Here is a 113225-nt window from a genome sequence, read left to right as displayed (position 1 = left end):
CCAAGCTGGAGACCTTTGGCGATGCGCTGTTTATCGTCACCTATTCGCCGATACGCAAGGACGGCAAGCTGGAGTTCATCGAAACCCATATCTTTGCCGGCAAGGGCTACATCATCACCGCTCGCAACGGCCACTCAGCGTCTTACGCCTACGTCCGACAGCGTTGTGAGGCACGTCCTCTCTTGCTAAAGCATGGGGAAGATTTCGTCCTCTACGCCATCCTTGATTTTGTGATTGAAAACTACCAGCCGGTAGGTGAAGCCATTCACGCCGAAATCGACGAGCTGGAACGTAACGTGTTGTGCAGCTCACTGAACGAGCGGGATATCCAGAACCTGCACAGCTTGCGCCGCGACGTGTTGCGCCTGCGTCGCTATGCAGCCCCCATGGTGGAAATCAGCGAAGAGCTGCAGCGACTCGACTTCCCCTTCATCGACAAGAACATGAGTCCGTATTTCCGCGATGTGCAGATTCATGTCACGCGGCAAATGGAAGACCTGGCGACCCTGGCCGACATCGCCAGCCAGACCATCGAAGTCGGCGTGCTGCTCGAAGCGTCGCGCCAGAGCGTGGTGCAGCGCAAGTTTGCCGCTTGGGCGGCCATCCTGGCGTTTCCCACAGCCGTGGCCGGCATCTATGGGATGAACTTCGAAAATATGCCGGAGTTGGCCTGGCACTATGGGTATTTCCTGGTGCTTGGATTCATCGGGGTAGGCTGCACCGCATTGTGGGCGAGCTTCAAGCGGTCGGGGTGGTTGTAGGAGGGGAGCAGCTGCAAGCTTCAAGCTTCAAGCTCATAACTTGCAGCTCTTAACTTGCAGCTTGTAGCTGCTTCTGAGCCACAAAACGCATCATCCACTCCGCCACGGTGGTGCCGTGATGCTCATGGGCCAGGCTCGCCACGCCCTGGCTGTAGATCTGCTCGCCGAGGTGTTGCTGGCGGATCTCCAGCAAGGCCCGGGAATAATCGTGGATGAACTCCGGGTGGCCCTGGAAGCACAGCACCTGGTCGTTGATGTGGTAGGCGGCGAAGGGGCAGAAATCGCTGGAGGCGATGACGGTCGCATTTTCGGGCAGTTCGGTGACTTGGTCCTGATGGCTGATCAGCAAGGTCAATTCTTCCATCACCGGGCTCATCCACGGCGCCTTGGCGGCGAGTTTGTAGCGATGGGTGCCAACGCCCCAGCCTTGGGTGGCGCGTTCGGTCTTGCCGCCCAGCAACAGCGCCAGCAATTGATGACCGAAGCACACACCGAGCAATTTGTCGCCGCGCTGGTAGCGCTCCAGCAGGTAGGTCTTCAGGGTTTGAATCCAAGGATCAGTGCCAAAGGAGTCCGCCTTGCTGCCGGTCACCAGGTAAGCGTCGAACGCCTCGTCATCGCTGGGGTAATGCCCCTCCATCACGTTGTACACGATGAATTCGGCCGCGATGGGCTGCTGTGAAAACAGGCGCTGGAACATCTGCCCGTAACCCTGATATTGGTCGACCAGTTCCGGACGCAGGATATCGGTTTCCAGAATGCAGATGCGTAACGACATAAAAAATACCTGACACGTGATGGGAATATTGCACACCCCAGAGCCTGCCCTGAAACACGGTCCCAAGGCAAGCCCCTTCCCTGGTCTGTCAGAACAGTTCGTGCCGGGCGGCTTTCTCCAACAACAAGGCTGGCGGTGAGAAGCGTTCGCCGTATTGCTCGGCCAGGTATTGGGCACGACCGACAAAGTCTTGCAGGCCGTATTGGTTGATGAACTGCAACGCACCGCCAGTCCAGGTCGCGAAACCAATACCGAAGACCGAGCCGATGTTGGCGTCGGCCGTCGAGGTCAGCACGCCCTCCTCCACACAGCGCACGGTTTCCAGGGCCTGGATGAACAGCAGGCGATCACGGATATCCTGCGGGGAAATCTGTCCGTCACCTTTCTCGAAGCGGCTCTTTAGCTGCGGCCAAAGATACTTTTGTCCATTGGCCGGGTATTCGTAGAAGCCGGCGCCAGCGGCCTTGCCCGGACGCTTGTATTCGTTGAGCAGCAAGTCAATCACGGCGAATGCAGGGTGCTCAATCGGCGTTTTCCCTTCTGCATGCAAGTCCTTGGCGGTTTGCGCGCGGATATGGCTCATCAAGCCGAGGGAAACTTCGTCAGAGATCGCCAGAGGCCCGACCGGCATCCCGGCCTTGCGCGCTTCGGTCTCGATCATCGGCGCGCTCACACCCTCGCCGAGCATGGCGATGCCTTCACTGGTAAAGGTGCCGAATACCCGCGACGTGAAGAAACCGCGACTGTCGTTGACCACAATCGGCGTCTTGTTGATCTGCAGGACAAAATCGAAACCCCGGGCCAGGGTCGCGTCACTGGTATGAGCGCCCCTGATGATCTCCACCAGGGGCATTTTTTCCACTGGGCTGAAGAAGTGCAGGCCGATGAACTTCGTCGGGTCCGGCACGGCCATGGCCAGGCCGGTGATAGGCAAGGTCGAGGTGTTGGAAGCGATCACCGCATCATCTCCCGCCACTGCCTGGGCGGCGGCCGACACGCTGGCTTTCAGGGCACGATCCTCAAATACCGCTTCGATGATCAGGTCGCAACCGGCCAGGTCCGCGTTGCTCTCGGTAGGGTGAATCCGCGCCAGTGTGGCTTCGCGCTGCTCGGCAGTGAGTTGTCCGCGGGCGACCTTTTTATCCAGCAACGCCGCCGAACGGGCCTTGCCCTTCTCGGCTGCCGCCAGATCGACATCTTTCAGCACCACCGCAATGCCGGCCGCGGCGCTAACGTAAGCAATACCTGCCCCCATCATGCCCGCACCGAGCACGCCGACTTTTTTCGTCAGATAAGGCGCCAAACCTTGTGGGCGAGAGCCGCCGGCCTTGATCTCGTTGAGCTGGAACCAGAAGCTGCCGATCAGGTTCTTCGCCACCTGGCCGGTGGTCAGTTCGGTGAAGTAGCGGGTTTCGATCAGGTGGGCAGTATCGAAATCCACCTGGGCGCCCTCCACCGCGGCGCAGAGGATCTTCTCCGGTGCCGGCAGGCAGCCCTGGGTCTTGTTGCGCAGGATCGAGGGGGCGATTGCCAACATTTGCGCGACCTTCGGGTCGGAAGGCGTGCCGCCCGGCAGCCGATAGCCCTTTGCGTCCCAGGGTTGCACGATGCTGGGGTTGGCGAGAATCCAGGCCCGGGCCTTGGCCAGCAGTTCGTCACGATCCTTCGCCAGCTCATCGATCAAACCCGCCTGCAGCGCTTGTTGCGCACTGACCTTCTTGCCCTCGAGCAGGTAGGGCAAAGCCTTTTCCAAGCCGAGCAGGCGCACCATCCGCACCACCCCGCCGCCGCCCGGCAACAGGCCGAGGGTGACCTCCGGCAAGCCGAGCTGCACCGATGGCAGGTCCAGCGCCACACGATGATGGCAGGCCAGGCAGATCTCCCAACCACCGCCAAGGGCCGCGCCATTGATGGCCGCCACCACGGGCTTGCCCAGGGTTTCCAAGGCACGCAGTTGCGCCTTGAGCAGCAAGACCATGTCATAAAAAGCCTTGGCCTCGGGCTTGCCGACCTTGACCAGCTCGTTGAGGTCACCACCGGCAAAAAACGTGTGCTTGGCCGAGGTGATGATCACACCGGCAATCGAGTCCTTTTCAACCTTCAAACGGGCGACGCAAGCGGCCATGGCCTCGCGGTAGCGCGCATTCATGGTGTTGGCGCTCTGGCCCGGCATGTCCAGGGTCAGGACGACGATCCGGTCCTGGCCGGTTTCGTAACGGATGGCATCGGTCATGAAAGGTGTTCCTTGAAGTCGGGCTCAGAGGCGTTCGATGACGGTGGCAATGCCCATGCCGCCGCCGACACAGAGGGTCGCCAGGCCATAGCGCAGGCGACGTGCCTCCAATTCGTCGAGCAGCGTGCCGAGGATTGCGCAACCGGTGGCCCCCAAGGGATGCCCCAGGGCGATGGAGCCCCCATTGACGTTGACCCTGGCGGGATCGATGGCCATGTCGCGGATGAACTTGAGCACCACCGAGGCGAAGGCTTCGTTGACTTCGAACAGGTCGATGTCCTCCACCCGCAGCCCCGCCTTGGCCAGCGCCTTGCGCGTAGCTGGTGCCGGCCCGGTGAGCATGATGGTCGGGTCGGTGCTGGTGACCGCCGTGGCGACGATTCGCGCCCGGGGCTGCAGGCCCATGGCGCGCCCCTTGGCTTCTGAACCGATCAACATCAGCGCCGCACCGTCGACGATGCCGGAACTGTTGCCCGGCGTGTGAACATGATTGATTCGCTCGACATGGCTATACACCCGCAGCGCCGTGCCATCGAAGCCCATCTGGCCCATGGCTTCGAAACTCGGCTTGAGCTTGCCCAAGCCGTCGAGCGTGGAGTCGGCGCGGATGAATTCGTCGTGGTCCAGCAGCACGATGCCATTCTGGTCCCGCACGGCCACCAGGGATTTATCGAACGAACCGTCGGCCCGGGCGCGTGCGGCTTTTTGCTGGGAGTGCAGTGCGTAACCGTCGACGTCCTCGCGGCTGAAGCCTTCCAGGGTGGCGATCAGGTCCGCGCCGATGCCCTGGGGAATGAAGTGGCCGTGCAGGTTGGACTGCGGGTCCAGCGCCCATGCGCCGCCATCGCTGCCCATGGGTACCCGGGACATGGACTCGACGCCGCCGGCCACCACCAGGTCTTCGAACCCGGATCTCACTTTCATGGCCGCCAGGTTCACCGCTTCCAGGCCCGAGGCGCAAAACCGATTGAGTTGCACGCCGGCCACACTGACATCCCAATCGGCCACCAGCGCTGCCGTCTTGGCGATATCGGCGCCCTGCTCGCCGACCGGCGTCACGCAACCGAGCACGATATCGTCGACCTGGCTGGTGTCCAGGTCCATACGCTGCTGCAAGGCCCTGAGCAGGCCGCCCATCAGGTTCACCGGCTTGACGCTGTGCAAGGCACCATCGGCCTTGCCCTTGCCGCGAGGCGTGCGTAATGCGTCGAAAATCAAAGCTTGGGTCATGACCATCCTCGAAACCACGGGCGTAATGCGATGCCTCAACCATAAGCCCAGCGGCGCTGGATTCAATGACCACAGCGCTCAATGACGTTGACGGCCACGCTCAGACGAACGGTAGCGAGCTATCGGGTTAACCGATTCAGGAGGGCGAGCTGTCTAGCAAAAGGGCCGGCAGGAAGGTGGCATTAGGCCTCATGCCTTTTTAATAGCGCCGTGCGACAAGCTGATACGAATTGGATCTAAGCCAAGGCGGCCGCGGCCCCTAATGTAATCCTTGTACAAGTAAGTCGTCGGGTTTTGCCGAGGCGCTTGTCGGAACAGGAAGTGCACCACCAGCCGTCATGGATATGCAGGCTGGTTTTTAGGACATAACAAAAAAGGCGGGTCAGCCATGTTCAAACATTCGAAAGTTCGCCAAGCCGGACTCATTCTCTTTGCCACGACGCTGCTGTTGATTTTGCCGAATATCACCAAGGTGATCGGCTGAATACTGCGCGAGGGCATCTGCATTATCCAATACGTTGTGTCGCCAAAAAATGTGATGGGTCCTCTGTTCGAGCTGCGATGGCTATGCCAACCTTTGCGGCCCCCTCGACATGGAAGGCGAACGATTTGAAAGCTCTCATTGTGTTCGGGGCGTTGCTGCTCAGCACGCCCCTTTATGCCGCGCAACTGGTGCTGGAGTTGGGCGAGAGCACGCGCACCTGGCAAACCGAAGAACTGCTCAAGCACCCGGACGCGCGGACGGTCCAGATCGCTGAGGACGTTTCCTACAAGAAACCCATGAGTTATCGAGCCGTGCCGCTGACGTCACTGTTGACGGGCATCCAGCCGGACGATCATCTGCAAGCCGTTGCCCTGGACGGCTTCGCTGCCGAAATGCCCGCGGCGCCACTCCTCGGCAAAAGCGGAGCCCGGGCCTGGCTGGCGATCGAGGACCCGGCCAAGCCTTGGCCGTCGCTGGGAGAAGGCAAATCCAGTGCCGGGCCTTTTTATCTGGTCTGGACCGATCCCCAGGCGGGTCATATCAGCCCGGAACAATGGCCCTACGCGGTGGCGAGCATCAAGCGCCTCTCGGCCGTGGCCGAACGCTTCCCGGCCCTGCTGCCGGCGCCCAACCTGGCCAAGGACGATCCGGTCAATAAAGGTTTCGCACTGTTCCAGAAAAACTGCCTGGCGTGTCATCGGCTCAATGGTGCCGGCGATGCGCAGTTCGGTCCTGACCTGAACATTCCTTTCAATCCGACCGAATACTTCTCCGGGGACTTCCTCAAGCGCTACATTCGCGACCCGCAAGCGCTGCGTCGCTGGCCCCAGGGCAAGATGCCCGGGTTCTCGGCAGCGGTATTGCCGGATTCGGAGCTGGATTTGTTGGTGGGGTATTTGAAGCATATGGCGGGGCGCAAGCAGCCATTGGCCCCGTGAGATCGCTTTTTTGTTGCGAGGGAGCTTGCTCCCGCTGGGCTGCGTAGCGGCCCCTAAAAGCTTGCGAGCGCTTCGCACTCGAGCGGGAGCAAGCTCCCTCGCCACAAGAGTTCGCTCACCAAGCGGCTACTGCTGTTGCACCGTGATCACCGGCGCCGCTGTCACGACCAACTTGGCGTGCATCTGCTCGCAACCGCCGCCGCGGCGCATGCCTCGAACCGGACAGGCGTCCAGGTAATCCAGGCCCACGGCCAGTTTCAGGTGCCGCTCCGGACGGGCCAATTGGTTGGTCACGTCAAAGCTGTACCAGGCATCGTCCAGCCAGGCTTCGGCCCAGGCATGGCTCGCCAGGTGTTCGCTTTCTTCGCTGAACAGATACCCCGACACATAACGCGCCGGCACGCCCAGGCTACGCGCGCAGGCCAGGAAGGCATGGGTATGGTCCTGGCACACCCCGCTACGACCGGCAAAAGCCTGGGCCGCACTGGTCTCGATTGCCGTGGTGCCAGGGGTATAGATCATGTGCTGGTTCAGCCCATGCATCAGGTCGATCAGCGCCGTACGATCGCGGCGCTGCTGGCATTGCTGCGCGGCGAAGGCTCGAAGGTCTTCGTCCGCCTCGGTCAGCCGGGTGAAACGCAGGAACGGCAGCGCCGACTGGCTTTCATGTTCGGCTTCGCGCGACGGATCGATATCCACCTGCCCGCGGGCGCCGATGATCACCGTTTCGTGGGGCTCATCCAGGGTCAGTACGTGCAGGATGTTGCCGAACGGATCCAGTTGCGCCCGCACTGGCCGTGGCAAATCAAGCTGCCAGCTCAGCACGTGCTGGCGTTCGCTGTCGTGGGGCGTCAGGCGCAGGTACTGGATGCTGGCGCGAACCTGGTCTTCATAGTGGTAGGCCGTTTCGTGGCTGATCGAGAGTCTCATATGATCTCCAGGTAGGAACTGTGAATGGCGTCGCCCAGTTCACGGACCAGTGGGATGAATTCGGTGAGCCAGGCATGCAGGCCCCCGTCGAGGATTTCGGTGATGCCGGTGTAGCGCAGGCGTGCGTCCATTTCCGCCGCCAGCCGTTGTGCCTGCCGGCCGTTGGTGCCCGGCAGGCTGGCGAGGATTTGGTTGATTTCCTCGGTGCAGGCGCGCAGCGAGCGCGGCACGTCGGCGCGCAACAGCAGCAACTCCGCCACATGGCGAGCGCCCGGGGCTTCACGGTAAATCTCGGTATAGGCCTCGAAGGACGACAAGGCCCGCAACAAGGCGCTCCATTGGTAGTACGCGTGGGCCGTGCCATCGCTGACCTCGTCGGCCTGGTCGCCGGCCATTTCGTAACGCGCATCGAGCAAGCGCAGGGTGTTATCGGCCCTTTCGATAAAGGTCCCCAGGCGAATGAACCGGAACGCGTCGTTACGCATGATGGTGCCGTAGGTGGCGCCGCGAAACAGGTGCGAGCGCTCCTTGATCCACTCGCAGAAACGGCTCATGCCGTAGCGATTCAAGCCTTGCTCGGCGATACCGCGGATTTCCAGCCAGGTGGCGTTGATGTTTTCCCACATGTCGGCGGTGATTCGGCCACGTACCGCGTGGGCACTGGCTCGCGCGGCGCCGAGGCAACTGTAGATGCTGGCCGGGTTGGCCGCTTCCAGGGCAAAGAAGTGCAGCAGGCGCTCGGCGTGCAGATCACCGTGTCGCTCCCGGTAATCGTCCAGCGTGCCGGTGATCAGCAAAGGCATGGCCAGCTCGTGCAGGCCGTCGCCACGCCCGTCCTGGGGCATCAACGACAACGAATAGCTGACGTCGAGCATCCGCGCGAGGTTTTCCGCTCGCTCCAGGTAGCGCGACATCCAGTACAAGTCCGAGGCGGTTCTACTCAGCATGGCAGTTCCTCAATCCTCGACCACCCAAGTGTCCTTGGTGCCGCCACCCTGGGATGAATTCACCACCAAGGAGCCTTCGCGCAACGCCACCCGTGTCAGCCCGCCAGGGACCACGCGGGTCTCGCGGCCGGCCAGCACGAACGGACGCAAGTCGATGTGGCGCGGGGCGATGCCATTTTCGACAAAGGTCGGGCAGGTCGAGAGCGACAACGTCGGCTGGGCGATGTAGGCGTGCGGCTTGGCCTTGATCCGCTCGCGAAAGGCATCGATCTGCGCCGTGGTCGCGGCTGGCCCCACCAGCATTCCATAACCGCCGGAACCCTGGGTTTCCTTGACCACCAGGTCGGGAAGGTTCGCCAGTACGTGGGAAAGTTCAGCGGGATTACGGCACTGCCAGGTAGGAACGTTCTTCAGGATCGGCTCTTCGTCCAGGTAAAAACGGATCATGTCGGTGACGAACGGGTACACCGATTTGTCGTCTGCTACACCTGTGCCGATGGCATTGGCCAGCACCACGTTGCCGGAACGGTAGGAGGACAACAGACCCGGTACGCCGAGCATCGAATCCGGGTTGAAGGCCAGGGGATCGAGGAATGCATCGTCGAGGCGCCGGTAGATCACATCCACCGCTTTCGGGCCGTCGGTGGTGCGCATGTACACTTTGTCATCCCGTACGAACAGGTCGGCGCCTTCCACCAACTCCACACCCATTTCCCGAGCGAGGAACGCGTGCTCGAAGAACGCGCTGTTGAAACGCCCCGGCGTCAGCACCACGACGCTGGGGTCGTCCAGTGGGCTGGAGCTTTTCAGGGTGTCGAGCAGCAGGTTCGGATAATGGTCAATGGGAGCGATGCGCTGGGCGGCGAACAGTTCGGGGAACAGGCGCATCATCATCTTGCGGTCTTCGAGCATGTAGCTGACACCGCTGGGCGTACGAAGATTGTCTTCGAGCACGTAGTACGTACCGTCACCGTCGCGCACCAGATCGACACCGCAAATGTGCGCATAGATGTCACGATGCAGGTCCTGCCCCTGCATCGCCAGTTGGTATTGCTCGTTGGCCAGCACCTGCTCGGCGGGAATGATGCCGGCACGGATGATCCGTTGTTCATGGTAGAGGTCGGCCAGGAACATGTTCAGCGCCTTGACCCGCTGGATGCAGCCGCGCTCGACCACCCGCCATTCACTGGCAGGGATGCTGCGCGGGATCGTGTCGAACGGAATCAGGCGCTCGGTCCCCTGCTCGTCGCCGTAGAGCGTGAACGTAATGCCGGCACGATGAAACAACAGGTCGGCTTCGCGTCTGCGTTGCGCCAGCAGCTCGTCTGGCGTGTCGGCCAGCCAGCGGGCGAATGCCTGGTAGTGCGGGCGGACCTGGCCGTTGGCATCGTACATTTCATCAAAACCGCTGCGGATCATGCCGTACTCCTTGTCACCCTGGCAGCAAGCTTCGCAAGCCCCGTGCCATCGGCATAAACGCTTTATGATCAACGGGTTGGATTCTCCACTTACAGGTCGCGCACTTTTATGGTGCGGCAAATCCCCCCAACCCGCTGCCCCCGCTTCATTGCGACGCAGGGGCGTCGCTCTCCTGAGCATAGTCGACTCTTTGACGGTGGTTGGCTGTGCCATCGCCATCGCGAGCAGGCTCGCTCCCACAAGGGATCCGTGGTGAATGCAGATTTTGTGACTGCTTGAGCTCAACTGTGGGAGCGAGCCTGCTCGCGATAGCGGTGGATCAGATGCGCACATGAAAACGGCCGACACAAAGGTCAGCCGTTGCTGTGGCTGCGGTAAGTGATTGTCAGGCCTGCAGGCGCCGGATCTCTTGCTTGACGCCCCACCCTTCGATCACACCACCCAAAGGTTCGACGACGGCCTCGAAGTCTTGCTCGAAGTCGCCAATATCATCGTAAGTGGCGTACATCACCCTGCTCAGTTCCAATGACCAAGCCCCGTCGTCCCGTGCACTGATCTGCGCGTTCAACGATTCGCCCCGAAAATGACCTGCCGCCCTGCGCGCCCGCTCCTCGTCCGGGAAAATGGCGTAGAACTCAATGGGATGGAATCGGGAAAAATCGAAACCGCCTTCTTTCATGCGGCGCAATACGCTGGTGCTGATGTCTTCTTGATAGGCTGTGCTCATGAAACGTCCTCCTAAAACCGATGGATAGACTTTCCGTCTTCCCGTGCGAGAAGCCCTCAGGCTGCAAGCGATACGGCATCAAATGGCCGTCGGGACACAAGCATGTAGCTGACAAGACCGGACCTTGGCGATCCTTTCGCTGATCTCAATTGCAGAGTAGCCGCAAGTGATGGCCACTGCCAAGCGAGACCAGGCAAGGTTTCATGAAATTGGTGTAATGCTGACGATTTCGATACTGTTCTGGGACTTGAGATTCTTGACCGTCGGGTCTTCGGTGCGGTTCTCCAAGTCGTTCATATCCAGCTTGTTGAGCACTGGAAGCAACCTTTCGCGAATCAGTTGGGCAGCCTGCTCCATGGTGGGCTTCTGGTCATAGTCGAACTGCTCGACGGTGGTTTCACCGTGATCGTCAATGAAAGTGATTTCCCACTTTTGCATCAGTGTCTCCTTGATCAATTCAGGACCTGGCTTACCTCTATCTCGACATTGGCGGTGGGACAATCGTTCCGCTGGGTGCTCGGACGGCACACATGAAAAGACCGCCTCGGGGGCGGTCTTTTCATCAGCGAATACTGTTTATTTTTCAGCGCGCTCTTTCAACGCTTTCAATGTATTGAACGGCGCATCCACCACGAACTTGTTGGCCACCATGGACGGTACGCTACCACCCGGCTCGGTATGGACCTGATAGATCACTTCGACCTGGTCCGCGCCCTTGGGGGTGAACGTCCAGAAACCCTCGACCTTGGTCACGCGCACAAAACCCTTCTCCTCAGGCAAGTACTCAGGCAAGCCCTTGAGCTTACGGGTCAGGCTGCCATCGGCGCCCTCCTCGGTCGTGACTTCCAGCACCGAGTCCCGGGGCGTCACCGGCCATGGCGTGTTGAACTGGGTGTAGGTCCAGCTCTGATTGCCTTCGTGCTTGAGCAATTTCTGGCTCTTGCACTCATGAATCCAGGCGCAGGCGCCCGCAACGTCCTCTTGCAAGCTACGCAGCTTGGCCATGGAGGTTTTCATCACTGTTTCGCCGCGATAAGCCTTGTACTCGGAGCCCGCCACTTCACTGAGGGAAACCTTGATGCCGTCCTTCTCCTTGGCAACCTGCCAATCCTCTGCCTGAGCGGTGGCCGTTGCCAGCAACACGGTCAATCCACACAACACAGCCATACGATGCAGCGAACCCATAGTGTTTTCCTTATTGTCCAAGTTCGTTCATTTCGGATCCGTTCATTGACCCATCACGCTGCCGTGACTTGCTCCCACCAACCGATCAGGCGGATCGCCTCTTGACTGCTGTCGCCGCACACCTCGATGTCGGCTTCGAACGCCGAGCACACGGCCGGACGCTCCGGCTGGCCGAAAATCTGGCACAGGTTATCGACTGACAATTGCACACAACGTTCTCCCGCCGGCTTGCCTTGGGGCATGCCAGGGATTGGCGAGCTGATAGAGGGGGCGATGCAACAGGCACCACAGCCTTCACGGCATTTCACGACGACCACATCCTCGCGACAGGTAATGATGAGTAACAGTCCACAGAGTAACGGCTAAAACACTCGTTTTAAATTACCGTCTGCGTGTTTTTTTGCCTCGGACAAGATGACCGAACGGTCAGCGACGAACTGCAGGTTTGTCGAAGGTCTATTGCTTGAATTCGAAATCCAGCGCCGCGCCTTCTACCTCATTGCGCTCCTGATTACGCAGTGGCAGCTGCATTTCATTGCTCAACAACCGGCCATTGAGCTGGAACGGTCCGGGTTTATCTCCGAACATTGACGGCAAGAGCGGTTCACGCTTGGGTAGCGGCACCTTACCCGGTGGCTGCAGTTCCTCGACCATGTCATGGGGCAGGCTCAAGTCCAGCTTGGCCGGTGGCAATGGGGTCCTGGCGACCTCTCGGGCGGATTTGCTCTTGGACGCGATGGGCGCGCGTTTTTTCTTCGCGGCGGTCGCCTTTTTAGGGGAAGGCTTCTTGGCCACTGCGGTTTTTTTTGGCACGTCTTTCGTGGCACTGACCGCCGGTTTTTCCTGCGCCGGAGCCGCCACGGCAACGCCTCCCATTTGGAAGGCACTCAATAGGCCGATCAAAACCCAGGCAACCGGGACAATGGCTTTCATAGACACTACAGCACTGACGGCAGAGATCCCCATGCTCGCCTGATAATGAGGCGCTGACAAGCACATCAAGCTAACCCGCTGATTTCTATAAGAACCCGTTGGCCGTCTCTTGGCACAATTGCGTCGCCAACAACCCCAGCGTCATCAGGGCCCGCTCTGCCTCGCGGTTCCAAGGTGTACCGCAATTCAAGCGAATACAGTGATTGAACTGCTCGGTGTTACTGAAAATGAGCCCTGGCGCGATGCTGATGCCTTGTTGCAACGCCCGCACATGCAATTCCTGGGTATTGACCCGTCCCGGCAGACTGACCCACAGGATGAACCCACCAGTGGGACGGCTCATTTGCGTGCCTTCGGGAAAGTACTGTTGCACCGCCAGCTGGAAAGCGCTGAGGTTCTTGCGGTACTCCTGGCGGATATAGCGCAGGTGTCGGTCATAGCCCCCGTTTTCCAGGTACGCGGCAATGCCCATTTGCGTGACGCTGCATGCCGAGTGCGTGCTGAAGGTCTGGAGCCGCTGTATTTCCTGCTGGAACTTCCCTGCGATCATCCAGCCGATGCGCACGCCTGGCGACAATGTCTTGGAAAAACTCGAACAGTATATGACTCGATCCAGCCGGTCGTAGGCCTTGAGGGCCTTGGTGCGCCCCTGCTCGAACATCAGCTCGCCGTAGATATCGTCCTCGACGATCTGGATATCGAAGTCCGACGCCAGGCGCAGCAATTGCTTTTGCCGTTCTTCGGGCATGGTGCCGCCGAGGGGATTGCTCAGGCGCGTGGTCAGCACCAACGCCTTGATAGACCACTGGTTGGCGGCCAGTTGCAAGGCTTCCAGGCTCATCCCAGTGACCGGATCGCTGGGAATCTCGATGACCTTGAGGCCCAACAGATCCGCCAGTTGCAGCAAGCCGTAGTAGGTCGGCGACTCGGCGGCGATCAAGTCCCCCGGCCGCGTCAGTACCCGCAAGGACATCTGCAATGCATCGACACAACCGTGGGTGACCACGACCTCGGAAGGGTCCACCACGACACCGGCATCGCGCATGCGAATCGCCACTTGGCGCCGCAACGGCTCGAAGCCCGGGCTGAACATGTAGCTGAACGCCCGTGGGCTGTGGAAACGCGTGACCTTGGCCAATTGCTGATGCAAGGCCCGAACCGGCAGATAGTCGACGCTCGGCACGGCCGCGCCCAGGGGGAACACCCCTTCGCGGCGCGACTCGACCAACACCTGCTGGATGATACTGCTGCGCGTGACCAGCCCCGGACGCTCTACCCGGGCAATGTCCGGCGTCGGTGCCGTCAGGGCCGGCGTCTGGTGCACGTAGTAGCCCGATTGCGGCCGCGCGCGAATCAGCCCCTGATCTTCGAGGTTGGCGTAGGCCTGCAGCACCGTGGCGTGGCTGACGTTGAGCTGCGAGCTCATCTTGCGCACCGACGGCACGCGTTCACCGGGCTGATACACACCGCGCCGGATGTCTTCAGCCAGCTGTTGAGCAATACGTTGATAGAGCAGGAGGTTGGTCATGACGCAGCACTCGATTTCACGGGCATTTTATTCTTGTCGGAAACGATACCGGAACAGTTTAGAAGTGTACTGGGACAGTTGCCAGATTACTCGACAGTACAGTGGAGTGACAGCTCTAACTGTACTCATCCTGCATCGACCGAAGGGCCAAAAAAACCCGGCGCCTTTTACAGGGGCCGGGTTTTCCAGTGACGCAGCCCTTAGCGGGCGGCGCCGAGCTGGCCTTTTTCGTCGGAGAACACAATTTCAACGCGACGGTTCTGTGCCCGGCCACGCTCGGAAGCGTTGACGTCTACGGGATACTCATCACCGTAGCCTTCGACCTGGATGCGTTTTTCATCAATCCCCAAGTCCACCAGCACATCCGCCACTGACTGTGCGCGGTCGCGGGACAACTTGAGGTTTTCCTGTTTGCCGCCGGTACTGTCGGTGTACCCCTCGATACGCACCACGCGCTTGGGGTTGAGCTGCAAGAACTGCACGATCTTGAGCACGACCCGGTTGGCCGAGTTTTTCAGTTCCGCTTCGCCGGTGTCGAACAGTACGTCGCCCAAGGTCATCACCAGACCGCGATCGGTCTGGGTGGTCGCCATCGCCATGATCTGTTCTTCGAGCCATTTGCCCTGCTGCTGCACGCTCAACAATTTGGACTCACGCAAGGCCAACTGCAGGCGCTGGCGCTCCAACTCGAGCTTCGCCGCGCGCTCTTCGTTAAGCACCTGGTTACTGTGCTCTCGGGCGATCGCACTGTAGCGCTGGCTCAGGTAGGCGTAATGTTGCACATCCTCGCCGCTGCCCCAGTAGCTGGACAGGCGATCGGCACGGGCCAGGGACTCGCCGGCGCGGATCACGTCCCGAGGCGCGGCACGCAATACGTTGGCGTCTTCCTTGACCTTCTGGAAATCGGTGCTGGCCTGCTCGAGCGCCGCTTCGCTGCGCTGGCCAGCGCAGCCATACAAGCTGGCCAGGCCGGCGAGGACCAGGCCGCCCAATACGTGGGAGTGCTTCATTGGGCATCCTCCCTCAATTGTTTGCGCAAGCGCTTGATGCGGGTGTCGAGCACGTTCAGTTGCTCCTGGCTCTTGAGGGTCAGCACCTTCGCTTCGGCCAGTCTGGCGTCGAGTTCAGCCTGTTCGGCCCGCATGCGCGCCTTCTTGTAGGATTCGTCGGCCATGTTGGATTTAGCGCGGGCGAATTTTTCTTCAGCCAGTTTCAATTCCGGCACTTCGTCGGCTGTGGCGCCAACGGCCCGGGCTTGCTGCAATGCCTGTTCGGTCAGGCGGATCTGTTCATTCGGCGCCGGATCGGCTGCGCAGCCCGCCAGAGCCAGAACGGCCAGGGCAGCGAAAAGAGGTCGAATAGTCACTAATGTTCCCTACTGTTTTGGGGCACTGACAGGTGGCTGCAACTGTGTTTTCCAACGCTCTAGATTGCGCTGCAACACAGCCTCCGTCAGACCGGACGCGGCCAATTCTGTCATCTTTTGCGCCAGCTGTCCGCGTAACCATGGGTCATTGCAGGCGGAGTTATGGGAAACCGCGAGAAACAGTCCGGGTTTGTCCACCGGTTGCGGTGCGGCTTGCAGATCGTTAGCCATCCCCAGTGTCTGCGCCATCGCCAGGCCCGAATAACGCCCCGCCAGGACATATTCCACCTCTCCCAGCAGCAACTTCTGAAAGGCCTGGGTCAGGTTGGACGTGCGCACCAGGGATAATTGCTGCTCGGCAAAAACGCCGAATCCCTGGGTCATTGAGGCTTTTTCCGACAAGGCCCCGGGATGACCGTGAAGATCTTCGGGCTGGTTGACGACCAGCGTCGAGTCCTTGCGGGTCCAGACCAAGTAATCGTTTTCCAGCAAGGGCGGATGAACGTAATCCAACGCTTCAAGCCCGGTGGCGGTCAGCGGAGCGTCGGTGAGCAGGTCCATGCGCCCACTGCGCACTTCGTCCAGCGCCTGGGCGCGCTTGCCGGCATACAGCAGTTCGATTTTGATCCCCAGCTCCGCCGCGACGTGCGCCAGCAGATCGGCACCGGCACCGATCAGGTGCTTGGGATCTTGGGGGTCTTGCCAGAGGTAAGGCGGTGCGTCCGGGCTGCCGGTGGCGATCAGTCGTTCACATTTGCCGGCGGCGAAAGACAGGCCCGGCACGAACGCCAACGTGCACAGCAACGAACAGCCGGTCAAACGACGCAGATCCATGGCGATAAGCTCCTCTGATGCGGAAAATAAAAAGCCCGGCCAAAGGGCCGGGCTCTTTATAAGTGAAGACGCCGGATTAGACCAGCTTCTCCAGCTCAGGAATGGCTTCGAACAAGTCCGCTACCAAACCGTAGTCAGCCACCTGGAAGATCGGCGCTTCTTCATCCTTGTTGATCGCAACGATCACCTTGGAGTCTTTCATGCCGGCCAGGTGCTGGATCGCGCCGGAGATACCGACGGCGATGTACAGCTGTGGCGCAACGATCTTGCCGGTCTGGCCGACCTGCATGTCGTTCGGCACGAAACCGGCGTCGACCGCGGCGCGGGAAGCACCGACGGCGGCGCCCAGCTTGTCGGCCAGGGCGTACAGGTGCTTGAAGTTGTCACCGTTCTGCATGCCGCGACCGCCCGAAACGACGATCTTGGCAGCGGTCAGTTCAGGACGGTCGGACTTGGCCAGTTCTTCGTTGACGAAGCTGGAGATGCCGGCGTCGTGAGCAGCGCCTACGGCTTCAACGGCAGCCGAGCCACCTTCGGCGGCAACCGGGTCGAAACCGGTGGCACGGACGGTGATGACCTTGATCGCAGCGGTCGATTGCACGGTGGCAATGGCGTTGCCGGCGTAGATCGGACGCTTGAAGGTGTCAGCGCTTTCTACCGAGATGATCTCGGAGATCTGGTCGACGTCCAGTGCGGCAGCAACGCGCGGCAGGATGTTTTTGCCGTTGGAGGTGGCGGCAGCCAGGATGTGGCTGTAGCCCTTGCCCAGCTCAGCTACCAGCGGAGCAACGTTTTCCGGCAACTGGTGCGCATAGGCGGCGTTGTCGGCCGACAGCACTTTTGTCACGCCAGCGATTTTCGCAGCGGCTTCGGCAACGGCGCTTGCGCCCTGCCCGGCCACCAGGACGTGCACGTCACCACCGATTTTGGCAGCGGCAGCAACGGTGTTCAGCGTGGCCGGAGCCAGCGCCTTGTTATCGTGTTCGGCGATTACCAAGATAGTCATAGTCAGATTACCTTCGCTTCGTTTTTCAGTTTCTCGACCAGTTCAGCCACCGACTTGACCTTGATGCCCGCGCTGCGTGCAGCCGGCGCTTCGACTTTGACGGTCTTGTTGGTGGAGGCGGTGGAAACGCCCAAAGCATCCGGAGTCAGCACTTCAAGCGGCTTCTTCTTGGCTTTCATGATGTTTGGCAGCGACGCATAACGCGGCTCGTTCAAACGCAGGTCGGTGGTGACGATGGCCGGCAGTTTCAGGGAAACGGTCTGCGCGCCGCCGTCGATCTCGCGGGTCACTGCAACGCTGTCGCCGGACACTTCGACTTTCGAAGCGAAGGTGCCCTGACCGTAGCCGCTCAATGCCGCGAGCATCTGGCCGGTCTGGTTGTTGTCGCTGTCGATGGCCTGCTTGCCGAGGATCACCAGCTGTGGCTGTTCCTTGTCGACAACGGCCTTGAGCAGCTTGGCCACGGCCAGGGAAGTCAGGTCTTCGGCGGATTCGACGAGGATGGCGCGATCGGCACCCAGGGCCAGCGCGGTGCGCAGTTGTTCCTGGGCGGTGGTCGGGCCGATGGAGACGACGACGATTTCCGTTGCCACGCCTTTCTCTTTCAGGCGTACGGCTTCTTCCACGGCGATTTCGCAGAAGGGGTTCATCGACATCTTGACGTTGGCGAGGTCGACGCCGGAGTTGTCCGCCTTGACGCGAACCTTGACGTTATAGTCGACCACTCGTTTGACAGCTACAAGAACCTTCATGGATTCCTCGTTACTCTCCGGTGAAAAAAAGTCGCCTAGGCGAACCTGGCGGTTGATGCTCGTGGGCGCAAGGGCACCTCTAAAAACGCCGGCATGAACCACACATGACCCAGCTCACGGGAGTGAAGACCATTCGTCAGTGATGACCGATGAGTCATTCATTATCGCGGCGTGTAAACTGCGCCTCGGAACCGCGCAATACGTCACTTTGTGCTGCCTTCGCCCTGTCTTTAGAGGTGCTCTTGAAACCAACAGTCAGCCTACGGCGAGCGCAAAACCGCCCGTATCTTGACCGGAACGCCTATTCCGGTCAATACGGCAAAATGGCCAGTCATAAGCCGTACGTCAGTGATTTATCTGGGCTGCGGCAATTTCAAACAAACGTTTGTATTGGACCCTGAGAGTGGTGTAGATATAATGCGCCGCTTAAGAGAGACCCGCGTTTCATCCATTGTCGCTTTCGTCGCTTTTCGCGAAGGAAACAACGGATGCAACGCCAAACCTCCAATTAGAAAAACTGTGAGCCTTGAGTAGGAGATAGCCTGTGGAACGCGAATACATGGAATTCGACGTGGTCATCGTCGGTGCCGGCCCCGCTGGCCTGTCTGCCGCTTGCCGACTGAAACAGAAGGCCGCCGAAGCCGGTAAGGAAATCAGCGTCTGCGTGGTCGAAAAAGGTTCCGAAGTCGGCGCGCACATCCTCTCCGGCGCGGTGTTCGAGCCCCGCGCCTTGAATGAGCTGTTCCCGGACTGGAAAGAACTCGGCGCACCGTTGAACACGCCCGTCGTACGCGATGACATTTATGTCCTGAGAAACGCCGAGGCCGCGAGCAAAATCCCTGACTTCTTTGTGCCCAAGACCATGCACAACGAAGGCAACTATATTATTTCCCTGGGCAATCTGTGCCGCTGGCTGGCCCAGCAAGCCGAGAACCTGGGCGTGGAAATTTACCCAGGCTTCGCCGCCCAGGAAGCGCTGTTCGACGAAAACGGTGTGGTTCGCGGAATCATCACCGGCGACTTGGGTGTCGACCGCGAAGGCAACCCAAAGGAAGGCCTCTACACCCCCGGCATGGAATTGCGTGGCAAATACACGCTGTTCGCCGAAGGCTGCCGTGGTCACATCGGCAAGCAACTGATCAAGCGCTTCAACCTGGACAGCGAGGCCGATGCCCAGCACTACGGCATTGGCTTGAAGGAAATCTGGGAAATCGACCCGGCCAAGCATCAACCTGGCCTGGTGGTGCACACCGCTGGCTGGCCGCTGGACATCATGGGCACCGAGAACACCGGCGGCTCCTTCCTCTATCACCTGGAAAACAACCAGGTGGTGGTCGGCCTGATCGTCGACCTGTCCTATAGCAACACTTTCCTGTCGCCGTTCGACGAGTTCCAGCGCCTCAAGCACCACCCGGTGCTCAAGCAGTACCTGGAAGGCGGCAAGCGCGTCAGCTACGGCGCCCGTGCCATCTGCAAGGGCGGCCTGAACTCGCTGCCGAAAATGGTCTTCAAGGGCGGTGCGCTGATCGGTTGCGACCTCGGCACCCTGAACTTCGCCAAGATCAAGGGCAGCCACACCGCCATGAAATCCGGCATGCTCGCCGCCGAGGCCGTGGCCGATCGCCTGTTCGCCGAGTCCGAAGGCGGTGATGAACTGACCGCCTACGTCGACAGCTTCAAGAACAGTTGGCTGTACGAAGAGCTGTTCGCCAGCCGTAACTTCGGTGCGGCGATCCACAAGTTCGGTGCGATCATGGGTGGCGGTTTCAACTGGCTCGACCAGAACATCTTCGGCGGCAAGATTCCGTTCACCCTGCATGACAACAAGCCCGACTACGCGTGCCTGAAACTGGCGGCCGATTGCAAGAAGATCGACTACCCGAAACCGGACGGCAAGATCAGCTTCGACAAACTCAGCTCGGTGTTCATCTCCGGTACCAACCATGAAGAAGAACAACCCTGCCACCTGAAGCTGACCGACCCGAGCATCCCGATCAGCAAGAACCTGCCGCTGTACGACGAACCGGCCCAGCGCTACTGCCCGGCTGGCGTGTACGAAGTGGTGACCAAGGAAGACGGCGAGAAGCGCTTCCAGATCAACGCCCAGAACTGCGTCCACTGCAAGACCTGCGACATCAAGGACCCTGCGCAGAACATCACCTGGGTATCGCCGGAAGGCGCTGGCGGGCCGACTTACCCGAACATGTAAGCCGCTGCGCTGAACATCAAGGCTCCCGTAATGGGGGCCTTTTTGTTGCCCCCGATTCTGGCAACCACGCCGAACCAATGTGGGAGCGAGCCTGCTCGCGAAAGCGGTGTCTCAGTCGCCATTTGTGTTGGATGATAAACCGCTTTCGCGAGCAGGCTCGCTCCCACAGGGATCCTGAGTGGATCAGGCCGCGCGCTCTTCCCCGGGATTGCGCTCGAAGTAGCGCTTGTATTCGCGACTGAACTGCGACGGGCTCTGATACCCCACTTGATGCGCGACGTGGGCCACGCTCATGCCCTCGCACATCAGCAGGCGCTGGGCCTTGAGCAGGCGCAACCGCTTGAGGTACTGCACCGGCGACAGCAAGGTGCTGCGCTTGAAATGCTCATGGAAGGTCGAAGCGCTCATGTTCGCGCAACTGGCCAAGGTCTCGACGTTCAGTGGTTCGGTGAAATGCGCATGCAGATGGCTCAGGGCTGCGGCAATCCGAGCGAACTGGCCTTGCTGTTCCACCAGCGCCCGCAGCACATCAGCCTGGGGACCGCGCAACGCGACGAACAGCAACTCCCGCAATCGTGCCTGGCCCATGACCTGGCATTCCAGCGGATCGTGCAGGCAGCGCAACAAGCGTTCGACACACCCACGCATGGCGTCATCGAGCACTGCGCAGGTCATGGATTCCGGTGTCTGGGGCGGTAGATTCCGACCTGGCATCAACCCCATGGAAAGCACCAATTCCCCCAACATCGCTCGATCGATCGCAACGGAAACGCCATACAGCGGAGCATTGGGCATGGCGTAGGTTTCGCATTCGAACGGCACCGGCAAGGCCTGGATCAGATAATGCCCGGCGCCATATTCCATTGTGCGTGGCCCCAGGTAGGCCAGTTTGCTGCCTTGGGCGATGATCACCAGGCTCGGTTCGTAGAGCTGCGGGCCACGAGCGACATCCTGGCTGGCACGCAGCGCGTGCACGCCAGGCAGTCTCGTTGGGACGAAACCGTCGCGAGTCGCCAAGGGTTCTATCAGTGAAACCAACGTGGCGTTGGCATCGAGATGGCGGGTCAACAACATGGTCGAAAACTTCACGGAAAATGGGATGAAACCATCATCGCAGGTCTGGCGTCACATGGAATCAAATCCTGGCCAATGCCGGAGGATTAGGCATGACAGGCGGAGGAATCGCCATCGCCGCCTGCCGCCATGACTCCCAGAATGGATTCCCTCACCGTTCACTGCTTAGCGAGGTCCATCATGTACACAGCCATCGGATATGCCGCCCAATCGGCCACCACTCCCCTCGCCCCCATGAAGTTCGAGCGTCGCAGCCCGCGAGCCGACGATGTGGCGATCGATATTCTCTACTGCGGGGTCTGCCACTCCGACATCCACCAGGCCCGCAATGAATGGGGCATTGCCGTCTACCCGCTGATGCCCGGCCACGAAATCATCGGAAAAGTCACCGCCGTCGGTGCGAATGTTACCGCTCACAAAGTCGGCGACTTGGTCGGCGTGGGCTGCATGGTCGACTCCTGCCGCGAGTGCGAAGCGTGTCGGGCTGACTTGGAGCAATACTGTTTCGAAGGCATGACCCAGACGTACGCCAGCCCGGACCGCGTCAGTGGTGGCCACACCATGGGCGGTTATTCCGACAGCATCGTGGTCAGCGAGCACTTTGTGTTGCGCATCCCGCAAACACTCGACCCGGCCAGCGCCGCACCGCTTCTGTGCGCCGGCATCACCACTTACTCGCCCCTCAAACACTACGGTGTGAAGGCTGGCGACAAGGTCGGCGTGCTGGGCATGGGCGGCCTGGGCCATATGGGCATCAAGTTCGCCAAGGCCATGGGCGCAGAAGTGACCTTGTTCACCCGCTCGGCGAGCAAGGCCGAAGAAGCCCGTCGTCAGGGCGCAGACCATGTGATCGTGTCCACCGACGCCGAACAGATGGCGGCTGCCGCCGGACGTTTCAACTTCCTGCTGGACACCATCCCGGTGCAGCACGACCTCAACCCCTACCTCGACACGCTGCATTTCGACGGTGTGCACATCATCGTGGGCCTGGTCGAGCCGGTCGACCCACCGGTACACGCGGCAAAACTGATCATGGGTCGCCGAGTGCTGGCCGGCTCGCTGATCGGCGGTATCGCAGAAACCCAGGAAATGCTGGATTTCTGCGCCGAGCACAACATCAGTTGCGACATTGAAATGCTCGACATCCGCCAGATCAACGAAGCCTACAGCCGCATGATCGCCGGGGATGTGAAGTACCGCTTCGTCATCGACATGGCCACGCTCAAGGCCTGACGCTCGTCAAACCTTGGCGCCCAGTTCCGCCGACAGCCGGGCTGTAACCCCTTTGACCAGGGGAATCAGCTCGGCCATCTTTTCCAGCGGCATGTACGGCACGGTGCTGGCGATGCTGATACCGGCGACGATGCGCTTGCCCGCGTCTCGAATCGGCGCCGCCACACAACGAATCGACGGCTCGTTGTCCTCCAGGTCGAAGGCATAGCCCCCCGCCACGTATTCCACCATCCGTTGCTGGAACTGTTCCCAGGATTGCTCCTGATGCTGGGGCCAGAACTGATTCTTCCCTCCCGCCGGCAGGCTGATTTCATACAGCCGCTTCCATTGTTCCTGCGAATCATCGAGCATCAGCGCCTTGCCGATCCCGGTACGCGCCAACGGCATGCGATGGCCTACGCGCGAACGCATTTCCGGGCCGTTGCGCCCCGGATTCTTCAGCAGGTACAAGACTTCGTCGCCCTCGCGAATCGCCAGGTGAACGGTGTCCCCGGTCAATGCCGACAGCTCGTCCAGGTACGGCCCTGCCAGGCTCACCAGGGGCAGCTCTTCCCGGGCCTGGAAACCCAGCTCGATCAACTTCGGCCCCAGCAGGTAACCCACTTGCGGCACGACGCGCAGGTAACGCTCATCCACCAGGCAACTGGCCAGGCGATGGGTGGTGCTGCGGGTGGTGCCGATCAGCCGAGCGATTTCCTTCAAGTCACGGGCGCCACTGGCGACCGCCTGGACCACGCCCAGGCCACGCAGCAATGTCTGCGTGCCGGTAGGCGCGGCGTCCTTGGTGATTTTTGGATCGTCTTGCTGCATAGCCGGCCTTCAACAGTGAGCGGGAACGGGCGGCATTATGGTCGCCCGCCCCGTCGGACTACAACTCGATACGCTCGACCTTCCCGACCAGCAGGATGTAGGACAGCGCGCCAGCCAATGCCAGGACCGCAATATAGGTAATGGCCGGAGCAAACGAATCGCCGCTGGCGAGGAAGCCAATGACAATCGGCGTGGCGATGGCCGCCAGGTTACCGATGAAGTTGAACACCCCGCCAGTCAACCCGAGCAGTCGTGCCGGCGCCAGGGTGGAAACCAGCGACCAGGTGATCGACGCCAGGCCATTGCCGAAGAACGCCAGGGCCAGGAAGGCGATCACCAGCGGCGTCGACTCGACGAAGTTGGCGCCGATGATCGCAGTCGAGATCAGCAACCCGCCAATGATCGGCAGCTTGCGCGCGAAGCCCACCGTGGCGCCGCGGCGAATCAGCCAATCGGAGAAGAACCCGGAGCACAGCACGCCGACAAACGCCGCGAGGAACGGCAACGACGCCAGCAAGCCAGACTTAATGAAGTCCATGCCGCGATATTTCACCAGGTAGGTCGGAAACCATGTCAGGAAAAACCACAGCGTGGAGTTGAGGCAGAACTGCCCCAAGTAAATGCCCCACAACTTGCGTTGGGTCAGGACGATGCCCAGGTCGGTCCAGCTGAATTTCGCCTTTACCTTGGCAGTCTCGGCCTGGATGTCCACCAGCCCGCCGCCTTCGCGGATCAGTTCGATCTCAGCGGCGTTGGCGCCTTTGAAATCCCGCGGCTCGCGATACACCGCGTACCAGATCACTGCCCAGAGAATGCCCACCGCGCCTGTGGCGACAAACACCATGTGCCAACCGAAGGCGTGTTGCAGCCAAGCCAATACCGGGGTCAGAAAAGCCAGCCCGACGAATTGCCCGGACGTGTAGAAACCGATGGCAGTGGCCCGCTCGCGCTCGGGAAACCAGGTCGTCACCACACGACTGTTGATTGGATAGGCCGGCGCTTCCAGGGCACCGACCGCCATGCGCAGCACGAACAACGCAATGAAGCTGGAGACGAACCCCAGCATCACCGTCGCCACCGACCACAGCAGCAACGCCACGCTGTAGAGGATACGCGGCGGCACCCGGTCCACCAGCCAGCCACCGGGGATCTGCATGGCGGCGTAGGTCCAGCCGAACGCGGAAAAAATCAGCCCGACGTGGATCGGGTCGATGCCCAAGTCAGTGGTCAGCGCGGGGGCGGCAATCGAGAGGTTACTGCGGTCCAGGTAATTGATCACCACGGTGATGAACAGCAGGACCATGATGAAAAAACGCTTGCGGCTGGGCGTCACCAACGACGCCTGCGCGCTCAGGGTGTGCGCTTGCATGTGAGGTGCCTCTTTTTATGTTTGTCGAATACGGCAAGGATTGAGCTAGACCCTGTGGGAGCAAGACCTGTGGGAGCAAGGCTTGCCCGCGATGCAGACGATGCGTTTTCCAGTCAAACCGCGTCATCGTTCATCGCGGGCAAGCCTTGCTCCCACAGAACCCCTTACTCCCACAGGGCCTTGCTCCCACAAGATTCTTTTGCTCCTGCGCAGTGATCAGCCGCAAATCACCACTCGGCAAAACTGCCATCGGCATGGCGCCAGATCGGGTTGCGCCAGCGGTGGCCGATGGCCGCGCGTTCGATGACGTATTCCTCGTTGATCTCGATGCCCAGGCCCGGGCCATTCGGGATCTTCACGAAGCCCTTGTCGTAGTCGAACACCTGCGGATCCTTGATGTAGTCCAGCAGGTCGTTGCTCTCGTTGTAGTGGATGCCCAGGCTCTGCTCCTGGATGAACGCGTTGTAGCAGACCGCGTCCAGTTGCAGGCACGCCGCCAGGGCGATGGGGCCCAGCGGGCAGTGCAGCGCCAGCGCTACGTCATAGGCCTCGGCCATGTTGGCGATCTTGCGGGTTTCGGTGATGCCGCCGGCGTGGGACGCATCCGGCTGGATGATGTCCACGTAGCCTTCGCTGAGTACGCGCTTGAAATCCCAGCGCGAGAACAATCGCTCGCCCAGGGCAATCGGGGTGCTGGTCAGCGGTGCCAGTTCCTTGAGGGCTTCGTAGTTTTCGCTGAGCACCGGTTCTTCGATGAACATCAGTTTGTAAGGGTCGAGTTCCTTCATCAGCACCTTGGCCATCGGCTTGTGCACGCGGCCGTGGAAGTCCACGCCAATGCCGACGTTCGGTCCGACCGCATCGCGCACCGCCGCCACGTTGGCCAGGGCCAGGTCGACTTTTTCGAAGGTGTCGAGAAACTGCAACTCTTCGGTGCCATTCATCTTCACGGCGGTGAAGCCTCGCCCTACGGCCTCTTTCGCCGCGCGGGCGGTGTCCGCCGGGCGGTCGCCGCCGATCCACGAATACACACGGATCTTGTCCCGCACCTGGCCGCCCAACAAATCGCTGACCGACACGCCCAGGGCCTTGCCCTTGATGTCCCACAACGCCTGGTCGATACCGGCCAGGGCGCTCATGTGGATGGCGCCGCCGCGGTAGAAGCCGCCGCGATAGAGCACGGTCCAGATGTCTTCGATGTTGCGTGGGTCCTTGCCGATCAGGTAGTCGGACAATTCCTCGACGGCCGCCGCCACCGTGTGGGCACGCCCCTCCACCACAGGCTCGCCCCAACCGGTCACGCCCTCGTCGGTTTCGACCTTGAGGAAGCACCAGCGCGGCGGAACGATAAACGTGGTCAGCTTGGTGATTTTCATCTTGTTGTCTCTCTTGTCAGATGCAGCGCACGGGCGCTGGAAAAGTCTTCAGTTCAAGGCATTCCATGCGGCCACGTAGGCCTTGGCGCGTACCGCCACTTCATCCGCTGTCAGGCCTGGCTTGAACAGCCCGGAACCGAGGCCGAAACCCTTGACGCCGGCTTCGACGAACACCGCCATGTTGTCCGGCGTAATCCCGCCCACCGGCAACAGCACGGTCCCGGCCGGCAACACCGCGAGCCAGGCCTTGACCACCGCCGGACCCATTTGCTCGGCGGGAAACATCTTCAATACATGAGCGCCCTCGGCCAGCGCGGCAAAGGCTTCGGTGGGCGTGGCGACGCCGGGCGACAGATACAAGCCCGCCGCTTTCGCCGCACGCAGCACCTTCGGGTCGCTGTGGGGCATGACGATCACTTGGCCGCCAGCGGCTTTCACCTGCTCCACCTGTTCCGGCGTGAGCACGGTGCCGGCACCGATCAGGCAATCGGCGGGCAAAGTGCTGCGCAGGATGCGGATACTTTCGTACGGCTCGGGGGAATTGAGCGGCACTTCAATGACACGAAATCCGGCGCTGTACAGGACCTCGCCGATGGCCGCCGCCTCTTCGGGACGCAGGCCACGCAGGATCGCGATCAACCCGTTGTGCGCCAGTGCTTGTGTGAGCATGTCAGACCTCCAGTCAGGTTCAGGGGGCGGTGGAATCGAGCAGCCCGGCCGCCACGGCCAGTTGCCACAAACCGCGTTCGGTGGCCTGTTCGGCCAGGACCACCCGGGCGAAGCCGCAGGCGTCGAGGGCCCGTTGATAACGGACACAGAGTTGGGAGTTGCCGATCAGCACCACCGTCGGCAGGTGCAGGCTGTCGCGGCGACGGCGCTGCACCTCGGCCAGCGCTGCCAGCTCATGGCCGATCAACAGGCCCGAGAGGTAATCCGCCTGGGCACTGGCCGCCAGCTCGCCGGTCAAGCCCAGGCTGCGGGCGCTGAACACGGTAGACAACGGGCCGATCTGGCCGTCCACCGACAGCGCCACTTGCACGCCACGGTCAAACGCCACGCCATCGAAGGTCGTCCCCCGTTGCTGGGTGCGGCCGAGAATGCTGTGGTCACTGAGGACGGCGAAGATCTCGCCGGTCATGAAGGTATCGAAATGCACAATGCAGCCATCGGCCACTTCCACCCATTTCGAATGACTGCCAGGCAGGCCGATCAGCACCGCTTCGTCCGGCAGGCTGTGCAAGGCACCGAGGACCTGGGTTTCTTCGCCGCGCATGACATTGGGCAAACGTGAACGCTGGATCACGCCGGGCACGATGTGCACATCGACTCCGCGAAGGCTGCGAACGGTTTGTAGGGAATGTCCGAGATTGGCGACGTTGGCGGGTGTGTCGCAGTACGGCGCTTCACGCCAGCCTTGGGCGCTGCCCACCATGCCGCAGGCAATCACAGGCAGGCCAGGCTGCGCATCGAGCCAGTCGCCACAAGCCTCGTCGAAGGCCAGTTCAAAACCGTCGATGCACACCCGTCCGGCCACGCTTCGCGGCCCGGACGGCAACTGCATGATCCCCGATGACAGCGAACGCTGCTCGAGCACCTCGCCACCGGCTGCGAGTTTGTAAGCCCGTAAAGAGGTGGTCCCCCAATCGAGCGCGATCAATTGCGCCTGCATCCGCTTCACCTGTTCTGTTTTTTGGCAGTGAGTGGAACGGACTATAAACCTGAGGGCAATAAAATCTCAATATATAAATATCACTCCCATATATTGGGATATCGCAAGCCAACCACAAAGCCAATCGCCATCCGCCCAAGACCCTGCTACGTTTTCTGACCGGACGCCAACCAACTAGGGAAAAAGTGATGGGACAACTGCTGAAAATCCTCGGTCGCACTTCTTCGATCAACGTCAGAAAAGTGCTGTGGACCTGCCAGGAACTGGACATCGCCTACGAGCGCGAAGACTGGGGCATCGGTTTTGCCTCGACCCACGACCCGGCGTTCCTGGCCTTGAATCCCAATGCCCAGGTGCCGGTGATCATTGATGAGAATGGTGTGCTCTGGGAGTCGAACACTATTTGTCGCTACCTGGTGGGCAAGCATGGGCGCAGCGATCTGCTGCCCGTCGAGCCTGCCGCACGGGCGCGCATCGAGCAGTGGATGGACTGGCAGGCCACGGAGCTCAACCCGTCATGGGGGGATGCGTTTTACGGATTGGTGCGCAAACACCCGGATTTCCAGGACCCAAAGCTCATCGCCGCTGGCGTCAAAGGCTGGAACGAGAAGATGGGTTTGCTGGAACAACAGTTGAACCGCACCGGCGCCTACGTGGCCGGTACGGCATTTTCCCTTGCGGATGTGCTTATCGGGCTGTCCGCACACCGGTGGCGCCAGACGCCGATGGAGCGTCCTGACTATCCGGCTGTGGCCGCTTATTGCAAGCGGCTCGAGCAACGCCCTGGATTTGCCGAATACGCCTCCAATGCGTACTCATGAGCATCAATTGCCGTGGGCGAAATCCCGTAGCACCTTGCCGTCCATTCGGTAGCGCACCCACTCTTCCTGTGGTTGCGCGCCGAGGGATTTGTAGAACTCGATGGCCGGCGTGTTCCAGTCCAGCACGCTCCATTCGAAGCGACCGCAATCGTTGTCACAGGCGATTTTCGCCAGATGGCGCAGCAAGGTCTTGCCTGCCCCGCCGCCGCGCTGTTCGGGCGTGATGTACAGGTCTTCGAGGTACAGGCAGTTGCTGCCCAGCCAGGTGGAATAGCTGAAGAAGAACACCGCGAAACCGATGGGCACGCCATCACGCAGGCAGATCAACCCGTGAGCGGTCGCGCCTTCGCTGAACAGGCTGCGCTCGATGTCGGCCACACCGGCGATGACTTCGTGGCGAGCCTTTTCGTAATCGGCCAACTCGGTGATGAAGGCAAGGATTTGAGGCGCATCGCTGGGTTGCGCAGGACGGATCTCGATCGACATGAACAGGCCTTGTAGCCAATTGAAAGCGCCATACTAAGCCGCCAAGCGGCGCTCGTCACATGTTCTGAAAAACAACGCTCATAGCACCGTTCGTCGCCCCCCAGGCACCAACCCCGCGCCAGCACGGCCAAAAATCAGGCAAGCATTCCAAAAAATGGAGGCGACACCATGATCACTTCAAGGCTGACCGCATTCACCTTCGCCGCGCTGCTGTCCTCGGTGGCCTTCGCGGCCTCTACCGACGGCACCGGGCCGACCGACCCCGTGCAAGCGCCCAACTCCCCCGCCACGCAAGGCCTGCCCAAGTTGAATACCGACGGCACTGGCGGCGGTAGCCTGAACAATGGCCAGCCACCGGCCACTGGCACCGATCCGCGCGTGCAGGGTAATGACACGGGGCGCCAGGGTGGCATGAATACGCCGGACTCGACCGCGCCTGATAACGCAGAGACTGGGGTGGGCTCGAAAACCACGACCGGGGGTTCGGGCTCCGAAGGTGGCGCCGCCAGCCAATAGCCTCTGCTCAGACATTTGAGGAGGAACATCCCATGCCTCGTGGAAGCAAAGACAAATACACCGACAAGCAAAAACGCAAGGCCGAGCACATCGAAGAAAGTTATGAGCAAAAAGGTGTGTCGGAGGGCGAGGCCGAAGCTCGGGCCTGGGCGACGGTGAACAAGCAGTCCGGTGGCGGCGAACGCTCCGGTGGCTCAGGCAAGGAAAAACCGGCGGCGGCCAAGAAAACCGACCGCAAGGAATCAGCCCGCCGCGCCGCCAAGACCCGCGAGGGTCACCCACGCACCAGCAAAGCCTCCCATGGGGCCCAGACGGTGGACAGCCTGATGAAGGAAGCCCGGGCGAAGAACATTCCCGGGCGTTCGAAGATGCGCAAGCAGGAGCTGGTCGAAGCGTTGCGCAAGGAGGGATGACTATTGGCGCTAGGGAGGGCGCTATCGCGAGCAGGCTCGCTCCCACATAGGTATGCGCTGTGCCTAGGTCCTGAGCCTGACACTAAAAACCCTGTGGGAGCGGGCTTGCTCGCGAAAGCGGTGGGTCAGCTAAGGAAGTGCTGGATGTGTCGACGCCTTCGCGAGCAGGCTCCCCCCACACTGGTTCTGCGCTGTGCCTAGGTCCTGAGCCTGACACTAAAAACCCTGTGGGAGCGGGCTTGCTCGCGAAAGCGGTGGGTCAGCTAAGGAAGTGCTGGATGTGTCGACGCCTTCGCGAGCAAGCCCGCTCCCACATGGGTCTGTGCTGTGCCGAGGTTTCTGGCCCTGGCACAAAAACCCTGTGGGAGCGAGCCTGCTCGCGAAAGCGGTGGGTCAGCTATGGAGGTGTTGGATGTGTCGACGCCTTCGCGAAAGCCCGCTCCCACACTGGTTCTGCGCTGTGCCTAGGTCCTGAGCCTGACACAAAAAACCCTGTGGGAGCGGGCTTGCTCGCGAAAGCGGTGGGTCAGCTATGAAGTTGTTGGATGTGTCGACGCCTTCGCGAGCAGGCTCGCTCCCACACTGGTTCTGCGCTGTGCCGCGGTCCTGAGCCTGACACTAAAAACCCTGTGGGAGCGGGCTTGCTCGCGAAAGCGGTGGGTCAGCTATGAAGTTGTTGGATGTGTCGACGCCTTCGCGAGCAAGCCCGCTCCCACACTGGTTCTGCGCTGTGCCTAGGTCCTGAGCCTGACACTAAAAACCCTGTGGGAGCGGGCTTGCTCGCGAAAGCGGTGGGTCAGCTATGAAGTTGTTGGATGTGTCGACGCCTTCGCGAGCAAGCCCGCTCCCACATGGGTCTGTGCTGTGCCGAGGTTTCTGGCCCTGGCACAAAAACCCTGTGGGAGCGAGCCTGCTCGCGAGGGCGGTGGATCAGTCGCCAGTAAGCCTGCCGTCTAGCGTTGTTTCAAGCGGTCAATCACCACCGCCAGCAGCAGGATCGAGCCGCGGATGACGTATTGGTAGAAGGTGTCGATGTTCTTCAGGTTCATCGCGTTTTCGATGATCGCCAAAATCAGCACGCCGGCGATGACGTGGCGAATCATGCCGATGCCGCCGCTCAACGACACCCCACCCAGCACGCACGCCGAGATCACGGTCAACTCGAAGCCCTGGCCGATCATCGGTTGGCCCGAGGTCATGCGCGATGCCAGGATCACCCCAGCCAGAGCGCCAATCAAGCCATGCACGGCGAAGATGATGATCTTGGTCCGATCAACGTTCACCCCTGCCAACAATGCCGCTTCCTGATTGCCACCAATGGCCATGGTGTTGCGCCCATAAGTGGTGTAATTCAGCAGCCAGCCGAAAAACAGGAAGCAGACGATGGTGATCAAAATCGGCACCGGCACGCCAAACAACTGGCCGTTACCGAAGACGAAGAACGATTCCTGCGACACCCCCACCGCCTTGCCGTTGGCAAAAATGTAGGCCAGGCCCCGGACGATCTGCATCGTCGCCAGGGTGGTGATCAAGGCGTTGACCCGCAACTTGGCGATGACGATGCCGTTGATCAGGCCGACGATCAGCCCCATCGCCAGCGCCGCGCTGACGCCGAGGAACACGCTGTTGGTGTCGCGCATCACCACCGCCGCGACCACGCCGGCACAGGCAATCACCGAGCCGACCGACAAGTCGAAGTGCCCGGACGCCAGGCAATACAACATGGTGCACGCGGCGATGCCGGTGGTGGAAATGGCCAGGCCCAGGCCGCGCATGTTCAGCGGCGACAGGAAGTTGTCGATCATCAGGGTGCAAAGCACGAAGATGCCGATGGCCGCCAGCAGCATGACCCAGTCATCCAGGAAACGGCGCAGGTCCAGGGGTTTGCGTGCCGTTGGCAGTGCATTGTTTTGAATGGTCATGATTTACCTCTCAGTTCGCCGCGTCGGCAACGCGTTGGCGCGGCAGCGCCAGTTGCAGCAGGTTGGATTCGTTGGCCTGGTCGCGCGACAGTTCGCCACGCATGGCCCCTTCGCAAAGCACCAGGATTCGGTCGGAAATGCCCATCACTTCCATTAAGTCGCTGGACACCACAATCACCGCGATACCGTCGGCCGCCAGGTTGTGGATAATCTGGTAGATCTCCGCCTTGGCGCCGATATCGATGCCCCGGGTCGGTTCGTCCAGCAGCAGGACTTTCATCGGCATCGACAGCCAGCGACCGAGAATCGCCTTCTGCTGATTGCCGCCGGACAGGTACATGATTTTCTGGCTGGCCGCCGGGGTCTTCACCTTCAGCGACTTGATTTGCTTGTCGGCATTGCCCCGTTCCCAATCACCGCGCAACAGGCAGCCGAGGGTCGAGTGGGACGGTCGGGCGCTGATGTTGATGTTCTCGCCCACGCTGCCCAACGGGATGATGCCTTCCTTCTTGCGATCTTCCGGGCACAGCAGCACGCCAGCGGCGATGGCATCCCGCGGCGAACGCAGTTTCAGCTCCTTGCCGTGCAACACGAGGCTGCCCTCGCTCTGGCGCTCCAGGCCACTGAGCAAGCGAAACAGTTCGGTACGACCGGCGCCGACCAACCCGAACAAGCCGAGGATCTCGCCCTTGTGCACCTGGAAACTCACCGGTTCGCGCAAGCCTGGCCCCAGCAGGTCCTTCACTTGCAGCGCCACATCGCCGCGTTCCCGAGGCCGGTAATCATAGATGTCCTGGATATCGCGGCCGACCATGCAGGTGACCAACTGATCGTGGGTCAGCTCGCTCATGTTCTCGAAGGTCCGGACATAACGACCGTCCTTGAACACGGTCACCGCATTACAGATACGGAACACCTCTTCCATGCGGTGGCTGACGTACAGCACCACTTTGCCCTCATCTCGCAAGCGGGCGATGATCGCCATCAAGCGGTCGATTTCCCGGGCCGACAGGCTACTGGTGGGTTCGTCGAAGGCAATGACATGGGCGCCACGGGACAAGGCCTTGGCGATTTCCACCAATTGCCGTTGGCCGAGGGACAGGCGACCGACTTTTTCCTGCGGGTCGATTTCGTCGGCCAGGCCTTTGAGCAGCGCCAGCGCCTGCTGGCGCAATACGCCACGGTTGACCAGGCCGAAACGCGCCGGCAAATGGCCAAGAAACAGGTTTTCCGCGACGGTCATTTCCGGCACCAGGTGCAGCTCCTGGTGAATCACCGCCACCCCGCTGGCGATGCTGTCGGCGGTGCCTTTGAAGGCCATCGTCTGTTCGCCGATCTGCAGGTCGCCACTGCTTGGGATGTAGGCGCCACCGAGGATCTTCAGCAACGTGGACTTGCCCGCGCCGTTCTCGCCCATCAAGGCATGCACCTGCCCCGGATGCGCGACGAAACTGATATTGGCCAGCGCCTGCACGCCGGGAAAGGATTTGCCGATCCCGTTGAACCGCAAGCTGCCGCCGATGTTGTGTTGCCGTGTCGCTGTTTGCGCTTGCATAACCACCTCGAACTTACAGAGATCAAGCGGCCCCGCCACTCATGTGGCCAGGGCCGCTTTTGAATCAACCGACCGTCAGTTCCACAGGCCGATCTTTTCCAGCTCTTGCTTGAAGTTCTCCCGGGTGATCAGCGTCACCTCGTCCATGGCGGTGTACTTCGGCGGTTCCTTGCCGGTGGTGATCCACTCGTACATCATTTCGGCGGTCTTGTAGCCTTCGATGTGCGGGCTTGGCAGCATCGAACCGAAGAAGCCGCTGTTGGGCTTTTTCAGCTCACCGATAGCGTCGGTGCCGTTGATGCCGATACCAATCACATTGGCCGCCTTGAACCCGGCCGCTTCAGTGGCGCGCACGCCGCCCAGCACGGTGTTGTCATTCATGCCACCGATGATCAGGTTTTTCGCGGCGCTTGGCAGTTTCACCAGGGCCGAGTTGGTGGAGTCCATGCTGCCGGGTACGTCGAGGGTTTTCAGGGCGGCGAAGAGGATGTGGTCTTTCGGGATACCGGCCTCCTCAAGGGATTTGACCGAACCGTCGGTGCGCTTCTTGCCAGTGTCCAGTTCGTTGTAGGTGTTGATCACCGCATAGGTTTCTTTCCAATCCCAGCCGCGTTTTTTCGCTTCAGCAGCCATGGCGGCGCCCTGCTTCTGGCCCACTTCGAACGCGGCCATGCCCAGGTACGGCACGTCTTCCATGAACTTGCCGTTGGCGTCGACGAAACGGTCGTCCACGGCAATCACCTTGAGATCGTTAAGCTTGGCCTTGGCCATGATGGCCGGGCCGAGGGACACGTCCGGCGGGCAGATCACGAAGCCCTTGGCGCCGTTGGCGGCCAGGCTGTCGATGGCCGAGAGGGTTTTCTCGCCGTCGGGCACGGCGATCTTGATCAATTCGAAGCCTTTGTCCTTGGCCGCCTTCTCGGCAAACGCCCATTCGGTCTGGAACCAAGGCTCCTCGGCCTGCTTGACCAGGAAACCAATTTTTACCGCATCGGCCGCCAGCAAGTGGCTGCTGAGGCTGACCGCGGTAACCGCCAGGGCGGCGCGACACAGGGAACGGATCCCACGACGATGTTTCATAGTTGACTCCTTGTTTTTTTTATTGAAAGCCAAACGTCCAAGGCCTGCTCCACCGACGGTGGAAATGCGCAGGCTGGGCGGTTACATCAAGTTGCTACACAGCATAGGCCTAAATAGTCATATCGTATGATGATTGGATTACAGGCGAAGTTTCCCATTGCAATCCAAGAACATTCAGTCGTGGTACATGACTGAACGTCCTCCATCGATGGTGATGCATGAGGCATTGATAAACGGTGCTTCGTCACTGGCCAGGAACACGGCCGTCATTGCCACTTCGATCGGTTGCCCGACGCGCCGTGGCGGGTGCAGATCCAGCGCGCGCTGGCGTTCGGCATGTGGATCGGCAAAGCCGTTCCAGTAGTCGACGTTCAGTTGGGTTTCGATATAACCCGGGGCGATGGCGTTGACGCGTACCCCTTTGGGCGCGTATTCGATGCCCAGGGCGCGAGTCAGGCCGAGCAGGCCGTGCTTGGCCACCGGGTAAGGGAAACAGCCGGGAATGATGTGGGACGAATGGACGGAGGCAATGTTGATGATGCTTCCCACGCCCTGCTCGATCATCTGTGGCAGCACCGCCTTGCAGCCGTACCAGGCGCCATCCAGGTCGATGGCGAAGCAGCGGCGCCAGTCCTCTTCGGTCATTTCCAGCGGGTCGCGGAAGACGTTGACGCCGGCGCAGTTGACCAGCACATCGATGCGACCGTGCAGCTCGACGGCGCGACGGGCCATGGCCTGCAAGTCTTGTTGCTTCGACACATCGGCCTGCAACGCTTGCACATCGGCGCCACGCTCACGCCAATGGGCGGCCACCGCCTCGACCTTCTGCGCCTGGATATCACTGATCACCAACCGGGCCTGTTGCGAGGCGAACGCCGCGACGATGGCTTCGCCAATGCCTTGGGCGGCACCGGTCAACAGCACGACCTTGTCCTTCAGGCGTTCGCCCTTCGGTGGCTCCGGCACGGGTGGCAAGACCAAGGGCTCAGCCATGGCTCAAGACTCCGGTGCGCGGGCACGACGAAAACCGGGCATCCACGGATGACCGGCGCGAAGGCGCTTGAAAGCACAGTGGCCGGCGTACGCCGCCGGGGCGTACGGGGAAAGATCGTTGCATCACTTCACCTGTCTTGTTTTTTTAGTGTGAGTGCGTATTGCCGATGGAGCCGACTATAAACCCGGCCGCCAAATAATCTCAATATATATATTTACATCCCATATTTTGGGATTCATCCCGCAAACCTCGTACAGACCACGCCAGGCACATCGACACGCATCGACAGCAGCGCACCGTCCAGCGGATGACCCAAGGGGCTCGCCGCGCTGGTGATGTACAACGTCTTGAGGTCTTCGCCGCCGAACACACAACTGGTCGGGCGGCTGACGGGCAATTCGATCACCCGGTCGACCTGGCCGTCCGGGGTCAGTCGCAACAGGCAACTGCCGTCCCAGCGGGCGTTCCAGATATAGCCCCGGGCATCCATCGCCGAGCCATCCGGGCCGCCACGCGGGTGTGGGCCGAACCAGACCTCGGCCGGCGCCAGGTTGCCTTCTGGATAGATGAAGTGCCGATACACCGTGCCGTCCAGGCTGTCGCCGAAATACACCGTGGTGCCATCGGGGCTCCAGAGCAAGGTGTTGGGGATGCCCAGCCCACGCAACAAGGGCTGGACCCGGCCGTCGCCCCCGACGCGAAACAGGCCGCCAGAGCGGTGCTCGATCGGCAAATCCTCGCCGTCGGCACCGATGTTGTTCTGCATGGTGCCGAGCCAGAGTTGGCCCAGGGGGTCGCAACGGGCTTCGTTGGCGCGATTGCCGGGCTGGGGGTCGGCCATGCACAGCAGCGTCAGGCGCGGCTCCAGGCCTGGCGAATCAAGATCCAGGCGATAGACGCCACTGCTCAGAGTCACCAACGCGTCGCCACTTTGGGTCGGTATGAAGGCAGAGACATGCTCGGGCATCTGCCAGATCTCCACATTGGCGCCAATCAGCCGCAGTGCCTGCTTGCCGGCGATATCGACCCAATACAACGCTTGAGTCGGCGCATCCCAAAAGGGCCCCTCGCCCAACTTCGCCCGATGTTCCGTCACAGCCGTCCACTTCATTGAATCCTCCCGTTCCCGACTTGCCCGGCGGCGTCTGTTCGACCGGCCATGACATTGGGGTAAAAGCGTTTGATCGCCAGGTCAGCGTTATCGATCAGGGTCATGCAGGCCCAGACGCCCCGGGCCGCGTCACGGGCAGCGATGGCGTCGGCGATGTCCTTGTGGATGGGCAAGGTGCGGCGCAACTCATCCGGGTCGGCCGCCGACACCTCGAACGACACCGCCAGCAATGCACCGAGGGCCGGGACCATTTGTTCGATGAATTGATTATGGCTGGCGGCCAGGATGCACTCATGGAAAAACTGATCGGCGCGGTTGTAATCGGCGCCGCTGTCCACTGCCCTTTCCAGGGCATGATAGGCCAGGCGGATCGCCTGCACCTGGTCGGCCGAGGCCCGCTCACAGGCCCAGCGCACCGCCATCGGCTCGATGGTACGGCGCAGGTCCAGCAAGTCATCGACGAAGTTTTCCGGCAGGCCGCTGCGTGACAGCCAGCCCACCACTTGAGGGTCGAACAGGTTCCAGCGGCGCACCGGCAATACCCGCGTGCCGACTTTCGGCCCGACTTCCAGCATGCCTTTGGCCACCAGGGTCTTGATCGCCTCGCGAATCACCGTGCGACTGACGCCCAGTTGCTCGCCCAAGTCCGCTTCGACCTTGATGGTTTGCCCAGGCTTGACCTGGCCGGCGGCGATCCAGCCCCCCAGCCAATCGACGGTCGATGCGTGAAAACTGCTGGACATGAAAACCCCGCGGGCCACTCTTATTGGAGGCCCACGCTAATCATCATACGATTGGGTGTCAATTTGAATTTTGCAAATCCCTGTGGGAGCGAGCTTGCTCGCGAAAGCGGTGGGTCAGCTGAGGAGATGTTGGCTGTGCTGGCGCTATCGCGAGCAAGCTCGCTCCCACAGTAGTTTCTGGGCGTTCACATTATTCGCGTTCACCACAGCGCATGTGGGAGCGAGCCTGCTCGCGATAGCGGTGGGTCAGCTAAGAAGATGTTGGATGTGCCGGCGCCTTCGCGAGCAAGCCCGCTCCCACAGTAGTTTCTGGGCGTTCACATTATTCGCGTTCACCACAGCGCATGTGGGAGCGAGCCTGCTCGCGATAGCGGTGGGTCAACTGAGGAGATGTTGGCTGTGCTGGCGCCTTCGCGAGCAACCCCGCTCCCACAGTAGGTTCTGGGCGTTCACATTATTCGCGTTCACCACAGCGCATGTGGGAGCGAGCCTGCTCGCGATAGCGGTGGGTCAGCTGAGGAGATGTTGGCTGTGCTGGCGCCTTCGCGAGCAACCCCGCTCCCACAGTAGATTCTGGGCGTTCACATTATTCGCGTTCACCACAGCGCATGTGTGCGAGCCTGCTCGCGATAGCGGTGGGTCAGCTAAGAAGATGTTGGATTTGCCGGCGCCTTCGCGAGCAGGCTCGCTCCCACAGTAGATTCTGGGCGTTCACATTATTCGCGTTCACCACAGCGCATGTGGGAGCGAGCCTGCTCGCGATAGCGGTGGGTCAGCTGAGGAGATGTTGGCTGTGCCGGCGCTTTCGCGAGCAAGCTCGCTCCCACAGGTTTGGTGGTGCACACAGATAGTGCAGGCGCTCCAAATTTACTGTGGGAGCTTGCTCGCGATAGCGATCCTTCAGCCGTCGCGGATGTTGGATCAACCCTCACTTCCACAAGCGATCAGGGCTCCAGGCCGATGGGGAAAAATTCGCCGCCGCTCCACACACCCAGCCAGCGCTGCCCATCAATCTCGCGGCCGACCGCCAGTTCCACCAGTTGATAGAACACATTGCGATGGATCAGTGCTTCGAGGTTGCTGCGCACATGCACGTAGGGCGCCGGCTCCTGGGTCTGGGGATCGATCTCCACCCGTAGCGGGTGCTCGGCGCCGGCCTCGGTGGTTTCCTCGACATTGGTGGTGAAGCGCAACAGCTGTCCTTCTCCTTGCCCTTCTACCTCAAGGGTCACGGCCACGAACGGCGCGTCATCGACCTTGATACCGACTTTTTCCACAGGGGTGATCAGGAAATAATCATCGCCGTCGCGGCGGATGATGGTGGAGAACAGCTTGACCATCGGTTTTCGTCCGATGGGCGTACCCAGGTAGTACCAGGTACCGTCCCGGGCGATGCGCATGTCGATGTCGCCGCAGAAGTCGGGGTTCCACAAGTGGACCGGCGGCAGGCCTTTGGTCTTGGGGATCTGCCCCAGCAAGTCATTGGCTTTTTGCGGTCCGCTCATGGTGACTCCTTGTAGTTACTGGTCGCTCATCCCCAACAGGCTGCGGGCATATTCACGCAGAGGCGCGGCGATGAGGTCTTGGGGCTGTTTGTCGTGGAACGTCAGTAAACCGCCACGACTCTTGATCCGTGCAGTATCAATCAAATACTGGGTGCTGGTCTCGATCAACATGATTTGAATCACGCCGGTATCGACACCGAGGCGATCCACGGCTTCTTCATCCAGCCATTCGTCTGAGTTGCCGATGCGGTTATCGGCCTTGGCGAACCGGGTATACAACAGGTAATGGGCACCGGCGGCACGGGCTTCGCCCATGGCCTGATCGAGGCCTTCGGGAACACGGGCACGACGGACCATGGGGAAATATTCGATGAAGCCATTGAAGGCTTCTTCGGCCACGACATTGGGACGTGGATAGGCACTGCCCGGCGGAGCGAAGGCGCCCTGGGCGATGTAGATAAACGAGTCGGGCTGGATTCGCAGGTTGTTCACACGACGGCTGTCGCTATGGTCCAGCAGGCCGGCATCGCTCATGTGATAACGAACGCCCTCCCCCATGTCGCTGACATTCATGCAACCGCCAAGCACCAAAACGGCCAGCAGCAAAACCAGGCTACGCATCCTATCCCTCCAAAAACCGGTGTCGGAAAACCGGCGAATGGTCGTGGGATGCAGCTTTTGCGCCAGCTCATCGAGATGGGGGTCAGATGTATCCAAGCGAGTGGAAAATTGCTATCGCGGGCAAGCCTTGCTCCCACATGGTAAGCGTCTTCCTCGTGGGAGCAAGGCTTGCCTGCGATAGCAATAGATCAGCCGCCAATGATTTTCATGACGGTCGCACCGCCGGAGAACGCCACTTCCTGCTTGTCCCCCAGCGCCTTGACCAACAAGCGCTGAAGCGCCGGCAAGGCCTGATGGCGTGGCTTGTCCAGAAGATCACCGACGAAGTGACGGTTACTCGACGACAGGCAGCCGTGCAGCCAGCCCGTGGAGGACAGCCGCAGTCGCGAACAGGTACGGCAAAAAGGCACGCTTTCGTTGGCGATCACACCGAAGTGCCCCATCCCCGGTATCTCATAACGCACCGCCGTGGCGTCCACTGGCGCGTCGGCTTGCAGGTATTCGTACTGGTCGCCGATCAGGCTGAGCAGTTGCTGGAGGCTGACGAACTGCTGCAGGAAGGCGTTGGAATCGCTGGCCAGGTGGCCCATGCGCATCAACTCGATGAAACGCAACTCATAACCACGCTCCAGGCAGTACTCGAGCAGCGGCATCACCTGGTCGAGGTTTTGCCCGCGCAACGGCACCATGTTGACCTTGATCTTCATCCCGGCGGCCCGGGCCTGCTCCATGCCATCGAGCACGGTCGCCAGGTCGCCGCCACGGGCGATACTGCGAAACGCGGCGGGGTCCAAGGTGTCGAGGGAAACGTTGATGCGACGGATACCGGCATCCACCAGCAACGGCAGTTTTTTCGCGAGCAACTGGCCATTGGTGGTCAGGCTGATGTCCTCCAGCCCCATCTGCCCCACCGCCGTCATGAAACGCTCGAGCTTGGGGCTGACCAGCGGCTCGCCGCCCGTGATGCGCAGCCGCTCGATACCGGCGGCCTCGATCAAATACGCCACGCCGCGCGCCATGGCCTCGGCCGACAGTTCATCCTGCGCAGCCACCAACCGCTTGCCGTCAGGCACGCAGTAGGTACAGGCGTAATTGCAGGCTGAGGTCAGGCTGATCCGCAAATTGCGGAAACGCCTGCCTTGACGGTCAACGATCATGGATCACTCCGGCACAAGAAAAATCGGACTCGCGAAAATTGACCTAGAAATCAAGATTTCGCAAGACCCAAGCCTGAGTATATTACTGGGGCACTGCGCCATGTAAGCGGACATGGCGCAATAAGGCAGCTGAATGTCTTGTTGCCGGTGCGGCTCAGTCAGTTGCTCGGGTGGTCGGGATCGCGCTTGCGCTTGTTACCCATGCGCACGCCAATATCCATCAGGAACTGGAAGAAACCTTCCTGATCCTCCAGCACGTTGCTCCAGAACGGCGAGTGATACAGCGCCACCGCGCCGTGCACCAACGCCCAGGCAGCGCAGTAGTGGAAATAAGGTGGAACGTCCTCGAGCTTGCCTTCGCTGATCCGGCCCTTGATCAGTAGGGTCAGGCGTTCGAAATTGGAGGCGCGGATCTTGTGCAGTTCCTCGACCATCTCCGGCACCTGGTTGCCCTTGACCACTTTCTCTTCCAAACGGTCAAACAAGCGGTAGCGCTGCGGGTCGCGCATGCGGAACTCGAAGTAGGCCCGGGACAGGGCTTCCTTGTCCTTGTCCACATCGGCCGAATGCAGCAGCTCGTTCAGATCGCGCTCGTAGTCGAGCATCAGGCGCAGGTAGATCTCCGCCTTGGATTTGAAGTGTTTATAAATCGTGCCTTTGCCGATACCCACGGCATCCGCAATCATCTCGACGGTGACACTGTCTTCACCTTGGTCGAGGAACAACTTGAGCGCGGTGTCGAGAATTTCCTGCTCGCGGCGGCGAAACTCACGGACCTTACGGGGTTCTTTGTGCATAAGAAAAAGGTCTGAAGGGTCAAAATTCGAAGCCGGGTATTATGCCTAACTTACGCAAAAATGCACGGATCATCCATTCTCGGCCACCGTTCTTCACAAAACCGTGCTCACCCGGCTCGCCGTTTCCCTTGCCAACGGGCCGCACTGGCGAGCTTTGACGACAGTGAGAACTTATCCGAAGCGGGCGTATTCCAAATTTGTTTAAAAACCGGCCCGACCAGACTGGACGGGTTGGCATACTGATCAATACTTGAACTGTCGGCGCGACATCTCCCCCAAGTGACGCGCTGATAAAGGTGCCAACGGACCGCGTGCCTTTGTTTTACTCCTAATGGTCTTAACCCGGATTCACCCCCCAGAACCCGGGTTTTTTTTGCATGAAATTCAGCTGATCGCCGAACGGACGTGAGCCAGCGGAAACAATTGCTTAAAATTTTCCGTCGTCTGCTCGGCAAACCGCTCGTAGGACTCGCCTCGCAACATCGCCAGAAACTCCGCCACTTCCCGCACGTATTGCGGAAGGTTCGGCTTGCCGCGATACGGGATCGGCGCCAGGTAAGGCGAGTCGGTTTCCACCAACAGCCGGTCAGCCGGCACCTTGCTCGCAACGTCGCGCAGGGCATCGGCATTACGGAACGTGACAATCCCGGACAAGGAAATGTAATAGCCCATGTCCAGGGCAGCCTTGGCCATGTCCCAGTCTTCGGTAAAGCAATGCAGCACACCGGCCTGGGGCAGCGCGGCGTCACGCAGCAAGGCCAGGGTATCGGCCCGGGCGCCGCGGGTGTGGATGATCACCGGTTTACCCGTCTGCCGGGCGGCCTCCAGGTGCAACCGGAACGACGCCTGCTGCACATCGGCAGCTTCCGGCTCGTAGTGATAGTCCAGGCCGGTTTCGCCAATGGCGACCACCCGTGGATGATCGAGCTCACGCAACAGCCAGTCGAGCGCCGGCGCGGCACCGGGCTGGACGTCCAATGGGTGGATGCCGACCGAACAATCGACGTCGGCATAACGCTCCGCCAGCGCTTTCACATCGGCGGCGTTGTCGGCACTGACGCCGATGCACAGGAAGTGACCGACGCCACGTTCCCGGGCCGCGTCCAGCGCGGCATCCAGGGAACCGCCATGGGCAGCAAGGTCGAGACGATCGAGGTGACAATGGGAATCTACAAGCATAAAAGGCCAGGCTACATCGTATGGGTGGGACGGTCGGACTTCAGGGAGCCGGCCAAGTGGGTTTCAATCTGATTGCGGGCCGAATTATCACCGTCGCTGAACTGCACGCCCACGCCGGCGGCCCGATTGCCCTGGGCGCCCTTGGGAGTCAGCCAGATCACCTTGCCGGCGACCGGAATTTTCTCCGGCTCATCCATCAGGCTCAAGAGCATGAACACTTCATCGCCCAAACGGTAATTCTTGTTGGTCGGGATGAACAGGCCGCCGTTCTTGATGAAGGGCATGTAGGCGGCATAAAGCACCGACTTGTCCTTGATGGTCAGGGACAGGATGCCGTTGCGTGGCCCGGGACTGACAGGTTCGTTCATGCTGATCTCCGCTGCGATTGAGCTGAGTCTAGGCGGTACCTGTCAACTTCGACCAGGCAAACTCGCCCACTGCACCAACAGCGCCTCGAGCAACAGCACTCGATTGAGGTTCGCCTTGCTCAGCACCTTTTGACGTTGGGCAAGAATCCAGTCCTGGATGTTCAAGATTTTATCCTGGCTGCTTTTTTGCGCCAGGTACTGGATCACCTTGCGCATGTCCGCCAACCCCAGGCCGGCCTCGTCTTCGGTCAACTGGTAACGCAGGATCAGGCTCGACCAGTCGCAGAACCAGTCAAACAGCAGCAGTAGCGGGATGGCGTTCCAGCCCTCGGCCAGTTGCGTGGGGGATTGTTGCTGCTTGAGCAGCTTCTTGACCCCGTCCACCACCAAGGCCCGCTGTTCACGCACGCCCTGGGCCTGGAGGCTGACAGCCGCCAGGGGCGAGCCGGCCGCGAGGGTCAGCAGCTCGATACGCTCTTCGTCGCTGCTGTCAGGCAGGGCCTGGGCCAACCATTGCAAGCTCATCGCCTCGCTCGGCAGCGGGCAGGCCTGTTGTACGCAACGGCTCTTGATGGTCGGCAGCAAGCGACTCGGCTGGTGGCTGACCAGCAACAACACGGTATCGCCGGAAGGCTCTTCGAGGCTCTTGAGCAAGGCGTTGGCAGCGTTGATGTTCATCGACTCGACCGGCTCGATCAGCACCACTTTGCGCCCCCCCATCTGCGAGGTCTGGACCACGAAGCTGACCAGGTCGCGAACCTGGTCGACCTTGATCGCCTTGTCCGCCTCTTCCGGCTCCAGCACGTAATTGTCGGGATGGCTGCCGGCCTTGAGCAGCAGGCAGGACTTGCATTCGCCGCAGGCGTTGGAGACTCCCGGGCGCTGGCATAGCAGGCTGGCCATCAGCCGCTCGGCCAGCGCCCGCTTGCCGATGCCGACCGGACCGTGCAGCAGATAAGCATGGGCATGCTGGGCACGACCGGCCAGTTGCTGCCAGAGACCGTCTTGCCAGGGATAGGCTTCAGCCACGGACACGCTCCAGCAAACGTGGCAGCAAGCCGTCCAGGGACTGCTGGACCTGGGTCAGCGGCTGCGCGGCATCGATCAGCAGGTAACGCGCCGGATCGGCCTTGGCGCGCCCCAGGAAGGCATTGCGCACGGCATTGAAGAAAGCCTGGCCTTCAAGCTCGAAACGATCCAGCCGGCCACGGGCGCTGGCGCGGGCCAGGCCGATTTCCACCGGCAGGTCGAACACCAGGGTCAGGTCTGGCCGCAGGTCACCTTGGACGAAGCTTTCCAGCGCGGCGATGCGCTCCACGGACAAGCCCCGACCGCCGCCCTGGTAGGCATAGGTCGAATCGGTAAAACGATCGCAGAGCACCACGGCGCCACGGGCCAGCGCCGGGCGAATCACCTCGGCCAGATGCTGCGCCCTGGCGGCGAACACCAGCAATAGCTCAGTGTCAGGGTTCATGACTTCTTCGAGGGGCGCCAGCAGCACCTCGCGAATTCGCTCAGCCAGCGGCGTACCGCCCGGCTCGCGGGTCAATACCACCTCGATGCCGGCGGCCCGCAGGCGTTCGGCCAAATATTCGCGGTTGGTGCTCTTGCCGGCGCCTTCCGGGCCTTCCAGCGTTATAAACAAGCCAGTCACGGGGCGATCCTTAATCAAAGTCATTGCGGGCTCGATGGCTCGCTGGCGTCCGGCTCGGGGGCAGGTACCTGGGGTGGCACATGGGGCACCGCTTCAGGTGCCGTGTCGGGCGATGCCGCCGGGATCGGCGCCTGCTCGTCCGGCGTTACCGGCGCCGGACTGGAGCGGTAATCGGCACGGCGCTTGAGCTGGAACTCGCGCACCGCGTTGTTGTGCGATTCCAGGTCATCGGAAAACACATGGCTACCATCGCCACGGGCGACAAAATACAGACTGTTACCCGGCGCCGGGTTCAACGCGGCATGAATCGCTTCGCGCCCCACCATCGCAATCGGCGTCGGCGGCAGGCCCGGGATCAGGTAGGTGTTATAGGGGTTTTCTTCTTTCAAATGGGCGCGGGTGAGCTTGCCGGTGTAGCGCTCGCCCAGGCCGTAGATCACCGTGGGATCGGTCTGCAGCAGCATGCCCAGGCGCATGCGCCGCACAAAGACGCCGGCAATTTGCCCGCGCTCCTGGGGGACGCCAGTTTCCTTCTCCACCAAGGACGCCATGATCAGCGCCTGGTACGGCATGGTGTAAGGCACATCGGCGGCACGCTGTGCCCACTCCTTGGCGAGCACGTCTTCCAGACGGTCGTAGGCTTTCTTCAGCAAGTCGACATCCGAGGTACCGCGCACGAAGCGATAGGTGTCCGGGAAGAACCGGCCTTCGGGAAATACCCCCGAATGACCCAGACGGTCCATGACCTGGCTGTCGCTCAGGTTGGCGAGGGTCTGCTGGAGTTTTTCATCCTTGGCCAGTGCGGCGCGCACCTGGCGGAAATTCCAGCCCTCCACCAGCGTTACGCTGTACTGCACCACCTCACCGCGTTTCCAGACACCGATCAGGCCTTCCATGGTCATGCCTGGCACCATCCGATACTCACCGGAGTGCAACGGCTGGCCGGCGAGATTGAAGCGCCAATAGACCCGCAGCCAGAAGGCGTCCTTGATCAAGCCATCGGCTTCGAGGCGCTTGAGGGTTCCGGTGGGGGTGGTTCCGTTGGGCACGTCCAGCAACTCTTCCTGGGTGATGTTCAGCGGCTGTTGCAGCGCCGAATGAATCTTCCAGGCCGAAGCGCCCAACAACAGCCCTGCCAGGACCAGTCCGGTCTCCAGCAGCAGCAAGAATTTACGTCTCACGAATCAAACATCCAATAGCGCACGGGCAAGGGTTTGCAGTTTACGGGTGAGCGGGCCAACCGACCAGCGCGCCGAACCGCATCCGCGTACCGGCCACACGCCATAAACGCTGTTGCAGACGAAGACTTCATCGGCCTGCTGCAGTTGTTCGAGGCCGATGTCGGTGATTTGCGTGGCGATGCCCTGGGACTTGGCTTGAAACAATAATTCCGCGCGCATCACGCCGGCCACGCCGCAACGGCTCAGGTCTGCTGTGAACAAAACGCCATCGCGCACCAGGAACAGATTGCTGAATACGCCTTCGATCACCCGTCCGGACGTGTCCAACATCAAACCTTCAGCGTACTGACCATCGCGCCATTCGGCACGGGCCAGCACTTGTTCCAGGCGGTTGAGGTGCTTGAGACCGGCGAGCAAGGGCTGTTCGGACAAACGCACGGTGCAGGGGAACAGAAGAATGCCTTGTTCGGCATGGGTAGCGGGATAGGCGGCCGGCGGGCTGCCTTGCAGGATGCGCCTGGCCGGCACCGAAGGATCAGCGGCATAACCGCGCAGGCTGTCGCCACGGGTCACGATCAGTTTTAGCACGCCATCGCCCAGGTAGCGGGCGAAGGCGTCCAGCTCTGTGCTCAGTACGCCCATGTCGACGTTGAGCGCCAACCGCTGGCAACCTGCTTCCAGGCGCTGCAGATGGCGCTCCAACAGCACCGGGGTGCCATCGTGCACGGCGATGGTTTCGAACAACCCATCGCCGTAGGCCAGGCCGCGATCTTTCAGCGACAGGAGGTCGGCCGGCTGACCGTCGACCCAGCTTTCCATCAACCGGCGAACCGGCGGAACACCAGCGAACCGTTGGTTCCGCCAAAACCGAAGGAGTTTGACAGCACCACATCGATGTCCATGCTGCGGGCAGTGTGCGGCACGAAGTCCAGGTCGCAGCCCTCGTCCGGCTCATCGAGGTTGATGGTCGGCGGCGCCGTCTGGCTGTTGATTGCCAGTACGCTGAAGATCGCTTCCACCGCCCCTGCCGCACCCAGCAGGTGACCGGTCATGGACTTGGTCGAGCTGACCGCCAGCTTGTAGGCGTGCTCGCCGAACACGGTCTTGATCGCCTGGGCTTCGGCCAGGTCGCCGGCCGGGGTCGACGTGCCGTGGGCGTTGATGTACTGCACCTGCTCGCCGTTGAGCTTCGCGTCACGCAACGCGTTGGCGATGCAACGGGCCGCACCGGCGCCATCGGCCGGTGGCGACGTCATGTGATAGGCATCGCCACTGGTGCCAAAGCCGATCAGCTCGGCATAGATGGTCGCGCCGCGCGCCTTGGCGTGCTCCAGTTCCTCGAGCACCAGCGCACCGGCACCATCGGACAATACGAAGCCATCACGGCCCTTGTCCCACGGCCGGCTCGCGCGGGCGGGCTCATCGTTGCGGGTCGACAGCGCGCGGGATGCGCCGAAACCGCCCATGCCGAGGCCGCAAGCGGCCATTTCAGCACCGCCGGCAATCATCACGTCGGCTTCGTCGTACATGATGTTGCGCGCGGCCATGCCGATGCAGTGGGTACCGGTGGTGCAGGCGGTCGCGATGGCGTAGTTGGGTCCCTGTGCACCGAGGTGGATGGACAGGAAACCGGAAATCATGTTGATGATCGAGCCCGGCACGAAAAACGGAGAAATCCGTCGCGGTCCCGACTCGTGCAGCGTGCGGCTGGTTTCTTCGATATTGGTCAAGCCACCAATACCCGAGCCCATGGCCACGCCGATGCGTTCACGGTTGGCGTCGGTGACTTCCAGCCCGGCGTTGCGCACGGCCTGGAAACCGGCTGCCAAGCCGTATTGAATGAACAGGTCAAGCTTGCGGGCTTCCTTGACCGACAGGTATTCCTCGACATTGAAGCCCTTTACCGAGCCGCCAAAACGGGTGGAATAGGCAGAAAGGTCGGTGTGTTCGATCAGACCAATGCCACTGCGGCCAGCCAGAATGCCCTGCCAACTGCTCGGCACATCCGTGCCCAGTGGCGACAACATACCCATACCGGTGACTACGACGCGTCTACGCGACACAGCACTCTCCTTTTTCAAATGACGACTTTGCATCAGGCCTAAAGAAAAAACCGCACGCCGTGACGGCAGTGCGGTTTTTCCATGACAGCTAGCGACGACTAAAAACGATTACGCCTGGTGGCTGGTAACGTAGTCGATAGCAGCTTGTACAGTAGTGATCTTCTCAGCTTCTTCGTCAGGAATCTCAGTCTCGAATTCCTCTTCCAGAGCCATCACCAGCTCAACGGTGTCAAGGGAGTCGGCACCCAGGTCTTCTACGAAGGAAGCGGTGTTCACAACTTCTTCTTCTTTAACGCCCAGTTGCTCGGCAACGATTTTCTTGACGCGCTCTTCGATGGTGCTCATACCTTGTTTTCACTCCTAATGGACAAATTCAGGCAGCTGGCCGGTGGGTAAGTGTATAGAAGAACTTTTCGATTTTTCAACCGAAAGCTTCACTCCTCAAACCCCGCGGCCCGCCGTCTATAAATTGGTTGCAGCTTTATAACGGATTTTAGACAGCTCGTATGACATTTTTTTGAAGCAATCCGTCACATTTAACTCATGTACATCCCGCCGTTCACCGGGATTGTAGCCCCGGTCACGTATGCCGCACCGTCCGACGCAAGAAAAGCGACCACGGACGCGATTTCTTGAGCTTGCCCCAGACGACCCAGCGGAATCTGCGTCAACAAGGCTTCACGCTGTGCTTCCGGCAGTTCACGGGTCATGTCGGTATCGATAAAACCCGGTGCAACCGAGTTTACCGTAATCGAGCGCGAACCCACTTCACGCGCCAGCGCACGGCTGAAACCTTCCAGACCGGCCTTCGCCGCAGCATAGTTTACTTGGCCTGCGTTGCCCATGGCACCCACAACCGAGCCGATACTGATAATTCGACCCCAGCGCGCCTTGGTCATGCCACGCAGAACGCCCTTGGACAGCCGGTACAGACTGTTCAGGTTGGTGTCGACCACGTCGAACCATTCGTCATCTTTCATGCGCATCATCAGGTTATCGCGGGTGATGCCGGCATTATTGACCAGGATCGCCGGCGCACCGAACTGCGCCTGAATGCTCGCCAGCACCGCCGCAACGGATTCGTCGCTGGTGACGTTCAGCTCAAGGCCGGTGCCTTGGATGTCGTTTTCCTTCAGGGTCGCGGCGATGCGCTCGGCGCCCGAAGCGGAAGTCGCGGTGCCGATGACGATGGCGCCTTGACGACCCAGTTCCAGGGCAATGGCCTGGCCGATGCCACGGCTTGCACCGGTCACCAGTGCAACTTTACCTTGCAGACTCATGCAAGCTTCTCCTGTTCAGGCCTGCGCTGCACGGGCGGCAGCGAAGGCATCTGGGGTATTGAGATTGGAAGTCGACACGCCTTCGGCGCAGCGTTTGTTCAGACCTGCCAGCACCTTGCCAGGGCCGCATTCGACCAGTTCGGTCGCGCCCTTGGCTGCCAGGGTCTGTACCGATTCGACCCAGCGAACCGGCTTGTAGAGTTGCTCCAGCAGATCACGCTTGAGGGTCTCGAGATCTGGCGCCACGTTGGCGCTGACATTCTGCACCACGGGAATCTGCGGAGCCTGCCAATCGATGGCAGCGATGGATTCGGCAAAGCGCTCGGCGGCCGGACGCATCAGTTCACAGTGCGACGGCACGCTGACTGGCAGTGGCATGGCGCGCTTGGCGCCAAGCGCCTTGCAGCCTTCGATGGCACGCTCGACAGCCGCCTTGGCTCCGGCGATAACCACCTGGCCCGGGGAATTGAAGTTCACCGCGCTGACCACATCGCCTTGTGCCGCTTCTGCACAGGCCGCGAGCACATCAGTGTCTTCCAGCCCCAGGATCGCGGCCATGCCGCCCTGCCCGGCCGGAACGGCTTCCTGCATCAACTGGCCACGACGCTCTACCAGTTTCACCGCGGCGCCCAGGCTCAGGCTGCCAGCGGCCACCAGGGCGCTGTATTCGCCCAAGCTGTGACCGGCGACGAACGCCGGGCGCGCGCCGCCTTCAGCCAGCCACAAGCGCCACAAGGCGATCGAGGCGGTGAGGATGGCGGGCTGGGTTTTATCAGTTTGATTGAGCTGCTCTTCCGGCCCTTGCTGGGTCAATGCCCACAGGTCATAGCCGAGCGCATCGGAAGCTTCTTTGAATGTTTCGAGGACCAGCGGGTATTGCGCGCCCAGCTCGGCCAGCATGCCGAGGGACTGCGAGCCCTGCCCTGGAAAGACGAATGCGAGGGAAGCAGACATGAAAACAAAGCCCCTAATGATCTTGTCGTCAAAAATTGACGCCCCTGGGGGCGCTAGCAAACTGCACATTGGATGGCGGGTTGAACCGACCGGTCACATTTAAGCATTGTCGGACGAAAACGCCTAAGTTAACAAATCCTCGAGGCGGCCGTGCAAGCGTTCCGGCAGGTTCTCCTGGATCTCGATCACCGCTCGGTTGATCGCACTTTGGAACCCCAGCACGCCCGCCGATCCGTGACTCTTGATCACGATACCTTGCAGCCCGAGGAAACTCGCACCGTTGTGCCGCGCCGGCGCCAGGTCCGCCTGCAACCGGCGCATCAACGGCAGCGCCAAGGCGCCGACCATACGCGAGGCGAGGCTTTGCCTGAACAAGGTCTCGATGCGCTGGCCGATCATAGTCGCCAGCCCCTCGCTGGATTTGAGCAGGATATTGCCCACGAAGCCGTCACAGACCACCACATCGGCCTCGCCACGGTACAAGCCATCGCCTTCGACGAAACCGATGTAGTTGATACCCCGCGCAGCCTGCAACAACGTGGCCGCCAGCTTGACCTGCTGGTTACCCTTGATGTCTTCGGTGCCGATATTCAACAGCGCCACGCGAGGACGCACGATGCCCAGGGTTTCAGCCGCGACCGAGCCCATCACCGCAAATTGCAGCAAATGCTCGGCACTGCAATCGACGTTCGCCCCCAGGTCGAGCAACTGACAGAACCCACGTTGGGTCGGGATCGCCGCCACCATCGCGGGCCGGTCGATACCCGGCAAGGTCTTGAGTACGTAGCGCGACAGTGCCATCAGCGCACCGGTATTGCCGGCGCTGACACAGGCCTGGACCTTGCCATCGCGCAGCAGCTCAAGGGCCACCCGCATCGAGGCGTCAGGCTTGCCGCGCAGGGCCTGGGCTGGTTTTTCGTCCATGGTGATGATTTCGGACGCCGGGACAATCGTCAGGCGCGCGCGATCCACAGCCGATTGGCCGCTGAGCATGTCTTCCAGGAGGGGGGATTGACCGACGAGGGTCAGGTGCAGCGAGGGAGTAGCATTCAGGCAAGCAAGGCTGGCCTGAACAATGCTGCGGGGACCGAAGTCCCCGCCCATTGCGTCAATCGCGATGACTTGAGCGGACAAGTGATTACTCGTCGGCGCCCTTGTCGATCACTTTACGGCCACGGTATACGCCTTCTGGCGATACGTGGTGACGCAGGTGAACTTCACCGGTGGTCTTTTCTACGGACAGGGTGCTAGCCTCGAGAGCGTCGTGCGAACGGCGCATGTCACGGGCAGAGCGGGATTTTTTGTTCTGCTGAACAGCCATAATTGATTAACTCCTAAACGTTTGGGTCACGCTTTAACTGCGCCAATACACTGAACGGGTTGGACCGCGTTACCTCGTCCTCGCTCGGTTCGGGCTCATCTGCTCCCGCCGGCTGCTGGCATTCTTCCGGATGATGAGCAGGCACAATGGGCAAGGCGAGCAGAAGCTCCTCCTCGATCAGTGACTGCAGATCCAATGGATCTTCGCCCAGTTCCAGCACGTCATAACCTTTCGGCAACGACTGGGTATTCGCACCCTCCTTCACCACGGCGTAACTGCATTCGCTGTGGATCGGCAGGGTGACCAGCTCAAGACAACGCTGGCAAATCATTTTGACTTCAGTGTCGATAAAGCTGTGGATCACCACAGATTTACGTTCATCTCGTTCAAAAACGAATTTGGCCTGGACCGTACCGACATCGTCGGAAAGCGGGTCGCAGAGTCTCTTCAAATCGGCCAGCAGCAGTTCACCTTGAAGGGTGGTGCCACGGTCAGCCAATTTGCGCGGGTCAACGTGAGGTGGAATCGGGTCATTCAACATAGGCGCAGCATTATAGGGATGCCCCCAGCCATGTCAAAGGAAATTCAGCCCTGTCCGTCACTTGCGTGCCTCGCTAGAATTCACCCCTGCCTCCTGGAGACGTCCATGCTGCCTTTATTACTTGCCTCGAGCTCGACCTATCGCCGGGAATTGCTTGCCCGCCTGGGACTGCCGTTCGTCTGCAGCTCACCCGATATCGACGAAAGCCATCGCCCTGGCGAGCCCGCCGTCGAGCTGGTCAAACGCCTGGCCCAGGAAAAAGCCCGGGCGCTGGCCGACAGCCATCCGGCACACCTGATCATCGGCTCGGACCAGGTCGCCGTACTCGGCGAGCGCATCCTGGGCAAGCCCCACACCTTCGACAATGCGCGCGAACAACTGCTGGCCGCCAGCGGCGCCAGGGTCACGTTCCTGACCGGCCTGGCGCTGCTCAACAGCCAGACCGGCGCCTGCCAGGTCGATTGCGTTCCGTTTACCGTCAACATGCGCACCCTGGACCCAGAGCGCGTCGAACGCTACCTGCGCGCCGAACAACCCTACGACTGCGCCGGCAGCTTCAAGGCCGAAGGGCTTGGCGTAAGCCTGTTCCAGAGCACCGAAGGGACGGACGCCACCAGCCTGATCGGGCTGCCGCTGATTCGTCTTGTGGATATGTTGCTGGCCGAGGGCGTGCAGGTTCCCTAACGCTAAAATCCGTGGCGAGGGAGCTTGCTCCCGTTCGGTTGCGCAGCGACCGCAAAATCTGGGGCCGCTTCGCAGCCCAGCGGGAGCAAGCTCCCTCGCCACAGGGGAACTTGCACCCACTATATCGCGAGACGCCTAGCGCAACGCAGGCCCCTGGAGCCCCATCCACATCGCCAGATGCTGGGCGACACTGGCACCCAACCTCTTCGAGAAGCGGTCGATCGGCGACTCTTCGACGGTGAAATCCACCAACTCCTTCTCACCGATCACATCCCGAGCCACCGAACTGGCGCTGCCCAAGCCATCGATCAAGCCCAGCGGCAACGCCTGCTCGCCCGACCAGACCAGCCCGGAGAACAACTCTGGATGCTCTTTGTCTTTCAGGCGCTCGCCCCGCCCTTTCTTGACGCTGGCGATGAACTGCTTGTGAGTGGTGTCAAGCACGCCCTGCCAGAACGCCGTTTCCTCGGGCTTTTGCGGCTGGAACGGATCAAGGAAGGATTTATGCTCGCCCGCGGTGTAGACCCGGCGCTCCACCCCGAGCTTGCCCAGCGTCTCGACGAAGCCATAACCGGCCGCCGTCACGCCAATGGAACCCACCAGACTGGCCTTGTCGGCGTAGATCTGGTCCGCCGCACTGGCGATGTAATAAGCACCGGAAGCGCCAAGGTCGGAAATCACCGCGTAGAGCTTGGTATCCGGGTGCGCCGCACGCAAACGAACGATTTCGTCATAGACGTAGCCGGCCTGTACCGGACTGCCGCCCGGGCTATTGATGCGCAGCACCACCCCTTTGACTTTCGAGTCTTCGAACGCAGCTCGCAGGCTACCGATGATGTTGTCCGCGCTAGCCGCTTCCTTGTCGGCGATCATGCCTTCAATATCGATGACCGCCGTATAGGCTGCACCGCCTCCCGGACTCGTTTTCCCGTCAACCGCCTGGTAGATCAGCGCCAAGCCGAAGAACAGATAGATAAAGACCAGGCACTTGAAGAAGATCCCCCACCGGCGCGCACGACGCTGCTCTTCCACCCCGGCCAGCAGGGTCTTTTCCAACAGCTTCCAGCTTTTTTCGTCACCGTTGTCAGCGCTCGCTTTGGCCGGTGCCTTCCATTCATCGGTCATACATGCATCCTCAACAGACTTTAATCAGCGCGCCGGCTCAGCCAGGCGTGCAACTCAGGAAAATGGTCGATCGCCAGTCGCGGCTCGAACGCCTTGAGCGCCTCGATGGACTGCGCACCATAGCTGACAGCCACCGAACCCATGCCGGCGTTACGCGCCATCTGCAGGTCGAACGAGGAATCCCCCACCATCAACGCTTGCGCAGGCTCTGCCCCACAATGGGCCAGTATCTGTTCGAGCATCAACGGATGCGGTTTGCTGGCCGTCTCATCGGCGGCACGAGTGATATCGAAATAATCGTCCCAACCATGGGCCTTCAATACCCGATCCAGCCCCCGACGAGCCTTGCCGGTCGCGACCGCCAAGCGATAACCCTCGCCCTTCAAGGTTTCAAGGGTATGAACCACGCCCTCGAACAACGGCGAAGGCTCAGCCTCCAGCGCGATGTAGTGATCGGCATAGTGCTGGCGAAAAACCACCAGCGCTTCGTCATCGATCCCCGGATACAAGCTGCGAATCGCTTCCGGCAATCCCAGGCCAATGATGCCCTTCACTGCAAAATCGTCGCACCGGGCCAAACCCGAACGATCCGATGCGACATGCATCGCCTCGACAATCCGACCAATAGAGTTCGCCAGAGTGCCGTCCCAATCGAAGATCAGCAATTTGTAGTCAGGATGCACTCAACCGCTCCACGGTCTTGGCCCACATGTCATCCACCGGGGCCTGCAACTTCAGCTCGCCACCATCGGGCAGCGGCACGGTGAGCATATAGGCATGGAGAAACAGGCGCTTGCCGCCCAGGTCGCGGATTTCCTTGGTGAAATCGTCGTCGCCGTATTTGCTGTCACCGGCAATGCAGTGGCCGGCGTGCAGGGTATGGACGCGGATCTGGTGCGTACGCCCAGTCACCGGCTTGGCCTCGACCAAGGTGGCGAAGTCGTCGAAACGGCGCAATACCTTGAACACCGTCAGCGCCTCCTTGCCCTCCTCGTTGACTTCCACCATGCGCTCGCCGGAACGCAGGTTGCTCTTGAGCAGCGGCGCACGGACCTGCTTGATGGAGGTCTCCCAGCGCCCACGCACCAGCGCCATGTAGCGCTTGTCGACACCATCGCCGCGCAACTGCTCGTGCAGATGGCGCAACATGCTGCGTTTCTTGGCAATCATCAGCAGGCCGGAGGTGTCGCGGTCGAGGCGATGGACCAACTCCAGCTCCTTGGCGTCCGGACGCAACTGACGAAAGGCTTCGATCACGCCGAAATTCAGGCCGCTGCCACCGTGGACCGCAATGCCCGCGGGCTTGTTGATCACGATCAGGGCCTTGTCTTCATAGATGATCGACGCTTCAAGGCGTTGCAACAATCCCTGGGCCAGCGGTACCGGCTCATCGCGCTCGGGCACGCGAACCGGGGGCACGCGCACGATGTCGCCGGCCTGGAGCTTGTATTCGGGCTTTATCCGACCTTTGTTCACCCGCACTTCGCCTTTGCGCAAAATGCGGTAGATCAAGGTCTTGGGCACGCCTTTGAGCCGGGCCAGCAGGAAATTATCGATTCGTTGGCCGGCATATTCCGGCGAGACCTCGAGCAGTTGAACGCCAGGGGTCGAAGGGGCAGTAGTTGTCATGGCGGCGATCATAACAATTTTTTATGGAATTGAAGCACTTAATCATTGCTGCTATAGTCGCGAACGCCGCCAAAAGTGGCTGGACAGTGGACCAGCGGTCAAAAACCGGCCCTGACCAACGCAATTCACGAGGACGAGAGGCCGTCCTACGGGGCTTTCGCTACGTAACGGTAGAGTTTTCAGGTGTAACGAGCGCAGGTGACATGAGGCCTGAGATACGCCGCAAAGCAGAGTTTTGACTCGCCTTGCGCGCCACATTCACGGCCAGTTCACAAAGTGCAGTCAGCTGCGAACGACCCCGAGCGAGAGCTTCGGAAACAACGCCTAAATTAGCCATGATGCGTGACCTCCCCTTCCGGAGCTCACGGTAAATGCCAACCCGCTGCGGATTCTGCGCGCGGCAGCACCCGAATTATCAGGGATACGTGTAGGGTGGAGACGTACAACCGTCGGACTGTGTAGCACTAGGCTTATATTTAGACGCTTCATCTCGTCCACAGACGCCGGTTGATTCCTCCTCCTGACTGAGTGCTTGAGTACCAGCAAGCAGGACGCGTCCGTCGCGACTTCGCCATCATTGGGCCGAACTCGCTGGACACTGGAATGGCCTTGCCACCTCCAGGACGCACCTGACACCGACCGTGAGAAGTCGTGTGTGCCGAACGCCGTTTCCGGCAGCCCGGAAACCGACGGTACTACATGAAAAGAATGCTGATTAACGCAACTCAACCCGAAGAGTTGCGTGTTGCACTGGTAGACGGCCAGCGCCTCTACGACCTGGATATCGAATCCGGTGCACGCGAGCAGAAGAAGGCCAACATCTATAAAGGCCGGATTACTCGCATCGAACCAAGCCTCGAGGCTGCCTTTGTCGATTTCGGCTCCGAGCGCCACGGCTTCCTGCCCCTCAAAGAAATCTCCCGCGAATACTTCAAGAAGGCCCCTGAAGGCCGCGTCAACATCAAGGACGTCCTGAGCGAAGGCCAGGAAGTCATCGTCCAGGTCGAAAAAGAAGAGCGTGGCAACAAGGGCGCCGCCCTGACCACCTTCATCAGCCTGGCCGGCCGTTACCTGGTCCTGATGCCGAACAACCCACGTGCCGGCGGCATCTCCCGTCGCATCGAAGGCGAAGAGCGCAACGAACTGCGTGAAGCCCTCAATGGCCTGGTCGCCCCTGCCGACATGGGCCTGATCGTGCGCACTGCCGGCCTGGGCCGCAGCAGCGAAGAAATGCAGTGGGACCTCGATTACCTGCTGCAACTGTGGACCGCCATCAAAGAAGCCTCGCTGGATCGCTCCGCACCGTTCCTGATCTACCAGGAAAGCAACGTGATCATCCGAGCCATCCGCGATTACCTGCGCCAGGACATCGGTGAAGTGCTGATCGACAGCGTCGAAGCCCAGGACGAAGCCCTGACCTTCATTCGCCAGGTGATGCCGCAGTACGCCAGCAAGATCAAGCTCTACGAAGACAGCGTTCCGCTGTTCAACCGTTTCCAGATCGAAAGCCAGATCGAGACCGCCTTCCAGCGCGTCGTCGAACTGCCGTCCGGCGGCTCCATCGTCATCGACCCGACCGAAGCCCTGGTGTCCATCGACATCAACTCGGCGCGCGCCACCAAAGGCAGCGACATCGAAGAAACCGCCCTGCAGACCAACCTTGAAGCGGCCGAGGAAATTGCCCGTCAGTTGCGTCTGCGCGACATCGGCGGCCTGATCGTCATCGACTTCATCGACATGACCCCGGCCAAGAACCAGCGCGCCGTGGAAGAAAAGGTCCGTGAATGCCTGGAAGCAGACCGCGCCCGCGTACAGGTCGGTCGTATCTCTCGCTTCGGCCTGCTGGAAATGTCCCGCCAGCGCCTGCGTCCGTCCTTGGGCGAAAGCAGCGGCATCGTTTGCCCGCGTTGCAACGGCACCGGCATCATCCGTGACGTCGAGTCGCTGTCCCTGGCGATCCTGCGCCTGATCGAAGAAGAAGCCCTGAAAGACCGCACCGCCGAAGTTCGCGCCCAAGTGCCGATCCCGGTGGCCGCGTTCCTGCTCAACGAAAAACGCAACTCGATCACCAAGATCGAACTGCGCACCCGCGCCCGTATCGTCATCCTGCCGAACGATCACCTCGAGACCCCGCACTTCGAAGTGCAGCGCCTGCGCGATGACAGCCCGGAAGCCCACACCAACCAGTCCAGCTACGAAATCGCTGCTGCCGCTGCCGAAGTGGAAGAAGTCCAACCGGCCGCCGCCACGCGCACCCTGGTTCGCCAGGAAGCCGCGGTCAAGACCGCACCGGCCCGCGCCAACGCTCCGGTTCCTACCGAAGTGGTTGCCCCGGTTGCCGCCCCAGCCGCAGCTCCGGAACCCAGCCTGTTCAAAGGCCTGGTGAAATCGCTGGTCAGCCTGTTCGCCACCAAGGAAGAGCCAGCAGCCCCGGCCGCCGTTGCCAAGCCTGCCGCTACCGAGCGTCCGGCCCGCAACGAAGAACGCCGCAACGGTCGCCAGCAAACCCGCAACCGCAACGGCCGTCGCGACGAAGAGCGCAAGCCTCGCGAAGAACGTGCACCGCGTGAAGAACGCGCGCCGCGTGAGCCGCGTGAAGAGCGCCAGCCGCGCGAGGCCCGTGAGGAAGCGCCAGTCGTAGCCCGCGAAGAACGCGCACCGCGTCCGCCGCGTGAAGAACGCCAGCCGCGCGCACCGCGTGAAGATCGCAAGCCACGTGGCGAGCGTGAAGAGCGTGTTCGCGAACTGCGTGAGCCACTGGATGCCGCTCCGGCCGTGGCTGCTGCCACTGCTGAAGAGCGTCCGGCCCGCCCGCCACGTGAAGAACGCGCACCGCGTCCGCCACGTGAAGAGCGCCAGCCACGCGCCGAGCAGGCTGCCGCCGCTGCCAGCGAAGAAGAAGTACTGAACGCCGAAGAGCAGTTGCAGGAAGACGGCCAGGACACCGCCGAAGGTGATCGTCCACGCCGCCGCTCCCGTGGCCAGCGTCGTCGCAGCAACCGTCGTGAGCGTCAACGCGACGCCAACGGCAACGTGATCGAAGGTTCGGAAGAGTCCGAGTCCAGCGAAAACGCCGAAGCGCCAAGCGCTGCGGACCTGGCCGCAGGCCTGGCCGTGACTGCGGCCGTCGCCAGCAGCGCGATCAGCGCTCCGGCCGAAGCCCAGGCGCACGAACAAGCCGAACGCGCCACCGCTGCGGTGGAAAGCGCGCCGGTTGAAGCGCCTGCGGTCGAAGCCACCACCCCGGTAGAAACCACCGCTTCGCCAGAAGTGGAACTCGCACCGGCACCTGAAGCCCAGCCTGAAGCTGAAGTCGCCGCCGAGCCTGCACCGGTCGTCGAGACGCCAGTGGTGGCTGCCGAACCGGCCGTCGAAGCACCGGCCGAGGAAAAGGCACCCGAGCCTGTCCGCGAAGAGCAGACTGCGTTCAACTGGGCCGCCGAGCCAGCCGCACCGGCACCTGTAGTCGAGCTTGAGCCGGCACCAGAGCCCGTGAAAGCGGTCGAGCCAGAAGTGGTCGAGCCCGCTCCAGTGGTCGAAGCGCCTGTGATTGCCGAAGCCCCTGCACCGGTGGAAGAGCCTGCACCGGCCAGCGCCCTGACCGCGAATGGCCGCGCGCCGAACGATCCACGTGAAGTGCGTCGTCGCAAGCGTGAAGCCGAGCGCCTGCAGAAGGAAGCCGAACAAGCTGCCGCTGCCGCCGCTCAAGCGCCTGCTGCCGAGCCCGCTCCAGCCGTGGAAGAAGTCGCCGAGGCAGCCCCTGCCCCGGTCGCCGAGACCCCGGTTGAATCGGCACCGACGTTCGACGAACCTCAGCACGCCGCTGAAGAAATCGCACCGCGTCACACTGAAGCCCTGGAAAAAGAGCACGAGCCTAAACCTCACGCCTGATTCCACCGCCCAGTAAAAAGCCCCGCCTGGTAATGCCAGGCGGGGCTTTTTTATGCCTGCAGACTTATCCACAGGGGACTGGGGCCGGGCACAAGGCTTATGCCCACTGAAGATCCAATGTGGGAGCCGAGCTTGCTCGCGATGGCGTCGGGTCAGCTTGCATCAATGCTGAATGTCAGACTGCTTTCGCGAGCAAGCCCGCTCCCACAAGGGACTCGTGGCGAGCACGATACCTGAGAGCAACTCGGAAAAAATGTGGGAGCGAGCCTGCTCGCGAAGGCGCCGGCTCAGCTTGCATCAATGGTAAATGCCAGGCCGCTATCGCGAGCAGGCTCGCTCCCACAGGAGGCCGGGGCCCGGCACAAGGCTCATATCCACTGGAGATCCAATGTGGGAGCCGAGCTTGCTCGCGATAGCGTTGGCTCAGCCAGCATCAATGTTGAATGCCAAACCGCTTTCGCGCCCGAGCAAGCTCGCTCACAATGTTTACTGTTGATCAATCTGTGCCGTGATGGCTGGGAAGCTTTTGTGGCGAGGGAGCTTGCTCCCGCTTGACCGGGCTGGCGCTCCAGTGCGCAGCGCTCATCGCTTTCTGGGGGCCGCTGCGCGACCCAGCGGGAGCAAGCTCCCTCGCCACAGGACCGTGCTGTTCCCAAAAACTTTGTGGTATCCAACATCACTGCAAAATTGACCCTCCGCCCTCGCGAGCTTGCTCCCAAAGGGTTTTGCGTCGCCTGTTATTTGAAGGTCAGTGCCTCTGGCACATCGACATCCCACGTCACGCCTGGATCGTCCACCGGTACTTCGACCACCTGCGCCCCGGCAAACAATGCCTTGGCGCCACGATCTCCAGTCAACGCCATCAATTTCGGCCCAAACCCACGACCAAATCCCACCGGATGCCCGTACTCCCCTGCCCGGACCGGCACGCTGATGCCATCCTCACGAATCCCCGCCACCACCTGCTCGATGCTCGACGGCAAGATGAAGGGCATGTCGCCCAGCACCATCAGCCAGCCATCAAGATCAGGGCAGGCCCGGACACCCGCGGCAATGCTGTCGCCCAGGCCGGGAGAGTCCAGCTCCACGAAATCGCAGCCATAGGCCTGGGCCATGCGAATGGCTTGTGGCCGGTCCTTGCTCGTCACCAATAGACGCTTTTCCAGGGAGGCCGGCAGATTCACCAGCACCTGCTCGATCACCGAGCGCACGGCACCGTCACGGCCGGTGCAATCGGCGAGCAATTTATCTTTGTCTGGGCCTGCAATCCGGCGGAAACGGCTACCCGATCCCGCCGCCAGGATGATCACGCCAATCGACTCGCTCATACGCCCTCCTTGCCCACGGCTTACAACGGCTTTTTCTGCCGCAGCTCCACGCCATTCTTGATGGCCACGATTTCCGCCAGCAACGACAAGGCGATTTCCGCCGGGGTGTGACTGCCGATGTGCAAGCCAATCGGTCCATGCAAGCGTTCAATGGCCTCTGCTGACAAGCCTAGCTGAGCCAGGTTGTCCCGGCGCTTCTGGCTGTTGACCCGCGAACCCAGGGCGCCGACATAAAAAGCCTTGGAGTCCAAGGCCGTGAGCAGCGCCATGTCGTCCAGACGTGGGTCATGGGTCAGGGCCACAATGGCCGTGCGCTCGTCGGTCTGGATGCTCAGCACCGCTTCATCGGGCATGCCGGTGACGAAGCGCCCATGCTGCTCCTCCCAACCGTAGACGAACTCCTTGCGCGGATCGCAGATCAGCACCTCGAAATCCAGCAGCCGGGCCATTTCCGCCACGTAGCGCGACAGCTGCCCGGCACCGATCAGCAGCAGCCGCCAACGCGGGCCGTAAATGGCCCGCAACACCTGCCCATCGAACATCAAAGCGTCGGTCTTGCTGGCCGGGGTCAAGACCACGTTGCCGCTGGCGACGGTCAGCTCACGGGCAACGATTTCATGGGCCTCGCAACGCTCCAGCAACTGGGCGACCCAGTGCGGATCGCCCACCCGCTCTTCAGTCAGGCGCAGGGTGCCACCGCACGGCAGGCCGAAGCGCGCCGCCTCTTCGCGAGTAACGCCATAGGTGATCAGTTGCACCGGCGGACCGTCCGCCGGAATGCGGCCGTCGTGCAACCGGGCGATCAGGTCATCCTCGACACAACCGCCCGACACCGAACCAATCACCACGCCATCTTCACGCAGGGCCAGCATCGCCCCCGGCGGCCTGGGCGCGGTGCCCCAGGTCTGGACCACAGTGAACAGCACCACCCGCTGCCCGGCGCGGCGCCATTCAAGCACGCTGCGCAAGACATTCAGATCGACGCTGTCCATCAGGCCTTCGCCTGTTGCCAGCCTTGCAGCTGATAGCGCACAGGCAAATCGCGGATACGCTTGCCCGTGGCGGCGAAGATCGCGTTGCACAAGGCTGGCGCAATCGGCGGCACGCCCGGCTCGCCGACACCGCCCAACGGCACCTCGCCCGGCGGCGTGACCAGGTGCACCGCCACCTCCTTGGGCGCCAAGGACATGCGCGCGATTTCATACATATGAAAATTGTCCTGCTGCACCTTGCCGTCCTTGAAGCTGATCTCTCCGACCATCGCATTGCCCAGGCCCATGACACAGGCGCCTTCGAACTGCGAGCGGATGCGTTCGGGGTTGATCTGCGGACCGCAGTCCACCGCGATGTCCGCCTTGTGCACGATCACCGTGCCATCGTCCTTGACCTCGACTTCGATCGCCGCCGCCACGTAAGTGACGAAACTGTAATGCACCGCCAGCCCCAACCCTCGGCCCTTGGGCAACTCGCGCCCCCAACCGGCAGCCTTCGCAGCGGTTTCCAGCACCGTGCGGATTCGCGCCGTATCGATCGGATAACGCTCGGGGGATTCGCCGTAGTTCCAACTGTCATTGAGGCTATTCGGATCGATCTTGCGGTCCGGGCCCAGCAGCTTGAGGTGGTACTTCAGCGGATCCTGGCCGGCCTTGTGGGCCAACTCGTCAATGAAGCTCTGGATCGCAAAACCATGGGGAATATTCGACACCGAGCGGTACCAGCCCACCCGGGTATGGGCCACCGCCTCGGGGTTCTCCAGGCGCAGGTTGGGAATGGCGTAGGCCATGTTGGTCACGCCCATGCCCACTTCGAAGGGCGCCTCGTGGGTCATGCCCGGTGCAAACAATGCAGTGATGGTCGGAGCCACGGTGCGGTGCAGCCAACCGGAAGGCATGCCGTCCTTGTTCAAGCCAGCCTTCAAGTATTCGGCCGATACGGTGTGGAAATACGAGTGATGAATATCGTCCTCACGGGTCCACTGCACGCGTACGGCCTGGCCGGGAAATTCCTTGGCGAGCACCGCCGCTTCGACGACGAAGTCGGGTTTCGACTTGCGCCCGAAACCGCCGCCCAACAAGGTGATATTCACCGTGACCTTCTCGAAAGGAATGCCCAGGCGTTCGGCGACACGTTCACGAGTGACCTGCGGCGCCTGGCTCGGAGCCCACGCTTCGCATTGACCGTCCTTGAACCGGGCGACGGCAACCATCGGCTCCATAGGCGATTGCGACAGGTGCGGCAAGTAATACGATGCCTCTAAGGTCGAATCAGCCTTGGCCAGCGCATCGTCGAGATCGCCGCTGCTGCGCACGACTTTTCCAGGCTTGAGGGCCGCCGCTTCCAACTCCTTGCGATAGGCAATGGAGTCGTAGCCGGCATTCGGGCCGTCGTCCCACTGGATCTTCAGGGCCTCGCGACCCTTGATCGCCGCCCAGGTGTTTTTCGCCACCACCGCCACGCCGCCCAACGGCTGGAACTCCGAGGGCAGCGGTCGCCCTTCAATCGACACCACCTTGACCACGCCCGGCACCTTCAGCGCCGCGCTGCTGTCCACGCTCTTGACCTTGCCGCCATAGACCGGCGGACGCGCGATGACGGCATAGAGCATGCCCTCGAAATGCACGTCAGCCCCGAAGACTGCGCGACCGTTGACGATGTCCGCACCGTCGATGGCCCGGCTCGCTTCCTTGCCGATATAGCGGAACTCGGACGGCTGCTTGAGGCGCAGGCTGTCACGGGCCGGCACCGGCAAGGCGCTCGCGGCAGCGGCCAACTCGCCATAGCCCAGTTCGCGCCCCGAAGGCTGGTGCAGCACTTTATGCAGCTGGGCACGGCATTCGCCTACTGGCACCTTCCACTGTGCAGCGGCGGCCAGTTCCAGCATGGTCCGGGCGGCGGCCCCGCAACGGCGCATCGGCTCGTACCAGTGACGCATGCTGCGTGAGCCGTCAGTGTCCTGGTTGCCGAAACGCGCTTCATCGGCCGGCGCTTGCTTGACCTTGACGAGTGCCCAGTCGGCCTCCAGCTCATCGGCCACGACCATGCTCAGGCTGGTGCGCACGCCCTGGCCCATTTCCGAACGGTTGCAAATCACGGTGACGCTGCCGTCGGCCGCAATGCTCACATAGACCTTGGGATCGTCGACCGCACCATGGGGCATGCCCTCGGCGCCGAATTTCTTCTCTTCGGCAAAGGCCTCCGGCAGGCCCCACGTGGCGGCCAGCACCAGCACCCCGGTGGCGCTCGCGCCCTTGAGGAAACCACGACGGCTGAGGTTGCTCAGCACGAAATCATCGGGCAAGCGGCTCATGCCTTGGCCTCCTTCAGGTGAGTGGAGGCTTGGCGGATCGCGGTCTTGATCCGGTTGTAGGTGCCGCAACGGCAGAGGTTGCCGACCATGGCTTCTTCGATCTGCTCATCGCTCGGGTTGGGGTTGGTCTTGAGCAGCGCCGTGGCGGACATGATCTGCCCGCCCTGGCAGTAACCACACTGGGCCACGGCAGTATCGAGCCAGGCCTTCTGGACGACTTGCCCGACCGGGTCGGCGTGAAGCCCGTCGATGGTGCTGATGGCCTGCCCTTTCACCGAGCCGATTGGCGTGATGCAGCTGCGCGCCGGGGCACCGTCGATGTGGATGGTGCAGGCGCCGCACAGGCCCATGCCGCAGCCGAATTTGGTGCCGTTGTAACCAGCCACATCCCGGATAGCCCAGAGCAGCGGCATGTCCTCGGTCACATCCAGTTGATGGTCTTTTCCATTGAGTTTCAGGGTAATCATGGGCACGCCCGCACAGTGATCGAATTATGGGGTCGAGCAATCTGCCGCTGGGTTAGCGGTTCGGTTGGCGCAGACTGGCTCAGGCTGATCAGGCTCTCTTATGCAAGCGCACGCAGGCGTCTGCATCGGGCCTTTTGGATGCGATGGTCGCATCGTTAGGAGGCTAAATTAACCCAGGATCAAGCAAAACGCCCTGCACAATCCTGCACAAATGATCGTGTGCAGGGTGTGCAGGGCGTTTTTCAGGCGATTTCGAGAAGGCCGCTCAGTACCGATTGGGTTCCATTTCCAGCTCGACCTGGAACCGTTCGGCAATGTCTTTCTGGATACGCAGGGCCAGGTCCAACAATTGCGGGCCGGTAGCGTTGCCGTAATTGACCAGCACCAGCGCCTGCAACTTATGCACCCCGGCATCGCCCTCGCGAAAGCCCTTCCAGCCGGCCCGTTCGATCAGCCAGCCGGCAGCGATTTTCATCTGCCCGCCAGGCTGTGGATAAGCCACCAGGTCGGGGTATTGCTGCTTGAGATGGACCACATGCGAGGCCGGTACCAGCGGGTTCTTGAAGAAGCTGCCGGCGTTGCCCAGCACGGCTGGGTCGGGGAGTTTTTCGCTGCGAATGCTGCAAATGGCCCGGCTCACATCCGTTGGCGTCGGCTGATCGATACCCTGCTCGGTCAATCGCTGGCGGACCGGACCGTATTCCAGGTGCAAGTGCGCAGCGCGACTGAGGGCGAAACGCACCCGCAGGATCAACCAGCGCCCGGCCTGTTGCTTGAACAGGCTGTCACGGTAGGCGAAACGGCATTCGTCGAGGGTGAACTCGTGCAGTTCGCCGGTCTGACGATCCAGCGCGGTGAGGCCAGCGAAGACATCCTTGATCTCCACACCGTAGGCGCCGATGTTTTGCATCGGTGCCGCGCCCACGGTACCGGGAATCAGGCTGAGGTTTTCCAGGCCCGACCAGCCTTGCGCCAGCGTGTGCTGGACGAAGGGATGCCAGGGTTCGCCGGCTTCGGCCTCGACCACCACCCGCTCGCCGTCATCGCTGAGCAGGCGGATCCCCTGGCTGGCCATGCGCACCACCAAGGCGTCGATGTCGTCGGTCAGCAGCAGGTTACTGCCGCCGCCGATCACCAGCAACGGCACGCCATGTTCGCTGGCGTAGGCCAGCGCCTGGCGTACATCGGCGTCGCTGTGGGCTTCGGCGAACAAGCGGGCGCTGACGTCCACGCCAAAACTGTTGAAGGGCTTGAGGCTGACGCCCGCCCGCACCTGCAAGGTCATAACCGCCCCTTCAATTCGGCCACCAGACGATCCGTCGCGCGCTCGATCAAGTCCAGCACCTGCTCGAAGCCCTGGTCGCCGTCGTAATACGGGTCCGGCACATCGTCGAGTTCGGCTTCGTAGCGCCGCAGGAACAGATCCAGCTCGGCCCTGCCCTTCGCCGGTTGCAGGGCCTGGAGATTGCGCAAGTTACTGCTGTCCATCGCCAGGATCAGGTCGTAGACGGCGAAGTCGGCGCGCGTCACCTGCTGCGCGCGCTGGGCCGACAAGTCGTAGCCACGCCGCAGGGCCGCGGCCTGGCTGCGCTTGTCCGGCGCCTTGCCGACGTGCCAGTCACCGGTGCCAGCGGAAGCGACTTCCACCTGCCCGGCCAGCCCGGCCTCGCGCAACTTGTGGCGCAGGATGCCTTCGGCGGTGGGCGAGCGGCAGATATTGCCGAGGCAGACGAACAAGACCCGCATCAGGCCTCCAGCAGCCGACGAACGCGCTCGAGGTCTTCGGCGGTGTCGACACCGGTCGGCGGGGCGACCAACGCATCGGCGACGTGGATTCGCACGCCATGCCACAAGGCCCGCAGTTGTTCCAGCGCTTCAGTGTTTTCCAGCCAGCACGGGCCCCAGGTGACGAAGTCCTGGAGGAAACCGGCGCGGTAGGCGTAGATGCCGATGTGACGGCGGTACGGCACGCCTTCTGGCAGCACGTCGCGGTCTTGGGCGAAGGCATCCCGGGCCCAGGGCAACGTCGCGCGGCTGAAGGTCAACGCCAGGCCATTGAGGTCACTGACCACCTTGACCACGTTAGGGTTGAACAGGGTTTGCACATCCTCGATCGGCTCGGCCAGGGTGGCCATGCGCGCTTCGGTGTGGGCCGCGAGGTTGGCGGCGACCTGATCGATCACGCTCGGCGGGATCAACGGCTCGTCACCTTGCACATTGACGACGATCGCGTCGGCGGCCAGACCAAGCTTCGCCGCGACTTCCGCCAGGCGATCGGTGCCGGAATTATGGTCCTCGCGCGTGAGCACGACCTCGGCACCAAAGCCTTCGCAGGCCTCGACGATACGTACGTCGTCAGTCGCCACCACGACACGCTGGGCGTTGCTTTTGCAGGCCTGTTCCCAGACATGCTGGATCATCGGCTTGCCGGCAATCGACAGCAGCGGTTTGCCGGGCAGACGCGTCGAGGCAAAGCGCGACGGAATGACAACGGTAAAGGCGGTGGTCATTTATCCAGGCGCTCGTCGGTGGTCAGGGTGCGGGCTTCACTTTCGAGCATCACGGGGATGCCGTCGCGAATCGGATAGGCCAGGCCAGCGCCCTTGCTGATCAGTTCGGTCTTGTCGGCGCTGAGCTTGAGCGGGCCTTTGCAGACCGGGCAGGCCAGAATATCGAGCAGTTTGGTGTCCATGGAATTCCCCTGGGTGAAGGTTTTAAGGCAAGAGCCGATCCGGCAACAGGCGCATCAACTGCGTATCGAACCAGGCCGCGAAAGCCGGTGACGGCGCGGCGTCTACCGCCAGGTACCACCAGTCGGGCGCGGCGAAGGCACGGCATTTGACCGCGTCTTTTTCCGTCATGACCACCGGCAGCGATGGCGTGAAACTCAGGGCTTGGGCGCTGTATTCGGCATGATCGGCAAACCCGTGCGGTATGGGCCGCCAGTGTAGCGTTTCGAGGGTCTTGAAGAAACGCTGGGGATTGCCGATGCCGGCCACGGCGTGCAAGGCCTGGCCGGGTGGAAAATGGTCGAGGGGCCACCGCTCGCCACTGGCCAGGTTCACCAGTTCGGTGGGGCGCAATTGGAAGGCGAAGCCGTCCTCGCGGTCGGCACTGGCACCGTTGAACAGCACGGCGTCGACCGATTGCAGACGCTCGACCGGCTCGCGCAACGGCCCGGCCGGCAGGCATCGCCGGTTGCCCAGGCCGCGGGCGCTGTCGATCAGCACCAGCTCGAGGTCCCGGGCCAATCGATAATGCTGCATGCCATCGTCGGACAGGATCAGGTCCAGCGGTTCGCTCTCCAGCAGCGCCTGGACCGCGCGACTGCGATCAGGGTCGATCATCAACGGCACGCCCGTGCGCTGGACGATCAACAGCGGCTCGTCCCCCGCGACATCGGCGCCCTGCTCGGCCGCGACCCGCCACGGCAGTTGCGGCGGTTTGGCACCATAGCCCCGGCTGACCACCCCGACCCGCAGGCCACTGCGCTGGCAGTGCTGGATCAGCCACAGGATCAACGGCGTCTTGCCGGTGCCGCCGACAGTGATATTGCCCACCACCACCAACGGCACGGGCGGCTGGTAGATCTGGCCTTCACCTGCCAGGAAACGCTCGCGCTTGCCCACCACCACCCGCCGGTACAACCACTCCAGCGGGCGTAGCAGGGTCAGGGCCGGGTGACCGTCGTACCACGCGGCAAGCAATCGATCGGACATGGCCATCAGGGTGCGGGAGCCGCCTCGACCGTGGTCATGCGCAGATGGCTGAAACCGAGCTTGCCGGCCGCGTCCATGGCGGTGATCACCGATTGATGTGGGGTCTTGCCGTCGGCGCTGATGGATAGCGGCAGGTTGGTGTCGCCGCCGGACTCTTTCTGCAAGGCCTCGATCAGGCTCGCCAGGTCGCTCTTGGGCAGCAATTGGTTGTTCACCGAAAACGCCCCCTCGGCGCTGATAGTGACTTCCAGGTTCTTGAGTTGCTGGTCTTCGGCCGGCGAGCCGCTGACGGCTTCCGGCAACTCAACCTTGAGCTGTGTTTCCCGGGTGAACGTGGTGGTCACGACGAAAAACAGCAGCAGGATGAACACCACGTCGATCAGCGACGCGAGGTTGATCTCGATGTTTTCCCGTGGCTTGCGGCGGAATTTCACTTCTTGCCCCCAGCCAGGTCCACGTCACGATCACCCTGCACCACCTCGACCAACTTGATGGCTTCCTGCTCCATGCCTACCACCAACTCGTCGACGCGGCGTTGCAGGAATCGATGGAAGAACACGGCCGGAATGCCGACCATCAGGCCAGCGGCGGTCGTGATCAGGGCCTTGGAAATACCCCCTGCCAGTACGGCGGCGTTGGTGGTCATGCCGGAACCGGTAAATGCGCTGAAGATGTCGATCATGCCCAGCACCGTACCCAGCAGGCCCAGCAGCGGGGACATGGCGGCGATGGTGCCCAGGGTACTGATGTAACGCTCCAGTTCATGGATGACCCGGGCGGCGGCCTCCTCGATGCACTCCTTCATGATCTCGCGACCATGCTTGGAGTTCGCCAGGCCAGCGGCGAGGACTTCCCCCAGCGGCGAACTGGCCCGCAGCTCCTTGAGCTTGTCCTTGTTCAACTGCTTGTCCTTGATCCAGACCCAGACCTGCCCGAGCAGATGCTCCGGGGTCACGCGGCTGGCCCGCAGGGTCCACAGGCGTTCGGCAACGATACCCAGTGCCGCGATGGAACTCAGAATGATCGGCAACATCATCCAGCCGCCGGATTTGACCAATTCCCACACAGTGACTGCCCCCTCGAAAAAGTGCGCCACTTTATCACACAGACTCGCCTTGCAGACCCGCCCCGCCGATAAGCGCATCAGCCGATTGCCCTGGATCAATGTTGCCGCGGTGGCCCGACGCCGGGCGGATCGCGCCAGTAGCGTCGGTGCCCGGCCTCGGTGCGCGGCGACTCGAACGCGCCCAGTTGCAGACGAATGGCACCCTGCTCGGCGCTGTCGTAGATCGCCAGCCCCGAGCGGCGGTACCGGGCCATCACTTGCGGATGGGGATGGCCGAACGCATTGCCCTTCCCTCGGGAGATCAGCACCGAATGCGGCTTGAGGCGCGACAGCAAGGCCATCGACGACGAGCTGCGGCTGCCGTGGTGAGGCGCGGCGAGCCACTGGATCGGCAGCGCCAAGGCATCGTCGAGCAAAGCGCGCTCGGCAGGAGTATCGATATCGCCGGTCAGCAGCAGGCGTTCGCCGCCGGCCTCCACCAGCAGGACGCAGGACTTCTGGTTGCTTTCGACGGCAGAGGCCCACCGCCACAGTTCGAACCCGACGTCATCCCACTCCCAACGCCTGCCGCTGTCGCAAGGCCCGGCCAGCAGCTCGGCGGGCAGCGCGTCCGGATCGCCGCTGATGACTTCCATCGTCGGCAGGCCCTTGCGCACGGCGCGGGCGCCGCCGGCATGATCGGCGTCGGCATGGCTGAGGAGCATCAGGTCCAAGCCGTGCACGCCGAGTTTACGCAAGGTCGGCAGCACGACACGTTCGCCCGCATCGGCCTCGCCAAAACGCGGCCCGGCGTCGTAAAGCAAGGTGTGATGCCGGGTGCGTACCAGCACCGCCAGTCCTTGGCCGACGTCCAGTTGCCAGACCTCGGCGTGCCCTGGCGGCAGGCTCTCTCGCGGCGGGAAAACCATCAGCAAGATCATCGGCCATCCCAGCACACGCAGCGGCACGCCTTTGGGCAATAGCAGTAAAAAAGCCCCCAGGGCGGCGATACCCAAAGCCCAGGGCGGGACCGCAACCGGCACCCAGGCGGGCATTCGTCCGGCCACCAGCGCCAGCCCCTTGAACAGCAAATCGAGCAAACCGCCGGCGATCCACAGCAGGCCTTCGCCGATGAGCGGCACCGGCAACAACGCCGTGCCGAGCAGCGCCGGCGGCAAGACCAGCAGGCTGATCCACGGTACCGCGAACAGGTTCACCAGCGGCCCGCTGAGGCTAACCGGCAAGCCCACGATCAATAGCAACGGACACAGGCCGAGCGCAACCAGCCACTGGGCACGGGTCCAGGTTTGCCACCAGCGCCAAGGCCCCAGTCGCGCACCAAAGGTGAACATCAAGATGGCGACGGCAGCAAACGACAACCAAAATCCCGGCCGCAGGCTTGCGAGCGGATCGAACACCAGCACCCCGGTGAAGGCAAGCAGCCAGGCCCACCAGGGGTCAGGCTGCTTGAAGCGCAAGCGCCACAGCAATACCAGGCCGATCATCGCGCAAGCCCGTCGCACCGGCACCTCGAAGCCGGCGAGCAAGCCGTAGCCCAGGGCGGCGCAAAAAGCCAGCGCACAGGCCCAAGGCAACCACGCGAGTCCCGCCGGCCACAGGCCATAACGCGCCGCGCCGGCCACCAGCAGGTACACCAGGCCGGCAAGCAGGCCGATGTGTTGCCCGGAAATCACCAGCAAATGAACGGTGCCGGTGTCTTGCAACACTTGCCAATCCTCGCGACTCAGCCCGCCACCGTCGCCCAGGACCAATGCCGCCAGCGCACCGGAGCGGCCGTAGGCATCGACCTGTGCCAGCGCCTGGCGCACCTCGTCACGCCAGGCGTCCCGGGCCGCTTGCAGGAGACGCCCTTGCTTGATCGTCCCGGTCGCGCCGATACCCCGGCTCAACAACCAGGCGGCATAATCGAAGCCGTGCGGGTTCAGCAACCCGGCGGGTCGCTTGAGCTTCACTGCCAATCGCCAGCGTTCGCCGCTGTTGACGGGCGGTCCACCAAACCAGGCGAGGCGCAGCGTTTTCGGTAACCGGGTACGACGTGATTGGACATCGGCCAGTTCGAAGCGCACCACGCCGTCGCCCTGTTGCGGCAAACCGACGACGCGCCCTTCGACCCAGCGGGTTTCGCCGTCCAGGGCGGCAGGCAATCGATCGTCCAGTACCGACTGCGCCGACAGACAGGCCCAGGCCAGCCCGAACAGGAAAAAACCCAACGGGTAGGTTCGAAACGGCAACGCCATCAGCGCCAGCACCGGCATGGCTACAATCAGCCACAACGGCGGCAGTGCCGGTAAAAAAATCGGGGCCACCAGCCCCGATGCAAGCGCGACTAATCCTGTGCGCATAACCCGTCCTTGAGAGTGCCCTCTTCAGGCATAGACGGTTCGCGGCACCGCTGGCGTTATCAATTGTCACAAAGTCTGAATCTGCCGGCCGTAGAATCCAGACATACTTGCGGCTTTAATTGCGTTGAACCGACCGAGAAGCCTTATGCCCCGGCGCCTATTCAAACGTTACATGCCAGACCCAGAGAGCATTCGGGAACATAAGTCCTTACGTTTTCTCGGTACCCTGCTGCACGATCCCAACCTTTGGCACCTCAATCGGCACTCGGTGGCCCGGGCGATGGCCGTTGGCCTGTTCGCCGCGTTCCTGCCGATTCCGTTGCAGATGTTGCTGGCCGCCGCGCTGGCCGTCACGGTACGCGGCAATATGCCGATTGCGGTCAGTTTGGTGTGGCTGACCAACCCAATCACCATGCCGGCGGTGTTTTTCTGCACCTACCAGACCGGCGCCTGGCTGATGGACGTGCCCGCCCGGACGCTGCCCGATGAACTGACCTGGGAATGGATCAGCGGCCAGTTGTCCACTTTGTGGCAACCGTTCCTGCTGGGCTCGGTGGTGACCGGCCTGGTGCTCGGCGCCCTGGCCTACTTCGTCACCATGAGTTACTGGCGCTGGTGGGTGGCGCGGCAGTGGCGGCGGCGCAAGAAAAGCCGGATGTGAGATGCAAAAAAGGCCTCCTGGGAATGGAGGCCTTTTTTGTGGTGTTCTTGCTGGCCTCTTCGCGGGCAAGCCCGCTCCCACACTGATCCATGCCAAACGCCAATCTTGCGTTCACTGAATATCGAATGTGGGCTTGCTCGCGAAGAAGGCGACGCGGACTTGTCAGGTCCGCATCCCGCGCCCGCTGACCAGCAACCGCGCGCAACCGAGGTAAAGCACCACGGTCGCCACCAGCATGAAGGTGATGGCAATGCTGATCTTGATGTCCGACACACCGAGGATGCCGTAGCGAAAGGCGTTGACCATGTGCAGCACCGGGTTGGCCAGGGACACGGTCTGCCAGAACGGTGGCAACAAGGAGATCGAGTAGAACACCCCGCCCAGGTAGGTCAGCGGCGTGAGCACGAACGTCGGGATGATGGAGATGTCATCGAAGTTACGCGCAAACACGGCATTGATGAAACCCAGCAGCGAAAAGATCGTAGCCGTGAGCACCACCACCAAGACCGTCACCCCCAGGTGATGCACTTGCAGATCGGTGAAGAACAACGACAGCAGCGTCACGATCAGGCCCACCGCCAGGCCGCGCAATACACCACCCAGGGTGTAGCCGATGAGGATCGTATGGGGCGACACCGGCGAGACCATCAACTCTTCGATCGAGCGCTGGAATTTGCTGCCGAAGAAACTCGACACCACGTTGCCGTAGGAGTTGGTGATCACCGACATCATGATCAGTCCCGGCACGATGTAGTCCATGTACGTGAAGCCACCCATGTCGCCAATCTGCCGGCCGATCAGGTTACCGAAGATCACGAAGTACAAGACCATGGTGATGGCCGGCGGCAGCAGCGTTTGTGGCCAGATCCGCATGAAACGCCGGACTTCACGGTAGACGATGGTATTGAGGGCGATGAGGTTGGGGCGCAGTTCGGAACTCATGCTCATACCGCCACCTTCGCCAGATTTTTCTCCACCAGGGACACGAACAACTCCTCGAGGCGATTGGTTTTGTTGCGCAGGCTCAGCACTTCAATGTTTTGCAAGGCCAGTTGGGTGAACAACCCGGTGATGCCCACGGCTTTGTCCACCTGCACTTCCAGGGTGTGGCTGTCCACCAGGCGGGCCGGATAGCCGATGAGCTGGGGGGCAGCCGTCAGGTCGTGTTTCAGGTCCAGCAGGAAGGTTTCCACATGCAGTTGGCTGAGCAACTGGCGCATGCTGGTGTTCTCGACAATGGTGCCGTGGTCGATGATGCCGATGTTGCGGCACAACTGTTCAGCCTCTTCCAGGTAATGGGTGGTGAGGATGATGGTGATGCCTTTCTGGTTCAGCTCGGTCAGGAAGCTCCACATCGAACGACGCAGCTCGATGTCCACGCCGGCGGTCGGCTCGTCGAGGATCAGCAGGCGCGGCTCATGCACCAACGCGCGGGCGATCATCAGTCGACGTTTCATGCCGCCGGACAGCGAGCGGGACGGCACGTCACGCTTGTCCCACAGGCCCAGTTGGGTCAGGTACTGCTCGGCGCGCTCGTTGGCGATCTTCGGCGGGATGCCGTAGTAACCGGCCTGGGTCACGACGATGTCGAAGGTCTTTTCGAACTGATTGAAGTTGAACTCCTGGGGCACCACGCCGATGCAACGCTTGAGGGCGGCGGGCTCGCGATCCAGGTCGTGACCAAAGACATTCACCGTGCCGCTGGTCTTGTTCACCAAGGTGGAAAGAATGCCGATGGTGGTGGATTTGCCGGCACCGTTAGGGCCGAGCAAGGCGAAGAAATCACCTTCGGCGACGTCCAGATCGATACCACTCAAGGCCTGGAAACCGTTGCCGTAGGTTTTGGTTAACTGCCGGATGGACAGAGCGGAACTCATATCGGATTACGCACCAAGAAGGGAGGGAAGAAAAGAGTAGATAAGGGCGGGCGGCGAGCAATACAACCACGGCGCATGAACGCAATGGTGCTTGGCGTCGCCGCACAAGTACAGTCAAGTGTGTCGATAGTAACTATTAAGTCAACGCGGTCATGACGGCCTTGCGGTAGGCGGGACGCTGCTGCAACCGCGCGTACCAGGCCTGCACGTTAGGTAGCGCAGCGCGCTGGATGGGCATCTCGAACCAGGCATAAATGAAACTGCCCAGGGGAATGTCGCCCATGCCGATTTCATCACCCGACAGGTAAGGTTGCTCGCTCAAGGTCTGCTCGACCATCGCCAGCAAGTCGTCGCATTCCTTGATCGCCGCATTGATGGCCGCCCAGTCCTGTTGCTCGGCCGGGGTGCGCAGGACGCCCCAGAACACCGTGCGAAACGGTCCGGCAAAACTGGACGTGGTCCAGTCCATCCACTTTTCAGCGTTGGCTCGTGCCTGTACGTCAGCCGGATACCAGGCCGAACCCGACGCATGGCGCGCCGCCAGGTAACGCACGATGGCGTTGGATTCCCAAAGTACGAAGCCGTCGTCCTCGATCATCGGCACGCGGCCGTTGGGATTTTTCGCGCGGTACTCAGGCGTGTCCACCACACCGAATGCCCCGCCCGCATCGATGGCCTCGTAGGCCAGCCCCAACTCTTCTGCGCACCACAACGCCTTGCGCACATTCGATGAATTTTTCCGGCCCCATATCTTCAGCATCACGGCGTCCTCGATGGATAAATGCCGCAGCAGCATACGCCGGATCAGGCGCGACTCAAATCGCCCTGCATATCGCCCAGCAAGAGCGGCACCTGCTCGCCGAACAGGTGCGGATAGCATTTTTCCAGGTGTTCGAAGAAGAAAGCCTCGGGGACATCGGCAAACGGGCCGTGCTCGGTGACGTACTCCATCAGCTTCGCCCCTTGCCGATTGAACGGGTGGAAGACGCTGTCGTGGCGACCGTCGAATTCCAGCGGAGCCACATCGAACAACTCGCACAAGCCTTGGTTGAACGCCGGCGTGGCCTTGACCCAGCGGTCGTTCAGGTACAGCTCGGTATAACCGTGCATGGCAAACACGTCGCTCCTGAGCAATGCCAGCAGGCGCGGCGTAGACAGGTGATTACGAACATCCGCCAGGCCAATACGCGCCGGGATGCCGCAATGCCGGGCGCATCCGGCCAGCAAGGTGGCCTTGGGCACGCAATAGCTTTCGCCTGCCATCAACGCGTAACTGCCGCGCAGGGTCGCCGGGTCACGGCTGAAGGTGTAGGGGTTGTAGCGCACCGCCTCGCGCACGGCGTAATACAGGCTGACCGCCTGGGCCAACGGGTCGCGGTCGACGCCGCGGTGGGTTTCGGCGAAGTCGATGACCGCGGGGTGGTCGCTGTCGATGAAGCGGCTGGGGTTCAGGTATTGCTGCATGAAAGGAAGACCTCTCGGGAATCATCACCGTCGCTGAGGGTTGAACTCCGTCCTTGTGGCGAGGGGATTTATCCCCGCTGGACGCGAAGCGGCCCTAAACCTGACACCTCGGTGTGCCACGCAGAGTGAGTGGCCTGCCTTGGGGCTGCTTTGCAGCCCAGCGGGGATAAATCCCCTCGCCACAAGGACCGTGCTCGGCTGGGGCTGACTGTGTTCGAGTCTATCCACAGCCGGCGCCCAGCGATAACGGCATTCCGGCCAAACAATGGCGTTTTCTCACCTTGTTAACGAACGATTTCCCACGGCTGTTGCCAACCAGACTGGCGCAATACATCCAGGGTTTCCCACGAAATCAATCACATCGCGCTGACCGCCGTTTTTGCAGATGCCGTCTAAGCTCTGAAGGTCGGTTTTGCCTTGGTTCACGGAGGATTACATATGCTGTTGTTGTGGATACTGGTGCTGGTCGTCGGGATCGCCTGGCTGGCGCATCGGCGCACCGAACCGCTGCCCGCGCTGGGTATTGTCGCGGTCTACCTGTTGGCCATGGGCATTTTCAGCCATGCGCCCGGCTGGCTGCTGCTGATCCTCTGGGTAGTGCTCGCGGCTGTCGCGGCCCCGCTGCTGCTGTCGGACCTGCGCCGCAAATATTTCAGTGCGCCGATGTTCGACTGGTTCCAGAAGACCCTGCCGCCCATGTCCGAGACCGAGCGCGACGCCATCGACGCCGGCACGGTGTGGTGGGATGGCGAGCTGTTCAGCGGCCGCCCGGACTGGGACTTGCTGCTGGCCTACCCCAAGGTGCAACTGACGGAGGAAGAGCAGGCGTTCCTCGACGGCCCCACCGAAGAACTCTGCGCGATGGTCAGCGACTGGCAGATCGGCCAGGCCATGGATCTGCCACCTGACGCTTGGGCTCACATCAAGGAGCACGGATTCTTCGCCCTGATCATTCCCAAGGAATACGGTGGCAAGGGTTTCTCCGCCTATGCCCACTCCCAGGTGGCGATGAAACTGGCCACCCGCAGCGGCGACCTGGCGTCCACCGTGATGGTCCCCAACTCCCTCGGCCCGGCGGAACTGCTGCTGCACTACGGCACCGACGAACAACGCGACCACTACCTGCCGCGCCTGGCACGTGGCGACGACATTCCCTGCTTCGCCCTGACCGGGCCGCTGGCCGGCTCCGACGCTGGGGCGATGCCCGACACCGGCATCATCTGCAAGGGTGAATGGGAAGGCCAGGAAACCCTCGGACTGCGCCTGAACTGGGAAAAGCGCTACATCACTCTCGGCCCGGTGGCCACCCTCCTGGGCCTGGCGTTCAAGGCATACGACCCCGACCACTTGCTGGGTGACGAAGAAGACCTGGGCATCAGCCTCGCCTTGATTCCCACCGACACCCCGGGCGTGCACATCGGCCGCCGTCACCTGCCCCTCGGCGCCGCATTCATGAATGGGCCGAACTGGGGCAAGGACGTATTCATCCCGCTGGACTTCCTCATTGGCGGCCAGGACATGCTCGGCAAGGGTTGGATGATGCTGATGAACTGCCTGTCGGTCGGGCGCTCGATTTCCCTGCCGGCGGTGGGCACCGGTGCGGCGAAGTTCACCAGCTTGGTAACGGGCCAGTACGCCCAGGTGCGCGAGCAGTTCAACGTACCGTTGTCGGCGTTCGAAGGCATCCAGGAAGCCATGGCGCGCATCGGCGGCAATGCCTGGATGATGGATGCGGCACGCATGCTGACCGCCAACGCGGTGGACCTGGGGGAAAAGCCCTCGGTGCTGTCGGCCATTCTCAAGTACCACCTGACCGAGCGCGGTCGCGAGTGCATCAGCCACGCCATGGACGTGCATGGCGGCAAGGGCATCATCATGGGCCCGAATAATTACCTGGGCCGCAGTTGGCAAGGTGCGCCGATCTTCATCACGGTCGAAGGCGCGAACATTCTGTCGCGCAACTTGATGATCTTCGGCCAGGGCGCCATTCGCTGCCATCCGTTCGTGCTCAAGGAAATGGCCTTGGCGACCCGTGAGGACAAGGACCAGGCACTGATCGAGTTCGATGCCTTGTTGCTCAAGCACATCGGTTTCGCGGTCAGCAACGCCGCCAGCACCCTGGTGCTCAACTTGGGCCTGGGACATTTCGAGAAGGCCCCCGGCAATGCCTTGAGCCAGGGTTACTTCCGCGCCCTCAACCGCCAGGCCGCGGCATTCGCCCTGCTGGCGGACTTGAGCATGATGCTGCTGGGTGGTGAGCTCAAACGCCGCGAACGCCTGTCGGCGCGCTTGGGCGATGTCTTGAGCAACCTGTACCTGGCGTCCGCCGCGCTCAAGCGTTATCACGACCTCGATTCGCCGGACCACATGGCACCGCTGTTCAAATGGGCCATGGAGGAAAGTCTCGGCCAGTCGGAACGCGCGCTGGATGAACTGCTGGGCAACTTTCCGAACCGGGTGCTGGGTTGCCTGTTGCGCCTGGTGGTGTTCCCCTTCGGTCGTCGTCACAAAGGCCCGAGCGACAGACTCGACGCCGAGGTGGCTGCGGTCATTGGCCGACCCAAAGGTGACCCGACCCTCGAAGAGTTGCTGCAAGGTTGCTATCGTCCGCAATCGACCGACGACCCGGTGGGCGCCTTGCAACACGCCGCCGATCTGCTGGCGGCCGCCCATCCGCTGCACAAGAAACTGCACGGTGCGCTCAAGCAGGGCCAGCTCAACCCGGCGCCAGGCGAACCCCTCATCGATGCGGCCTTGGAAGCCGGTGTGCTGCAAGCCGGCGAAGCGCAGACCTTGCGCGCGGCCGAAGCGGCGCGGCGCAAGGTCATCGATGTGGATGATTTCGATAAGGACGAGCTGACGCTGGCGCAGGACAAGGTCCGTTGATTGTGACCGCCAGGTGCGCTCGTCAGCTATGAGCTCGCTACCTATAAAAGCGGGCGCAAGGGCTTTATACTCCCGCGCCCGTTTTGCTCTTGAGGACTTATCTCGTGTCCAACATCGTTGCCGATCACCTTGTCTTGCTTGACCATTTGCGCAGCATCCTGGTCGCCGTGGGTGAGGCCGAACAGGTGCCCGAAGAAAGCCACGCCTTGTTCCTGGAGCGCTTCGACGAGTTGCGCGCGCAACTGCCCGTCGACCCGATCGAAAGCCAGTACCTGGGTCAAGACCTGCTTTGCCAGGTAATCGTACGTTATCCACAGATCGCCCACCTGGTGCCTCGCGACCTGCTCTGGTACTTCGCTGGTGACTGCCTGCACTACATGCCCGACGAAGAAATCGCCCTGTACCAGGCCCTGGAAGAACGTCGTTTCGAAGCCGAGCAAAACGACGAGCCTTTCGACTGGAACCAGGAAAAGCAATTGCTGGCGATGTCGGACCAGGACAGCAAGCACTGATAACGACCCGCCTTGCAAAAGGCCCGCACGGTTAAACCGGCGGGCCTTTTTTTGTCTAGGCAAAGTGGGTTGCCTGGACGGGCCTCATCGCGAGCAAGCTCGCTCCCACACTGGTGCGGTTGAGCATAGGAATTCATGTGCGCCACAGCCCCCCTGTGGGAGCGAGCTTGCTCGCGATGGCGCTGGGTCAGCTTGCGACGATGTTGCCTGTACTGCCGTCTTCGCGAGCAAGCCCGCTCCCACAATGACTATATTTGATCATGGGATTCGTGTGCGCAGCAGGCCTCCTGTGGGAGCGAGCCTGCTCGCGATGGCGCCCGTCAGAACAACCCATCACTCTCCGGCAACTCATAGTGCGCCGCGACCTTGCCGGACCGACTCCCCGTGCCCACTTTGTTCAAGGTCGGCTCCTTCGCCAGGCACTCCACCAGATAATCAATGAACACCCGCAGCTTCGGCGGCAGGTAGCGGGTCGGCGAATGCAGCAACCACAAGCCACCGTGGTAGGAAGCCAGGAACGTCCAGTCAGCCAGCACCTGCACGATCAGCCCCTGTTCCAAGGCATGTCGGGCGGTAAAATACGGCAGGCTGCCAATGCCGATGTGCTGCAACACCGCGCCCAATCGCACGCCCGTGTGATTGGCCGCATAACGTCCGCGCACGCCTACGGTGACGGCCTTGCTGCCTTTCTTGAATTTCCAGCGCGCATCGTTCGGGGTTTCTCCCAAGTAGATACAGCTGTGCTCCAGCAAATCGTGGGGATGCGTGGGAACCCCGTGTTCCGCCAGGTATTGCGGCGTGGCGCAGAGCAAGTGGTCAATGGTCAGCAATTGGCGCCCCACCAGCCCGGCCGGCGGTTGATCGGTAATCCGAATGGCCAGGTCGACATGATCATCAATCAAGTCGACCTGTCGATCTTCCAGAAACAGCTCCACATCGACCTTGGGATAACGGCGCAAGAATTCAGGCATGTGCGGATGGATCACGAAACGCCCCACCGCCTTGGGCACACTGACGCGGATACGCCCTTGCGCTTCCTGGGTGAACTGGCCGCTGATTTCCATCACCGACCGAGCGGCGGCGACCATCTCCTGGCAGCGCTTGAACACCTCTTCCCCGCCGTCGCTCAAACGCAACTTGCGGGTGGTGCGCTGTAATAAGCGAGTCGCCAGGGCTTTCTCCAGGCGAGAAATGCTGCGGCTGATGGCAGACGGCGATGAGCCAGACTGGCGAGCCGCTTCGGAAAAGCTGCCGGTCTCCACGACCTTGACGAAGATGGCCATTTCAGCAAGCAACGGCAACGGTAGATTTGTGCTCATGACGCAACAGTCCTTTGAAATCTGAACGGATTATCACCCTTTTACACGCTACCTATAATCCCGTCACAATTTCTGGATGTGGATATGGACCATGACGCTTCGCCTCTTTTTCCACAGCGATGACCTCAGGGCCAACGCGGAAGTCCTGGACTGCAGCCCCCAGGAAAATGAATTTGCCGTGGTGCTGCGCGCCACCCTGTTCCATCCCCAGGGCGGCGGTCAGCCCTGCGACACCGGATGGATCGACGACGCCCAGGTGTTGCGCGTCGTTCAGGACGGGCAACAGATCATTCATTACGTCGATCGCCCAGTGGCCCCGGGCATGGCCACGATCCGCGTGGATGAGCAACGGCGGTTGCTGAACTCACGCCTGCACTCGGCCGGACATCTGATCGGCCATTTCGCCGAAAGCCGTGGCTGGAAACCGATCAAGGCCCATCACTGGCCCGGCGAAAGCCGCGTACAGTTCCAGCCCGGCGAACACTTTGAGGAGCTGGATGTATCGATCATCCAACAGGGCATCGATGCATGGATCGCCGCGGACCTGCCGCGCCTGATCGCACTTCGCCAAGGCACCCGGGAAGTCGGCTTCGGTGAGCTGGCGGCTTATGGCTGCGGCGGCACCCATGTCAGGCGGCTGCAAGAGCTGGGAGCCGTCACCATCGCCTCGCTTTCACAAAAGAAAGGAATGTTGTCAATTCACTACCACGTGGCCTGATATTCAGCCTTGCGGCCAGGAATTGCTCGCAAGCCCCTCCCCCTATTCAGACGGACCTGCCTCATGATGCTTGATGTTGAGCACCTCGATCAGTGGTGTATCAAGAAATTGATAGATGGCGAAGTGCTCGTTGTGCGCTTGAAAAACTTTCTGTCGGAATCATTGGCCATTGAAATTGGTAACAAGATCCTTGCCCCCGGTTTCGAAGGTTATATCAACGCCCCCAGCATCGGGCGCATCGGCATGGCTTTCTATGAGGCCGAGAATCAGCCGCCACTGATGGAAGACTACTTCCGCCAGGCCGGTCGCAATATCGTCGAGCTGCGCAACCGTTGTGCACCGTATTCCTCGCCAGTCGACACCTTGCGCTGCATGCTCGACGAAACCTGGCCAGCAGGGGCGCACCTGGAAAGCCTTTACGGCCGAAAGATGTACGTAGGCCTGTCTCGTGTGGTGAAACCCGGCGTGTGTTTCCTGGCCCATCACGATATTTTCGCCAAGGACGCGCCCGACAGTTTCCAGGCCCACAGCCTGCAAGCCCAGTTCGCCTGCAACCTCTATCTCAACATGCCCTCCGAAGGCGGCGCACTGCAGATATGGGATAAGCACGTCTCCCCAGAGCTGTTCGATGAAATGCGCGGCGACAGCTACGGCATAGACCCCGCCCTGCTCGGCCGCCCGACCCTGGAAGTACGACCGCAACCCGGCGACTTCATCATGTTCAACTCGCGATACATGCATTCGGTCAGCCCCGGTGTGGCCGCCCCACGCCTGAGCCTTTCGTTTTTTGTCGGTTATCGCGGCGATTCCTCGCCCCTGACCTTTTGGAGTTGAAATGCTATCCAACTACCTTGGCGAATTTCTGACCCTGGCTACCCTCCACTTTCTCGCGGTGGTCGCGCCCGGTCCGGATTTCGCCGTGACGATTCGCCAGAGCGTTCGCTTCGGCCGCTGGGTCGGGATCTGCACGGCACTGGGCATAGGTGCTGGCATTTCGGTGCATGTCCTCTACACCTTGCTCGGCGTCGGTGCGCTGATGCATACCACCGCGTGGTTGCTGACGGCGGCCAAGATCGTGGGCGGCGCATACATTATCTACTTGGGCATCAGCCTGCTGCGCAGCCAACCCAAGTCCTCCCTTGAAAACCAGCAGGACAACGAACAGGCCATCGCCCGACAAACGCCCTTTAGAGCTTTTGTCACCGGCTTCCTGACCAACGCCACCAACCCCAAGGCCACGCTGTTCTTCCTGGCGATTTTCACCACGTTGATCAGCGCGACGACGCCGCTGCAAATCCAGGCATTGTATGGGGTCTGGATGTGCTTGGTGAACGCACTGTGGTTCGTCGTCGTGGCGCTGTTTTTTTCCAGCGCAAAGGTGCGGGAGGTATTCCTGCGCATGGGCCATTGGTTCGAGCGGACCATGGGAGTCGTACTGATTCTGTTTGCCGGCCGGCTGATCCTTTCCATGTGAATACGTCAACCGAAAACCGCAAGAAAAGACAGATTATTGACGCGAACTTTCACCGACTTTTCCGCCCGTCAGCTTTTAGTCATTTTTTTGTCCCGAGACGTGGCGCTTTGCCATGCGTGAACTACCGTCAAACACAAGCGAGGACGGGGTCGGTAAAAAGCGCCTCAAGCGACCTGATCGATACCGTCACTGCCCTCGACAATCCCGGAGATCCCGGGACCCAAAAAGGTTGTTCGCAAGCTGCCTGTCGTTCAGTCGGGCCGGTGTAATGCGCCCGTTCGCTGGTAGCGATGAGGCCTGAAGCCGGCACTCATGAACAATCTGGCGAGATGTAAAGGGGCAGCCCGGGCCTCTTAAGTGATCCGAGGCATCAGGCAAGCCTAGGGAAGGCCTCTCCATCGAGGATCACTTCATGACCCAGCGCACCGCACCCGTTTTAAAACATTTCATTCACGGCCTGTTCTGGATGGGGCTTGGCTTGGAGGCGGCACAGGCCGCAACGGCAAACTGTTCGCAACTGGACAATTTGCCGGCGACCTTCGAGGTTGGCCAAGGGCTCCAGAGCGAACTGCGCATCCTCGCCCCCGTGACGAAACTGGCCGTCGGCGACCCGAAAATCGCCGATGTGCAACCCAGCGGCAGCGATGCCTTCATTCTCACGGGCCTGGCGCCCGGCGCCACCAGCCTGATGGTCTGGACCGACTGTTCGAAAATACCGCGCCAGAGCATGGTCTTTGTCAGAGGCCGGGCCACTGAGGCGCTGACGAGCGCTGCGAGCATGCCTTCCGAAGACCCGATGCTGCTCGCCCAGGTGCAGACCGACATCCGTTTCGTGGAAGTCAGCCGGACCAAGCTCAAGGAAGCCTCGACCTCGATTTTCGGCAGCCGTGGCAATTTCCTGTTCGGCTCGCCGAGGACCTTGCCCACCATCGGCGGTGTGGTCCGGCCTTCATTGCCGGCCAATAACGACATGTTCAACCTATCTTTCGCCACCGGTAAAACCCTGTTGATGATCAACGCGCTGGAAGGCAGTGGTTTCGCCTATACCCTGGCGCGGCCGAGCCTGGTGGCCCTCAGTGGGCAGAGCGCGAGTTTCCTGGCGGGTGGGGAAGTGCCGATTCCGGTGCCCAGTGCCGGCAGCGATAACGTGTCCATCGAGTACAAGGAATTCGGCATTCGCCTGACCCTGACCCCCACCGTCATCGGCAAGAATCGCATCGCCCTGAAGGTGGCGCCGGAAGTCAGTGAGCTGGACTTCACCAACGCCGTGAATATCGCCGGGACACTGGTACCCGCCCTCACCGTGCGCCGCACCGATACCAGCATCGCCCTGGCCGATGGCGAAAGTTTTGTCATCAGCGGCCTGATCAGCACCCGCAACAGCTCCCAGGTGAACAAGTTTCCAGGGCTGGGCGACGTACCGATTCTTGGCGCGTTCTTTCGTGACAATTCCATCAACCGCGAAGAACGTGAGTTGCTGATGATCGTCACCCCGCACCTGGTCCAACCGTTGGCGGCCGACGCGCAACTGCCGACCTTGCCCGGTGAGCAGCTGCGCAACTACGACCCGAATTTCTACCGCATGTACTTCCTCGAAAGTGGCGAGTTTGACAACCGCAGCGGGCTTTCCCAATGAGCCGGCGCCTGATGTGCAAGGCGTTAGATGTCCAACGGTTCGCCAAGGGGTATTCCATGAAAACAGTGATCGCTTTAACGGCAGCCTTGATGCTTACCGGCTGCGCCAGCAACGGTGTGGTGGCTTCACGCTCGGCCGATTGCGCCAAGCCCGGAGCCGACCAGGAGTTGGCGTTGAACATGGCGGAAGACATGGCCAACGAGGGCCGTCTATACGCCAGCCTGGCGAACCTCGAACGCTTGCCCGAGGACTTGGTCCAGGTCCGTCTGCGCAAGGCTCGAGTGCTGCGCCTGATGGGCCGAAACGAGGCCGAACCGCTGTATAAAAGCCTGCAGGGGACTTGCCTGGCCGCTGACGGTGAACATGGTCTGGGTCAGTTGGCGGCCGCCAGGAATGACAACGCGGCCGCAATGCAATACCTCGAACGCGCCGCGAAAATGGCCCCGACCGAGGGCAAGATCCGCAATGACCTGGGGGTGGTCTACCTCAACCAACGACGCGTTTCAGAAGCCCGCTTCGAGTTCATGACCGCCATGGAACTCCAGCAGTCCGACACACTGGCCGCGCTCAATATGGTCACCCTGCTGATTTACCAGGACAACTGGAAGCAGGCCGCCGAGCTCGCCAACATGGCCAAGCTCAGCCCCCGGCAAGTGGCAGATGCCCAGGCCCGTGCGGAAAAAATCAGGGGCTCGGCGCCTCAGGCAGTGACGTTACCCGCCAACCGCCTGACCGAGGTTGTCGATGCTTCAACCGACGCGGTCAAGTAGAGCGTTACGAGGAGTTCAAGAAATGATGACCAAACAATTGATGATCGTGTGCATGGTGAGCCTGTCCACCGCCGCCTGGGCCATTGAGCCAGGCCCCTCCTCGGCCGCGCAGCAAGGCACCGAGAGCTGGATGCAACTGCAGATTCGCGGCGTGGCGGCCTCCACCCACCTGCAAACCGCCTCCGCCGCAGAGCGCGAGATGGCCATGCAGCGTTGGCTCAACAGCTTCAACTATCCAATCCCGGAGTTCTTTGACCAGGACTCGGCAGGAGAAATTACCAGCAGCAAATGAAACACGCTGGAAACGAACACCGCAGCCTTCGACAGTTCCTGCATTTGATCCGATGCAGGCACTGCCGAGGGCTGCGGTCTTTTGGCTTGAGCGGTTGGCTGATCACAGGCCCGCTCCCACAATGGTGCAGAGCCGCCGCAAAAAGCCGGGGCCGCTGCGCAGCCCAGCGGGAGCAAGCTCCCTCGCCACAGGTGCGGTGTTTCGATTGGAATGATCAGTAGGTAGGTACCAGAAAAACCGGTGGTGAACACAAGCCTCATGAACACCCAAGATCACCTGTGGGAGCGAGCCTGCTCGCGAAGGCGGACTGCCATTCACACCGCTATCGCGAGCAAGCTTTGCTCCCACAGATGTCCCCACAATGGGACTGTGGTGAACACAAGCCTCATGAACACCCAAGATCATCTGTGGGGAGCCTGCTCGCGATGGCCGACTTACATTCAACACCTAACTGACTGCCTCACCGCTATCGCGAGCAAGCTCGCACACAATGGTGCAGAGCCGCCGCAAGATGCCGGGGCCGCTACGCAGCCCAGCGGGAGCAAGCTCCCTCGCCACAGGTGCGGTGTTTCGATTGGAATGATCAGTAGGTAGATGTCAGAAAAACCTGTGGGAGCAAGCGCCCTCGCTACAGGTGCGGTGTGTTGACCGGAGTGATCAGTAGACGGATGCCAGAAAAACCTGTGGGAGCAAAGCTTGCTCGCGAAAGCGGACGGACGGTCAATACCTTGACTGACTGACCCACCGCTATCGCGAGCAAGCTTTGCTCCCACAGATCGCCCACAATGGGTGTGGTGAACACAAGCCTCATCACCACAAATAGGCGCGTTCTACATATTCCCAAAGGCCCTGAACACCCCGATCATGGCCGGCCCAATGGCGACCAGGAAGAAGCTCGGCCACAGGCAGAAGATCAGCGGGAAAATCAGTTTGGTGCCAATCTTGGCGCCCATCTCTTCCGCAGCCTGGGTCCGTCGGTCGCGAAACTCGTCGGCGTAGATCCGCAGGGTATCGGCCACGCTGGTGCCGAAACGGATACTTTGCGCCAGCAGGCTGACCAGGCCCTGGATATCCTCCAGGCCGGTGCGCACGGCCAGTTGCTTGAGTGCCTCGGTGCTGGTGATGCCCGCCCGGATCTGCGCATTGACCAACGCCAGTTCCTCGGCCAGTTCCACCTGGCTGACCGACATTTCCTCAGCCACCCGCTCAATTGTCGTCGGCAGGGCCAGGCCCGACTCGACGCACACCACCATCAGGTCCAAGGCATCCGGGAACGCAGCGCGCAGCCGGCCTTGGCGAGCCTGCTTGCGTTTGCCGACGTAGATCGCCGGGATCAACCAGCCAATGCCCGCCACGAGGGCCACCCCCAGCAAGCCAATGGCCAATGAAACCTTGACCATCGGCAGCAGCAACAACGCAACGCCCACCAGCAACAGCGGCAGCATCAGGCGCACGGCCCAGTACATCTGCACCGCCGAGGCAGACCGGTAACCGGCGTGGGTCAGCAACGTCTGGGTGGCGGACGTGTGGGCCTGATCGGTCGAGGCAAAACGCTGGCCGATTCGCTCCAGCAAGAGCTGCAAATTACCCGGTGCCTCCTGCCCTGCGCTGTTGCCGGCGTAACCGCGCTTGATCAGCGCCAGGCGCCGCTGCACCGGATCCTGCAAGCCCAGCACCAACAGCAGGAGCGCAACGGCCGTCAGCACCGTGCTAAGGCCAATCGCGGCGATGAACAACAGGCGGGCCAGTTCTTCGTTACCGGTGAACCGACTCAACAATCCGAGCAGAAAGTCCATGACTGAAACCTCTCGACGCAACAGCGCTTAAACCTGGATCCGGATGATTTTTCTGATCCAGAAAATCCCGATCAACATGGCGCAAAACGCGCCGATGATCAGCTTGTGCCCTATGGGGTCATTGATCAGCACCGGCATATAGCTGGGGCTGGTCAGAACGATGGCGATCGCCAGCACGAACGGGATCGCCACCAGCACCCAGGCCGACATGCGCCCTTCCGCCGACAGCGTCCTGATCTTGCGCTGGAACCGGAAACGCCCGCGAATCAAGCGGCTCAGGCGCTCCAGCACTTCGGTCAGGTTGCCACCGGTCTCCCGGTGAATGAGGATCGAGGTCACCAGCATCATCACCGTCATGCTCGGCATCCGCTCCAGCAGGCCGAGCATGGCCCGGCGCACGTCGTTGCCGTAGTTGATGTCGGAAAAGGTCATGCCGAATTCCTGGGCGACCGGCCCCTTGTGCTCCTCGGCGACCAGACGCAGGGTTTCGTTGAACGGGTGCCCGGCGCGCAAGGCTCGGCACATGGCGTCCAGCGCATCCGGCAAACCTTCCTCGAACGCGGCGAAACGCTTGTTGCGGTCCCGGAGGATTTTCAACACCGGCACCCAGGTCACGGCAAAGGCCGCCAGCAGCGCCATCCACCAGATCGGCGAGACCATCAGCACCAAGGCACCGGCCGCCACACCCAGGATCAGGCCGAGCAGCATGACCCGATACGCCCGGTATTCATGGCCGGACTGTTCGATCAGTTGCGTCAGGTTGGCCATGAATGGCAGCTGCTCCAGCCGCGCTTCCAAGGGTGACAGGCGCGTCAGGTATTTCTGCCGCAACACCGTCTGCATGTTGGGCAAGTGGTTGGCCTTCTCCAGCACATGCAGGCGCCCACGAATACGCTTGCGCATCCTGCCGGCCTCGCCGAACACCGGCACCACCACGCCCTGGGACAGCAGGAATACGGCGATGAACACCATGCCCAGGAACATCAGGATGAACTCGCTGGGGATATTGTTCATGACGTCCGACCCTCCATCCACTCAGGGCGAAACAAGGTCAGCGGCAACTCGATGCCGCGCTTGGCCAGCACATCGCGGAAGGCCGGGATCATGCCACTGGGCCGATACTCCCCTAGCACCTCGCCATGTTCACCGATGCCCTGGCGCGCGAAGGAGAAAATTTCGGTCATGGTGATGATCTCGCCTTCCATGCCGTTGATCTCTTGCATGCTCACCACGCGACGCTTGCCGTCTTCTTGACGCTCCAACTGGATGACCACATCGATGGCCGAGGCAATTTGTTGACGCATGGCCTTGATCGGAAACGTCGCCCCGGTCATCGATACCATGTTCTCGATTCGCCCCAGGGCATCCCGTGCGGTGTTGGCGTGAACGGTGGTCAGCGAACCGTCGTGGCCGGTGTTCATCGCCGTGAGCATGTCCATCGCCTCGGCGCCGCGCACCTCGCCGATGACAATGCGGTCCGGGCGCATGCGCAGGCTGTTGCGCACCAATTCTCGCTGGCTCACCTCGCCACGCCCCTCGATGTTCGAAGGCCGGGTTTCCAGGCGTACCACGTGGGGCTGCTGCAATTGCAGCTCGGCCGAATCCTCGATGGTGACGATGCGCTCGTTGTGGGGGATGAAACTGGAGAGCACGTTGAGCATGGTGGTCTTGCCGCTGCCGGTCCCACCGGAAATCAGCACGTTCAAGCGCCCGCGAACAATGGCCTTGAGCAGCAAGGCGATGGCCGGGGTCATGGTGCCGACCTGGATCAGGCTGTCGGTGTTGAGCAAATCCACGGCGAAGCGCCGGATCGACATGCTCGGACCGTCGATGGCCAGCGGCGGAATGATCGCGTTGACCCGCGAACCGTCCTTGAGCCGCGCGTCCACCAACGGCGAGGACTCGTCGATGCGTCGCCCCAGGCTGGAGACGATGCGGTCGATGATGTTCAACAGATGCTGGTCGTCGCGAAAACGCACGTCGGTGCGTTGCAGCTTGCCGAAGCGTTCGACGTAGACCGAAGCAAAGCCGTTGACCAGGATGTCGGACACGCTATGGTCGGCCAACAGCGGTTCCAGCGGCCCAAGGCCGAGCACTTCGTCGGTAATCTGCTTGATGATCAACTGCCGGCTGGCGGTACTCACCGGCGCGGAATGTTCTTCCAGCAGGCGCTGGCAGATATCGCGAATCTGCCGCGCGGCCTCGGCTTGTTCGAGGGCATCGAGCAATGACAAGTCCATGACCTTGAGCAGTTGCTGGTAGATCTTTTCCCGCCACTCGGCTTCCACCGGCGTGACCTGGCTGCGGGTTTCATACAGCACGTCGGGAATGGCCTGTTCCCAGGCCATCAAGGCGTCCGTCGGGTCCGGCAAGCTGTCGCCGGGCTGGGCACCCGCCGAGGTGCCAGGTTTGGCGGGCTGTTTGCGCAAGCGGTTACGAAAGTCGCTGATCATGGGTCATCCCCCGAAGAAACGGTTGAAGGCGCGTTTAAGCAGGCCCTTGTTCGTGGCCATCTGGTGACCGACCAGGTCTTCGGTCAAATCGCGCAGGGCGGCGGTGATGGCCGCCTTCGGCGCATGCAGCCCCAACGGCACGCCAGTGTTCTGACTCTGGCTGACCAGGTTGAAGTCATTGGGCAATTTCGACAGGTTCGCGCAACGCAGGGCCTCGCCGATGTCCTTGAGGCTGACGGCGGCGTTTTTGTCGTAGCGGTTGATCACGATCTGCAACTGGTCCCCGCGCACACCGAGGTCTTCGCGAAGGATCCGCACCAGAGCGCTGGCATCGCGCAGATGGCTGACGCTCTGCTGCACCACCACGTACACCCGATCGACCTGTTCCAGCACTGAGCCGGTGAGGTGATCGATCTGCCGCGGCAGGTCCACCACCACCCAGTCATAACTGGCGCGGGCCAGTTGCAACAGGGCATCGAGCTGCTCGGGCTGGGCGTCCTGGGGCAGGCACAACTCACCGGCCCGGCCACCCAGGACGTGCAGGGTCGGGCTGAAGTGGCTGCAAAAGCCCCGCAGCGCGACGCTGTCCATCTCATCGACCTGCTGCAGCACTTCCAGGTGACTGTGGGACTGCGCCACGTCCAGATAATGGGTCACGCTGCCAAATTGCAGGTCCATGTCCAGCAGCAGGGTATTGCCTGCCCGGGCGCTGAGCTGCTGGGCCAGGTTGCAGGCCACCAGGGTCCCGCCGGAGCCGCCCTTGGCGCTGATCACCGCGATCAACTTGCCTTCGTTGCCGTTGCCGAGACGGACGTCGGCCACCAGGCGATTCAACGCCGCCACCAACTCCGTATCGGCGATGGGTTCGGGCAGTACATCCCGGGCACCGGCCTGCATCGCCAGACGCATGCCCTCCTGCTCGCCCAAGGGACCGCACACCAGCATCGGCGGCCGTTCATGGGCCGGACGTTGCAACAACGCCGACAGCTCTTCGCGCCACAAGTGACTGACGCGCAACAGCAACAGGTCGGGCATGCGATCCAGCCCGTAGAGCGGATCGACATGCCCATTGCTGACCAGGCGCGTGCTGACCTCAAGGCCAGGCATGCGCTGGCAGACGCATTGCAGGTCACGCAGTGCCGTGGCATCGCGGCTGCTGATCAAGATTCGCAGCCCGGCTCTGCCAGTGGTGGTCGAAAGCGGATTTTCCCTGGTGTTCAGCATGGTGTGATCTCCGCGGAATCGGAATGACGCCCAAGGCTTTCGCGTGGCAACGTGGCCCGGAACGTGGGCAAGGTAATGGGCACGCCCAAGCCGGGAATGAACAGGTTGAAAACGAAGTTCTGCACGCTCAGCCGCACATAGCGGATGGCCCGAAACCCGGTGGTCCCGGACGTGTTGGTGGGGTTCGCCACCACGGCGCCGTTGACGTCCAGGTAGGTCAGCGCCAGGTTCGAAGTCGCCAGGTTGCTGATCAGCTGACTGGTACCAGCGTCCGTCGCCGCGTTGAAAATGGCCCGACGCAACACCACCGGGTCGCTGACATTGCACACCGCCGCCAGCCTCGCGCCACGGCGTGCCGCTTCATCCAGGGCATTGACCGTGAAATACAACCGGCCCATTTCCACCACGCCGAACAGCAGGATGAACACCAGCAAGCCGACGAAGGAGAACTCCACGATGTAGGTGCCGCCCATGTGCTTACGATTCATCACAGTGCCCTCATGACGGTGGTCGCCACCAGTTCGATGCCCAGCGCGGTGGACGCACCGAAAAAACCGGGGATCACCGTGCCGATCACCGGGGAGAAGGTGTGCTTGATGGTGACGCGCACATGATCGATGCCTTCGGTAACGACCTCCACGTCAGCCGTGGTCAACCCAGACACCACGGCGTCGCCGGCAGCGCTGGGCACGCCATACACCGCCACGTTTTTCGTCTGGGTCAGCAACGTGTTGTTCAGCGTGATGCCGCCCAGGGTGGTGTTCCACGCCTGGCTGGCGACGAAGCGATCGGCATCGCGGCTGGCCTGCAACAGCACGTTGTACTGGTAGAGCATCCGGCCGAACTCGCCGAAGGCCAACAGCAGCAACAGCAACAGCGGCAGCACCAAGGTGAACTCCACCAGCGCCACGCCTTGCTGGGCTTGCGGTGGTTTGAACTGAGAAAGTCCCATGACGCCTCCTACGAGTCGGTGCTCGGCGTGCCGCTGCCGTTGAGATAGGTTTTGTAGAGCTGGATGATCTGCGGGCCGGAATCGGTGGACGGTGTGGGACCGGGTACGTTGTCGCCCTCGCACTCCTGGACGAACTGGCCGAAGATGATCGACTCCGAACCACCACCGTTCACCGGTTGCAGGACGAAATAGCAGCCAAACCCCAAGACCGGAATCGACGTCGAGCCGCTCAGTTTCCCGGCACAATCGCCAATCACGATCTTCAGCATCCGGCGCTCGAAAACCCCGTTGCTTTCACAGCCGCTGGCGCCCCCCGCCACACAGGCGGCGACCTGGGCCCGCCAGTCGTTGTAGTCCTGTATCGCCTCGCCGCCCGCCGAGAGATCGCCGTTGCTCGAGGTGATGGACTGGCCTTTGTATTCTGGCCCGAGCTCATCGCTGTAGGTGATTGCCGGAGTGCCTGAGGACGTGACCAGGTCCGGTGGATAGTCCGAAGCACTGACCGGACCGTTGTAGACACCGAAACGCGTATTCAAGCCTTGGGACGTCGGGCCGGCTTTATTGCCCGGCGCCGTCTGGACGTTGTCGCCGACACTGCGGCAGACCGAGCCCCCGCCGGCCAGGTCCTCGCGGACCGCACTGCCGCCGGAGCCGAAATCCAGCAATTGGAAGTTGCCCGGGCCGATGGGCGAGGTGTTCCCCGCCGCCGTCTTCAAGACTTCCAGGTCGCCAAATTGATACCCCCAGAAGTTGCCGGCGGCCGGGTTGTATTGAGTGGGATCGCCACAGACCATCAACGGCGCCAGGTCGCAAGGCGAGGTGGGGCTGGGACCTGCCGTGGCAATCGCCGCCACGCGCTTGTTGCCCAGGCCGGCGCTGCCCATGGTTTGCACGAAGCTCCAGAAAAACCCACTCAGTTGGTAGCTGGCCACCGACACCCGCACGTATTTGGCATCGCTAGGCCCGGGATAGGAGAACGGGCCATAGACGCTGCTGGCCAGTTCCACCACGGCGAATGCGCCCGGGTTGCCGGCAACCGCAGTGGCCAGCTCGGTGTTGCCCACGGCGCTGGCATTTCTATTCAGCGTATCCAGGGCAGCCGCGCGGGTGGTGCTGGCCATGTTGATGCCGCCACTCACCTGGCTCAGGGTCTTGGCACCGCCCAAGGCGGCGGCATCCACCGCATTTTGCAGGCGCGTCTTGTTCAACAGCATGTGCCCGCCATCGAGGGCCAGCGCCGCCATCATGGAGATCGCCACCAGGGCGATCACCATCAGTACACTCACCGCCCCTCCCTGGCGCCGGATATTGGCATTCATCATCGAGCCCTCACCTACAACGTTTGAGGATCGGCATCGCCACGGCCCGCAAGGGCCTGGCATGGAGGGGTCATTCAGCGGACATTGATCACACTGCTTTCAACGCCGCGGATCAGCGTGACCGCCCCGCCTTGCGGCTTGGCGCTGCGCTGCACCACAGGTTTCGGCGTCGGGGTGGCTGCCATGGCGATAACTGGCGCCGGGGTGGGCGGCGCAACAGCCACGGCCTTTTTCTCCAGGTTCAACGGGTTGCGCAGGGCCAATTGCAACTTGCCTTCGGTCTGCGCGGTGACCAGCGCTTCGGCTTCGGTGGCGGACATTTCCAGGGTCACGGCCCGCACCACCACCGGCTGGGTCTTATCGGTGCCCGCCGTCTGGTCCACCGCCAGCACCCGCAGGTTTTCCAGGATGGTCCGGGACGTGGCGCTGTTGCTGCCGGCGTTGGTGGTCTTGGTCGCCAAGACATCGACCCGGTTACCCGGCAAGAGGAAGCCACCTACGCCGACCACATCGTCCACGCGTACCGAAATGGCCCGCTTGTCCGGTGCGATCAGCGAAGCCAGGGTGCTGCCACCCAGGTGCTCGCTCAGGCGCGCGCCCCGCACAATGTCGCCGCGCAGGATGTCAAACGTGGCGATCTTGCCCACGGCCTGTTCGCTGGCATCGAAGGCGTCGTCCGGGATCGTGTCCATGGGCATGCGCACGGTGGTGACTTGCTGGGCTTCGACCATTTGCCCAAAAGGAATTTCTACCGTCGCGACCACCACGCTTCGCAAATGATCATCGGGGGTCGCGTTGAGTCGCGCGCTCAGCCAGGAGTCAGCCATCCATGCGGCACCAAGGCCCAGTACCAGGGAAACGCCTATCAGCGGAAGCGTACGAGAGCTCATGTCGGTATCTCCAGATCAAAGGAAGTCGAGCTGAACGAAGTAGTTGTGCCAGGCCCAATCCAGCTCTTGCGGCGACAGGGGCCCGGATCCGCCCAGGTAACGCTGGCGGTCGAGCGCCATGTTCAACAGGTCACGGGGATGGCAAGGCACCAGCGGCATGCCTTCGCCGGCATACAACCGCTGCAGGACATAACGCACCAGCAGCGGGTCATAGGGAATGCCCAGGCGTTCGCACTCCTGGCGCCAGATACGTTCGTACTCCTCAGGCTTGAGGTAACCGAACTGGACCTTGTAGCCGATGCGCCGCAGGAAGGCCTCGTCGGCCAATTCGAGGGGATTGAGGTTGGTGGAAAACACCAGCACCAGGTCGAACGGCAACTCGCAATGCCGGCCGCCGCCCAGGTTGATGAAGTCGCGCTTCTCCTCCATGGGCACGATCCAGCGATTGAGCAATTCGGCCGGGGCCATGCGCTGGCGACCCATGTCGTCAATGATGAACAGGCCGTTGCTGGCCTTGAGCTGCAACGCCGCCTGGTATTGCCGGGTGAACGGGTCGTAGCGCACGTCCAACTGCTCCATGCTCAGCTCGCCGCCGGTGATGACGATCGGGCGTTTGCAGCACAGCAGCCGGCGGTCGATGCCTTCGTTGAGCATCAGGTTGTTGGTTTGGCCATTGTCATCCAGGCGCTGGTGCACCTGTGGGTCGTAGATCTCGATCACCGACTCGTTGATGACAATCGCGTGGGGCACCCAGATGGCTTCGGCAAACAACCGGATCAGTCGGCTGCTGACGTAGGTTTTGCCGGTGCCCGCCGGGCCGTAGATCATGATCGCCCGCCCGGAATTCAGGGCGACGCCCAACTGGTCGAGCATGCCCTGGCTCAGCACCATCCCCGCCAAGGCCTGGTTCATGTCCTTGGCGGTGATGCGGCCGTGGTGGATGGTCTGGATCTTGGTCAGCGAGCGATAGGTGCTCACCGGGAACGGCGCCGCGCCGATGTAGCCACTGCGGGCCAGGGCATCACGGGCGGAGCTGCGGCCGCGCTCGGTCAGGCCATAACGCAACGTCTGTCCGCCCGTTTGCCCCAACTGGCCCAGCACTTCGACGCGGCCGTCCTTGCGCAGGAACGCCAGGACTTCTTCCAGTACCGCGCCGGTCAAGGCCAGGCGCTCCACCAGCCGCGACATGTCCAGCACACCGCCATCGTGCAGGTGCTTGCACACCAGCTCACCGAGGAAGCTGTCGCTCAGGCCGGTGTCGCGAATCGTGCATGGCTGTGGCGCCAGGCGTTGCACCGCTTCCCGCTCGCTGGGGTAGGCATCGCTATCGTTGATGACGTGCATGACTAGACTCCCCAGCCGCCGGCAACCAGTTGCCAGTAGACGCTGTTCAAAGCACCGATCAGGATCGCAATCGAATAAGGAAAGGGTTTGCCGGCCACTTCATCCGACGTCGGCGCCAGGTAGGACTGGGCTCGCACCATCAACCAGTAGCGTCCCAGGGTCTGGAGCAGTTGGCCGCGGGCCAGGACGATCAGGAAACCGCACACACCACCGGCGATCAGGCTGAACAGCGCCGCCCACAGTGCGTAATGAAAAGGCAGGAAGCTGCCGACCATGGTCATCAGCTTGACGTCGCCGGCGGCCATGCCACCCACTGCGTACATGGGCAGGAACAAGCCGAAACAAATCAGCATGCCCAGCAGGCTGTCGCCCAGGCCAGCGATCCCGCCGGTATAGACCTGGCCAGCCAATCCCAGGGCAAGGCCCAACAGGACCAGCGTGTTGGGGATGCGGTGGCGACGCAGATCGCTCACCACCGCCACACCCAGCAGTCCTAGCAGTACTACCGTCGATACCAGCAGTTCCATGGACATGATGCGTCTCCCTAGCGTGGATATTGTTAGCAGGCGACGTCGCCATTGGCGGCTCGGCACAACGCACGGATCTTGGTATCCACGACACCACCCAGAAGGACAAATGCGGCGGCTACCAGCACGGTGATCAAGCCACCCGCCACCGCGTATTCAACAATGGTCAGGCCATCTTCATCTTTGGCGAACTTGCTGATCGAAGTTCTTATTGTCTGGAAAGTCATTTCATGAACCTCACGCTGATAAGAAATATTGCTAAAAACCTAGTGGAAGGGGACAGCGCGAAGTCCATTTGATTAATTCGTTGTACTCACAGCAAAAGAGTCGCAAGCGGTATTCCTTGAAAGTCACCATGTCCCCACGCAAGTCATCGCTTATACGCAGACTGCGCCGCCGTTGACCGCCTGGCACAGTGCACGGATCTTGGTATTCACCGCACCGCCCAGAAGCACGAACGCTGCGGCCACCAATACGGTGATCAACCCACCGGCCACGGCGTATTCCACAATGGTCAGGCCATCTTCATCTTTGGCGAACTTCACTACCGAAGCCTTGATTGTTTGAAGAGTCATTTCGCACACCTCATCGGGGTTGTTTATCAGGGGCAGTACATTGCGAACTGCCTGATGCAACCCTAGTCAGCGGGTGGTCATTGCCGTTAGGAGGATTTTGCACATCGCTAGGATTTTTTTGCGCCGAATGGGAAAGAGGCCGGGGGCGGGGAACTCGGTCCTCCGACAGCCCTACGCAGGCGTCCCGCGAGAAAATGACGCGAAGAAATTGGATTTTTATGAAAAATAATCCGGCGAAGTGATAGCACAGTGACAATACTGCTAGCTAAAGGGCAGAAAGCACCTGTGAGTAGTCGTCCTATGGCACCCAATCCGACTGGAAAGCCAAAGCTGTTTTGGTTCGATCTGACCCATGATCGGTCCACCCAGGAACTCGTCTCCCAGTTCCTGGACACCTGCGACTGCACGCTGGCAAAAAACGCCATGCTGCCCGGCGCGGAACAGGTCGACATGATCTGCATCCATTTCGACCGTCCGGACACGCCGGGCCTGCGACGCTTGCTGGAGATCAAGCGGACCGTTCCCGGCACCCCCATCACCATGTTCACCGTGCAGCACTCCGAGGAACTGGCGGTGTGGGCGATGCGCTCCAGCGTCTGGGAATACATGGTGCTGCCCTTGTCCGTCGCCGAGCGAAAGCGCTACCTCACCGCCGTGACCCAGCTGTGTGAGCTGCGCCGCACTACCGGTGGCCGGGGAAGAACCTCGCAAATCGACCACTCCCCAACCCTGCCGGACAGTATCCGCCTGACCTCCGGGCACCAGAAGCACCAGGCCCTCAGCCACATCATGCTGTACATCGACCAGCACTTTCGCGAAAGCATCGATCAGCGCGACCTGGCCAAGCGCTGCGGCATGACCACGTTTCGCTTCAGCCGGGTGTTCAAGGAAGCCAATGGCCTCGGCTTCACCGACTACGTACTGAACAAACGCATGAGCTTCGCCAAGGAACTGCTCGACAACAGCCAGATGCCCATCACCAGCATCGGCTATGAGGCCGGCTTCAAGGACCCGTCCTACTTCGCCCGCGCCTTCAAGCAATACGCCAGTTGCACCCCCAGCGAGTACCGTCTCGCGTACCAGATGCGCAGCGCGAGTCCTGCACCGGAACCTGCGGACGAGGAAGCCCTGGAAGCGATTGAGAACTTGGTGCACAGCCTTGAGGGTTGATATTCAGGCTCATGGGGCGAGCTTTCTTCTCTCGATTGGAATGGACAGGACAATGCTGGTCCGCGTCTCTCCGTACGCGTTGATTTTCGCGATGATGTCCTCGATCTCAGCCATGGACCTGGCGTAGATCCGGATCAGATAGGAGTCGTTCCCCGTGATGTGCAGGCATTCGACGACTTCGGGTATGTCGGTGAGCGTCGCGATCAATTTGGCTTTCGCCGGCTTGAGGGTAGTGATGCCGACAACGGCCGATATGCCGTAGCCCAGCTTGGTCGGATCCAACTGAGCGCAATAGCCCTTGATGACCCCGGAGTCTTCAAGTTTGCGCAACCTGTCGTTGGTGGCAGGAATAGAAAGCCCAGCATGCTTGGAAAGCTCTGTGATGGAAATGCGACCACAGTCCTGTACCTTACCCAGGATTTTGACGTCTATACGATCCATGTGCGTTTTCCCCGGTTCAAAGTATAAATTTTAATGAAAAGCCCGCATTTTTCATTAAAAAAAGCATGCACCAAAATAAAGCAGCGCGCTAGTCTATTCCCAGCCTGAAAAACCTGAAAAAGAATCCGGGCAATCAATAGCCCTACTCTTTAGCGTGACGCACACATAATAAAATATTCTCTCCAGGGATGGTGTTCGCATGGAAGATGAGAAGAAAAAGTGTGGAAAAAAGCCTCGCCCGTTGTTTCAGCATATTGGCACGCAAGTCCTAAGTCTCCGCCACTTCAAAAAAGATCAGTTACTGATGTACCTGATGGGCGTCAGTTTCTTTTCGCTGGGTGCCAAGTGTTTCATCATCAGTCAACTGGGTACCGATCCTCTAGACGTCTTGATCATCTCGATCGATAAAATGCTTATGCTCGGCATGGGTGTTTGTTCGGCTATCGTGTCGCTGTTCTTCCTGACCTGGTGGATGCTCTGGAACAAAAAATACCCGCCGATAAGCCCCTTCATTACCACGACGCTGACCGGGCTGCTGATTGATCTCTGGTCGTGGCTGGGGCTCGGAGAGTACTTGATCGTCAGGATGAACGAGTATGCGTTGTTGGCCTTGGGACTGATGTTATGTGCCTATTCATCCGCATTGATCATCATGAGCGGTATTGGCATCAGGATCATGGATCTTGTGGTATTGACCATGGTTTCCAAATGGAACTGGTCATTCACCAAAGCCAAAATGATCATTGAAATCGGCATCTTTTCCAGCGGTTGGCTTTTAGGCGGGCCGTTCGGTATAGGAACGATTGCATTCCTGCTGGTAATTGGCCCGCTTATTCAACCGTTCATGAATATGAATGCCAAGCGCTTTGCACTTAAGAACTATGGATTGATGAGCGCTTCATCCGCTTACTAATAAGAAACATGACTGCCCTATAGGGCGGCAGGATGGCTTCGCCTCGACTTTTTAAACCGACGCTATTGATGGCAACTTCCGTGATGAGGAGTGAAAGATGGACACTACAAAAAATAAAAACTGGACCTTGGAAAGCAGCCCGGCAAAATTGGAAGAAATACTCCCCGGGGGAGCCGTGAAGTGTCATCTTTCCCCGCGCAACTGTGTCATTCAGGAAGGCAAGGTAGGGTTTTGCAAAGTCCGCGGTAACCGTGGGGGCAGGCTCGTTACATTGAACTACGGCAAGGGCGTCCACAGCACTGAAGAGACGATCGAAACCGAAGCCGTTTTCCACTTTGCCCCCGGTGAGCGGATCCTGTCCCTGGGCAATATCGGCTGCATGCTCAACTGCGGTTATTGCCATAACTGGAAGACTTCCCAGGCCAAGTACGTCACCGACAAGGACGTTTACTACTACACCCCTGAGCAGGTGGTGGAAACCGCGCTCAAGCACGGGATACGGGTCATTTCCTGGACCTATAACGACCCCGTCGTCTGGCATGAATTCATCCTCGACACGGCAAAGCTGGCCAAGGAAGCGGGCCTGATCAACCTGTATAAATCGGCATTTTTCATCAGTGAAGAAGCCATCGATGAATTATTGCCAGTCATTGATATTTTCTCGATTTCGCTGAAATCCATTTCCCCGGAGTACTACCGCAAGGTCACCACCGGCTGGGTAGAGCCCGTCCTGGCGGGTATCAAGAAAGTCTATGACGCCGGCAAATATGTCGAAGTCAGCACCTTGATGGTGACCGACATCAGCGATGACGAGGAAACGGCCCGGAAAATCAGCCAATGGGTCCTGGATGAATTGGGTCCGAACGTGCCGCTGCACTTCGTCCGGTTCCACCCCGATTACAAAATGAGCAATAGCATCCGTACGCCAGTGGACAGGCTGTTGAAAGCCCGGGACGTGGCGCGGAGCATGGGCGTCGAGCACGTCTACCTGGGTAACGTGAATGATGTCGAAGGGACCAACACCAGTTGCAACCACTGTAACGCCCTGCTCGTCACCCGGTATGGCTTGAATGCCGACATCATCGGACTGGACAGCAAGGGATGCTGCTCCCAATGCGGGCATGATGCGCACTTCAAATTACTCGGCGAACACCAGGCGTACGCCCCTGTCGAGCTGTGCGAGGACGCGCTAAGCAGTTATGAGAAGCGCAAGTTCGAATGGCACGGAGACATCGTATCGCTGCACGCCCAAGTGCTGAATACCGAGGACTTCGAACAGACTGTCTACCTGCGTCGCAACTATACGGATGGGCATAACAGCGAGTGGAAATCCCTGACCTTGCGGGCCCATGAAAGCTACCGATTCATCATTGCCAAGGCACGCATCGATGAAACCGGTCCTGAGGTCTGGCTCCCCACCGGCGTGAACTCCAACCTTCATGAAGTCTTCGACAGGGCTCACTTCCCGACAGAGTCGATTGAAGAGATTGGCATTTCGCAAAATGACATCACCCCGACCGTGGGTTACGAGGGCAAGCAGAACATGTATGAACAGGTCATCAAACTGGTCAGCCAAGCATGAAAGTGTCGACAGAAATACTTCATATCAAGGTGGATGACCGGGATGCTCACCCTTCGGTGACGCCTATTTATCAGTGCAGCGCGTTCAACGCGGACTCGGCCTTCTTCTACTCAAGGAAAGCCAACCCCAATGTGACTGAATTGGAACAGGTCGTCGCCTCCTTGGAAGGCAGCGAATATGCCTTGGCCTACAGCACCGGGATGAGCGCGATCTATATGGTGTTGGAACTGTTGAAACCGGGGGCTTCACTGGTCATCAACAAATACATTTATGGCTGCTCTTATAAATTGTTCCAGCGCTATGCGGCACGTATCGGCGCGCACCTGACGATTCTGGACCTCACCACGGCAGAGGGCTTGAAGACCTTGCCGGCGAACGTCGACATGGTGATATTCGAAACACCGACCAACCCGTTCCTGAAAGACATCGATATCCATGCCGTCAGCAGGGCCGTCAAGCAAAACAACCCGCAGGCCCTGGTGGTCGTGGACAATACCTGGGCGACACCGATATTTCAGAAACCGTTAAATTTCGGCGCGGACATTTCCCTGTACAGCGCAACCAAATACTTCTCTGGACACAGTGATGTCATGGGCGGCCTGGTGCTGGTCAACAATGAGACGATTTATAACCGCCTCCTTGAGGGTCGCTTTTATTCAGGCACGATACTGACCCCCAACAGCGCCTGGTTGCTGCGCAGAAGCATGCAGACTTTCAACTTGCGCATGGAGAAACACAGCCAGACAACAGCGAACATGCTCAACTATCTGCGCGAGTTGCCTTTTATCGAGCATGTCTATTACCCCCGCATCGATGGCAAACAGTTGACCGGTTATGGCGGCATCGTGTTTGTGGATATTCGACCCGATCTGGTGCCTTTCTACAAAACGTTTACCAGCGCCCTCAAATGGTTTGGCACCGGCACGGGAATGGCCTGCGTGACCTCAATGGTTGCCCAACCCTTCAGTGGCAGCCACGCCTCGATGACGGATCAGGAAAAAGCGGACATGGGCATCGAGAAAGGCCTGGTTCGGCTGTGCTTTGGCCTGGAGGATCTTGACGACCTCAAGGAGGACCTTCTACAGGCATTCGAAACCATGGAAAGCAAGATCGATCAGAAAGATCCTGCGTAGCAGTGTCATCAAGAGCAACGAGCCTTCAATGGCTCGTTGCTTTTTTTTTGGAGCAAAGAAAGTGACCGGCGCATTCGAAAACACGATATTCGACGACCCCATCCTGAACGTTATCCACCTTCTAAATTCCATCGCCCAAGAAAACCCCCAGGCCATTTCACTGGCTTCCGGTCGACCCGATGATCAGCAGTGCGACCCAGCGCTCATCGACAAGGGCCTGGCCCACTACAAACATCATGTCGCCGGCACCGAGCAATCGCTGGCGACGCTGCTTTGCCAATATGGAAAAACCTCCGGGATCATCAATGAAACGATCGCCACCTATTTGCAGGTGGATGAAGGGATAACCGTCTCCAATCCTGAAAGCATCGTGGTGTGCCTGGGGTTTCAGGAAGCCTGCACCTTGACGCTCCTGTCCATCTTTGAAGGCGGTGGGGTGTTGTTGGTGCCTGACCCGGTGTTTTCCGGGATCACCGGCATCGCAAAACTGCTGGGCATAAAAATCGTCCCGGTCACCATGGCGGCTTTTCTCGATCCAATTGCCCTGCGCAAAATTGTTGAAGCACTTGAATCCAGAGGAGAACAAACCAAGGCACTTTATGCCGTTCCAGACTTCAGCAATCCGACCGCCGACAGCCTTTCCTATCACGCCAGGACAGCCATGCTTGCCTTGGCCAGGGAAAAGAACTTTTTCATCCTTGAAGACACGGCCTACCGCTACTTCAGGTACGAAGGCGCCGCCATTGCGTCCATGAAGTCCATGGACAGCAGTCGGGTGTTCTTGCTGGGCTCCTTTGCCAAATCGATTTTTCCGGGCTTGCGCATGGGTTATGTGGTCGCTCCGCAGGGCCCAGGCGTCGTGTCGTTCAACACAAGGTTGTGCAAGGCCAAGAGCCTGATCACCGTCAACACCCCTGCCCTGTGCCAAGCGGTCGTCGCCGGCGTGTTGCTCGAGAACGACTACTCCCTGAAAGGGCTGAACCAGCCCAGGGTGTTGTCCTATACGAACAAAAGGAACCACATGCTTGAATGCCTTGAGCGTGAATTTCCATTCAAGGTCGGCGCCCAAAGAACGGTCAGCTGGAATCACCCGACAGGCGGCTTCTTCATCAATGTGCAGCTGCCTTTCGTCTTTGGAGAATCTGAGATGCGCGAATGTGCCCAGCTGTTCAAAGTGATCGTCTTCCCGACCACTTTATTTTCGCTGACGAATGAGGCGGCTAACCAAGTCAGGCTTTCATTCAGCAATGCCACCGCCTCAGACGTCACCCAAGCAATAGGCCGATTCAGGGCTTATGTTGAGTCCAGGCTGCAGTAGGACCAATGCCGATCAGTTAAGCGAAATAAAGCCAGGCAGTAACCCTGTGGCGAGGGAGCTTGCTCCCGCTGGGTCGCGAAGCGGCCCTGTTTTTGGGGCTGCTACGCCCGAGGCGTCGGACCGGCCCAGCGGGAGCAAGCTCCCTCGCCACGGTTTGTGTGTTTGCCCGTGCTATCCACTTAACTGACAGGCATTAGGCAGTAGGACCTCTATTCATGCATCGCTTTCGATCAGGTTGCCGTAGCCAGCATGACACCGGTGGCGACCTGATAGGCCCCCAGAACGGCGATGGTCGCCCCTGAAAAGTAGTTGATCAGCCTTAGCTTCGATTCGGCAATCCGCGCCTTGAAAATCGAGGAGAACCCGCTTAACCCCAGCCACCAGGCCGCCGAGCCGAGGAAAATACCGGTCACCATCGGCAACAAGGCGTGCTGGCCGCCTTGGCCATTGGCCATGCCATCGCTCAACGCGGCAAATATCGCGATAAACGACAAGATGGTCATGGGGTTCGATAGGGTCAGGAACAGCGTGGTCGAGTAGGCTTTGAACATATCGGCCCGCTCACCCGCCATGGCGGTCGCGCCGCCTTTCGACCGTATTGTCTGATAGCCGATATAGGCGAGGAATAGCCCGCCAAAGATACACAACCAAGGTTTAAAGCTGATGAGCGTCGCGATGATCGCCGTGACCCCCAGGGCCCCGATGAATCCATAGATCGAATCGGCGGTGGCCGCCCCCAATCCCGTCGCGAAACCTGCCCTCCATCCCTGCATGAGGCTTCTTTGTATGCACAACAGCCCAATGGGTCCCACCGGGGCTGCAATGCACAGCCCAATGACCATCGATTTAACAAAAATCAGCATAAGTGCACCTCCAGAATGGGTACTGGAAGGTTAGGAGAAGTGCTTTTTTTTAGGAATGAACTATTAATCTTCCTTAAGGTTTTCCCTTAAGTTTTGAATGACATAGTTTCGCCTCACCTTCATTTTTAAGGTAAAGCGCTGCCAGTCTCCTCAGACAACGAAAATCACTCGTGATCGACACAAGAGCGCTGAAGAGCCTTTTTACGCGCATAAAAAAACGCCACTCATATGAGCGGCGTTTTTTTGAATTTGGAGCGGGAAACGAGACTCGAACTCGCGACCCCGACCTTGGCAAGGTCGTGCTCTACCAACTGAGCTATTCCCGCAAATGGCGTCCCCTAGGGGACTCGAACCCCTGTTACCGCCGTGAAAGGGCGGTGTCCTAGGCCACTAGACGAAGGGGACACACTAACTGAAACACATGGTGTGTATTTCAGTGCCCAAATCCGCATCCGAAGATGTCGGCTCTGGCTTCACTCAGCCCTGCCCGAAAGCAACGCTGTTTAAATTGGAGCGGGAAACGAGACTCGAACTCGCGACCCCGACCTTGGCAAGGTCGTGCTCTACCAACTGAGCTATTCCCGCATTGGCGTCCCCTAGGGGACTCGAACCCCTGTTACCGCCGTGAAAGGGCGGTGTCCTAGGCCACTAGACGAAGGGGACACACGTACAACATTCACTACTTAGAGCGTTTGGCTGAGTGCTTTACGCTGTAAGTGGCGCGCATTCTATGGATGGATTGAAGGGTCGTCAACCCCCAGATATAAATTTATTTAAATCAATGACTTCGCCCGGTTTGAGGGGGCGATCCACGCATTTCCATCGTCCAGTCTCTGACGCCTATATTTTGTCACCCGCCGAGACGCTATAGTCGCGCCCGGCAAATGATGGCAATGTGCTCCTACCCGGTTATGCTTCCTATAAACAGCACGACGCCCGTCTAATCGCGTCGCTCGGGCCTATGCGCTTAAAAGCCAAGCCACTACACTCATGACATGCGTACCCTAATAAAGAGGTCTTACCGGTGACACCACTTATGATCACCCTGCTCGTCGTAGCCGGGATCGCCCTGTTGATCGCCATTGGCTACATGAACCACGTGGTGGAAAACAACAAGCTGGAAAAGGCCCGCACCAAGGTAGAACTCAACGACCGCATGCGTCGCTGTGGCGAGCTTACCGAAACCTTTCCCGGGCAGTTGATGACCCCTGCCCTGAAGTTGTTGATGACCCGCCTTGAGATGAACGTCTGCCAGCGCTTGCTGAACCTGGAAAAAACCAATTCCGCGGTCAAGGCACGCCTGGACGAATTGAGCGCGCTGGCTGCCCAGGGTGAATCGATCCCGGTGAACAATCCGCCGGCACCGATCCAGACCGAAGCCAAGGCCAAGGACGTACGTTTTCTGCTCGAGGCGTTGCACGGCCAGATTACCCGCGCCGCCCAGGACGGTTTCCTGCCGCCCAACGAAGCCAAGCGCTGGATCCGCGAAGTGCGGCACATCCTGGTGCTGCTGCACATCGAGTTCTTCAACAATCTCGGCCAGCAGGCATTGCAGCAGGAACAGCCCGGGCAGGCCCGCCTGGCCTTCGAGCGCGGCGTGCAGTACCTGCGCAAGCAACAGGAACCCCAGGTCTACGCCGAACAACTGGCCTACCTGGAGAAACTCCTGGCCCGCGCCAATGCCCAGGTCCTGGCCAGCACCCAGCCGGTCGAGGGCGAGGTCAACCAGTTGACTGAGGGCTTGAAGGACGACGAAATAAACGACGAGTGGAAAAAGAAGAAGGTCTACGACTGAGATTAAGGGCCGAAGCGAGTTCCCTTGTGGCGAGGGAGCTTGCTCCCGCTGGGCCGGCCCGACACTTCGGGCGCAACGGTCCTTGAGCGGTGGGTGCTTCGCACCCAAACGGGAGCAAGCTCCCTCGCCACAGGTATCGCTGACGAGTCGCCACCGGCTTACAACCTGAAATGCCCCACCATTCCTTTCAACTCAACCCCCAACTGTGCCAGCTCGATGCTGGATGCGGCGTTGCCGCGCATCGCCAGGGAGGATTGATCGGCGCTGGCGCGAATACTGGTCACGCTGCGATTGATCTCTTCAGCCACCGAGCTCTGTTGCTCGGCCGCCGCGGCGATCTGTTGGTTCATCTGCTGGATCAACGACACCGCCGCCGCAATGCTGCCCAAGGCGCTCTCGGTCTGCAGTGCGTCGCTGACCGCCATCTTCACCAGCTCGCCGCTGCTCTGGATCTGCTGAACGGAGGCCTGGGCCGCTGAACGCAAGGCGCTCACCAGCCGTTCGATCTCCTCGGTGGACTGTTGCGTGCGCCTGGCCAGGGCCCGCACTTCATCGGCCACGACCGCGAAGCCCCTGCCCTGTTCCCCGGCGCGGGCCGCCTCGATAGCGGCATTGAGCGCCAGCAGGTTGGTTTGCTCGGCCACGCTCTTGATGACTTCCAGCACCGTGCCGATGTTCTGGATCTCGGCGCTGAGGCTTTCGATGCTGGAACTGGCCGACGTCGCCGAATCGGCCAGTTGTTCGATGCGTACCATGCTCTGGCGCACCACCTGCTGGCCGCTTTCGACCTTGTCGTCGGCCGTCTGCGCCGCTTGCGCCGCTTCTTCGGCATTGCGCGCCACATCGTGCACGGTGGCGGTCATCTGGTTCATGGCCGTGGCGACCTGCTCGGTTTCCTCTTTCTGGCTGCTGACTTCCAGGTTGGTCTGCTCGGTCACCGCCGACAGTGACTGCGCCGAATTGGCCAATTGCTCGATCCCGGCCTGCAAGCCGCTGACGATACTGCTCAGCCCTGCACCCATCTGTTGCATGGCCAGCATCAACTGGCCAATCTCGTCCCGGCGCGTCACTTCGACCGTGGCGCTCAAGTCACCCGCCGCAATCTGTTGGGCAACGCGAATGACGCTGCGCAGCGGCGTCACGATCAGCCGGGTAATGACCCACGCCGCGATCAACCCCACCAGCAACGCCAAGGCCGACGAACCGACGATCAGCAGCGAGTTCTTCTTCAATTCTGCCTGCATGGCCTGGTCTTCGGCACTGAAGGCCTGGTCGACCCGCGCCACCACCTGGTCGGCCCGCTCGTGCAGTTGCTGGTAGACGATTTTTTCCTTCGCCAGCAGCCCGGTGTACTCGGCCAGTTGCTGGTTGAAGCCAGCGATGTGCCCGGCCACTTCGTTCAGCACGGTCTGGTAACCCGGGTCCTTGACCGTGGTCTTGAGCGCTTCGGCCTGTTTCATCGCCTGCTCGGCCTGTTCAATGCTGCCTTCCCCGGCGCCCTCGACGGTACCTTTGCGACTCTGGTCCAAGCGAACCCGCGCTTCGTTCATGGCCTGCAACATCAACCGCGACACTTCGCTGATCTGGTTGGCCTGCTCGATAAACTCGGCGCCTTCCTTGCCTTCAGAGTCTTTCAACGTATAGGTGCCGTCATCCGCCAGCCCGGCCTGCAGCACATCGAGGTTGTTGGCCACGCTGGACACCGACCAACTGGCCATCTCCAGCGCCAGATCCTTGCTCTGGCTCAACCCGACAAATTCGTCGAACGCCTTGCGGTAGGCGGCCAACGCCTGCTCCACATCGCTCATCACCGGCACGTTGACGGGCGACTGCGCCTTGAGTTCGTTCGCCAGGGCCACAAGCCCGTCGACACCCTGGCGCAGGGCATCGGCCGTCTTGGGGTCGGAGCGCGACGCGTACTCCTGCTCCAGCAGCCGGACCTTGAGCAACCCGCTGTTGAGAGAGGACATCTGTTTGAGGCCATCGAAGCGATAGCTGATGGTCTGCAGCGACCAGACGCCGATGGCCGCGACCACAGCGGTCAACAGCAGCACCAGGACAAATCCGATCCCCAGTTTCTTTGCCATACCCAGGTTGGCAAAACGTCCTTGCACGGCCGAAATCATTGCGCTCAGTCCTCTGCCAGTGTGTGTTGATTGCAGATTCGCAACGAGACGCCCTGCAACACAAGATGCTGGCGTCGGAATAATGGCAAAAAGCTACAGCTGCGTCGTTTTCAGGACACTTGAGGTCGATCCAGAGCTGCGGCCCGGAAAAACCCCTGCGCCCTGGGGTCACGGGCATAGGCCACATTGATTCGTAGCCAGTCGCTGTGTGCGCCCGAAGGGCTGAAGGCCGTAGGCGAAGACAGCTGCACACCGAATCGCTTGGCCAGGCGCTGTAATCCAGCGTAGTCATTGATCGGTGGTCTTGCCCAGACGAAAAACCCACCGGTCGGTTTGCCAAAGAGCTCCCAGTCGGCATCCTCCAGTACCTGCAACAGCGCTGCCGTATCGACGCCCAAACGCTGGCGCTGGCGCTGGACCAGCTTGCGATAGGCGCCATTGGCCAGGAGATTGGCAAGGACCGATTCACAGAACCGCGACCCGCCCATGCTGGTAATCCCCTTGACCTCGCTCAGGCGCGCGATGACTGACGGCGCGGCCACGACAAACCCGACACGTAACGAACTGCTCAACGTTTTCGAGAAACTGCCCACGTAGACCACCTCGGCATCCAGCGCCGCCAGCCGGGTCCGCGCCGAATTCTGGAAATCGCCATAGGCGTCGTCTTCGATCACCAATACGGCGTGTTGCTTCGTCAATTGCAACAAGCGTTGGGCCACGGCCGGGGCCAGGCTGCTACCGGTCGGGTTGTGGCAGGCGCTGTTGACGAACAACGCACTGGGCCGGTGCGTCTCCAACAGGTCCTGCAGCGCATCGACGTCCGGGCCGCGCGGAGTCCTGGGCAGTTCGATCATGTCGATCTTGTGCAACCTGAGCAGGTCGAACAGGCTTGAATAGCCAGGGCTCTCCACCACCACGCAGGCGCCCGGCTGCAACAGCGTCCGCACGATCAGGTCCAATCCATGGGTGGCCCCGGTGGTGGTCAGGACCTGATTTTTATCGGCCTCGATATTGAATTGCTTCAGGCGCCTGGACAACTGATCACGCAGGGCAGGCAGCCCCAGCGGCGTGCTGTAGTTGAACAACCCCGCCATATCGGTGCGGGTGACCTGCCGGATCGCATAACCCAGGTCATCGCTTTCACGCCAACTCTCAGGCAACCCACCACACCCCAGCTCCAACGCCCATTGCGACGCATCACCGCCCTCGGCGAGTGTGTCCTGCCGCCGATTCGGGTCGGTGGACGCGCGTACGGGCACAGACGCTGGCGCGACAAAAAAGCTGGAACCATGCCGGGACGCCAGCAGGCCTTGGGCAACCAGACGCTCACACGCTTCATTGACGCTGGACTGGCTGAGCAGGTTCTGCCGCGCCAGTTGGCGCACGGACGGCAGGCGAGTCCCCGGTTGCACCGCATCCTGTCGGATCCAGCCGGTCAGCGCGTCGACGATTTGCTGCACGACAGGCACCAAGGCCTGTCGGTCGATTCTCAACTCCATGAGTAACCAAGCTCCTAAGCGTTTGTTTTATTTCCGGAAACAGTTAAGCACAGGCCACCCCCGAGCGATGTACGACAAAGTCGCCAAAACCGCTGATTCTCACTCTTTGAAACACATTGATAGACCGTTTCCACCTCCCAAAGAAAAAGCCCGCAACCAGTGCGGGCTTCGTCCTACAAGCCAAGGGAAGCGTCCTCAGAACGCCGTGACCCCACCGTCCACCGCCAGGGAATGGCCGGTGGTGAACGCCGCACCGTCGCTGCACAGGTACAGCACGGCGCTGGCGATTTCCTCAACCTTGCCGATACGCCCCACCGGATGCATGGCGTTGGCGAACTCGCCTTTTTTCGGGTCCGCCTCATAGGCACGACGGAACATGTCGGTGTCGATCACCGCCGGACAGACCGCGTTCACGCGGATCTTCTTCTTGGCGTATTCGATGGCGGCCGATTTGGTCAAGCCGATCACGGCGTGCTTGGAGGCGGCATAGATGCTCATTTTCGGCGCTGCGCCCAGGCCGGCCACCGAGGCCGTATTGACGATAGCGCCGCCGCCCTGGGCCAGCAGCAAAGGCAACTGATACTTCATGCACAACCAGACGCCCTTCACATTGACCCCCATGATCGCGTCGAACTCATCAAGGGTGCCGTCGGCCAACTTGCCCTTCTCGATCTCGATCCCGGCATTGTTGAAGGCGTAGTCAAGGCGACCGTAGGTCTTGATCACCTCGTCCATCAGCTGCTGCACCTCATTTTCCAGCGTGACATTGCAGCGCACGAACACCGCGTCGCCGCCCGCATCACGAATCGCCTGCACCGTACCCTCGCCACCGGCCACGTCCAGATCGGCCACCACTACTTTCAGGCCCTCTGCCGCGAAGGCCTGAGCGGTAGCGCGGCCAATGCCAGCGGCGGCGCCCGTGACCACGGCGACCTGTCCGGAAAACGTCATGCTCATTGTCAGTTCCTCGAAGAATGCGGGAGATGACGCCAGTCTAATCACAGGTCCCGAGGCCGCGGCAGCACTATCCAACTGCCGTTTGAGCATTCATGGGCGCCAGTGATAAGGCCCCTGGGCGAACTATCACTGTGTTGGATCGAACTGCATTCGCTGTATCGGCAAACCTTGCGGCAAACGCGTCGAAGGTCTATCAACAAGACTTCATTCATCTTGAGTGCCAACCATGACCGTCCAGACCAATCGCCAGTTCCTGCTCGCCAAACGCCCGGTAGGCGCCGCGACCCGCGAGACGTTCACCTATCAGCAAGTCCCGGTGGGCGAACCGGCAGCCGGCCAGATCCTGGTGAAAAACGAATACCTGTCCCTGGACCCGGCCATGCGCGGTTGGATGAACGAGGGCAAATCCTATATCCCGCCGGTCGGCATCGGTGAAGTGATGCGGGCATTGGGTGTCGGCCAGGTGATTGCCTCGAACAACCCGGGGTTCGCGGTCGGGGACTACGTCAACGGGGCCTTGGGAGTGCAGGATTATTTCCTCGGCGAGCCAAGAGGTTTCTACAAGGTCGATCCGAAACTGGCGCCGCTGCCACGTTACCTGTCCGCCCTGGGCATGACCGGCATGACCGCCTACTTCGCCCTGCTGGACGTCGGCGCGCCCAAGGCCGGCGAGACCGTGGTGCTGTCCGGCGCCGCCGGTGCGGTGGGGAGCATTGCCGGACAGATCGCCAAGCTCAAAGGCTGTCGCGTGGTGGGCATTGCCGGCGGCGCCGACAAATGCAAATTCCTGGTGGATGAACTGGGCTTCGACGGCGCCATTGACTACAAGAACGAAGACGTCCACGCCGGCCTCAAGCGCGAATGCCCCAAAGGCGTGGACGTATATTTCGACAACGTCGGAGGCGACATCCTCGATGCCGTGCTCAGCCGCCTGAACCTCAAGGCCCGCGTGGTGATCTGCGGCGCCATCAGCCAGTACAACAACAAGGAAGCGGTGAAAGGCCCGGCCAACTACCTGTCGTTGCTGGTCAACCGGGCACGCATGGAAGGGTTCGTGGTCATGGACTACGCCTCGCAGTTCGCTGCCGCCGGGCAGGAAATGGCCGGCTGGATGGCCAAGGGGCAGCTCAAGAGCAAGGAAGACATCGTCGAAGGGCTGGAGACCTTCCCTGAGACGCTGACCAAGTTGTTCAGCGGGGAGAATTTCGGGAAGCTTGTGCTCAAGGTCTGACACAAAGCGAATGTGGAGTTGGCCCTCAAGGCCTGACACGAAACAACTGTGGGAGCGGGCTTGCTCGCGAGGGCGGAGTGTCAGGCTCCATTCATGCCTGCTGACCCACCGCATTCGCGAGCAAGCCCGCTCCCACAAGGAGTTTTCAGTGTTTGATCAGGCCAGTTCGGCCACTACCGCCGCCAAGGCCTTGGCCGGATCGGCGGCCTGGCTGATCGGGCGACCGATCACCAGGTAGTCGGAGCCGGCATCCAGCGCCTGACGCGGGGTCAGGATGCGCCGCTGGTCGTCCTGGGCGCTGCCCGCCGGACGAATCCCCGGAGTCACCAATTGCAGCGTCGGGTGGGCGGCTTTCAGCGCGCCGGCTTCCAGGGCCGAACAGACCAGACCGTCCAGGCCGGCCTTCTGCGCCAGCGCCGCCAAGCGCAGCACCTGCTCTTGAGGCTCGATGTCCAGGCCGATCCCGGCCAAGTCCTCGCGCTCCATGCTGGTCAGCACCGTCACGCCGATCAGCAACGGTTTCGGCCCGCTGCGCTGATCCAGCACTTCACGGCACGCCGCCATCATGCGCAGGCCACCGGAGCAATGCACGTTGACCATCCACACGCCCATCTCCGCAGCCGCCTTGACGGCCATGGCGGTGGTGTTGGGAATATCATGGAATTTCAGGTCCAGGAACACTTCGAAACCCTTGTCACGCAAGGTCCCGACAATTTCCGAAGCGCAACTGGTGAACAGTTCCTTACCGACTTTGACCCGGCAAAGCGCGGGGTCCAACTGGTCCGCCAGCTTCAGGGCGGCGTCACGGGTGGGGAAATCCAGGGCGACGATGATGGGCGTCTGGCAGGCGGACATGAGCGGGCTCTCAGGCAAGTCGAAATCGGCGCGCATTGTAGCGGAACGAGCGCCCGTGCGGGACCCGATGATCGGTAAATCTCACCGCGTCCCCGGGACAACATGGACAATACCGACTTTTGTGTCGAAGCCGATACAGACATGACATGCGCACAACACGTCGCCACGCTACCGTCCGCCGCCGCAACCCGCTCTTTCAGCGCTTCACGCCTCGCGGCACGACGCCTATGCTGAAGCCTCAACCTCGCCGCCTTCTTTGTGGTTGGCAGCCCACCTGGCAGATGATGCATCCATGCAGAACACCCCTGTTGCAAATTCTGACACCCAAGATGACAAGCGCTGGAGCACCCGCGCACTGATCGTCGATGACGACGTGCCGATCCGCGAATTGCTGATCGATTACCTGGCCCGCTTCAGCATTCGGGCCAGCGGCGTGACCGATGGTGCGGCCATGCGCCAGGCGATGAAGGCCGAGCACTTCGACGTGGTCGTGCTCGACCTGATGCTGCCGGGTGAGGACGGCTTGCAGTTGTGCCGCTGGTTGCGCGCCGAATCGGACATCCCGATCCTGATGCTCACCGCCCGCTGCGAACCCACCGACCGCATCATCGGCCTGGAACTGGGGGCCGATGACTACATGGCCAAGCCGTTCGAGCCCAGGGAACTGGTGGCGCGCATCCAGACGATCTTGCGTCGGGTGCGCGACGACCGCAGCGAGCAGCGGGCCAATATTCGTTTCGACAACTGGCGGCTCAATAGCGTGCTGCGCCAACTGATCTCGGCCGACGGGCTGGTGGTGCCACTGTCCAATGCCGAGTTCCGCCTGTTGTGGGTCTTCATCGAACGACCGCGCCGGGTGCTCAGCCGCGAACAACTGCTGGATGCGGCCCGTGGTCGCTCTATCGAAGCGTTCGACCGCAGCATCGACTTGCTCGTGTCACGCCTGCGCCAAAAGCTGGGCGACGACCCCAAGGCCCCGCAATTGATCAAGACCGTACGCGGTGAGGGTTATTTGTTCGACGCCCGGGACATCGGTTGATGC

112 protein-coding genes and 4 tRNA genes (2 of these 116 cut by a window edge) are annotated in these 113225 nt (G+C 61.0%); 27 read left to right on the top strand and 89 right to left on the bottom strand.

Annotation, left to right across the window (positions count from 1 at the left end; all coding sequences use genetic code 11):
- On the top strand, positions 1-761 hold the 3' portion of the coding sequence (locus J3361_RS12425) for a magnesium and cobalt transport protein CorA (RefSeq protein WP_207964842.1). The gene continues 211 nt to the left of window position 1, outside the view; 761 of the gene's 972 nt are visible here — the last part of the coding sequence; the start codon falls outside the window, past its left edge; its stop codon occupies positions 759-761.
- 49 nt (positions 762-810) lie between these two features.
- On the opposite strand, the gene J3361_RS12420 is transcribed toward J3361_RS12425, so the two are convergent.
- The 3 genes from J3361_RS12420 to J3361_RS12410 all read right to left on the bottom strand — a co-directional run bounded on the left by J3361_RS12420 (position 811) and on the right by J3361_RS12410 (position 5002).
- Positions 811-1539, bottom strand: coding sequence for an amidotransferase (locus tag J3361_RS12420; protein ID WP_207964841.1), 729 nt, complete (start codon positions 1537-1539; stop codon positions 811-813).
- 88 nt (positions 1540-1627) lie between these two features.
- Positions 1628-3772, bottom strand: coding sequence for a 3-hydroxyacyl-CoA dehydrogenase NAD-binding domain-containing protein (locus J3361_RS12415; RefSeq protein ID WP_207964840.1), 2145 nt, complete (start codon positions 3770-3772; stop codon positions 1628-1630).
- A 24-nt stretch (positions 3773-3796) separates the two neighbouring features.
- Positions 3797-5002 (bottom strand): acetyl-CoA C-acetyltransferase, encoded by a 1206-nt coding sequence (locus J3361_RS12410; protein ID WP_207964839.1) that lies wholly within the window; start codon positions 5000-5002, stop codon positions 3797-3799.
- 609 nt (positions 5003-5611) lie between these two features.
- On the opposite strand from J3361_RS12410, the gene J3361_RS12405 reads away from it, so the two are divergent.
- Positions 5612-6424 (top strand): cytochrome c, encoded by an 813-nt coding sequence (locus tag J3361_RS12405; protein WP_207964838.1) that lies wholly within the window; start codon positions 5612-5614, stop codon positions 6422-6424.
- 126 nt (positions 6425-6550) lie between these two features.
- Here J3361_RS12405 and J3361_RS12400 read toward each other — a convergent pair whose 3' ends face one another.
- The 14 genes from J3361_RS12400 to J3361_RS12335 all read right to left on the bottom strand — a co-directional run bounded on the left by J3361_RS12400 (position 6551) and on the right by J3361_RS12335 (position 18051).
- The gene (locus J3361_RS12400) at positions 6551-7354 is read right to left on the bottom strand and encodes a transglutaminase family protein (protein ID WP_207964837.1); all 804 of its coding nucleotides are present in this window, start codon (positions 7352-7354) and stop codon (positions 6551-6553) included.
- Positions 7351-8301, bottom strand: coding sequence for an alpha-E domain-containing protein (locus J3361_RS12395; RefSeq protein WP_207964836.1), 951 nt, complete (start codon positions 8299-8301; stop codon positions 7351-7353). Before J3361_RS12395 ends, J3361_RS12400 begins: the two co-directional genes overlap by 4 nt.
- Positions 8302-8310: 9 nt before the next feature.
- Positions 8311-9720 (bottom strand): circularly permuted type 2 ATP-grasp protein, encoded by a 1410-nt coding sequence (locus tag J3361_RS12390; protein ID WP_207964835.1) that lies wholly within the window; start codon positions 9718-9720, stop codon positions 8311-8313.
- A 385-nt stretch (positions 9721-10105) separates the two neighbouring features.
- Positions 10106-10447, bottom strand: coding sequence for a ribonuclease E inhibitor RraB (locus tag J3361_RS12385; RefSeq protein WP_003179463.1), 342 nt, complete (start codon positions 10445-10447; stop codon positions 10106-10108).
- 201 nt (positions 10448-10648) lie between these two features.
- The gene (locus J3361_RS12380) at positions 10649-10885 is read right to left on the bottom strand and encodes a hypothetical protein (RefSeq protein WP_186730199.1); all 237 of its coding nucleotides are present in this window, start codon (positions 10883-10885) and stop codon (positions 10649-10651) included.
- Positions 10886-11023: 138 nt separating this feature from the next.
- Complete coding sequence (locus tag J3361_RS12375; RefSeq protein ID WP_207964834.1) at positions 11024-11632, bottom strand: START domain-containing protein; 609 nt, start codon at positions 11630-11632, stop codon at positions 11024-11026.
- Between the two features lie 53 nt (positions 11633-11685).
- Positions 11686-11940, bottom strand: coding sequence for a YkgJ family cysteine cluster protein (locus J3361_RS12370; protein WP_207964833.1), 255 nt, complete (start codon positions 11938-11940; stop codon positions 11686-11688).
- 148 nt (positions 11941-12088) lie between these two features.
- Positions 12089-12565 carry a translation initiation factor 2 gene (locus tag J3361_RS12365; RefSeq protein ID WP_207964832.1) on the bottom strand — a complete coding sequence of 159 codons (477 nt, stop codon included), beginning with the start codon at positions 12563-12565 and terminating at the stop codon, positions 12089-12091.
- 85 nt (positions 12566-12650) lie between these two features.
- Positions 12651-14093, bottom strand: a complete 1443-nt coding sequence (locus tag J3361_RS12360; protein ID WP_207964831.1) for a PLP-dependent aminotransferase family protein — start codon at positions 14091-14093, stop codon at positions 12651-12653.
- 200 nt (positions 14094-14293) lie between these two features.
- Positions 14294-15103 (bottom strand): OmpA family protein, encoded by an 810-nt coding sequence (locus J3361_RS12355; protein ID WP_207964830.1) that lies wholly within the window; start codon positions 15101-15103, stop codon positions 14294-14296.
- A complete protein-coding gene (locus J3361_RS12350) occupies positions 15100-15459 on the bottom strand; it encodes a DUF4398 domain-containing protein (RefSeq protein WP_072406275.1) in 360 nt (119 codons plus the stop codon). Before J3361_RS12350 ends, J3361_RS12355 begins: the two co-directional genes overlap by 4 nt.
- A gap of 9 nt (positions 15460-15468) precedes the next feature.
- Positions 15469-16293 carry a transporter substrate-binding domain-containing protein gene (locus J3361_RS12345; protein WP_207964829.1) on the bottom strand — a complete coding sequence of 275 codons (825 nt, stop codon included), beginning with the start codon at positions 16291-16293 and terminating at the stop codon, positions 15469-15471.
- A gap of 76 nt (positions 16294-16369) precedes the next feature.
- On the bottom strand, positions 16370-17299 hold the full coding sequence (locus tag J3361_RS12340) for an FAD-binding protein (RefSeq protein ID WP_207964828.1): 930 nt from the start codon (positions 17297-17299) through the stop codon (positions 16370-16372).
- A gap of 2 nt (positions 17300-17301) precedes the next feature.
- On the bottom strand, positions 17302-18051 hold the full coding sequence (locus J3361_RS12335; RefSeq protein WP_028620627.1) for an electron transfer flavoprotein subunit beta/FixA family protein: 750 nt from the start codon (positions 18049-18051) through the stop codon (positions 17302-17304).
- 544 nt (positions 18052-18595) lie between these two features.
- Between J3361_RS12335 and J3361_RS12330 the strand changes: the two genes are divergently transcribed.
- Positions 18596-20260: an electron transfer flavoprotein-ubiquinone oxidoreductase gene (locus tag J3361_RS12330; protein ID WP_207964827.1), complete on the top strand. Its 1665-nt coding sequence runs from the start codon at positions 18596-18598 to the stop codon at positions 20258-20260.
- 183 nt (positions 20261-20443) lie between these two features.
- Here J3361_RS12330 and J3361_RS12325 read toward each other — a convergent pair whose 3' ends face one another.
- The gene (locus tag J3361_RS12325) at positions 20444-21334 is read right to left on the bottom strand and encodes an AraC family transcriptional regulator (RefSeq protein WP_186730202.1); all 891 of its coding nucleotides are present in this window, start codon (positions 21332-21334) and stop codon (positions 20444-20446) included.
- Positions 21335-21514: 180 nt separating this feature from the next.
- Between J3361_RS12325 and J3361_RS12320 the strand changes: the two genes are divergently transcribed.
- Positions 21515-22567 (top strand): NAD(P)-dependent alcohol dehydrogenase, encoded by a 1053-nt coding sequence (locus J3361_RS12320; protein ID WP_186707215.1) that lies wholly within the window; start codon positions 21515-21517, stop codon positions 22565-22567.
- Positions 22568-22573: 6 nt separating this feature from the next.
- Here J3361_RS12320 and J3361_RS12315 read toward each other — a convergent pair whose 3' ends face one another.
- The 5 genes from J3361_RS12315 to J3361_RS12295 all read right to left on the bottom strand — a co-directional run bounded on the left by J3361_RS12315 (position 22574) and on the right by J3361_RS12295 (position 27791).
- Positions 22574-23377: an IclR family transcriptional regulator gene (locus J3361_RS12315; RefSeq protein WP_013693986.1), complete on the bottom strand. Its 804-nt coding sequence runs from the start codon at positions 23375-23377 to the stop codon at positions 22574-22576.
- A 58-nt stretch (positions 23378-23435) separates the two neighbouring features.
- Complete coding sequence (locus tag J3361_RS12310) at positions 23436-24746, bottom strand: MFS transporter (protein WP_207964826.1); 1311 nt, start codon at positions 24744-24746, stop codon at positions 23436-23438.
- 227 nt (positions 24747-24973) lie between these two features.
- Positions 24974-26122: a galactonate dehydratase gene (dgoD, locus tag J3361_RS12305; RefSeq protein ID WP_186707213.1), complete on the bottom strand. Its 1149-nt coding sequence runs from the start codon at positions 26120-26122 to the stop codon at positions 24974-24976.
- A 48-nt stretch (positions 26123-26170) separates the two neighbouring features.
- Positions 26171-26791 carry a 2-dehydro-3-deoxy-6-phosphogalactonate aldolase gene (locus tag J3361_RS12300; protein WP_207964825.1) on the bottom strand — a complete coding sequence of 207 codons (621 nt, stop codon included), beginning with the start codon at positions 26789-26791 and terminating at the stop codon, positions 26171-26173.
- Positions 26792-26810: 19 nt separating this feature from the next.
- Positions 26811-27791 carry a 2-dehydro-3-deoxygalactonokinase gene (locus J3361_RS12295; protein ID WP_207964824.1) on the bottom strand — a complete coding sequence of 327 codons (981 nt, stop codon included), beginning with the start codon at positions 27789-27791 and terminating at the stop codon, positions 26811-26813.
- 188 nt (positions 27792-27979) lie between these two features.
- On the opposite strand from J3361_RS12295, the gene J3361_RS12290 reads away from it, so the two are divergent.
- Positions 27980-28612: a glutathione S-transferase gene (locus J3361_RS12290; protein WP_207964823.1), complete on the top strand. Its 633-nt coding sequence runs from the start codon at positions 27980-27982 to the stop codon at positions 28610-28612.
- 3 nt (positions 28613-28615) lie between these two features.
- On the opposite strand, the gene J3361_RS12285 is transcribed toward J3361_RS12290, so the two are convergent.
- Complete coding sequence (locus tag J3361_RS12285) at positions 28616-29098, bottom strand: GNAT family N-acetyltransferase (RefSeq protein ID WP_207964822.1); 483 nt, start codon at positions 29096-29098, stop codon at positions 28616-28618.
- A 168-nt stretch (positions 29099-29266) separates the two neighbouring features.
- Between J3361_RS12285 and J3361_RS12280 the strand changes: the two genes are divergently transcribed.
- A complete protein-coding gene (locus J3361_RS12280; protein WP_207964821.1) occupies positions 29267-29614 on the top strand; it encodes a hypothetical protein in 348 nt (115 codons plus the stop codon).
- 32 nt (positions 29615-29646) lie between these two features.
- The gene (locus tag J3361_RS12275; protein WP_207964820.1) at positions 29647-30027 is read left to right on the top strand and encodes a Rho termination factor N-terminal domain-containing protein; all 381 of its coding nucleotides are present in this window, start codon (positions 29647-29649) and stop codon (positions 30025-30027) included.
- Between the two features lie 953 nt (positions 30028-30980).
- On the opposite strand, the gene araH is transcribed toward J3361_RS12275, so the two are convergent.
- The 23 genes from araH to J3361_RS12160 form a co-directional block, all read right to left on the bottom strand.
- Positions 30981-31949 (bottom strand): L-arabinose ABC transporter permease AraH, encoded by a 969-nt coding sequence (gene araH, locus J3361_RS12270; protein WP_025214842.1) that lies wholly within the window; start codon positions 31947-31949, stop codon positions 30981-30983.
- 10 nt (positions 31950-31959) lie between these two features.
- Complete coding sequence (gene araG / locus J3361_RS12265; RefSeq protein ID WP_207964819.1) at positions 31960-33504, bottom strand: L-arabinose ABC transporter ATP-binding protein AraG; 1545 nt, start codon at positions 33502-33504, stop codon at positions 31960-31962.
- A 75-nt stretch (positions 33505-33579) separates the two neighbouring features.
- The gene (locus J3361_RS12260; protein ID WP_207964818.1) at positions 33580-34584 is read right to left on the bottom strand and encodes a substrate-binding domain-containing protein; all 1005 of its coding nucleotides are present in this window, start codon (positions 34582-34584) and stop codon (positions 33580-33582) included.
- 174 nt (positions 34585-34758) lie between these two features.
- Positions 34759-35577 (bottom strand): SDR family oxidoreductase, encoded by an 819-nt coding sequence (locus J3361_RS12255; protein WP_053186253.1) that lies wholly within the window; start codon positions 35575-35577, stop codon positions 34759-34761.
- A gap of 236 nt (positions 35578-35813) precedes the next feature.
- Positions 35814-36689, bottom strand: coding sequence for an SMP-30/gluconolactonase/LRE family protein (locus J3361_RS12250; RefSeq protein WP_207964817.1), 876 nt, complete (start codon positions 36687-36689; stop codon positions 35814-35816).
- Positions 36686-37432, bottom strand: coding sequence for a FadR/GntR family transcriptional regulator (locus tag J3361_RS12245; protein WP_207964816.1), 747 nt, complete (start codon positions 37430-37432; stop codon positions 36686-36688). Before J3361_RS12245 ends, J3361_RS12250 begins: the two co-directional genes overlap by 4 nt.
- 944 nt (positions 37433-38376) lie before the next feature.
- A complete protein-coding gene (locus J3361_RS12240; RefSeq protein ID WP_207964815.1) occupies positions 38377-38937 on the bottom strand; it encodes a DUF1285 domain-containing protein in 561 nt (186 codons plus the stop codon).
- Positions 38938-38952: 15 nt separating this feature from the next.
- Positions 38953-39558: a DUF4823 domain-containing protein gene (locus tag J3361_RS12235; RefSeq protein ID WP_186707202.1), complete on the bottom strand. Its 606-nt coding sequence runs from the start codon at positions 39556-39558 to the stop codon at positions 38953-38955.
- Between the two features lie 188 nt (positions 39559-39746).
- Complete coding sequence (locus J3361_RS12230) at positions 39747-40715, bottom strand: radical SAM protein (RefSeq protein WP_207964814.1); 969 nt, start codon at positions 40713-40715, stop codon at positions 39747-39749.
- Positions 40716-40873: 158 nt separating this feature from the next.
- Entirely contained in the window at positions 40874-41512 is a 639-nt protein-coding gene (locus J3361_RS12225) for a TetR/AcrR family transcriptional regulator (RefSeq protein WP_207964813.1), read from the bottom strand.
- A 384-nt stretch (positions 41513-41896) separates the two neighbouring features.
- The gene (locus J3361_RS12220) at positions 41897-42691 is read right to left on the bottom strand and encodes a TatD family hydrolase (RefSeq protein ID WP_207964812.1); all 795 of its coding nucleotides are present in this window, start codon (positions 42689-42691) and stop codon (positions 41897-41899) included.
- Between the two features lie 11 nt (positions 42692-42702).
- Positions 42703-43059, bottom strand: coding sequence for a PilZ domain-containing protein (locus J3361_RS12215; RefSeq protein ID WP_207964811.1), 357 nt, complete (start codon positions 43057-43059; stop codon positions 42703-42705).
- A gap of 42 nt (positions 43060-43101) precedes the next feature.
- Positions 43102-44088 carry a DNA polymerase III subunit delta' gene (locus J3361_RS12210; protein WP_207964810.1) on the bottom strand — a complete coding sequence of 329 codons (987 nt, stop codon included), beginning with the start codon at positions 44086-44088 and terminating at the stop codon, positions 43102-43104.
- Complete coding sequence (gene tmk, locus J3361_RS12205; RefSeq protein WP_053124189.1) at positions 44081-44713, bottom strand: dTMP kinase; 633 nt, start codon at positions 44711-44713, stop codon at positions 44081-44083. Before tmk ends, J3361_RS12210 begins: the two co-directional genes overlap by 8 nt.
- Positions 44714-44733: 20 nt before the next feature.
- A complete protein-coding gene (gene mltG / locus J3361_RS12200) occupies positions 44734-45894 on the bottom strand; it encodes an endolytic transglycosylase MltG (protein WP_207964809.1) in 1161 nt (386 codons plus the stop codon).
- A 3-nt stretch (positions 45895-45897) separates the two neighbouring features.
- The gene (gene pabC / locus J3361_RS12195; RefSeq protein WP_207964808.1) at positions 45898-46713 is read right to left on the bottom strand and encodes an aminodeoxychorismate lyase; all 816 of its coding nucleotides are present in this window, start codon (positions 46711-46713) and stop codon (positions 45898-45900) included.
- Positions 46713-47957, bottom strand: a complete 1245-nt coding sequence (gene fabF, locus J3361_RS12190) for a beta-ketoacyl-ACP synthase II (RefSeq protein ID WP_018613569.1) — start codon at positions 47955-47957, stop codon at positions 46713-46715. The genes pabC and fabF overlap by 1 nt, the downstream gene beginning before the upstream one ends.
- 108 nt (positions 47958-48065) lie before the next feature.
- Positions 48066-48302, bottom strand: a complete 237-nt coding sequence (acpP, locus tag J3361_RS12185) for an acyl carrier protein (RefSeq protein WP_003175607.1) — start codon at positions 48300-48302, stop codon at positions 48066-48068.
- 191 nt (positions 48303-48493) lie between these two features.
- Complete coding sequence (fabG, locus tag J3361_RS12180; protein WP_186707194.1) at positions 48494-49237, bottom strand: 3-oxoacyl-ACP reductase FabG; 744 nt, start codon at positions 49235-49237, stop codon at positions 48494-48496.
- Positions 49238-49252: 15 nt separating this feature from the next.
- Positions 49253-50191: an ACP S-malonyltransferase gene (gene fabD, locus J3361_RS12175; protein WP_207964807.1), complete on the bottom strand. Its 939-nt coding sequence runs from the start codon at positions 50189-50191 to the stop codon at positions 49253-49255.
- Positions 50192-50314: 123 nt separating this feature from the next.
- Positions 50315-51325 carry a phosphate acyltransferase PlsX gene (gene plsX, locus J3361_RS12170; RefSeq protein ID WP_207964806.1) on the bottom strand — a complete coding sequence of 337 codons (1011 nt, stop codon included), beginning with the start codon at positions 51323-51325 and terminating at the stop codon, positions 50315-50317.
- Between the two features lie 4 nt (positions 51326-51329).
- Positions 51330-51512 (bottom strand): 50S ribosomal protein L32, encoded by a 183-nt coding sequence (gene rpmF / locus J3361_RS12165; protein ID WP_003179396.1) that lies wholly within the window; start codon positions 51510-51512, stop codon positions 51330-51332.
- A 13-nt stretch (positions 51513-51525) separates the two neighbouring features.
- Positions 51526-52053: a YceD family protein gene (locus tag J3361_RS12160; protein ID WP_181287944.1), complete on the bottom strand. Its 528-nt coding sequence runs from the start codon at positions 52051-52053 to the stop codon at positions 51526-51528.
- Between the two features lie 105 nt (positions 52054-52158).
- Between J3361_RS12160 and J3361_RS12155 the strand changes: the two genes are divergently transcribed.
- Positions 52159-52737 (top strand): nucleoside triphosphate pyrophosphatase, encoded by a 579-nt coding sequence (locus J3361_RS12155; protein WP_207964805.1) that lies wholly within the window; start codon positions 52159-52161, stop codon positions 52735-52737.
- 135 nt (positions 52738-52872) lie between these two features.
- On the opposite strand, the gene J3361_RS12150 is transcribed toward J3361_RS12155, so the two are convergent.
- Genes J3361_RS12150 through rluC form a run of 3 tightly spaced genes read right to left on the bottom strand, consistent with a single transcriptional unit; the run spans position 52873 to position 55491 of the window.
- The gene (locus J3361_RS12150) at positions 52873-53862 is read right to left on the bottom strand and encodes a S49 family peptidase (RefSeq protein WP_207964804.1); all 990 of its coding nucleotides are present in this window, start codon (positions 53860-53862) and stop codon (positions 52873-52875) included.
- Positions 53863-53882: 20 nt separating this feature from the next.
- On the bottom strand, positions 53883-54545 hold the full coding sequence (locus tag J3361_RS12145; protein WP_207964803.1) for an HAD-IA family hydrolase: 663 nt from the start codon (positions 54543-54545) through the stop codon (positions 53883-53885).
- A complete protein-coding gene (gene rluC, locus J3361_RS12140; protein ID WP_063325247.1) occupies positions 54535-55491 on the bottom strand; it encodes a 23S rRNA pseudouridine(955/2504/2580) synthase RluC in 957 nt (318 codons plus the stop codon). The genes J3361_RS12145 and rluC overlap by 11 nt, the downstream gene beginning before the upstream one ends.
- 699 nt (positions 55492-56190) lie before the next feature.
- Here rluC and rne point away from each other — a divergent pair.
- Complete coding sequence (gene rne / locus J3361_RS12135) at positions 56191-59382, top strand: ribonuclease E (protein WP_207964802.1); 3192 nt, start codon at positions 56191-56193, stop codon at positions 59380-59382.
- 737 nt (positions 59383-60119) lie between these two features.
- Here the strand turns inward: rne and J3361_RS12130 are convergent.
- The 12 genes from J3361_RS12130 to J3361_RS12075 all read right to left on the bottom strand — a co-directional run bounded on the left by J3361_RS12130 (position 60120) and on the right by J3361_RS12075 (position 71611).
- A complete protein-coding gene (locus tag J3361_RS12130; protein WP_207964801.1) occupies positions 60120-60710 on the bottom strand; it encodes a nucleotidyltransferase family protein in 591 nt (196 codons plus the stop codon).
- A 20-nt stretch (positions 60711-60730) separates the two neighbouring features.
- The gene (locus J3361_RS12125; RefSeq protein WP_207964800.1) at positions 60731-61702 is read right to left on the bottom strand and encodes an XdhC family protein; all 972 of its coding nucleotides are present in this window, start codon (positions 61700-61702) and stop codon (positions 60731-60733) included.
- Positions 61702-64017 carry a xanthine dehydrogenase family protein molybdopterin-binding subunit gene (locus tag J3361_RS12120; protein WP_207964799.1) on the bottom strand — a complete coding sequence of 772 codons (2316 nt, stop codon included), beginning with the start codon at positions 64015-64017 and terminating at the stop codon, positions 61702-61704. Before J3361_RS12120 ends, J3361_RS12125 begins: the two co-directional genes overlap by 1 nt.
- Positions 64014-64484, bottom strand: a complete 471-nt coding sequence (locus J3361_RS12115) for a (2Fe-2S)-binding protein (RefSeq protein ID WP_053123841.1) — start codon at positions 64482-64484, stop codon at positions 64014-64016. Before J3361_RS12115 ends, J3361_RS12120 begins: the two co-directional genes overlap by 4 nt.
- A gap of 265 nt (positions 64485-64749) precedes the next feature.
- Positions 64750-65769, bottom strand: coding sequence for a UDP-N-acetylmuramate dehydrogenase (gene murB, locus J3361_RS12110; protein WP_207964798.1), 1020 nt, complete (start codon positions 65767-65769; stop codon positions 64750-64752).
- The gene (locus J3361_RS12105; RefSeq protein WP_207964797.1) at positions 65766-66230 is read right to left on the bottom strand and encodes a low molecular weight protein-tyrosine-phosphatase; all 465 of its coding nucleotides are present in this window, start codon (positions 66228-66230) and stop codon (positions 65766-65768) included. Before J3361_RS12105 ends, murB begins: the two co-directional genes overlap by 4 nt.
- Positions 66230-66994, bottom strand: a complete 765-nt coding sequence (gene kdsB, locus J3361_RS12100; protein ID WP_207964796.1) for a 3-deoxy-manno-octulosonate cytidylyltransferase — start codon at positions 66992-66994, stop codon at positions 66230-66232. Before kdsB ends, J3361_RS12105 begins: the two co-directional genes overlap by 1 nt.
- Positions 66991-67176, bottom strand: a complete 186-nt coding sequence (locus tag J3361_RS12095; RefSeq protein WP_003179363.1) for a Trm112 family protein — start codon at positions 67174-67176, stop codon at positions 66991-66993. Before J3361_RS12095 ends, kdsB begins: the two co-directional genes overlap by 4 nt.
- A gap of 22 nt (positions 67177-67198) precedes the next feature.
- On the bottom strand, positions 67199-68209 hold the full coding sequence (gene lpxK, locus J3361_RS12090) for a tetraacyldisaccharide 4'-kinase (RefSeq protein WP_207964795.1): 1011 nt from the start codon (positions 68207-68209) through the stop codon (positions 67199-67201).
- Entirely contained in the window at positions 68209-68637 is a 429-nt protein-coding gene (locus J3361_RS12085; protein ID WP_207964794.1) for a biopolymer transporter ExbD, read from the bottom strand. The genes lpxK and J3361_RS12085 overlap by 1 nt, the downstream gene beginning before the upstream one ends.
- On the bottom strand, positions 68634-69269 hold the full coding sequence (locus tag J3361_RS12080) for a MotA/TolQ/ExbB proton channel family protein (protein ID WP_162254895.1): 636 nt from the start codon (positions 69267-69269) through the stop codon (positions 68634-68636). Before J3361_RS12080 ends, J3361_RS12085 begins: the two co-directional genes overlap by 4 nt.
- A gap of 95 nt (positions 69270-69364) precedes the next feature.
- Entirely contained in the window at positions 69365-71611 is a 2247-nt protein-coding gene (locus tag J3361_RS12075; protein WP_207964793.1) for a DNA internalization-related competence protein ComEC/Rec2, read from the bottom strand.
- Between the two features lie 145 nt (positions 71612-71756).
- Here J3361_RS12075 and J3361_RS12070 point away from each other — a divergent pair, with 145 nt between their 5' ends.
- Complete coding sequence (locus J3361_RS12070; protein ID WP_092150130.1) at positions 71757-72272, top strand: DUF2062 domain-containing protein; 516 nt, start codon at positions 71757-71759, stop codon at positions 72270-72272.
- Positions 72273-72434: 162 nt separating this feature from the next.
- Here the strand turns inward: J3361_RS12070 and J3361_RS12065 are convergent, their stop codons facing one another.
- From J3361_RS12065 to J3361_RS12050, 4 genes are all read right to left on the bottom strand, one after another.
- Positions 72435-73214 carry an ABC transporter permease gene (locus J3361_RS12065; protein ID WP_041476072.1) on the bottom strand — a complete coding sequence of 260 codons (780 nt, stop codon included), beginning with the start codon at positions 73212-73214 and terminating at the stop codon, positions 72435-72437.
- Positions 73215-73216: 2 nt separating this feature from the next.
- Positions 73217-74149: an ABC transporter ATP-binding protein gene (locus J3361_RS12060; protein ID WP_207964792.1), complete on the bottom strand. Its 933-nt coding sequence runs from the start codon at positions 74147-74149 to the stop codon at positions 73217-73219.
- 136 nt (positions 74150-74285) lie between these two features.
- Complete coding sequence (locus tag J3361_RS12055) at positions 74286-74909, bottom strand: glutathione S-transferase (protein ID WP_207964791.1); 624 nt, start codon at positions 74907-74909, stop codon at positions 74286-74288.
- 44 nt (positions 74910-74953) lie between these two features.
- Positions 74954-75613, bottom strand: coding sequence for a transglutaminase family protein (locus J3361_RS12050; RefSeq protein ID WP_207964790.1), 660 nt, complete (start codon positions 75611-75613; stop codon positions 74954-74956).
- A 438-nt stretch (positions 75614-76051) separates the two neighbouring features.
- On the opposite strand from J3361_RS12050, the gene J3361_RS12045 reads away from it, so the two are divergent.
- Positions 76052-78499 (top strand): acyl-CoA dehydrogenase, encoded by a 2448-nt coding sequence (locus J3361_RS12045; protein ID WP_207964789.1) that lies wholly within the window; start codon positions 76052-76054, stop codon positions 78497-78499.
- Between the two features lie 104 nt (positions 78500-78603).
- Positions 78604-79011 carry a PA2817 family protein gene (locus tag J3361_RS12040; protein WP_003179340.1) on the top strand — a complete coding sequence of 136 codons (408 nt, stop codon included), beginning with the start codon at positions 78604-78606 and terminating at the stop codon, positions 79009-79011.
- 320 nt (positions 79012-79331) lie between these two features.
- On the opposite strand, the gene J3361_RS12035 is transcribed toward J3361_RS12040, so the two are convergent.
- Positions 79332-80330, bottom strand: a complete 999-nt coding sequence (locus tag J3361_RS12035) for a LysR family transcriptional regulator (protein ID WP_207964788.1) — start codon at positions 80328-80330, stop codon at positions 79332-79334.
- A 91-nt stretch (positions 80331-80421) separates the two neighbouring features.
- On the opposite strand from J3361_RS12035, the gene J3361_RS12030 reads away from it, so the two are divergent.
- The 6 genes from J3361_RS12030 (at position 80422) to J3361_RS12005 (ending at position 85220) form a co-directional block, all read left to right on the top strand.
- Positions 80422-81048 carry an alanyl-tRNA editing protein gene (locus J3361_RS12030; RefSeq protein ID WP_207964787.1) on the top strand — a complete coding sequence of 209 codons (627 nt, stop codon included), beginning with the start codon at positions 80422-80424 and terminating at the stop codon, positions 81046-81048.
- Positions 81049-81111: 63 nt separating this feature from the next.
- Complete coding sequence (locus J3361_RS12025; RefSeq protein WP_207964786.1) at positions 81112-81882, top strand: 2OG-Fe(II) oxygenase; 771 nt, start codon at positions 81112-81114, stop codon at positions 81880-81882.
- Between the two features lies 1 nt (position 81883).
- A complete protein-coding gene (locus tag J3361_RS12020; protein WP_207964785.1) occupies positions 81884-82522 on the top strand; it encodes a LysE family transporter in 639 nt (212 codons plus the stop codon).
- Positions 82523-82934: 412 nt separating this feature from the next.
- Positions 82935-84158, top strand: a complete 1224-nt coding sequence (locus tag J3361_RS12015; protein WP_207964784.1) for a type II and III secretion system protein family protein — start codon at positions 82935-82937, stop codon at positions 84156-84158.
- 56 nt (positions 84159-84214) lie between these two features.
- Positions 84215-84928: a tetratricopeptide repeat protein gene (locus J3361_RS12010; RefSeq protein ID WP_207964783.1), complete on the top strand. Its 714-nt coding sequence runs from the start codon at positions 84215-84217 to the stop codon at positions 84926-84928.
- Between the two features lie 22 nt (positions 84929-84950).
- A complete protein-coding gene (locus J3361_RS12005) occupies positions 84951-85220 on the top strand; it encodes a DUF3613 domain-containing protein (protein ID WP_207964782.1) in 270 nt (89 codons plus the stop codon).
- 830 nt (positions 85221-86050) lie between these two features.
- Here the strand turns inward: J3361_RS12005 and J3361_RS12000 are convergent.
- The 12 genes from J3361_RS12000 to J3361_RS11945 form a co-directional block, all read right to left on the bottom strand.
- Positions 86051-87016 (bottom strand): type II secretion system F family protein, encoded by a 966-nt coding sequence (locus J3361_RS12000; protein WP_207964781.1) that lies wholly within the window; start codon positions 87014-87016, stop codon positions 86051-86053.
- 27 nt (positions 87017-87043) lie between these two features.
- Positions 87044-88030 carry a type II secretion system F family protein gene (locus tag J3361_RS11995; protein ID WP_207964780.1) on the bottom strand — a complete coding sequence of 329 codons (987 nt, stop codon included), beginning with the start codon at positions 88028-88030 and terminating at the stop codon, positions 87044-87046.
- Positions 88027-89469, bottom strand: a complete 1443-nt coding sequence (locus J3361_RS11990; RefSeq protein ID WP_186707166.1) for a CpaF family protein — start codon at positions 89467-89469, stop codon at positions 88027-88029. Before J3361_RS11990 ends, J3361_RS11995 begins: the two co-directional genes overlap by 4 nt.
- 3 nt (positions 89470-89472) lie before the next feature.
- Positions 89473-90693 carry an AAA family ATPase gene (locus tag J3361_RS11985; RefSeq protein WP_207964779.1) on the bottom strand — a complete coding sequence of 407 codons (1221 nt, stop codon included), beginning with the start codon at positions 90691-90693 and terminating at the stop codon, positions 89473-89475.
- Complete coding sequence (locus J3361_RS11980; protein WP_207964778.1) at positions 90687-91181, bottom strand: TadE family protein; 495 nt, start codon at positions 91179-91181, stop codon at positions 90687-90689. The genes J3361_RS11985 and J3361_RS11980 overlap by 7 nt, the downstream gene beginning before the upstream one ends.
- Complete coding sequence (locus J3361_RS11975; RefSeq protein WP_207964777.1) at positions 91181-91645, bottom strand: TadE/TadG family type IV pilus assembly protein; 465 nt, start codon at positions 91643-91645, stop codon at positions 91181-91183. Before J3361_RS11975 ends, J3361_RS11980 begins: the two co-directional genes overlap by 1 nt.
- 8 nt (positions 91646-91653) lie before the next feature.
- Positions 91654-92967 (bottom strand): TadE/TadG family type IV pilus assembly protein, encoded by a 1314-nt coding sequence (locus J3361_RS11970; protein WP_207964776.1) that lies wholly within the window; start codon positions 92965-92967, stop codon positions 91654-91656.
- 71 nt (positions 92968-93038) lie between these two features.
- Positions 93039-93854, bottom strand: a complete 816-nt coding sequence (cpaB, locus tag J3361_RS11965) for a Flp pilus assembly protein CpaB (protein ID WP_207964775.1) — start codon at positions 93852-93854, stop codon at positions 93039-93041.
- Between the two features lie 15 nt (positions 93855-93869).
- Positions 93870-95198 carry an AAA family ATPase gene (locus tag J3361_RS11960; RefSeq protein ID WP_207964774.1) on the bottom strand — a complete coding sequence of 443 codons (1329 nt, stop codon included), beginning with the start codon at positions 95196-95198 and terminating at the stop codon, positions 93870-93872.
- A gap of 2 nt (positions 95199-95200) precedes the next feature.
- A complete protein-coding gene (locus tag J3361_RS11955) occupies positions 95201-95731 on the bottom strand; it encodes a prepilin peptidase (protein WP_207964773.1) in 531 nt (176 codons plus the stop codon).
- Positions 95732-95757: 26 nt separating this feature from the next.
- A complete protein-coding gene (locus J3361_RS11950; protein WP_027911504.1) occupies positions 95758-95952 on the bottom strand; it encodes a pilus assembly protein PilA in 195 nt (64 codons plus the stop codon).
- 150 nt (positions 95953-96102) lie between these two features.
- Positions 96103-96300 carry a Flp family type IVb pilin gene (locus tag J3361_RS11945; protein WP_207964772.1) on the bottom strand — a complete coding sequence of 66 codons (198 nt, stop codon included), beginning with the start codon at positions 96298-96300 and terminating at the stop codon, positions 96103-96105.
- A 300-nt stretch (positions 96301-96600) separates the two neighbouring features.
- Here J3361_RS11945 and J3361_RS11940 point away from each other — a divergent pair, with 300 nt between their 5' ends.
- Positions 96601-97470, top strand: coding sequence for a response regulator transcription factor (locus J3361_RS11940; protein ID WP_207964866.1), 870 nt, complete (start codon positions 96601-96603; stop codon positions 97468-97470).
- 9 nt (positions 97471-97479) lie between these two features.
- Here the strand turns inward: J3361_RS11940 and J3361_RS11935 are convergent, their stop codons facing one another.
- On the bottom strand, positions 97480-97911 hold the full coding sequence (locus J3361_RS11935) for an Lrp/AsnC family transcriptional regulator (protein ID WP_060741195.1): 432 nt from the start codon (positions 97909-97911) through the stop codon (positions 97480-97482).
- Between the two features lie 199 nt (positions 97912-98110).
- On the opposite strand from J3361_RS11935, the gene J3361_RS11930 reads away from it, so the two are divergent.
- The 4 genes from J3361_RS11930 to J3361_RS11915 all read left to right on the top strand — a co-directional run bounded on the left by J3361_RS11930 (position 98111) and on the right by J3361_RS11915 (position 102857).
- Complete coding sequence (locus J3361_RS11930) at positions 98111-98824, top strand: hypothetical protein (RefSeq protein ID WP_207964771.1); 714 nt, start codon at positions 98111-98113, stop codon at positions 98822-98824.
- 97 nt (positions 98825-98921) lie between these two features.
- On the top strand, positions 98922-100406 hold the full coding sequence (gene amrS / locus J3361_RS11925) for an AmmeMemoRadiSam system radical SAM enzyme (RefSeq protein WP_207964770.1): 1485 nt from the start codon (positions 98922-98924) through the stop codon (positions 100404-100406).
- The gene (locus tag J3361_RS11920; protein WP_207964769.1) at positions 100403-101539 is read left to right on the top strand and encodes a PLP-dependent aspartate aminotransferase family protein; all 1137 of its coding nucleotides are present in this window, start codon (positions 100403-100405) and stop codon (positions 101537-101539) included. The genes amrS and J3361_RS11920 overlap by 4 nt, the downstream gene beginning before the upstream one ends.
- Positions 101540-101600: 61 nt before the next feature.
- A complete protein-coding gene (locus J3361_RS11915) occupies positions 101601-102857 on the top strand; it encodes a PLP-dependent aminotransferase family protein (protein WP_207964768.1) in 1257 nt (418 codons plus the stop codon).
- Between the two features lie 230 nt (positions 102858-103087).
- Here J3361_RS11915 and J3361_RS11910 read toward each other — a convergent pair whose 3' ends face one another.
- The 5 genes from J3361_RS11910 to J3361_RS11890 form a co-directional block, all read right to left on the bottom strand.
- Positions 103088-103720, bottom strand: coding sequence for a LysE family transporter (locus tag J3361_RS11910; protein WP_207964767.1), 633 nt, complete (start codon positions 103718-103720; stop codon positions 103088-103090).
- A 250-nt stretch (positions 103721-103970) separates the two neighbouring features.
- Positions 103971-104046 (bottom strand) — tRNA-Gly (locus J3361_RS11905).
- 3 nt (positions 104047-104049) lie between these two features.
- Positions 104050-104125, bottom strand: a tRNA-Glu gene (locus J3361_RS11900).
- A gap of 104 nt (positions 104126-104229) precedes the next feature.
- Positions 104230-104305: transfer RNA gene (locus J3361_RS11895), tRNA-Gly, on the bottom strand.
- A 2-nt stretch (positions 104306-104307) separates the two neighbouring features.
- Positions 104308-104383: transfer RNA gene (locus J3361_RS11890), tRNA-Glu, on the bottom strand.
- Positions 104384-104756: 373 nt separating this feature from the next.
- Here J3361_RS11890 and J3361_RS11885 point away from each other — a divergent pair.
- Positions 104757-105515 (top strand): hypothetical protein, encoded by a 759-nt coding sequence (locus tag J3361_RS11885; protein ID WP_072345754.1) that lies wholly within the window; start codon positions 104757-104759, stop codon positions 105513-105515.
- Positions 105516-105673: 158 nt separating this feature from the next.
- Here the strand turns inward: J3361_RS11885 and J3361_RS11880 are convergent, their stop codons facing one another.
- The 3 genes from J3361_RS11880 to J3361_RS11870 form a co-directional block, all read right to left on the bottom strand.
- Positions 105674-107641: a methyl-accepting chemotaxis protein gene (locus J3361_RS11880; RefSeq protein WP_207964766.1), complete on the bottom strand. Its 1968-nt coding sequence runs from the start codon at positions 107639-107641 to the stop codon at positions 105674-105676.
- 110 nt (positions 107642-107751) lie between these two features.
- Positions 107752-109140 carry a PLP-dependent aminotransferase family protein gene (locus J3361_RS11875; protein WP_207964765.1) on the bottom strand — a complete coding sequence of 463 codons (1389 nt, stop codon included), beginning with the start codon at positions 109138-109140 and terminating at the stop codon, positions 107752-107754.
- A 195-nt stretch (positions 109141-109335) separates the two neighbouring features.
- Positions 109336-110097 carry an SDR family oxidoreductase gene (locus tag J3361_RS11870; RefSeq protein WP_207964764.1) on the bottom strand — a complete coding sequence of 254 codons (762 nt, stop codon included), beginning with the start codon at positions 110095-110097 and terminating at the stop codon, positions 109336-109338.
- 226 nt (positions 110098-110323) lie between these two features.
- On the opposite strand from J3361_RS11870, the gene J3361_RS11865 reads away from it, so the two are divergent.
- A complete protein-coding gene (locus J3361_RS11865) occupies positions 110324-111328 on the top strand; it encodes an NADP-dependent oxidoreductase (protein WP_207964763.1) in 1005 nt (334 codons plus the stop codon).
- A gap of 156 nt (positions 111329-111484) precedes the next feature.
- Here the strand turns inward: J3361_RS11865 and pyrF are convergent, their stop codons facing one another.
- Positions 111485-112183: an orotidine-5'-phosphate decarboxylase gene (gene pyrF, locus J3361_RS11860; protein WP_207964762.1), complete on the bottom strand. Its 699-nt coding sequence runs from the start codon at positions 112181-112183 to the stop codon at positions 111485-111487.
- A gap of 292 nt (positions 112184-112475) precedes the next feature.
- Between pyrF and J3361_RS11855 the strand changes: the two genes are divergently transcribed.
- Both J3361_RS11855 and J3361_RS11850 read left to right on the top strand, forming a co-directional pair.
- Complete coding sequence (locus tag J3361_RS11855; protein WP_207964761.1) at positions 112476-113222, top strand: response regulator transcription factor; 747 nt, start codon at positions 112476-112478, stop codon at positions 113220-113222.
- Positions 113222-113225 carry the beginning of a HAMP domain-containing sensor histidine kinase gene (locus J3361_RS11850; RefSeq protein WP_207964760.1) on the top strand. The gene runs 1043 nt beyond the window's last position, so 4 of the gene's 1047 nt are visible here — the first part of the coding sequence; the start codon lies at positions 113222-113224; its stop codon lies beyond the right edge, outside the window. Before J3361_RS11855 ends, J3361_RS11850 begins: the two co-directional genes overlap by 1 nt.

It is taken from the genome of Pseudomonas sp. OA65, assembly GCF_017498305.1.
In the GTDB taxonomy this organism is placed as follows: Bacteria; Pseudomonadota; Gammaproteobacteria; order Pseudomonadales; family Pseudomonadaceae; genus Aquipseudomonas; species Aquipseudomonas zanjanensis.
Note: the sequence above shows the minus strand (reverse complement) of the source record. Positions and strands in the feature narration are given on the sequence as shown.

Coding starts and splice junctions, on each gene's coding strand:
- J3361_RS12420 (WP_207964841.1), bottom strand. CDS start 1,539: ATGTCGTTACGCATCTGCATTCTGGAAACCGATATCCTGCGTCCGGAA.
- J3361_RS12415 (WP_207964840.1), bottom strand. CDS start 3,772: ATGACCGATGCCATCCGTTACGAAACCGGCCAGGACCGGATCGTCGTC.
- J3361_RS12410 (WP_207964839.1), bottom strand. CDS start 5,002: ATGACCCAAGCTTTGATTTTCGACGCATTACGCACGCCTCGCGGCAAG.
- J3361_RS12400 (WP_207964837.1), bottom strand. CDS start 7,354: ATGAGACTCTCGATCAGCCACGAAACGGCCTACCACTATGAAGACCAG.
- J3361_RS12395 (WP_207964836.1), bottom strand. CDS start 8,301: ATGCTGAGTAGAACCGCCTCGGACTTGTACTGGATGTCGCGCTACCTG.
- J3361_RS12390 (WP_207964835.1), bottom strand. CDS start 9,720: ATGATCCGCAGCGGTTTTGATGAAATGTACGATGCCAACGGCCAGGTC.
- J3361_RS12385 (WP_003179463.1), bottom strand. CDS start 10,447: ATGAGCACAGCCTATCAAGAAGACATCAGCACCAGCGTATTGCGCCGC.
- J3361_RS12380 (WP_186730199.1), bottom strand. CDS start 10,885: ATGCAAAAGTGGGAAATCACTTTCATTGACGATCACGGTGAAACCACC.
- J3361_RS12375 (WP_207964834.1), bottom strand. CDS start 11,632: ATGGGTTCGCTGCATCGTATGGCTGTGTTGTGTGGATTGACCGTGTTG.
- J3361_RS12365 (WP_207964832.1), bottom strand. CDS start 12,565: ATGAAAGCCATTGTCCCGGTTGCCTGGGTTTTGATCGGCCTATTGAGT.
- J3361_RS12360 (WP_207964831.1), bottom strand. CDS start 14,093: ATGACCAACCTCCTGCTCTATCAACGTATTGCTCAACAGCTGGCTGAA.
- J3361_RS12355 (WP_207964830.1), bottom strand. CDS start 15,103: ATGAAGCACTCCCACGTATTGGGCGGCCTGGTCCTCGCCGGCCTGGCC.
- J3361_RS12345 (WP_207964829.1), bottom strand. CDS start 16,293: ATGGATCTGCGTCGTTTGACCGGCTGTTCGTTGCTGTGCACGTTGGCG.
- J3361_RS12340 (WP_207964828.1), bottom strand. CDS start 17,299: ATGACTATCTTGGTAATCGCCGAACACGATAACAAGGCGCTGGCTCCG.
- J3361_RS12335 (WP_028620627.1), bottom strand. CDS start 18,051: ATGAAGGTTCTTGTAGCTGTCAAACGAGTGGTCGACTATAACGTCAAG.
- J3361_RS12325 (WP_186730202.1), bottom strand. CDS start 21,334: ATGTTGTTGACCCGCCATCTCGATGCCAACGCCACGTTGGTTTCACTG.
- J3361_RS12320 (WP_186707215.1), top strand. CDS start 21,515: ATGTACACAGCCATCGGATATGCCGCCCAATCGGCCACCACTCCCCTC.
- J3361_RS12315 (WP_013693986.1), bottom strand. CDS start 23,377: ATGCAGCAAGACGATCCAAAAATCACCAAGGACGCCGCGCCTACCGGC.
- J3361_RS12310 (WP_207964826.1), bottom strand. CDS start 24,746: ATGCAAGCGCACACCCTGAGCGCGCAGGCGTCGTTGGTGACGCCCAGC.
- dgoD (WP_186707213.1), bottom strand. CDS start 26,122: ATGAAAATCACCAAGCTGACCACGTTTATCGTTCCGCCGCGCTGGTGC.
- J3361_RS12300 (WP_207964825.1), bottom strand. CDS start 26,791: ATGCTCACACAAGCACTGGCGCACAACGGGTTGATCGCGATCCTGCGT.
- J3361_RS12295 (WP_207964824.1), bottom strand. CDS start 27,791: ATGCAGGCGCAATTGATCGCGCTCGATTGGGGGACCACCTCTTTACGG.
- J3361_RS12290 (WP_207964823.1), top strand. CDS start 27,980: ATGGGACAACTGCTGAAAATCCTCGGTCGCACTTCTTCGATCAACGTC.
- J3361_RS12285 (WP_207964822.1), bottom strand. CDS start 29,098: ATGTCGATCGAGATCCGTCCTGCGCAACCCAGCGATGCGCCTCAAATC.
- J3361_RS12280 (WP_207964821.1), top strand. CDS start 29,267: ATGATCACTTCAAGGCTGACCGCATTCACCTTCGCCGCGCTGCTGTCC.
- J3361_RS12275 (WP_207964820.1), top strand. CDS start 29,647: ATGCCTCGTGGAAGCAAAGACAAATACACCGACAAGCAAAAACGCAAG.
- araH (WP_025214842.1), bottom strand. CDS start 31,949: ATGACCATTCAAAACAATGCACTGCCAACGGCACGCAAACCCCTGGAC.
- araG (WP_207964819.1), bottom strand. CDS start 33,504: ATGCAAGCGCAAACAGCGACACGGCAACACAACATCGGCGGCAGCTTG.
- J3361_RS12260 (WP_207964818.1), bottom strand. CDS start 34,584: ATGAAACATCGTCGTGGGATCCGTTCCCTGTGTCGCGCCGCCCTGGCG.
- J3361_RS12255 (WP_053186253.1), bottom strand. CDS start 35,577: ATGGCTGAGCCCTTGGTCTTGCCACCCGTGCCGGAGCCACCGAAGGGC.
- J3361_RS12250 (WP_207964817.1), bottom strand. CDS start 36,689: ATGAAGTGGACGGCTGTGACGGAACATCGGGCGAAGTTGGGCGAGGGG.
- J3361_RS12245 (WP_207964816.1), bottom strand. CDS start 37,432: ATGTCCAGCAGTTTTCACGCATCGACCGTCGATTGGCTGGGGGGCTGG.
- J3361_RS12240 (WP_207964815.1), bottom strand. CDS start 38,937: ATGAGCGGACCGCAAAAAGCCAATGACTTGCTGGGGCAGATCCCCAAG.
- J3361_RS12235 (WP_186707202.1), bottom strand. CDS start 39,558: ATGCGTAGCCTGGTTTTGCTGCTGGCCGTTTTGGTGCTTGGCGGTTGC.
- J3361_RS12230 (WP_207964814.1), bottom strand. CDS start 40,715: ATGATCGTTGACCGTCAAGGCAGGCGTTTCCGCAATTTGCGGATCAGC.
- J3361_RS12225 (WP_207964813.1), bottom strand. CDS start 41,512: ATGCACAAAGAACCCCGTAAGGTCCGTGAGTTTCGCCGCCGCGAGCAG.
- J3361_RS12220 (WP_207964812.1), bottom strand. CDS start 42,691: ATGCTTGTAGATTCCCATTGTCACCTCGATCGTCTCGACCTTGCTGCC.
- J3361_RS12215 (WP_207964811.1), bottom strand. CDS start 43,059: ATGAACGAACCTGTCAGTCCCGGGCCACGCAACGGCATCCTGTCCCTG.
- pabC (WP_207964808.1), bottom strand. CDS start 46,713: ATGGAAAGCTGGGTCGACGGTCAGCCGGCCGACCTCCTGTCGCTGAAA.
- acpP (WP_003175607.1), bottom strand. CDS start 48,302: ATGAGCACCATCGAAGAGCGCGTCAAGAAAATCGTTGCCGAGCAACTG.
- fabG (WP_186707194.1), bottom strand. CDS start 49,237: ATGAGTCTGCAAGGTAAAGTTGCACTGGTGACCGGTGCAAGCCGTGGC.
- fabD (WP_207964807.1), bottom strand. CDS start 50,191: ATGTCTGCTTCCCTCGCATTCGTCTTTCCAGGGCAGGGCTCGCAGTCC.
- rpmF (WP_003179396.1), bottom strand. CDS start 51,512: ATGGCTGTTCAGCAGAACAAAAAATCCCGCTCTGCCCGTGACATGCGC.
- J3361_RS12160 (WP_181287944.1), bottom strand. CDS start 52,053: ATGTTGAATGACCCGATTCCACCTCACGTTGACCCGCGCAAATTGGCT.
- J3361_RS12155 (WP_207964805.1), top strand. CDS start 52,159: ATGCTGCCTTTATTACTTGCCTCGAGCTCGACCTATCGCCGGGAATTG.
- J3361_RS12150 (WP_207964804.1), bottom strand. CDS start 53,862: ATGACCGATGAATGGAAGGCACCGGCCAAAGCGAGCGCTGACAACGGT.
- rluC (WP_063325247.1), bottom strand. CDS start 55,491: ATGACAACTACTGCCCCTTCGACCCCTGGCGTTCAACTGCTCGAGGTC.
- rne (WP_207964802.1), top strand. CDS start 56,191: ATGAAAAGAATGCTGATTAACGCAACTCAACCCGAAGAGTTGCGTGTT.
- J3361_RS12130 (WP_207964801.1), bottom strand. CDS start 60,710: ATGAGCGAGTCGATTGGCGTGATCATCCTGGCGGCGGGATCGGGTAGC.
- J3361_RS12125 (WP_207964800.1), bottom strand. CDS start 61,702: ATGGACAGCGTCGATCTGAATGTCTTGCGCAGCGTGCTTGAATGGCGC.
- J3361_RS12120 (WP_207964799.1), bottom strand. CDS start 64,017: ATGAGCCGCTTGCCCGATGATTTCGTGCTGAGCAACCTCAGCCGTCGT.
- J3361_RS12115 (WP_053123841.1), bottom strand. CDS start 64,484: ATGATTACCCTGAAACTCAATGGAAAAGACCATCAACTGGATGTGACC.
- murB (WP_207964798.1), bottom strand. CDS start 65,769: ATGACCTTGCAGGTGCGGGCGGGCGTCAGCCTCAAGCCCTTCAACAGT.
- J3361_RS12105 (WP_207964797.1), bottom strand. CDS start 66,230: ATGCGGGTCTTGTTCGTCTGCCTCGGCAATATCTGCCGCTCGCCCACC.
- kdsB (WP_207964796.1), bottom strand. CDS start 66,994: ATGACCACCGCCTTTACCGTTGTCATTCCGTCGCGCTTTGCCTCGACG.
- J3361_RS12095 (WP_003179363.1), bottom strand. CDS start 67,176: ATGGACACCAAACTGCTCGATATTCTGGCCTGCCCGGTCTGCAAAGGC.
- lpxK (WP_207964795.1), bottom strand. CDS start 68,209: ATGGCCATGTCCGATCGATTGCTTGCCGCGTGGTACGACGGTCACCCG.
- J3361_RS12075 (WP_207964793.1), bottom strand. CDS start 71,611: ATGCGCACAGGATTAGTCGCGCTTGCATCGGGGCTGGTGGCCCCGATT.
- J3361_RS12070 (WP_092150130.1), top strand. CDS start 71,757: ATGCCCCGGCGCCTATTCAAACGTTACATGCCAGACCCAGAGAGCATT.
- J3361_RS12065 (WP_041476072.1), bottom strand. CDS start 73,214: ATGAGTTCCGAACTGCGCCCCAACCTCATCGCCCTCAATACCATCGTC.
- J3361_RS12060 (WP_207964792.1), bottom strand. CDS start 74,149: ATGAGTTCCGCTCTGTCCATCCGGCAGTTAACCAAAACCTACGGCAAC.
- J3361_RS12055 (WP_207964791.1), bottom strand. CDS start 74,909: ATGCTGAAGATATGGGGCCGGAAAAATTCATCGAATGTGCGCAAGGCG.
- J3361_RS12050 (WP_207964790.1), bottom strand. CDS start 75,613: ATGCAGCAATACCTGAACCCCAGCCGCTTCATCGACAGCGACCACCCC.
- J3361_RS12045 (WP_207964789.1), top strand. CDS start 76,052: ATGCTGTTGTTGTGGATACTGGTGCTGGTCGTCGGGATCGCCTGGCTG.
- J3361_RS12035 (WP_207964788.1), bottom strand. CDS start 80,330: ATGAGCACAAATCTACCGTTGCCGTTGCTTGCTGAAATGGCCATCTTC.
- J3361_RS12030 (WP_207964787.1), top strand. CDS start 80,422: ATGACGCTTCGCCTCTTTTTCCACAGCGATGACCTCAGGGCCAACGCG.
- J3361_RS12025 (WP_207964786.1), top strand. CDS start 81,112: ATGATGCTTGATGTTGAGCACCTCGATCAGTGGTGTATCAAGAAATTG.
- J3361_RS12020 (WP_207964785.1), top strand. CDS start 81,884: ATGCTATCCAACTACCTTGGCGAATTTCTGACCCTGGCTACCCTCCAC.
- J3361_RS12015 (WP_207964784.1), top strand. CDS start 82,935: ATGACCCAGCGCACCGCACCCGTTTTAAAACATTTCATTCACGGCCTG.
- J3361_RS12010 (WP_207964783.1), top strand. CDS start 84,215: ATGAAAACAGTGATCGCTTTAACGGCAGCCTTGATGCTTACCGGCTGC.
- J3361_RS12005 (WP_207964782.1), top strand. CDS start 84,951: ATGATGACCAAACAATTGATGATCGTGTGCATGGTGAGCCTGTCCACC.
- J3361_RS12000 (WP_207964781.1), bottom strand. CDS start 87,016: ATGGACTTTCTGCTCGGATTGTTGAGTCGGTTCACCGGTAACGAAGAA.
- J3361_RS11995 (WP_207964780.1), bottom strand. CDS start 88,030: ATGAACAATATCCCCAGCGAGTTCATCCTGATGTTCCTGGGCATGGTG.
- J3361_RS11990 (WP_186707166.1), bottom strand. CDS start 89,469: ATGATCAGCGACTTTCGTAACCGCTTGCGCAAACAGCCCGCCAAACCT.
- J3361_RS11985 (WP_207964779.1), bottom strand. CDS start 90,693: ATGCTGAACACCAGGGAAAATCCGCTTTCGACCACCACTGGCAGAGCC.
- J3361_RS11980 (WP_207964778.1), bottom strand. CDS start 91,181: ATGAATCGTAAGCACATGGGCGGCACCTACATCGTGGAGTTCTCCTTC.
- J3361_RS11975 (WP_207964777.1), bottom strand. CDS start 91,645: ATGGGACTTTCTCAGTTCAAACCACCGCAAGCCCAGCAAGGCGTGGCG.
- J3361_RS11970 (WP_207964776.1), bottom strand. CDS start 92,967: ATGATGAATGCCAATATCCGGCGCCAGGGAGGGGCGGTGAGTGTACTG.
- cpaB (WP_207964775.1), bottom strand. CDS start 93,854: ATGAGCTCTCGTACGCTTCCGCTGATAGGCGTTTCCCTGGTACTGGGC.
- J3361_RS11960 (WP_207964774.1), bottom strand. CDS start 95,198: ATGCACGTCATCAACGATAGCGATGCCTACCCCAGCGAGCGGGAAGCG.
- J3361_RS11955 (WP_207964773.1), bottom strand. CDS start 95,731: ATGTCCATGGAACTGCTGGTATCGACGGTAGTACTGCTAGGACTGCTG.
- J3361_RS11950 (WP_027911504.1), bottom strand. CDS start 95,952: ATGACTTTCCAGACAATAAGAACTTCGATCAGCAAGTTCGCCAAAGAT.
- J3361_RS11945 (WP_207964772.1), bottom strand. CDS start 96,300: ATGACTCTTCAAACAATCAAGGCTTCGGTAGTGAAGTTCGCCAAAGAT.
- J3361_RS11940 (WP_207964866.1), top strand. CDS start 96,601: ATGGCACCCAATCCGACTGGAAAGCCAAAGCTGTTTTGGTTCGATCTG.
- J3361_RS11935 (WP_060741195.1), bottom strand. CDS start 97,911: ATGGATCGTATAGACGTCAAAATCCTGGGTAAGGTACAGGACTGTGGT.
- J3361_RS11930 (WP_207964771.1), top strand. CDS start 98,111: ATGGAAGATGAGAAGAAAAAGTGTGGAAAAAAGCCTCGCCCGTTGTTT.
- amrS (WP_207964770.1), top strand. CDS start 98,922: ATGGACACTACAAAAAATAAAAACTGGACCTTGGAAAGCAGCCCGGCA.
- J3361_RS11920 (WP_207964769.1), top strand. CDS start 100,403: ATGAAAGTGTCGACAGAAATACTTCATATCAAGGTGGATGACCGGGAT.
- J3361_RS11910 (WP_207964767.1), bottom strand. CDS start 103,720: ATGCTGATTTTTGTTAAATCGATGGTCATTGGGCTGTGCATTGCAGCC.
- J3361_RS11885 (WP_072345754.1), top strand. CDS start 104,757: ATGATCACCCTGCTCGTCGTAGCCGGGATCGCCCTGTTGATCGCCATT.
- J3361_RS11880 (WP_207964766.1), bottom strand. CDS start 107,641: ATGATTTCGGCCGTGCAAGGACGTTTTGCCAACCTGGGTATGGCAAAG.
- J3361_RS11875 (WP_207964765.1), bottom strand. CDS start 109,140: ATGGAGTTGAGAATCGACCGACAGGCCTTGGTGCCTGTCGTGCAGCAA.
- J3361_RS11870 (WP_207964764.1), bottom strand. CDS start 110,097: ATGAGCATGACGTTTTCCGGACAGGTCGCCGTGGTCACGGGCGCCGCC.
- J3361_RS11865 (WP_207964763.1), top strand. CDS start 110,324: ATGACCGTCCAGACCAATCGCCAGTTCCTGCTCGCCAAACGCCCGGTA.
- pyrF (WP_207964762.1), bottom strand. CDS start 112,183: ATGTCCGCCTGCCAGACGCCCATCATCGTCGCCCTGGATTTCCCCACC.
- J3361_RS11855 (WP_207964761.1), top strand. CDS start 112,476: ATGCAGAACACCCCTGTTGCAAATTCTGACACCCAAGATGACAAGCGC.